Origin of the sequence: Actinomadura litoris (assembly GCF_009733595.1) — a bacterium.
In the GTDB taxonomy this organism is placed as follows: domain Bacteria; phylum Actinomycetota; class Actinomycetes; order Streptosporangiales; family Streptosporangiaceae; genus Spirillospora; species Spirillospora litoris.
Genome location: NZ_WOFH01000001.1, coordinates 227,098 through 339,982 on the forward strand (window position 1 = coordinate 227,098; position 112,885 = coordinate 339,982).

Below are 112,885 nucleotides of genomic sequence, written 5' to 3' on the forward strand. Positions count from 1 at the left end.
CCGCGGAGGAGGTGCTCGGCGCCTGGGCCGACATCGTCGCGCCGCAGGTGGTGGCGGCGGAACTCGCCCGCGATGCCGCGCGGATCTGAGAAGGGGGCCGTTCCGGTGCCGGTCAAGCAGATTCATCTGGCCGCCCATTTCCCCGGCGTCAACAACACGACCGTGTGGTCGGATCCGGGCTCGGGCAGCCAGATCGACTTCGGCTCCTTCGTCCACCTCGCGCGGACCGCGGAGCGCGGGAAGTTCGATTTCTTCTTTCTCGCCGAGGGGCTCCGGCTGCGGGAGATGAAGGGCCGCATCCACGACCTCGACGTCGCCGGGCGGCCCGAGTCGCTGACCGTCCTGTCGGCGCTGTCGGGGGTCACCGCGCGGCTCGGGCTCGCCGCGACCGTCAACTCGACGTTCAACGAGCCCTACGAGGTGGCGCGGCGCCTGGCCACGCTCGACCACCTCAGCGGCGGGCGCGCCGCCTGGAACGTCGTCACGAGCTGGGACGCGTTCACCGGCGAGAACTTCCGGCGCGGCGGCTACCTGGCCGAGGCCGACCGCTACAACCGCGCCCGCGAGTTCCTGGGCACCGCCCGCGAGCTGTGGGACTCCTGGAGCGGCGGCGACCTCGTCGCCGACCCCGCCTCGGGCACGTTCGCCCGCCCGGACGCGGGGGCGTTCGCGCATCGCGGCCCGCAGTTCGACATCGCCGGACGGTTCAACGCGCCGCGCCCGCCCCAGGGCCGCCCGGTGATCATCCAGGCCGGGGACTCGGCGGAGGGGCGCGAGTTCGCCGCCGCCGAGGCCGACGTCATCTTCAGCCGGCACGGCACGCTGGAGGACGGCCGCGCCTTCTACAAGGACGTCAAGAGCAGGCTCGCCAAGTACGGGCGCCGCCCGGACGAGCTGAAGATCATGCCCTCCGTCACCTACGTGCTCGGCGACACCGAGGAGGACGCGGCCGAGCGCGCCGCCGACATCCGCCGCGCGCAGGTGACCCCGCAGGGCGCGCTGGCCTACCTGGAGGGGTTCTGGGGGCGCGACCTGTCCGGCTACGATCCGGACGGCCCGCTGCCCGACGTCGAACCCGACCTCGGCGAGGGCGTGTCGAAGGGCCGCGCGCAGTTTCGCGGCGACCGGAGCGAGACCGTCCGCCGGTGGCGGGCGCTGGCCGCCGAGCGCGGCCTCACCATCCGCGAGCTGGTCATCGAGGCCACCGGGCGGCAGACGTTCGTCGGGACGCCGCGCTCGGTCGCGGACCAGATCGACGAGTTCGTGCGGACCGACGCCGCCGACGGGTTCGTGCTCGTCCCGCACCTGACCCCGACCGGCCTGGACGACCTGGTCGAGCACGTGGTGCCCCTCCTCCAGGAGAAGGGCGTGTTCCGCGCCGACTACACCGGCCCGACCCTGCGCGACCACCTCGGACTGGAGGCGCCATGACCGAGCTGCACCTCGCCGCCGCGCTGAACGACGCGGGCTGGCATCCGGCGGCCTGGCGCGATCCGTCGGCCCGCCCGTCCGCGCTGTTCACCGCCGGGTACTGGGGCGACCTCGCCGCCGAGGCCGAGCGCGGCCTCCTCGACTTCGTCACCATCGAGGACGCGCTCGGCCCCCCGGCCCCGCCCGGCGGGGTGACGGCGCGGCTGGACGCGGTGCTGATCGCCGCGCGGCTCGCGCCCGCGACGTCCCGGATCGGCCTCGTGCCCGCGACCGTCGTCCCGCACACCGAGCCGTTCCACGTCTCGATCGGCATCGCCTCGCTCGACCACGCCAGCCGCGGCCGCGCCGGATGGCGGCCCGACGCCGCCCCCGCCCACCACGCCCACGCGCCGCACTTCGGCCGCCGCGACCTCCCGGACGCGGCGCTGCTCGGCGAGGCGGCCGAGTTCGCCGAGGTCGTCCGGCGGCTGTGGGACTCCTGGGAGGACGACGCGGAGATCCGCGACACCGCCACCGGCCGGTTCCTGGACCGCGAGAAGCTGCACTACATCGACTTCGAGGGCGAGCACCTCCGGGTCCGGGGGCCGTCGATCACGCCGCGCCCGCCGCAGGGGCAGCCGCCGGTGACCGTGCTGGCCGACGACGTCGCCGGCTATGAGCTCGCGGCGCGGGCCGCCGACGTCGTCCTCGTCGCCCCGCGCTCCCGCGGGGACGCGGTGACCGTCGTCGCCCAGGTCAGGGAGGCCGAGCGCACGGTCGAGCGGACCGGCGAGCCGCTCCGCGTCCTCGGCGACCTGGTCGTGTTCCTGGACGCCGTGCCCGGGGCCGCCCACGCCCGGCTCGCCCGGCTGGACGGCCTCGCGCGCGCCGCCTTCGACGCCGAGGTCTTCACCGGAACCCCCGGCGACCTCGCCGACCTGCTGCTCGACTGGCGCGAGGCGGGCCTGGACGGGTTCCGGCTGCGGCCGGGCGTCCTGCCCGCCGACCTCGCCGCGATCACGCGCGAGCTGGTGCCGATCCTGCGCGGGCGCGGCGCGTTCCGCGAGAGCTACGGGACGGCGACGCTGCGCGGGCATCTCGGGCTGCCGCGTCCCGCGAACCGCTACGCCGTGTCCGACCCTGGGAGGCGCCCGTGACACCGCTGTCCGTCCTCGACCTCGCGCCGGTCCCGGCCGGCGGCACCGCGCGCGACGCCGTGCGCGACGTCCTCGACCTCGCGCGGCGGGCCGAGGCCGCCGGCTACCACCGGTACTGGCTCGCCGAGCACCACCTCTCGCCGGGCGTCGCGAGCGCGGCGCCGCAGGTCCTCATCGGGGCGGTCGCCGCCGCCACGTCCCGGATCCGGGTCGGGTCCGGCGCCGTCCAGACCGGGCACTGGACGCCGCTGGCGATCGTCGAGCAGTTCGGCACGCTCGACGCCCTCCACCCGGGACGCATCGACCTCGGCGTCGGACGCTCCGGGCAGAAGCGCCAGGAGGCCGCGGGGCGGGCCGCCGCGCCGCCGCGTCCCGCGCGCGAGGCCACGTTCGTGGACGGCCTGCTGATCCCCACCCCCTACGACACCTCGCGGGCCGCGAGGTCGCCGAGGCTCCTGCTCCAGGACTCGCTGCTGCGGCAGGCCGGGGCGCGGGCGCCGCGCTTCACCGACGCCATCGACGAGGTCACCGCGCTGCTGGACGGGACGCTCCAGCGCGACGGCGTGGACGCGCACGCCAACCCCGGCGAGGGCGCCTCGCTCGCGCTGTGGATCCTCGGAAGCAGCGGGGGCGAGAGCGCCCGCGTCGCGGGCGAGCGGGGCCTGCCGTTCGCCGCGAACTACCACGTCGCCCCGGCCAGCGTGCTGGAGGCCGTGGACGCCTACCGCGCGGCGTTCCGCCCGTCGGCGGCGCTGGAGGAGCCCTACGTCCTCGTCTCCGCCGACGTGGTCGCGGCGCCCACCGAGGCGGAGGCGCGCGAGCTCGCCTCCCCCTACGCGCTGTGGGTGCACAGCATCCGGGCGGGCGACGGCGCGATCCCGTTCCCGACGCCTGAGCAGGCCGCCGCGCACGAGTGGCGGCCCGAGGACCTCGACCTCGTCGCCGACCGCGTCGAGACCCAGTTCGTCGGGACGCCCGAGGCGGTCGTCGCCGGGCTGGAGACGCTGCGCCGCGTCACCGGCGCCGACGAACTGCTGCTCACCACCATCACCCACGACCACGCCGACCGCGTCCGCTCCTTCGAACTGATCGCCGAGGCATGGACGCGCAGCTCGGAACGGACGTCCGCAAACGCGCCCGGCGCGGGCTGAGCTCCGCTGACCGGCGCCTTCCGGCCGCCTGCCCCGTAGTTGATATACGGTCGGCGGCCGTCTTGGCAGGTTCCCCCCCTTGCCGGGGCCCGCGCCCGGCCGGACTATTCCGGCAACCCAGGACCCTGGGCGTCCATCCCCGCAGGAGACCCCCGTGAGACTCCGCATCTCCTCGGCGGCCGCGACCGCCGCCGCCTGCGCCATCGCCACGCTCGCCGCTCCCGCCCCGGGCGCGATGGCCTCACCCGCCTCCCCCGCCTCCCCCGCCGCCCCGCCCTCCGCCGTCGGCGGCCAGACCGTCTACGCGAGCGACGGCTCCCCGTGCACGCTCGGTTTCAACGTCCGCAGGAGCGACGGCTACTACTTCCTCACCGCCGGTTCGTGCGCGCGGCAGGACCAGAGGGTCTACGCCGACTCCGCCAAGACCACCGCGCTCGGCACCGTCGTCGCGCGCACGCCCCTCGGCGTCGGGCTCGTCCGCTATGTCGAACCGCAGGCGGAGCGTCCCGGCGGCGTCGACACCCACCCCGGTTCGCAGCACATCAAGGGCGCGGGCCACGTGCCCATCGGCCAGCAGATCTGCCGCAGCAGCCCGGTCTCCGGGCTGCGCTGCGGCAAGCTGAAGGCGGTCGACCTGAGCGTGATGCTGCCCGACGGCACGATGGGCACCATCGCGCAGACCGACGCCTGCGGGCTGCCCGGCGACGCCCCCGGCGCGCCCTACTTCGCCGGCGGGACCGCGCTCGGCGTGGAGTTCCAGGGCTCCGGCGCCTGCGAGGGCGGCGAGAACTCCTACTACCAGCAGATCGACGAGATCCTTGTGCAGTTGGGAGGCGGCGAGGTCTACTGAGCACGTCCCGGTCCCGACCACCGGCCCCGGAGCCGCGCCGCGCGCGATCACACGGGGCGGACGGACAGCGCGTGGCGGAAGACGTCGCGCGGATCCCACTTCGCCTTGATCCGCTGGAGCCGCGGGTAGTTGCCGCGGAAGTACAGGACGTGCCACGGCGCGCCGCCGTTCAGCGCCGGGTCCGCGAGATCGGTGTCGGGGTAGTTGATGAACGCGCCGTCGCCGGCCGCGGGCACGCCGCCCGTGTCGGCGTAGAGGTCGCGGTAGACCTCGCGCGCGTAGGCGATGTGCCGGGCGTCGTCGGCGGCGTCCTCCCACCCGTTGATGAAGAACATCTTCATGATCGTGTCGCGGTGGGGCGCCGCCGTCGCGTCCGGGCGGACGGCGTTGACCCGCCCGCCGAAGGTGTAGAGGCTGAGGATCGCGCCGGGGTGGTCGTAGTCGGTGCGGGTCAGGTGGTGGTGCAGGACGCCGATCTGCCGGTCGGTCAGGCGGCGCCGCAGGTAGGCCGACTTCACCTTCAGCCGGTACCGCGGCCCCGGGTCGCCCGGCGACCCGGCCAGCGCGGCCGCGAGCCACGGCTGGTTCGCCGCCTTCCTGACGGGTGCGACCGGCACGCCCTCGCTGATCGCGGCGATGTGGCCGTCCAGCAGCCGCTCGGCGGCGGACGCGCCCGCGACGGCGGCGACCTGGCCGATCATGCCGATCGTCCCGGCCGCCGGGCGGGTGAGCTGGAGTTCGCTGTAGAGCGCGGCCGCCGGGGAGCCCGGCGCGCTGTTGCGCTCCACCCAGGTGCCGTGGTTGCGGACGAGCCGCTCGAACGCGGCCCTGTCCAGCCTGCTCCAGTCCCAGTCGACGGAGAACGTCAGCGCCGTGGACGGCGGCGCGGGCAGCAGCCGGGACGGGTCGTCGCCGCGCGCGTCCGGCGTCCGGAACCAGTAGCGGGTGGCGACGCCGAACGTCCCGCCCCCGCCGCCGGTGTGCGCCCACCACAGGTCCCGGTTCGGGTCGGACGCCCCGCTCGTCGCCACCACGCTCCGGGCCCGCCCGTCCCGGCCGACGACGACCACCTCGACCGCGTGGAGGTGGTCGACGGCGAGGCCCATCGTCCGCGACAGCGGGCCGAAGCCGCCGCCGGGCACGTGCCCGCCGGCGCCGACGGTCGGGCACCACCCGGCGGGGATCGTCACGCCCCATCCCAGGTAGAGCCTGCGGTACACGTCGCCGAGCAGCGCGCCCGCCTCCACCGCGAAGGCGCGGCGGCGGGCGTCGTAGTAGACGTCGGTCATCGCGGAGGTGTCGATGACGACGCGCACGGCGGGATCGCCGACGAAGCCCTCGAAGCCGTGGCCGCCGCCGCGGACCGCCACCCTCCTGCCGGTGTCGACGGCCCGCTGCACCGCCGTGACCACGTCCTCGGTCGTCCCGACCACCCACACGTGGTCGGGATCGCCCACGAACCGCCGGTTGTAGCCGCGCGAGGCCAGGGACGGGAAGCGCGGGTCGCCGCGTCCGACCTCCGACGCCGGAGGCGGCGGCGCGGCGGGCCCGGCCGCCGCGGCCGGTACCGCGCCCAGGGCGGGCGCGGCGACCCCCGCCGCCGTGGCCGCCAGCCCGCCCCGCAGGACGTTCCTCCGCGTGTGCTCGGTCATCCGGACTCCTCAGATCGCGAATGACCACCAACGTAGGGACGGCGCGGGATGCGGTCAGTGGGCCTGGCCCCACCTCATCGGTAGGCGCAACCCCCGGATGTCAGATGTCGACGAGAAGCCGGATCTGCCGTTCGACGCCGTCCGGGCCGCCGAGAACGGGGAAATGCTCGATGGCCTCCGCGCACAGGTCGATGAGCTGCTCCTTCTTGGTGCGCTCCTGCTTGTCCGCGTCGAAGTCGTAGAACTCGAACGAGGGCGCCGCGTGCCGCCCCTTGTAGGGGCCGTCCGGAATCGGCGTCGTGACCAGCGCCTGCGCGATGGGGTAGAGGATCCCTTGCATCACCGCGACGTCGTTGCGTTCGAGCCGGTACCGGTGGCTGAACATCTCCTCGCGGTCGGTTCCCGGGACCTTCTTCGTCCTCACGTCGTCGGTGGAATGCGCGTAGGTCTCGTCCAGCAGGCACAGCGTGTAGCAGTAGGCCGCGTTGAACAGCGTCATCAGGCTCTGGACGCCGGGCTGGTCGTCGAAGTCGGCCACCAGCGGGTCGGCGACGACGGGCCAGGTCGCCTCCGGGTCGTCGATGTCGATCCGGTGCTCGGGGCCGCCGTCGACCGCGCCGATGCCCTCGATGCCCTCCTGGACGCGGACGAACTTCTCGTAGTGGGTGTAGTCCTCGACGCCCGGCCTGATCTCGATCTTCTTGTGGTCGGTGATCGTGCCCTCGCCCTGCTCGATGATGATCCGCAGCGCCTGCCGGGCGGTGGCGAGGTCGTGGACGCGGATCGGCTTGCCGTTGCCGAACTCGTTCCAGAACCCGCGCTTGTACTGCTTGCGCGCGTCCTCCACCGCCCACTCGATCTCGTCCTCCAGGTCGATGAACCCCTGCTCGATCGCGCGGTAGAACTCGCCCAGGCTCGTGTACTGGCCGACGTCCCGCGGGTGCCGCGCGAACGTCTCCGCGCCGAGGTCGATGTCGTCGGGCATCTCGACCCGGCGGAAGGTGCCGACGTGCTCCTTGGAGAGCCGGTCCAGGCTGAGGATGATCTCCGGGCCGTCCGGGTCGTCGGGGTTGTAGCGGTTCAGCATCGTGCTCGGATACGACGGGATGAACTCCTCGTCGTAGAAGGAGATGTCCTCGCCGTACCCGATGGCGACCATCAGGTTGCGCACGAGCGCCAGGTGCAGCATCTCCTCGATCGAGATCCCGACCAGCGTGCGCAGCACGCCCCGCGGCGCCGCCCACTGCGAGTGCCCGCGCGTCCGGATCGAGTACGCGGAGAACAGGTACATCGGGATCGTGGACAGCTCCACCTGCGCGGCGACGTACAGGTGGTCGGCCAGGTCGTCCACGGTCCGGATCCCCGCCGCCGGGTCGAGCTGGCGGATCGGTCTCGTCCGCACCAGCCGGTCGCCCGCCTTCCGCGCGGCGCGCGCCTTCGTCCTGGGCTGCGTCTTGGCCTGCGTCTTGGCCTGCGTCTTGGGTTGCGTCTTGGGCTGTGTCTTGGCCTTCGCCTTGGACGCGGGCTTGCGCGCCTTCGTCCGGGTCGTGGTGGTGGTCATCGTCTCGCCCTCTCCTCAAGGTGTTCGGGTGCGCGGTGGGCGCGGGTGAAGTAGCCGAGTCCGGCCCAGCGGCGGAGCGCCTCGGCGGACGGGTCCGCGAGGACCGCGCCGACCGCCGCGCCCCCGGCCAGCGCCCGCAGCGCCCGGTGCGCGGCGGGGTCGAGCTCGCGCATCGTGACCCGGTAGTCGCGGCGGCTCACCGCCAGCGCGACCGGACGCGGCGCGGGCGGCTCCGGGTCCTCGCCGCGCCGGACGGCCGCCAGGTACTCGTTGACGGGGAAGGCGAACGTCGGCAACCGCAGGCACGGCGCCGTCTCCAGACGCAGGTCGCAGCCCCGCGAGAGGTCGAGGGCCGCCGGGAGGTCGTCCGGGCGCAGGACGGGCCCGCCCTCGGTGCCGGGGCCCTCGACGACCTCCGTGATGATCCGCTCCAGCCGGGCCAGGTCGATGATCAGGTCCGGCCACTGCTCGCGGTGCGCCGCGCCGTCCGGCCTGGTCGCCTCCAGGTGGTCGGCGAACCCCTCGTCGAGCCGGGTGAGCGTGTACGTCCGGGACGGGCGCGCGTCGAGGTAGTCGAGGGCGAACCGGTCGAACATCTCCTCGCCGAGCAGCCGCGTCAGCCCGGGGTGCAGGCCGCGCATGTTCTCCAGCAGCCGGAGCCGGTAGCCGCGCCGGTAGATCCCGAGCCGCTCCCGCGCGGTCAGCGACGACGACGCCGTGAGAGTCCTTTCGACGCCGTCGGCCGCGCCATCGCCGAGAATGGCGGCCTGCATCCACCGCTGGGTCCCGGCCAGCCCCGCCACCGGTTCAGGCATCCGGTACGCCCTGGAGCGCCGAGACCGGGTCGCGTCCGGCGGCGGCGAGCCTGGCCTTGCCGAGTTCGGCCTCAAGGACGGGGAACTCCGGCAGCCGGTCGTCCCATTCCAGCAGCGTGGGAATCGGCCCGGCGCGCTCGGTCACGAGCCGGTAGAGATCCCAGACGGCGTCGGAGACCGGGCGGTCGTGGGTGTCGATGAGATGCGTCCCGTGATCGGCGTGCCCGGCCAGATGGATCTGCTCGACGCGCTCCATCGGCAGCGCGTCGAGATAGTCGACCGGGTCGAAGTCGTGGTTGGCCGCCGAGACGTAGACGTTGTTGACGTCCAGCAGCAGCCCGCAGTCGGCCTCCTCGGCCAGCCGGGTCATGAACTCCTGCTCGGGCATCGCGGACGCGGTGAACCCGACATAGGTGCTCGGGTTCTCCAGCACCAGCCTGCGGCCGAGGAACTCCTGCGCGATCCGGACGCGTTCCACCACGTGCGCCAGCACCGCCTCGGTGAAGGGGAGCGGAAGCAGGTCGTGGGTGTTGCGGCCCATGACCCCCGTCCAGCAGACGTGGTCGGACACCAGCGGCGCCCGCACCGCCGCGGCCAGCCCGCGCAGCCGCGCCAGGTAGCCGAGGTCGAGCGGGTCGGTGCCGCCGATCGACAGCGAGACCCCGTGCAGCGCGATCGGGTAGTGCTCGGCGATCGCCTCCAGGGCGCGGCGGCGGCCGCCGGCGCAGTCCATGAAGTTCTCCGAGACCACCTCGAAGAAGCCGACGTCCGGGCGGTGCCGCCGGACGTGGTCCATGTGCGGCCCGCGCAGCCCGATCCCGAACCCCGGCATGCCCGCGGCGGTGCCCGCTGGGGTGCCCGTTGCGGTGTCCGCGGCGGTGTCCGCCCAGGTCACCGCGCCTTCCTCGGCGCGGCCTTCCGGGCCTTCCCGGCGGTCTTGCGGCGGGCGCCGTCCCCGGACGCGGCGCCGCGCCGCCCCACCGGGCCCACCAGGTCCTCGCCGTCGTCGACGTCGTACTCGGGCAGCAGGTCGTCGGGGATCCCGTCGCCCGGGGACGGGCCGTAGGCGAGGCCCGCCCGGTACATCCGGTCCTCCATGAGCCGCCGGGCCTGCAACCACACGCTCCTGCCCTTCATCGGCCCGGCGCTGAACACGCGGCTGACGTTGAGCGGGCTCGCGCAGCTCCCGTTGAACCGGCACGCCTGCTCCCCGGGGCGCCACTGCTGGTCGTCGCCTCCGGCGTAGCCGCAGCCGCCCTGGCCGCGGCACTGCCCCTCGCCGTGGCAGACATGGCGGACGGTCGCGCAGTTCCCGGTTCCGGCCATGACGGCGCCGCCGTCGACGTCGAAGGCGTTGCACGCGTTCAGGCCCATGCACACGTGCTGCTCCAGGCCCTCGGCGGGCCCGCCGCAGCTCGCGCCGCCGAAACTGCGCCCGCTCGCGTCGTAGTGCTGCTCGACCGCGTACTCCTGCGAGGACACCACCTCCGGGCCCGCCGCCCGGTCGTGCCCGTTGTGCTCGCGCCTCACTTTTGCCATGCCGCCCTCAAATTCACCGAATTGCAGGTCCACCTGCGTCTTCACCCGAGACGAAGATCAGTAAGCGCGCGGCTCGACTTATTACGACACGTGGAAACGGCATGCGCCCACGTTGACCGAAAATTGGCGATCACCTGATGTTGATACAAGGCGGTGACCAACATTGGCACTTCCCCCCCTTGCCGGTGGCCGCGCTTTTCCGCACTATTCCGGAAAGTCAGCCCCCCGGCAGGAGGCCCCCGTGAGAGCCCGCATTCGTGTGATCTTCGCGTGCGTCGCGACCGTCATGAGCCTGCTCGTCCCCGGCACGGCCGCGGCCACCGCCCCGCCGCCGTCCGAGGGCGGGCGGGCGATCTACGCGGCCAACGGCGTGCGCTGCGCCCTCGGGTTCAACGTGGTCAGGAGCGGCACCTACTACTTCCTCACCGCGGGCGGCTGCGCGCAGGCCGGCCTGCGGATCTACGCCGACCCGGCGCTGACCGTCCCGCTCGGCACGGTCGCCGCGGTCACCAACTACAAGATCGCCCTCGTCCAGTACGTGGACCCGAAGACGCAGCGGCCCGGCACCGTCCACACCTACCCCGGCACGCAGGAGATCGTGACGGCCGGGGCCCCGGCCGCCGGCCAGCGGGTCTGCCGCAGCGGCCCCGTCAACCACCTGGTCTGCGGGCCCGTCACGGCGACCAACCTGACCATCAACCTCCCCGACGGCGTGATCAACGGCGTGGCGCAGGCGACCGTGTGCCCGGGCGAACTCCCGGGCGCGCCCTACTTCGCCGACACCAGGGCGGTCGGGCTCGAAATCGGCAGGTCCGGTAGTTGCGCCGGCGGCGGCTCGTCCTATTTCCTGCCGGTCGGCCCCATCCTCAGCGCCTTCGGCGTCGCGGTGTACTGACCGCGGTCCCCCGCTAGGAGCGCGGGTTCCACAGCGCGGTCGCGACCGCGGACAGGCCGATCTCGCCCGACGCCTTCACCAGGACGACGTCGGCCGGGCGCAGCAGGCTCCGCAGCAGGGCCACCGCCTCCCGGCGGCGCGGCAGCGCGTGGGTGGCCACGCCCGCCCGGCGGGCGGCCTCGGACAGGGCGTCGGGGCCCTCGCCGGTCCCGACCACGACGAGGATCGCGACGCCCAGTTCGGCGGCCAGCCTGCCGACGGCGGCGTGGTGCCGCGCCGCGTCCCCGGCCTGGCCGGTCATCTCGCCGAGGACGGCGATCGTCCGGCGTCCGGCCGACATCGTCGCCAGCGTGCGCAGCGCGGCGCGCATGGAGACGGGGTTGGCGTGGCAGGCGTCGTCGATGACCGTGATGCCGTCGGCGCGCTCGACGAGCTGGAACCGGTTCGGCGAGCGCGGGGCGGCGGCGCTCAGCCGCGCCGCGATCCGGCGGGTCGTGACGCCGAGGACGTCGGCGACGCTCGCGGCGGCCAGCGCGTTGCCGACCTGGTGCTCGCCGGGCAGCCCGAGCCGCACGGCCGCCGCGCCCGACGGGGTGTGCAGGATGAACGACGCGCGGCCCTCGCCGTCGACCGTGACGCCGCCCGCCCGGACGGACGCCTCGGCGTCGCGGCCGTAGGACACGACGCCCGCCGACGTCGCGCCCGCCATCGACGCCACGGCCGCGTCGTCGGCGTTGAGGAAGGCCAGCCCGCCCTCCCCCGCCGGGGGCAGCGCCCGCACCAGCTCGGCCTTCGCCCGCGCGACGCCGATGATCCCGCCGAGCGTGAGCAGGTGCGCGGGCCCGATGTTCAGCACCAGTCCGAACTGCGGGCGCGCCACCCACGCGAGGTGGGTGATGTCGCCCTGGCGGGCGGCCCCCATCTCCAGGACGAGGTAGCGCGTCCACCGGTCGGCGCGCAGGATCGTCAGCGGCAGCCCGATCTCGTTGCCGTCGGAGCCGGCGGTGGCGACGGTCGGCGCCTCGCGTTCGAGGATCTGGGCGAGCAGGTCCTTGGTCGTGGTCTTGCCGACCGAGCCGGTGACGCCGATGACGACGAGGTCCAGCATGTCGCGGACGAACATGGCGAGGTCGGTCAGCGCGGAGACCACCTCGTCCACGACGACGCACGGCCCCTCGACGGCGCGGGTGCCGAGCACCGCGCACGCGCCGAAGGCGTAGGCGCGCGCGGCGAGGTCGTGCCCGTCGCCGCGCTCCCCGGCGACGGCGACGAACAGCGCGCCGGGGGTGACGTCCCGCACGTCGATGACGACGGGCCCGGTGACGGTGGGACCGGGGGCGGGGGCGCCGTGCACCGTTCCGCCGACCGCCAGCGCGATCTCGTGGAGGGTCAGCGGGATCACGGCACCGGCCGCGCTGACCCGCGATGCGCACCGGCCCCGTCCGCGGCGGCCTCGGCGACCGCCGCGGACGGGTCCGGCCTCCAGGTACCGTCCCGCTCGACCCCGCCGACGGCGGGACGGTACTCCCCCCTCCGGAGGCCCATGAATGCCTGCATGATCTCCCGTCCGGCCCCGGCGCCACCCCTTAGCGCCAGATCGTAAAACGCCCCGAACACACCGGGATACCGGGCATTCGGCCCGGACCGACCGGGGTCTCCGCCCCCGCGCACCGGGCAGTCCCGGGCCCCGCGCCAGGTCACGGCGCCGCCGCGCAGAGGGCGAGGACCTCGTTGGTCAGCGCGGCGGCGGCGCCGGGCCGGCCGAGGCGGCGCGCCATCGCCGACATCTCCGAGCGGCGCAGCGGGTCGGTCAGCAGCAGCGCCAGCTCCCGCACGAGCCGGGCGGGCGTCGCCTCGTCCCCGGCCAGCACGCGGGCGGCGCCGTGCGCGGCGAGGTGCTCGGCGTGGCGGCGCCGCTCGTCCCCGGGGGCGCGGGCGGGCAGGACGAGCACCGACGGCTTCCCGAGCGCGGTCAGCTCGCCGACCGTCCGGCAGCCGCCGCGCGACACCGCGACGTCGGCGAGCGCGAGCAGGTCGGCCAGCTCCTCGCCGACGAACCCGCGCGCGAGGTAGCGGGGGCGCAGCTCGGGCGGCAGCGCCTCGGCCGCCGCCAGCACCGGCCCGAGCAGCTCGGCGCCCGCCTGGTGGAACACGTTGGCGTAGCGCAGCAGCTCGGGCAGGATCGCGGTGACCAGCTCGTTGAGCCGGCGCGCCCCGATCGCGCCGCCGGTGACGTAGACGGTCGGGAGCGAGGGCGTCCAGCCGTCCCAGCGGAGCCGCGCCGGCGCGGAGCCCGCGTCGCCGCCGGCGAGGCCCGGGCGCAGCGGGTTGCCGGTCACCACCGCCCGCCCCCGCAGCCGCTCGGGCAGCAGGTCCATGGTCGGCTCGGTGCCGAGCGCGACGCGCGACGCCCCGCGCATCGTGATCCGGTTGGCGAGCCCCACCCGCACCCCCTGCTCGTGGACGAGCAGCGGCCGGTGGCAGAACCGCGCCGCCAGCCCGACCGGCACCGAGGCGTACCCGCCGGTGCACAGCACGGCGTCGGGCCGGATCCCCCGGACGAGGTTGACCGCCTCGGTCACCGCCATGGGCGCCCGGCCGACGGCGGCCGACACCCGGCAGAGCCGGTTGCGGGCGCGCCGCGTCCCGCCGGTGGGGATCGCGGTGAACGGCACGCCCTCCTCCGCCGCGACCTTGGCCTCGACGTCGCGCTCGGCGCCCACCCAGAACGGCTGGAGCTCCAGGCCGTGGTGGCGGAACGCGGTCCGCGCCGCCCGGACGACCGCGACGGCCGGGAAGGTGTGGTCGCCGCCGCCGCCCCCGCTGACGATGAGCCGGACCGGGCTGCGCCGGTCGATCAGGGCTTGGGGGACGACGACATGCGTCATGACCACTCCACGGGGCGGGGCGTTCGGGCGGACAGGGCGGGGTTCAGGCGGACTCAGGCGGACTCAGGCGGACAGGGCGGCGGCGAGCTGGCGCCGCCCGCTGATGCCGAGCTTGCGGTAGGCGCTGGTGAGGTACTGCTCCACGGTGCGCTGGGTCAGCACCATCTCCTCGGCGATCTGGCGGTTGGTGGCGCCGGCGGCGGCGCGGTCGGCGGCGGCGCGCTCCTGCGCGGTGAGCGCGGTGACGCCGCTGAGCCGCCCGAGGTCGGGCTTGCCGCCCGCGCGGCGCAGGTGGCGGGCCGCGCGCAGCGACAGCGGCCGGGCGTTGATCTCGTGCGCCAGCGCGAACCCGTCCTGGAGGCGCTCGTGGGCCTGCTCGGCGTCGCCCCCGCGCAGCAGCACGGCGCCGAGGTCGATGAGCGCCGCCGCGCGGAGGAGCCCGGCGTCCAGCCCGTCGAGGACGGCGACGGCCTCGCGCGCCGCGTCCGGGTCGGCGGCGACCACGCCGAACGCGGCGAGCGCGGCGCTCAGCGGACGCGGCGCGCCCCACCGGCGGGCCAGCGCGACCTCCTCGGCGGCCAGGGACTCCGCCGCCCGCGTGTCGCCGAGCGCGGCGCCGCACCGCGCGGCCCGCGACCGCCACGCCGACAGCGCGGGGTTGTCGATGCCGAGCGGGCGCAGCGTCTCGCCCGTCTCCAGGAAGCCCTCCAGCGCGTCCTCGTTCTGGTCGCGGGCCATGGCCAGCGACGCCTTCGCGAAGGCGAACACGGCGGCGGCCCAGGCGGGCTGCGCCTGCGGCGGCGGGGCGTGGTCGCGCAGCACCCGGTCGGCGGCGTCCAGGTCGCCGAGGTCGGTCAGGACGCGCGCCAGCCGCGCCGCCGCGGCCGCGCCGACGTCGAGCGGGGCGTCCAGCGCCACCACGAACCGCGCCTCGGCCTCGCGGAGCGCGCCGCGGCCGTGCAGGAGGCATCCGCGCACGTAGGCGGTGAGCTGCGGGCCCCCAGGCGCGGTCTGGCAGCGGGTGGAGTGGCCGCCCATGTCGTCGGGGTCACAGGGGATGCCGTCCTGGTCGGCGGCGAGGAGGACGGCGTGCGCCAGTATCGCGAGCCGCGCCTCCCACGTCCGGCGCGGGTCGGCGACCCGCACCGCGGCCAGGGCGCGCCGCACGCTCCCGGCCCGCGCCCGCCCGTGCCGGGTGTCGGTCCAGGCGGCGGCCACGCCGGTCAGCGCGCCCAGCCGGGCGTCCCCGGCGGCGAGGGCCGCCAGGGCGGGCAGGCGCCGCTCGACGAACTCGTCGGCGTCGGCGGAGGCCGCGTACGCGGCGAACGCGCCCAGCTCCACCTCGACCACCACCTCGCCGCGCTCGGGCGGCACCAGCGCCCGCACCTCCTCGACGACCTTCAGCGCGGTGCCGAGCGGGCGCCCGGCGTCCGCGTGCAGGCGGGCCAGCTCGGCGCCGATCCGGGCGCGCAGGGACGGGTCGTCCGCCAGCGCGAGCGCCTGGATGAGCGTCCGCTCCCCGCCGGGGACGTCCGCGCCGATCTCCGCCGCGCCGATGTCGGCCAGCAGCTCCGCGCGGACGGGTCCGGTCACCGGCTCGGCGAGCGCGCGGCGCAGGTAGCCGAGCGCGCGGTGCGGCAGGCCGCCCTCCAGCGCGTCCGCGGCGGCGGCGCGGAGCGTGTCGAGCGCCCACGGCTCGCCGAGCATCTCGACGGCCATCAGGTGGTCGGCCGCCCGGCCCGGATCGGGGTGGTGGTCGCGGACCATGCGGGCCGCGCGCAGCCGCTGCGAGGTCCGCAGGCCGGTGGAGATCTGCGCGTCCACGGCCGCCCGCACCAGCGGATGGACGTAGCGCAGCGGCGTGCTGTCGGACAGGATCCCGAGCTCGATCAGCCGGTCGAGCGCGGCGGCGGCCTCCTCCAGCTCCAGGCCCGCGAGCTTGGCGACCAGCACCGGCTCGCCGTCGTCGCCGAGCACGACCACCGCCTGCGCGACGGCCAGCGCCTCGGGCCCGCCCCGCATGATCCAGGGCAGCATGCGGCGGCCCGCCATCACGCCCACGCTCTCGATCGAGGCGGCCGAGGCCCGCACCGGCGGGACCGACCGCACCGCGAGCGCGGGCAGCAGCGAGGCCAGCAGCGCCGCGTTGCCCCGCGTGGCCCGGTGGCAGCGCTCCAGGAACGCCTCGTCGGGGCGGGCGCCCAGCACGTCGATGATCCACTGCCTGACCTGCGGGGGCGTCAGCGGCCGCAGCGTCTGCCGCTCGCTCGCCGCGACCAGCTCGTCCACCAGCAGCCGCCGCTCGCCGCCCTCGCCGGCCGTGCGGGCGAGGACGATCGCGAGCGCCCCGGCGCTGCGGTGCGCGAGGTGGGCGAGCCAGCGCAGCGTCAGCGCGTCGCACCACTGCACGTCGTCCAGCGTGATCAGGGACGGGCCGCCCCCCACGAACTCGCACAGGTGGTCCGACACCCGTTCGAAGACCTCGAACGGCGAGGCGTCCCCGCCGCGCGCGGCGAGCGAGGCGGCGGACCGCCCGTCCGGCAGCGCCGGCAGGCCGGCGAGCACCTGCCGCAGCACGCCGAAGTCGTTGGCGGTCTCCAGGATCGTGGCGCGCGCGTTCAGCACCCTCCAGCCGCGCCGCCGGGCGTCGTCGCGGACGGCGGCCAGCAGCGCGCTCCGGCCGAGGCCGGCCGCGCCTTCGAGCGACAGCATCCGCGGTCTGCCCACGGCGACGGCGTCCAGCGCCGAGGTGAGGGCGGCCGTCTCGGACTCTCGCCCGTACAGCCGCCTGATCGGGCGGACGCCGGGCCCGCCGTCGATGTCCGGTTCACATGTCTGCATGATCACCTGCCCTGCGAGCGAGTGCCGGTGGCCTCTCCCCGTTCATGACAATGAACGTTATGAGCGCGGAAGGCGGGATTCGTCGCCCGCGGAGAGGATGTTGGGAGGCTCCGTTCAGGGTCCGAAAAGACGAGGAGTCCGCCTCCCTCCCACAAAAGGACTAGGGCGCTCGAAAGGACCGGGACGCTACCGTCGGAGCCATGGGCCTCTTCGACGCGATCGTGCGGCGCCGCCTCCCGCCCCTGGCCGTCGACGTCGCGCTCGCCGTGATCATCCTCGCGGGCAGCCTCGTCACCCTCGGCGGGAAGGCGCCCGGCGAGGAGGAGTTACGGCCGACGGACACGTGGGGGGTGCTGCTCCTGCTGATCGCCGGCGTGCCGATGGCCTTCCACCGCCTCCGCCCGGTGCCGGTGCTCACCGCCATGTGCGTCGCCACCCTGATCCTCCAGGGGGGCGACTACATCTACCCGATGATGGGCCGGTGGGGCGGCCCCGCCGTCGGCGCCCCCTACATGGGGCTCACGATCGCGGTGTTCCTGACCGTGCTGCGGGCGCCCCGCGCCACCTGGTTCCTCCTCGTCCTGGTCACGGCGGTGGTCGTCACCGAGGCGCTGCTCAACCGCGCGTACTGGGTCGGGACCTCGGCCGTGCTCTCGTTGCTGCTCTTCGGTGCCTGGACGGTCGGGACGCTGTTCGTCGCGCGCCGCCTCGTCGGGCAGGAGGCGGTGCGGCGCGCCGCGGCCGTCGCCCGCGAGCAGACGGCGGTCGCCCGCGAGGCCGTCGCGCACGAGCGGACGCGCATCGCCCGCGAGCTGCACGACATCGTCGCCCACAACGTCAGCCTGATGGTGGTGCAGACGATCGCCGCCGACCGGATGCAGGAGCGCGACCACGCCAAGACGCACGAGCTGCACCGCACGATCGAGGAGACGGGCCGGGCGACGGTCGCCGAGCTGCGGCGGCTGCTCGACGTCCTGCGGACCGACGACGACGGCGACCCCGGGTCCGGCCAGTGCCCGCAGCCGCCGCAGCCCACCATCGCGGCCCTCCCCGACCTGGTCGAGTCGATGCGCGCCGCGGGCCTGCGGGTCGAGTACCGGGCGAGCGGGACCCCCGTCCCGCTGCCCGCCGGGACCGAGCTGGCCGCCTACCGCGTCGTCCAGGAGGCGTTCACCAACACGCTCAAGCACGCGGGGCCCACCGAGAGCAGGCTGACCGTCTCCTGGCTGGAGGCTCCGCGCCGCCTGAACCTGCGAATCTGCGACGAGGGGGAGCGCCGCGAACGGGAATTGATCGCGGACGAGGGGTCCCGGACAACAGGCCACGGACTCGTCGGGATGGCCGAGCGGATCGCCGCCGTCGGCGGGATACTGGAGACCGGTCCACGCCCCGGAGGCGGGTTCTGCGTGCACGCCACCATCCCCCTGCCCGCGGCCGCCCACGAAGGAACCCTCGATGCCGCCGATCCGTGTTCTGCTGGTCGATGACCAGCCGATGATCCGCACCGGTTTCCGGCTCATCCTGGAGACCGAGCCGGACATCGAGGTGGTCGGCGAGTCCGCGGACGGCATGGCCGCCGTGCGCGACACCGCCGAACTGCGGCCCGACATCGTCCTCATGGACATCCGCATGCCGAGGCTGGACGGGGTGGAGGCCACCCGGCTCATCGCGCGCTCCGGCCCCGAGAGCAAGGTCATCATCCTGACCACCTTCGACCTCGACGCCCACGTGCTGGACGCGCTGCGCGCCGGGGCCAGCGGCTTCCTGGTGAAGGACGGCCCGGCCGACTCCCTCGTCGCGGCGATCAGGACCGTCGCGACCGGCGAGGCCATCCTCGCCCCGCGCGTGACCCGCAGGCTGCTGGACCGCTTCGCCCGCATCCCCGAGCAGGAGCAGCGGGTGCAGGAGGCGGCGGCGCCTCCGGCCCTGGACGCGCTCACCGCCCGCGAGCTGGACGTGCTGCGCGCGATGGCGAGCGGCCTGTCCAACGCCGAGATCGCCGAGCACCTCACGGTCAGCGAGGCGACGATCAAGACGCACATCGCGAACATCTTCGAGAAGTTCCAGCTCCGCAGCCGCGTCCAGGCGGTGATCCTCGCCTACGACACCGGGCTCGTCGCCCCGCGCGCGGCCCCCTGACCGCCCGTCCGGCGGCGCAGCACGGCGATGTTGGCGGCGAGCGTCAGCGCGACCGCGAGGCCCATGCCGAGCACGGCGCCGCCGAGCCCGAGCACCGGCGGGCTGAAGCCGAGGGCGAGCACGGCCAGCGCGCCGCCCGCGACCAGCGGCCCGTGCCCGACGGCGCCGGTGCCGGTCAGCCGGTGCAGCAGGCCGAGGACGGCCAGCACCACCACGACCGGGACGGCGACCGCCAGGCCCGCCCCCCGCTCGGTGAGGTGCGCGTGGTGCTCGGTGGTCTCCAGCGCCGCCTCCAGCCCGGCGCCGAGCGCGGCCAGCGACGCGAACACGAAGTAGTGCCCGTAACCCCAGGTCAGCGCCGTCCGCAGCGTGGTGAGCCCGCCGTCGGCGCCGGTGAAGTAGATCCACCAGAGCGCGAACACCAGCAGCAGCCCGCCGATCGCGATCAGCAGCACGGGCGCCGACAGCCCGCGGTCGGTCACCGCCGCGCGCACGGCCGACTGCGTGCCGAGGATGACCTCGCCCAGCACGATGATCGTGAACAGCCCGTAGCGTTCGGCGATGTGGCCGGGATGCCAGTTGGTGGGGTTGCCCCGGGCCTCCGCCCACGCCGGGACGGCCAGCTCGGCGGCCACCAGCGCGACGAAGGTGACCGGCTCCCACACGCCCGCGGCCCAGAGCCGGGCGATCCACCCGGCCTGGACCACGGCGACGCCCGCCGCGTACCGGAACGCGCCCGGACGTCCGGCGGGATGCTCGGCGGCCGCGCGCAGCCACTGCGCGATCAGCGCGACCCGCATGATGACGTATCCGGCCACGACGAGCGCGAAGTCGCCGTCGAACGCGTCCTCCACCCCGGACGCGAGCACCAGCACCCCGCCCATCTGGACGAGCGTCAGCAGCCGGTAGAGCACGTCGTCGGTGTCGTAGGCGGACGCGAACCACGTGAAGTTCATCCACGCCCACCAGATCGCGAAGAACACCGCCGCGTACCCCGCCAGCCCCGGACCGAGGTCGTCCTCGGCCAGGGCGTGGTGGAGCTGGGACGCCGCCTGCGAGACGGCGACCACGAACGTCAGGTCGAACAGCAGCTCCAGCGGCGTCGAGACCCGGTGCTCCTCGCCCGGGTCGCGCCCGCCCATCACCCGCCGCAGCGGCCCGCCGATGCTCATCCCGCTCCCCTGGACGCCCGCCGTGATCCCTGCCCACGGACGGTACAGGGTCGGGGAGAGGCCGAGGTCGGCTCGGCTGGCGCGTCGGCATGATCGTGACCTGCTGGAGGTTGGCGCGCGGCGGGAGCGCGGCGATGAACCCGACGGTCTCGGCGACGTCGCGCGGCGTGAGCCACTCGATGTCCTCCTTGGAGCCCTCCAGCCACGCGCGGGCGCCCTCGTCGGTGACGTGGCCCTGCGACTCGGTCCCGACGATGCCGGGCTCCAGCGCCGACACCCGCACGTCCTGCGCGCCCAGCTCGACCCGCAGATGCCGCGAGAGGTGCGAGACGTTGGCCTTCGTCGCGGAGTACACGGCGAAGTTCGGGAAGATGTCGCTCGCCGCGATCGACGAGGTGTTGATCAGGTCGGCGGTGCCGTACGCGGCGGCGGCCTCGACGAGCTGCGGGGTGAACGCGCCGATCACGTTCATCAGCCCGGTGAGCACCTCCTCGACCTGCTGGCGCGCCCGACGCCCGCCCGGCGGCTCGCCGACCTCGTGGGCGAGCTGATGCTGCGGTGCCCCGAGTTCTCCGACTGGTGGGGCGACCACCGCGTGCTCCGGCGCACGCACGGCGGCAAGGGCTACCGCCATCCCCTCGTCGGCGAGCTGCACTTCTCCTACGAGTCGCTCCAGCCTCCCGGCGACCCCGACCAGACGCTGTGCGTCTACAACGTCGAGCCGGGCTCCCCGACCGCCGAGGCGCTGGCGCTGCTGAGCAGTTGGACCGCTCCGGACGACCGTCCGGTAAGTGGTGAGATCGGGTGATATTCCGAGGCGATCAGGGCGCTGGCCTGGGGGAATTCATCCGCTGATCACCACCCGGACACCGAGATGTCGGGCGGGTGCGGGGAGATAGCCCACGTGCCCGTGGGCTTGACCGACACCGCGTCCCGGCGCGCCGACCCGCCGGACTCGCCGGCCCGCCGCTGGACGGACTCACCCTGGCTCGTGCCGGGGCTCCTCGGGCTGGCCTGGCTCGCGGTCCTGATCCTCAACCTGCGCACGCCCGTGCCGTCCGACCAGCTCAACTACATGCTGGCGGCGGACCGCTTCCCGCACCGGGTCGAGGCCACCACCGAGATGCACCAGGTGACGCGGTTCGGGCTGATCGTCCCGGTGCGGCTGGCGATCATGGTGTTCGGGTACTCGCAGGCCGCGTACGCGACGGTGCCGATCCTCGCGACGCTGACGCTGCTGCTCGGCACCTACGCGCTCGGCACGCTGCTGTTCGCGCGCCCGGCCGGGGTCGCGGCCGCCCTGATCGTCGTCGCGGCCACGCCGGTCGCCATCGACTCCACCGACCTGCTGCCGGACGTGTTCGCGGCCGGGCTGTTCGTGTGCGCGCTGGCGCTCGCGGTGTGGCTGCGGCGGCGCCCGGACGCGCCTGGCCCGGGGGCGCTGCTGGCCGTGGGGGCGCTGCTCGGCTGGTCCTACCTGGCCCGCGAGTTCGTCGTGTTCATGTGGCCGGTCGTCGTGGCCGTGCTGTTCCGCCGGACGCGCTGGACCGGCCTGCTGTGGGTCGCGGCCCCCGTCGCCCTCATCGGGCTCGCCGAGCTCGCGCTGTGCTGGCGGCTCTACGGCGACCCGTTCGCGCGGGCGCAGGCGATCCTCGGGCACGGGCAGCGGCCGTCCACGCCGAGCGTCGCCGCGTCCTACCGCGACAAGTCCCGGATGACGTACGTGCTGCGGCTGCCCCACACGCTGCGCGCCTACCCGGAGGGGCGCGTCCTGAAGATCCTGATCGGCCTGACCCTGCTGGGCGGGCTGCTGCGGATGCGGCGGATCCTCGTGCTCGTGGCGGCCTGCGCGTCGCTGTGGCTGCCGCTCACGCTGCTCGGCGGCGTCCTCGACCCGAGCGCGCCCAAGCTGCGGCTGCAACTGATCCGGTACTGGTTCCCCGTCTTCCCGGCGTTCGTCCTCGGCGGCGTCGGCCTGGTCTGGATCGCGGCGGCCGCCCTGGCCGGACGGATCCCCCGGCGCGGACGGGCGCGGGTGGCGGCGGCGGCCGCGCTGCCCGCCGCCGCGGTCCTCGCCGTCGCCGCGGTCAGCGTCGGCCCCGCCACGCACTCGTGGTGGGCGGGGCCCGCGACCAGGGCGGGCGGCGGGACGCAACTGGAGTCCCTGCGGTCCTGGATGCGCGACAACGACCAGGGGCCCGACACGCGCGTGTGGACCGACAAGCACACGAGGCGGGTGCTCAAGGTCTACCAGGACGGCGCCTTCGGCGGGCAGGCGTGGCCGGGACGGATCCGGACCGTGCCGCCGGACGGCGAGCGGCCCCGCCCGGGGGACCTGCTCGTGGTGTTCGACGCCGAGACCGGGCGGGTGTGCGCGCTCTGCCGGGTGTCGGCCCAGACCATGCTGCGCAATCCGGTCTGGGCCGGGCCCGGTTGGCGGCAGGTCTACGGGACCGACGACCGCGTGGTCCGCGTCTACCGGCTCGCCCCCGGCTAGGGGCGGATCAGAGCGTGTCGGCCGAGCCGAGCGAGTCGGCGGCGCCGAGCCGCTCGCGGGCCATGCGCTCGACGAGGATCGGGACGAAGTCGCGGATGGGTCTGTCGTCGAAGCGGTGGAGGACGGCGCTCACCGTCTCGGTGACCTGACCGTCGCTGTAGGTGTCGCCGAACGACCGCCGCAGGCGGTCGGTCACCTCCTTCAAGGCCAGTGCCTCACGTACCGCCGGATCGCCCTGCGTGGACAACGCCTGCCCCCTTGGGTTAGCGATTCATATCCCTGCCCTTTACGGTGACGTAATTATGACCCACGAACAAGGGTCGTACACGGAACCTGAAAGGTTTTGTTCCAAGGGTATGCCGATGGTATTGAGCGGGCGCTCAGCACGGAGACGATCAGCAGGACCACGCCAATTCGGCCTGCGTTCGGCGCCGGTCACACACTGTCACAGGCGAGCGTTCACACCCGTCACTCAGGACGACTCCGTGCACGGGTCCCACCAATGGCGCAACGCGTGCAAGTCGGGCGGCGACAATACGAGGTATTGGCATGGACTTGAAGAGTCCCCTCACGCCCGCCGCCATTGCGATTGCGGAACCGCCCGTAGCGTGGGGCGCATGTGTACTGCGGTGTCCACGCCCGATCTCCAGGGGCGCCGATGGCCGAGGTGACCCGGTACGCCACCGGGGCGCCCTGCTGGGTCGACCTGGCCAGCCCCGACGTCCAGGCGTCCAAGGAGTTCTACCGCGGGCTGTTCGGATGGTCCTCCTACACGCTGGCCGTCGAGGCGTTCGGCGACTACGAGGTGTTCACGCTCGGCGGCGTCCAGGGGCCCGAGGTGGCGGCCATGCAGACGCTCCTCGACAGCACCGAGGAGCCGAGTTGGACGTGCTACTTCTCCTCCCGCGACGCCGAGGCGGCCGTGCGCGCCGTGGCCGCCGCGGGCGGGCAGGAGCAGGCCGAGCCCTACCAGGTCGCCCACCTCGGCCGCATCGCCCAGTTCGCCGACACGCGCGGCGCCGACTTCGGCGTCTGGGAGCCGTATGAGTTCCACGGCGCGGCCCTGTGGGACGAGCCGTCCGCGCTCTCGTGGGTGGAGCTGGTCACGCCCGACATCGTGGAGGCCGAGCGCTTCTACGGCGAGGTCTTCGGCTGGACGACCGTCGAGCGCCCCTACTACCGCTCCGGCTACTACGTCTGCCACGTCGACGAGCGGCCGGTCGCGGGCATGATCCCGATGGACGAGTTCTGGCCCGCCGACCACCCCACGCACTGGATGCCCTACTTCACCGTCGCCGACTGCGACGCCGCCGCCGAGCGCGCGGTCGAGCTGGGGGCGCGGCTGCGCGTCCCGCCGAGCGACGTCCCGACCGCGCGGTTCGCGGTGATGAACGACCCGGTCGGGGCGCGGCTCGCGATCGTGACCCCGGGGCGGGTGTTCTAGCGGACCTTCCCGCCCTGGACGACGTGCCGGACGTTGGCGGGGTCGGCGAGGACGGTGATGTCGGCCAGCGGGTCGCCGTCCAGCACGACCAGGTCGGCGAGCGCGCCGTCCCGCAGCGTGCCGATCTCGCCGGTCCTGCGCAGCAGCTCGGCGGCGGTGGAGGTCGCCGACCGGATGATCTCGATCGGCTCCTGGACCTTCGCGCGGATCCGGAACTCCTCGTTCTGGTAGCGGTGCGCGGGGCCGAGCAGGTCGGTGCCGAACGCGATCGCCACGCCGCCGCGCCGGGCCCGGTCGAGCGCCTCCATCCCGGCCTCCAGCACGCCCGCGGCCTTGCGGCGGCTGACCTCGGGCAGCCCGTAGGCGGCGCCCTCCCGCTCCATCGCCCAGTAGGTCGCGAGCGTCGGCACGAGGAACGCGCCGCGTTCGAGGAACAGCTCGACGCTGCGGTCGTCGATGTAGTTGCCGTGCTCGATGCTGCGGACGCCGGCCTCCAGCGCCCGGTTCACCGCCCGCGCGGTGTAGGCGTGCGCGGCGACGTACCGGTTCGCCGCCTCCGCCTCCTCCACGATCGCGCGCAGCTCCTCCATCGAGTACTGGGTGGAGTCGATGCGGTCGGTGGGGGAGGCGATCCCCCCGGCGGCGTTCACCTTGATGTGGTCGGCGCCCTTGCGCAGCTCGTCGCGGGCGGCGACGCGCACGCCGTCCACCCCGTCGGCGACCCGGTCCGAGCCGAGGCAGCACTTCAGCTCGGCGGGGGTGTCGTCGCCGCGTCCGCGCATGTCGCCGTGCCCGCCGGTCTGGCTGAGCGCGTGCCCGCAGAACGCCAGCCGCGGCCCCCGGATCAGCCCCTCGGCCTGCGCGTCGGCGAGGCCGAAGTCGGCGCCCGAGACGTCCCGGACGGTGGTGAACCCGCGCTCAAGCATCCCCGCCATGATCCGCGCGGCGTGCGCGGCGGTGTAGGACGGCGGCCAGACCGCCAGCTCGGCCATGTCCGCCGTCGCGGCGGCGACATGGACGTGCGCGTCGATCAGGCCGGGCAGCACCACCGCGCCGCCGGCCTCCAGCGTCTCGGCCTCGGCCGGGGCCCGCAGGCCCGGTCCGCTCTCCGCGATCCGGCCGTCCACCGACAGCAGGTCGCCTTCCCGGTACTCCCCCGACTCCACGTCGAGCAGGAGAGCGTTCCGCACCACCAGACTCGCCACCATGCACCTCCGCCTCGACCGTACCGACCTTCACGATCACTGGGAAGGACGGGCGGCCGGGGCTCAGCGGTAGAAGGCGCGGACGGTGAGGCCGATGTACTCCCCGTGGTCCCAGGTGTCCCAGCGCCCGCGGGCGTCCGCGCCGACCGCCTCGACCGCCTCCTCGACGGGGACGCCGCCCGCGCGCAGCCGCGCCGCCTCGCCCCGGACGTGGTCGAGGTAGTCGCGCACGTCCTTGATGACCTCCGTGCCGCCCACCTCGCCGTGGCCGGGGACGACGACCTCGGGGCCGAGGGCGAGGAGGTCGTCGAGCACGCCGATCCACCGGCCCGGCTCGACGTCGGTGTCGTGCGGCGGGAAGAACGGCGCGATCGGGAACATGCGGGTCTCCAGCAGGTCGCCGCCGAACAGCGTCCCGCCGTCCACGAGGACGACCTGGTCACCGACGGTGTGCGCCGGGCCGACCTCGCGCAGCAGGACGCTCCGCCCGCCGAGGTCGATCTCCGCCTCGCCGGTGTGGACCACGTCGGGGTCGACGAGCCGCACGCCTTCGAGCTCGGCCGCGACGGCCGGCCCGAGCCCCCGGAACATCTCGACATACCCGGCGCCCTTGCGGTGCAGCTCGTCCCGCTGGGCGCGGTTGTAGACGATCGTCGCCTCGCCCTTGAACGCCTGCGCGCCGAACCCGTGCTCGGGGTGGAAGTGGGTGAGGGTCAGGTAGAGCGGCCGATCTCCCGCCAGCCGCCTCGCCCGCTCCAGGACGTAGGCGCCGTTGCGGGGCCCGATGCCGGTGTCGACGACCAGCGCGGCGTCATCGCCGAGGACGACGCCCACGTTGGGGACGATCGGCACCCGGCGATCCGCGATCACGAACACCCCGGGCGCGACCTCGGCCGGCTCCCCCCGGACGAGGGGCGGCGCGGACCGCTCGGGCAGCGTCGGCGAGGGGCACATGGCGGACTCCAATCTGAGCACTGTTCAGATAACACCTCCGAGCGTAGCGCATATCTGAACGGTGTTAAGATCGTCGCCATGGCCAGGGCCCGCTACCACCACGGCGACCTCAGGGGCGCGCTGCTCGACGCCGCCGAGGCGCTCGTCCGCGAGCGCGGGCCCGACGGCTGGTCACTGCGCGAGGCGTCGGCCCGGGTCGGCGTCAGCCCCAGCGCCGCCTACCACCACTTCGACTCGCGCGGCGCGCTCGTCGGCGCGCTCTCCGGGCGCGTCCTCGCCCGGCTCGGGGAACGCCTCGCACTCGACGCGGACGCCGCGTCGGCCGACCCGCTGGAACGCCTCATCGCCTACGGCCGGGGCTATGTCGCCTGGGCCGTGGACGACCCGGCCGTCGCGCGCCTGGCGTTCGGCGCCGGTGGGGCGGTCGGCCCGGTCTCGCCGCACCCGCACGACGCGCTCACCGTCGAACTCGACCGGCTGCTGGCCGGCGGCGGTCTCCCGCCCTCGGCGCGGCCCGGGGCCGAGTTCCTCTTCTGGGCCGCCGTCCACGGGCTCGCCACGCTGCTCATGGACGGCCTCGTCCGGCTGGACGGTCCCCGGGCGGTCGAGACCGAGGCCGAACGGCTCGTGCGGGCCGTCCTCGCCGGGCTGGCCCATGAGGCGCCGCCGCCGCGGGACGGGTGGCCGGCCGCCCGCTCCGCCCACTCCGACCGGGTCGCGGCGACCGGCCCGGCAACTCCGGAAAACCCGGAAAATTCACCCCGTAAAAGCTGGCGGAATCGCGCCGCGGATGCAGAATGATACTGAGGACAAATGGCATTCACGGGCGGTGGCCCGGACCGTCCGATGACCTGATGCGGCCAAGTAGCGAGAAAATTACGCTGCGTAATTGAAATGGCCGATCCGGTGACCTAGGTTTCACCGCATGGGCATCCCCACCGAACCGATCGGCAGCATTCCCCGTCCCGCCGAGCTGCTGGCCGCCGTCCAGGCGCACGCCGAGGGCGGTCTCAGCGACGCCGAACTCGGCGAGGCCGGCGGCCGTGCCGTCGCCGACACGATCCAGCGCCTTGAGGAGGCCGGCTCCCCGGTCGTCACCGACGGCGAGCAGACCAAGCCGAGCTTCCTCACCTACCCGATCGCGGGCCTGAGCGGGCTCGACCCCGACGGCGCCGTGATCCCGTTCGCCGACGGCCACACCCGGCAGCTCCCCCGGCTGGCGGCGGGACCGTTCCGCTACGCGGCGCGGGCCGAGACCTACCTGCGCGCCGCCCGGGAGCACGCGAGCGTCCCGGTCAAGCAGGCGGTCATCGCGCCGTCCGCGCTGAGCCTGCTCTACCCCGCCGACGGCATCGACGGGTACCCGACCAAGGACTTCCTCGACGACCTCGCCTCCGAGGCCGAGGCCGACATCCGGGCCTGCCTGGACGCGGGCGCGCACGCCGTCCAGCTCGACTTCACCGAGGGGCGGCTCTCGCTGAAGCTCGACCCGAGCGGCGGCCTGCTGGACGACTTCGTCGCGCTCAACAACCGGGTGCTGGAGCGGTTCGGCGACGAGGAGCGCGCCCGCATCGGCGTGCACACCTGCCCGGGCGGCGACCAGGACTCCACGCACAGCCTCGACGTCGACTACGCCGGGCTGCTGCCGAAGCTGTTCCAGCTCAAAGCCGGCAACTTCTACGTCCAGCTCGCCAGCGAGGCCGACCCCGAGCGGGTGCTGGCGGTCATCGCCGAGCACCTGCCCGCCGACGCGCGGGTCTTCGTCGGCGTGACCGACCCGATCGACCCGCGTGTGGAGACCGCCGAGGAGGTGCGCGACCGCGTCCTGGCCGCCGCCCGCCACCTGCCGGCCGACCGCCTCGGCACCTGCGACGACTGCGGGTTCTCGCCCTTCGCCGACGACACCTCCACCTCCCGCGAGATCGCGTTCGCCAAGGTCCGCGCGCGGGTCGAGGGCACCGCGCTCGCGTCCGAGCGGCTCGGCGTCTGACGGGTGGGCGGGGGGGGGGGGGCGCGGCGCCCGCCCCCCCCCCCATCCGCGCCCCCCCCCCGGGGGGGGGGGGGGGGGGGGGGGCGGGGGGGGCGCCCCGCGCCCCCCCCCCCCCGCCCACAGAGGTCAGCCCCGGAGGCGTTCGGCGAGCCAGCCCGACATCGCGCGGACGCCGACCCCGATCGCCCGCAGGTCCGGGTCGAAGCCGCCGAAGTGCGGGTAGCAGGTCGTGATGTCCGCACCCGGCCGCCGGACGCCGAGGAAGGTGAACGTGCCGGGCATGCGGTCGAGGAACAGCGCGAAGTCCTCGCCGTTGAAGGGGAACGCGGCGTGCAGCTCGGTGGTGGCGCCGGGGCCGAACGTGCCGCGCAGGTGCCGGTTCAGCGCGAGCGCGTCCTTCTCCGGGCAGACCATCGCCGGGAACGGGTCGGCGGAGAAGTCGACGCGCGCGCCCTCGTAGGCTGCGGCGACCCGGCCGATCTGCTCCCTGACCTCCACATACCGTTCCTCGGGCCAGCAGCGGTAGGCCACCTCCACCGTGCCCCGGCCCGCCGCGTCCGGCTCGCCGGTCCTCGCGTTGGTCAGGATGAACCGCGCCAGCGGGCCGTCCGGGGTCTCCAGTTCGCGGACGACCCGCTCGTAGTCGGCGTGCGTCTCCGGGAACGCCACCGTGCCGAGCCCGTTGATCTCGGCGGCGAGGCGCCGCGCCCGCTCCGCCGCGTCCGGCCCCGGCACCGCGATGGTGGGACGGTCGAGCCCCGGCAGCCCCACCCCCGGCGTGACCGCCAGCCGGCCGACCGGGAACGGTCCGCAGTGCAGCGCGTGGATCTCCTCGGGGCGGGTCCACTCCAGCACCCCGGCGTCGATCATCGCGCGGGCGCCCATCAGCGCCTCCTCGCCGGGCTGGAAGAAGAACACGAGCCGGCCGCCGAGCCGGTCCCGCAGGCGCGCGAGGACCTGCGCGACGCCGACGCCGATCGCGGTGTGCAGATCGTGCCCGCAGCAGTGCGCGACCTCCGCTCCGCCCTCGATCTGGTCGCCGGGAGGCACCGCGTCCATGTCGGCGCGGTAGGCGACGGTGCGGCCGGGGAGCGCGCCGTCCAGCACGCCGACGACGCCGGTCCCGCCCACGCCGCGCCGCACCGAGAGCCCGGCCGCGCGGAGCCGGGCCGCCACCAGCGCGGCGGTGCGCCGCTCCTCGCCCGCGGCCTCCGGGTGCCGGTGGATGTCGTCGCGCAACGCGATCAGGCCGCGGTCGAGACGCGCCGCGACCGCGTCGATCCGCCCCTGCTCGATCGCGTTCGGCCGGGATGCGCCTCCCGCGTCGGCGTGGGCGGGCAGCACGGAGCCGAACGCGGCCCCGACCCCCGCGGCGGTGGCGCCGCCGAGCAGGGTCCGACGGGTCAGAACGGGCTTCTTGGACTGTGACACCTTTCCCCCAGGGATAGTGGAGCGAATCGGTGGGCCGCCATACGAAACGCTAGGAGCCGCCGCGCCGGGCGGTCTCCCCTCCAGAGCGCCATCCGCCGCCTCGCCCAAAGGTCTCAATGGTGATCAGACCCGAGGCTTTAGACTGGACATACAACGTGTGATCTCACGTCCACCGCGTTCATGGCGAACCGCTCGATTTCGGCGCGCGGTCGGTGGCAGAGTTAAGGTCGTCCCTGGTCGAACGCCTCCGCAGAGGATGAATCCGTATGAGCCCCCATCTGGAATTCGAACTGAGACTCGACGGAGTCGACGATCACCATGACGCGGAGCGACTGCGCCGCGGGCTGCGGGACGCGCTGCAGGACACCCCGGACGCCGGCGTCGTCAAGATCCACGAGGTGAACGTCGCGACGCCGCCCCCCGGGCGGCGGGCCTCGACGACGGAGATCTTCGGCCTGGTCGTGGAATCGGTCGCCACGATCGCCACCGTGGTCCAGATCGTGCAGATCTGGCTCCAGCGGACCCCACGCCAAACCGAGACGCCGCCCTCGATCACGCTCACGATCGACGGGAACTCCGTCACCGTGACCAGCCCGCCGACCCCCGCCGAGACCCAGATCATCGAGCGGTTCATCGACCGGCACGGCAATGCGGGGGGCCATGACGGCGGCTGAACCGGTGACCATGCTGCGCGTCATGGTCAGCCGGAACGACGACAAGACCCGCTACTCCTACGATCTGCGCACCGCCGGCAGCGGGGTCGGCGGCGCGCTGGAGTACGAGAACTCGGTCGAGATCCCCCAGGCGCTCGTCGAGGCCGTCTGCACCGACATCAACAACGTGCTGCGGTCGGCGCTGGACAGGGCGACGAACGACGACCCGGCGCCGGGCGGCCGCGTGGACCACCGCGCGAAGCTCACCGAGCACGGGCAACTGCTGTACCAGCTGCTGTTCCGTTCGGCGCAGGGCGACGGCGAGCCCGAGATCGCGACCCGCATACGCCTCTCGCAGGGCCCGCTGCTCGTGCGGACCGACGAGTCGGTGGTCCCCTGGGACCTGCTCCACGACGGGACGGACTTCCTCGGCCTCACCCAGGACCTCGGGCAGGGCTCGATCGTGCGGAAGCTCCCGGTCAGCGGCCGGGAGGTGGGCCGCATCGAGCGCGCGCTGATCGTCGGCGACCCGCTCGGGGACCAGCCCATGGCGCGGTCGGAGGCCGAGCACGTCGCCAAGTGGCTGACCGAGCGCGGGACGGAGTGCACGCTGCTGCTGGGCGCGCGGGCCACGCTGGTCAGCGTGGTCAAGCAGCTCAGGGCGACCTCCTTCGACCTGCTGCACTACTGCGGGCACGTCTCCCTCACCAGCAAGCCCGCCGACAGCGGCCTGATGCTGCACGGCCGCGAGATCCTGAACGAGGCCGCGCTGCGGATCGCCACGATGGCGGGGGCGCCGCCCGTGGTGTTCGTCAACGGCTGCCAGTCCGCCCGTCCGATCGCGAACCTGTGCCTGTCGTTCCTGACGATGGGCGCGAAGGTGGTCGTGGGCACCAGGGCCGAGGTCTCCGAGCGCAGCGCCAAACTCTTCGCCGAGGAGTTCTACCAGCGGCTGCTGGAGGACCAGACGGCCGGCTCGGCGGTGCGCAGGGCGCGCCACGCGCTGCTGAACGAGGCCGACGCCGGGTGGGCCTCCTTCCTCCTCTACAGCAACCCCGGGGTGCACATCACCGGCGGAGCGCCCCCGGCGGCCCCCGCGCCGCCGGCGGAGGAGGAAGGGCAGACGAGCTATTCCGACGCGGCGATCGAGCTGCTGCGCCGCGCCTACGTCGTCGCGGAGTCCAGCGGCCTGGTCACCTCCGTCGAACTGCTCTTCGCCCTCATCACCGAGACCGAGCTCCAGGCCACGATGGTGCGCGGGGTGGGCGCCGAACGGCTGGCCATGCTCTCCGCGATCCTGCACATGTTCGTCGGGACGCGGGACGAGGCCGGGGAGCGGCGCTCGGAGGAGATCGAGCTGTCCGACACCGTCCACGGCGTCCTGCTCCAGGCCGAGGAGGACGCGGCGGCCCAGGGCCGCACGGTCATCAGCCCGCGCGACATCGCGCTCGCGTTCGCGGGCACCGACGGCGGTACCTCGGCGGAGATCCCCGAGGCCGTCGGCGTCACCGTGCAGCAGCTGTTCTGCCCCGACGCGGCCGTCGCCCCCGCGGCCGAGCCCGAAGCCTCCGCGACGGACACGACGACGCAGCCGGACACGGCGACCGACACCGCCACCGACACGGGGGCCGCGGCCGACACCCTGACCGGAGCCGTCACCCCCGCCGACACCGACACGAAGGTCGTGCCGGCGGCGAACGCGGCGGCCGTCAAGTCCTCACCCGGCGGCCTCACCGGCAGGCTCGACGCGGACGGCAGGCTGCCCCCCGGCCTCCTCGCGGACGGCACGGCCAGGGCCGTCACCGCGGCCCTGATCCTGGCGGCGGGCAAGCGGAGGGTCGTCGAGTCGCACACCTTCCTCCAGGGGTTCGCCGCGGCGGGCAGCACGGTGCTGCGCCGGGCGCTGGAGGCGCAGGGCGGCGCGGCCGAGGACGCGCTCCACGTCCTCTACGCGCCGGGCATCAGGCCCGGCAAGTTCACCCAGCGCTCCTTCGGCGCGCTCGCGACGGCCTGGGACGGCGGCGCGGGCGCGCCGATCGGCGAGGCGGCGGTCCTGAGCGCCCTGCTGTCGGACTCCCGGTCCGCCGCCCACATCTTTCTCGACCGGCTCGGCGTGGACACCGGCCGCCTGCTCAGGGACCTTCGGACGATCGAGCGGGAGCCTCCGCCGGAGGAGCCGGTGCCGGAGCCCCGCTCGGCGGAGGATCGGGAAGCGGCGCAGGAGGATCAGGGGCCGCCGCCCGGGTGAGGCCGAGGCCCGCGAGCCGGTCGCCCGGCCTGCGGCGCAGCACCTCCTCCCAGGCGTCCCGGGCCTCGCCGGCGTGCCCGAGCGCCTGGCAGGCGAGCGCGAACGCGTTGCGCGCCTCGATGTCGGACGGGCACCAGTGCACCACCGCCGCGAAGTAGCCGTGGGCCTCCGCGAGCCGGTTCTCCCGCGCCGCCGCGAGGCCGCGGTTGAACAGGTGCGCGGAGTAGCCCGAGAGCAGGGCGTAGCTCCGGACCGGCGCCCCGCACCTGCCGCATTCGGCCGCGTCGTGGTCGTTCTCCGCCCCGCACCGGGGGAAGGGGCATTTCACCGTCACCGCGTTCATCGGCGCTCCTAGAAGTCCTCGAAGAGCTTGCCGTCGGCCTCGCCGGGCGCCGACTGGAGCAGGTTGTTGATCCGCTCCAGCTCGTCGCGCGTCCGCACGGCCCGCTGGATGACGGACTGGGGGTCGCGGGTGGCCCGGCCGCCGAGCTCCTTCAGGTCCCGCCGGATGCCCTCGACGGTGGCGCGCAGGTCGTCCCGCCCGGCGAGCACGGTGTTGCGGTGGACGGTCTCGGCCTCCTCCTCCGCGATCTGCACGATCAGCGACGCCCGCTCCTCCGGCGACATCTCGGTGCCCGCCGGCTTGTTCTGCCGGTAGCGGTCGAGGAGGTAGGACCGGTAGGCCTCCAGCTGCCGGAAGACCTCGCTGTAGGCGGCCTGGTCGCTCTCCCGGTACGCCTTCTCGCCCCGGACCCGCTGGGCCTCGATCGAACGGCTCATCTCCTGCGCGTCGTGGACCTTGTCGGCGCCCGCGAGGTAGGAGTTGATCTCGTCGCAGTCGCTGACGATCTTGTCGAAGTCGCCCTTCAGCGGCTGGAGCGGCGCACTGGCCACCTGGATGCCGGCGAGGATCTCCTCCATCTGCTCGAACTCGTGCACCGCGCCCTTCTCGTCGCCGGTCTCCTGCGACCGCCTGTAGGCCTTGAGCGCCATGTCGAACTGGATGGAGACGGTGGCGCGGCGCCCGGCGGGCAGGAAGGACGCGGCGTCCTGGAACCCCTGCTCCAGGCCGGTGACCTCGTCGGGGCTCGGCATCGCGCGCTCCGCCGGGGCCTGCACGTCGAACTCGAACGGCTGGTCGCCGATCGTGCCCTGGGCGGTGAGGTAGGAGTGGCGGTCCATCTGCACCTCAAGGTGGATCCGGGTGCCGCGCGGCGTCGAGGAGTCCACCGGGACCCGGATCACCTGGATGTTCTTGCTCCGCTGGTAGATGGGGAGCAGCAGCGTCTCGGTGTCGCCGGGGTGGGAGAAGTCGAACTCCGCGCTCGTCGGCAGTTCCTGGAGCTCGGGGATCAGCGTCTTGCGGCGCTTCTGGCCCGCCTGGTTGACCTCCAGCAGGATGGCCTTGGGGCAGACGGCGGTGTTGCTCACGCCGGGCAGCCGGCGCGCCTCCTCGCTCTGGGTGATCGGACGCCCGACCGCCGCCACGAGCCGGTCGTCGCGGTCGAACACCTCGAACCCGAGCATGGTCTCCACGCCCTGCCGGAGGGCGACGCCCTTGAAGGCGAAGCTGCCGCGCGGGCCGATGTCGGAGTCGTCCTCGACGCCGTCGGGGGTCTGGAGCTTGACGTACCCGCCGGTGAGGTCGTGCTCGCCGGTGAGCGACTCGACCGTCCCGCCGACGTGCGTGGTCTCCCGCGCGCTGGCCGAGGTGCCGCGGAAGGAGACCCGGACGGTGCGTCCGGAGTCGTAGACCGACAGCCCGCCGGTCACCGCCGCGCGGATCGCGGCGCCCATCGCCACGACCGTGTCGACCTGCTCGTAGACGGGCTCGTCGCACTTGGCTCCCGCGCACAGCTCGGTGGCCACCATCTCCCGGACGAGCGGGATGTGCGTGGAGCCGCCCGCGAGGATGATCTCGTCCACGTCCGACAGCGAGATGCCCGCCTTCTCCTGGGCGCGTTCGAGGGCCTCGTGGCAGTAGGCGAGCGTCCGCTCGACGTGCGGGCGGACGACCGCGTCCAGCTCGGACCGCTCGATGACCGCCTCGATCAGCACGGGGTCGCCCGCCTTGTCGAGGATCCGCCCGTTCTCGCGCCAGGCGTAGTCGGGCTCGCTGGACAGCCCGACCTTCACGCCCTCGGCGAGCCGCTTGATGTCGTCGAACAGCAGCCGGTCGTCGGCGTCGCCGTGCGGGTCGAGGTCGAGCGCCGCGCCCTCGGCGCAGAGCATCTCCAGCAGGTGGCGGGTGAAGTCGGCGTCGATGTCGTCCCCGCCCAGCCGGTTGTTGCCGCTGATGCCGAGCACCTCGTAGACCCCGGCCGTGCACCGCACGACGCTGACGTCGAACGTCCCGCCGCCGAGGTCGTAGACCATGAAGGTCCCGTCGCGGCGGCCGGTGCGCCAGCAGTGGTGGGACGCGGCGGCCGTCGGCTCGTGCAGCAGCTCCAGGCATTCCAGGCCCGCCATCTCGGCGGCCCGGCGGGTCGCGTCGATCTGCGGCTGGTCGAAGTAGGCGGGCACGGTGACGATGGCGCGGTCGACCTGCCAGGTCGTGTCGGAGGTCTCGAAGCGCGCGACGTCCTCCTCGATCTGGCGCTTCATCTCCGCGAGGATCGCCGCCGACACCGCCTCGGGCGTGATCGGCGCCCCCGCGAGCCGCACGCTGTCCGGCTGCCCCATGCTCCGCTTGATCGAGGTGATCGGCTCGGGGCGGCGGCCCACCTGGTTGCGCGCCCGGCGGCCGACGACCAGCTCGGCGTCCGGGCCCGAGCGCCAGACGCAGCTCGGCGTCGTGCGGAACTTGGTGACCGGATCGCGGTGGATGACGATGTCGGTGTCGGTCGGATCCATGATGGCGACGGCGCTGTTGGTGGTGCCGAGGTCGATGCCGACCGCCTTGCTCACGACCTGTGTCATCGCGTGCCTTCCCCATCCTCGTCGTGGTCGCCGGTTGCGTCCCGCTCTTCTTCTTCGGGCTCGGGCGCCCCCATCAGCACCAGCCCGGGGCGGACCACCGCCCCCTCGCGCAGCACGACCGGCTCGATCGTCCGCGCCACGACCTCGGCCGTGTACTCGGCGCCGTACTTCCAGCCCTTCACCTCGACCCGGTCCTCCACCTCGGCGAGCGGGCGGTCGGTGGGGTCCTCGTAGGTGACGCCGCCCCGGCGCAGCAGGTCGAGCGCCTCGTCCTTCAGCAGCCGGAACTCCTGATGGACGCGGCCGAGCCCGGCCTCGGCGAGCGCGTCCCGGTGGCGGTTCAGCGCCACGTCCCACCGGGCGAGCAGGGCCACCTGGTCGTAGGCCATGTCGAGCGCCTGGTCGAGCGCGGCCTGGGACCGGCCCCGCTCGGCGCTGAGCGCGGACCGGTGGAGTTGCAGCGCCGCGCCCATCTCGGCGGCGGGCGAGACGAGCGCCGGGTCCGGAGGGGCCGGGCGCTCCTCGAACGCGTCCCATCCGTAGGGCAGGTCCTCGGGCACCGGCCCGGCCTCATCCGAAGAGGACATCGGACACCTCCAGCGGGGGCTCGTCGAGCCGGGGCCGGACGGGCACGTGCCGGACGGCCTCGTCGACGTCCACCTCGGGCGGGGTGAGCATCCAGTCCAGGACGACGTCGATGATCTGCGGGATGTCGAACACCTCGGGCGAGGGCCGGCCCGCGGCGCGCAGCGCCGCGGGGTCCACCGGGCTCGCGCGGTGCCGGCGCTCGAACCGGGCCCACCGGTCGTCGTCGTAGTCGGTCCCGGGGACTTCGAGGATCGCGTGGACCCTGCGGGCGGCCTCGTCGTGGATCAGCTCGCCCACGGCCCAGCGGTAGACGTCGCGCTCCTCGTCGCTCGTGGCGAGGTCGGCCATCTCCTGGCCGCGTTCGACGATGAGTTCCCGGTCGGCGTCGACGGGCAGCCCGAGCGCGTGGAAGGGGTTGCGCCCCGTCTGGTTGCTCATTTCTCCAGCCCTCCCTCTCCTATCGCGAACGGATTCTTTCGAGCCAGGTGGTGGCCTCGCTGTTGGCCGGGCTCCATTCCAGCGCGGCGGTCAGCTCGCGTTCCTGACCGGGCCCCGGATCCAGCGCGGCGGCGCGGAAGAGGTGGTGCTCCGCGAGGGCCTGATTCTCGATCTTCAGTGAGTCTCCCTTTTCACAGATGGCGGCGAGTTCGTCCGCGCAGGAACGGGCCTGGTCGACGACCGTCTTGACCTTCGGGCGCCCGCCGTCGACCAGCATGAAATCGCACCACGAGTTGTACCAGCCGAGGCATGTGCGCAATGCCTGTTTGAACGGGACCCCGAGGCTCAGGAACGGCCCCAGGTGCTCGATTCCCGCCGCGTAGTCGGCGGGCAGCCCCTCCGGAAGCCGGGTCAGCCGCTCGGGTTCGGTGGTGATCCGTTCGGCGGTCTGGACGACGTCGGCGCACCACGCGTCGAGGAGTCCGGCGGCGACGGCGGCGATCTCGTCCGCGCGTTCGCGGTCCACCGCGTAGTCGTAGGGGACGCTCTGCCGCCGGAGCAGCTCCTCGACCGCCTCGCTGCCCGACCGGCAGGCGGCGAGGCAGTTCAGGTGCGTGCGGGCGACCGCGTGCTCGCCCGCCGCCAGGGCGCGGGCGCCCTGGCGGGCGTGGATCTCCAGCAGTTCGGTCGCGAGCTGTGAACGGACGCGCGACTCGTCGTCCACGTCGCCTTGGCGCTCCCAGAACGCCGGGCTGGCCAGCAGCAGGAACCAGAGGGCGGTGGCCGCCTCCAGCTCCGCCTCCGCCGGGCCGGGGCCGGCGAGCCGCCGGAACGCCCTTTCCCGGTAGGCGACCGCGAGCGAATGGTAGACGTCGATGTCGGGGCCGCCCACCTCCAGATGCCGGGCCCATTGCCGGGCCGCCTCGGCGTCGGTCTCCCGGAGCAGGGCCGCCCGCAGGTCGCCGTTCTGCTCAATGGCGGCTTCGAGCCTGCGGTAACGGCCGGTGCGTTTCATCGCCTCCGGCGGCTCCAGCGATTCCAGGGCGATCAGCCGGTCCGTGCACGCCTCCAGTTCCAGGGCGTCGGCGAGCGCGAACAGTTCGTCGGCGGACGGCTTGGATCTCACGCGGGCGTCCCTTCTGGAATGGGACCGGACGACAGCACCTGACCGGCCTGCCGGAGAAGTCCCGCCGCGTCGAGAGGGGAGCCGTTCTGGCGGGCGCGCTGGGCGCGGTGGCAGAGGAGGCGGGCGAATTCCTCGCGCAGCGGCGCGGGCGGATCGGGCTCGGCGGAAAGGGCCCGCCGCCACAGCCGGTCGGCGGCGTCCAGGGCGCCGGTCGCCGTGGCGCAGCGGGCGAGCACGACCGGGTCGAACCGCACCCCCGGCGTCTCGGCCAGCCGCTCCACGAACTCGGCCAGCGGCGAGGACCCCCGCCGCGCGCCGCCTTTCGGGGCGCCCTTCGCCGCGCACAGCATGGGCAGGACGCGGTCGATGTCGACCAGCCGGGAGACCGCCTCCGCGCCGGGGGACGACAGCAGCGCGGCGACCTGCTCCAGGCAGCGGTCCGGCTCGTCCACCGACAGGCTCGCCGCCCGCGCGAGGTGGACGGCCATCCGGGCCCGCGCGGACAGCTCGTCCAGGGGCGGCTCGGCCGCGGCGTCCGCGACGGGGGTGCCCTCGACCGCGCCCGCGAGGACCACGCAGATCCAGGCGTCGGCGGCGTCGCCGCCACCGGCCTCGCGCAGCAGCCGCGCCGCCTCCGCCGGGTCGCCGCCGTGCAGGGCGCGGGCCGCCTGGACGATCGCGACCGCGACGCTGCCCGGGGCCGCCGGGAGGGACGGCGCGGACTCGTCGGACTCCCGCTGGGCGTGCCCGAGGACCGCGCGGTCGTGCAGCGCGACGACCTCGGCGAGGTCGTCGCGCCCCCGGGCCCGCGCCGCGAGGCGGCCGAGCAGCTCGACCAGCGCCCCGGTGCGGGCGCGGTCGCGGCCGCGGTGGCAGGCCAGCGCCAGGGCCCGCGCGAGGTCGAGGTAGGGCTCGGGGCCGAGCCGCTCGTCGCGGTCGAGCAGGATCACCAGGTATTCGAGCAGCCCGAGGTCGGCCCCGGCGGGGTCCCGCGTGGCGGCGGCTATCCCGAGGATCCAGACCGCCCACGGGTGGGCCTGCATGGACGGCTGCGGGATGGGGGCCTCCCGGCCGCCGGTCCCGGCGAAGGCCGCCGCGGCGCCGCCGAGCAGCCGCACGATCTCGCTGGTCGCGGCGGGAACCGTGGCGACGGCCTCCGCCAGCTCGGACGCGGCCTCCGCCGCGATCCGGCGCGCCTCGGCGGCGTCGCCGGCGGCGTGGCGGGCGAGGGCGGCGCGCATCCGGAGCTGCCCGAGCATGAAGCCCGCCTGGTGCTGCCCGCGGTCCTTCAGCTCGCGCAGGAGCTCCGACGCCTCGGCGTCCCGGCCGTCGCGCGCCATGGCCCAGGCCGCCAGCGACGCCGCCTTCACGCCCGCGCGCGGGGCGCCGTCGCCGAGCAGCTCCAGCGCCGTCCCGGGACGGTTCAGCCCGGCGTCCCAGGCGGCGAGGACGAGCGCGGCCCGGCCGTAGCCGTAGGTCCGCGCGGCCTGGTCGAGCAGCTCGCGGCCCTGGTCGGGCTCGGTCGCGCGGAGGGCCAGCCCCGACCACAGCAGCCGCTCCTGGCCGGGGAGCCGGACGAACAGCGGCAGGGCGACGAGCTGGGCGAGCCGGTCGTCCTTGCGGCCGACATGGCGGGCCATGACCGTCCGGAAGGCTTCGAGCCGCTCGGGCAGCACGCCCTCGTCGGGGTTCCACGGCGGTTCCTCATCGGGCTCCGGCTCCGCGCGGGCGCCCCCGCCGCGCGCCATCCCGGCGCGGACCCCGGCGAGGGCGGTGAAGGGCGGCGGCGCGTCCCGCACCACGCCGGCGATCTCCTCGGCGCGGTCGCTCTCCGGGTCGGCGTCGAGGCAGAGGCAGGCGACCGCCCACTCCAGGGGCTGGCCGCGCACCCGGTCGAAGCACCGCGCGACGCCCTCCCGGTCGCCGGTGAGCAGGCACGCCCAGGCCGCGTGGTAGATCCACTCCGCGCGGACCGGGTCGGCGGCGACCAGCGGCATGAGCAGCGACGCGGCGCTCCGCTGGTCGCCCTCCAGCAGGAACATGCGCCCGGCCGCGTAGCCGAGCCAGGGCCCGGTCAGCCTGCCGATCACGAAGTCGCGCAGCGCGGCGGCCCCGACCGGGGGCGCCTCCTCGCTCGCCGGGTCGTCCAGCCAGGTCAGCGTCCACAGCAGGACGGCGATCTCCCTGGCCCACCGGGACGAGGTGGCCGCCGCGTGGCCGCCGAGCGCCTCGGCCGCCGCCCGGTCGCCGGCCCGCAGGTAGGCGGCGGTCAGCATGGTCCGGAACGCCTCGTCGTTGCGCCCGGCGTCCCGCGCCCTGGTCAGATGGGTGATCGCGGTGTCGGGCCGGTCCAGGACGATCAGGTGGGCGAGGCCGAGCGCGGCGTCGAGGCCGGGCGCCTCGATCCGCCGGTTGGACAGGTCCAGCGCCAGCTCGGCCGCCTGCTCCATCCGCCGCTCGCCGGACTCCAGGTCGACCCGCAGCACCGACGCGACGACGTCGATGATCTCCCGCATGAACGTGGGCGCGCGGGTCAGCGCGTCCACGTAGATCGACAGCTCGGTCTCCGGCGCCTCGGTCTCGCCGGGCAGCGCGCTGCGGCGCGCCAGCGCGGTCGCGACCTCCTGCTTGGCCGGGTCCTGCGGGTCGAGGATCGGGTAGACCCGCATCAGGAACCCGCGCGCGGCGACGTACTCCTGCCGCGCGTCGCGGGCGGCGAGCACCGGACGCCACACGCCGCTCGGCTCGTGCCGCTCGGCGGAGGCCCGCACGACCTGGAAGACGACCCGCTCCAGCTCGTGGAAGTCGGCCTCGACGAGCAGCGGCAGGAGCGCGGGCCGCACGGTCGTCCCGACGAGTTCGGCCAGCACCGCCTCGTCGACGTCCGCGAGCGCGCCCGACACCTCGGCGCGCACCTCGCGCAGCGCCGCCAGCGCGCCCGCCGGGTCGTGGTCGGCGGAGGCGTTGTGCACCGCCCTGCGCAGCCGCCGGGTCCCGAGGGCACGTCCGAGCACCTCAGCGCCCCCCGTTCAGCTCGGCGTCGCGGCGCCGCCGGAAGCGCGCGGCCTGGAAGCCGTTGCCGTCGAGTTCGTAGGCGCGGGCCGTCCGGGCGGCGAGGTCGGCGCGCTCGCGGCGGCTGCGCAGCGCCGCCGGGTGCCGCTCGACGACCTCCCACGCGTCCAGGCACGACCTGACGGCGGCCCCGCCCTCCCCCGAGGCGAGCTGCGCGTCGGCCTGCTCCAGCAGCCGGGCCACCTGCTGCGCGGGCGTGCTGGCGCGCGGGGCGGCGGGACGCTCGGCCCCGTCCAGCGCCCGCAGCAGTTCGCCCGCCGAGGCGAACCGGCGCCTCGGGTCGGGGTCGAGGCAGCGCAGCACGAGGTCGTCCAAGGACGGGCCGACCGTGTAGTTCAGCGCCGACGGCGGGGGCACCACGCAGGTGAGCCGCGCCTCCTGGAGCCAGTCGCCGTGCAGCGCGACCGGGACGCGGTCCGGCGGGTGGAGGTGCCCGTAGGGGTGCTTGCCGGTGAGCCCCTCGTAGAGGATGATCCCGACCGCGTACAGGTCGGACGCGGGGACGCTCTCCCCCTTCAGCGTCTCCGGCGCCATGTAGTGGAGCGCTCCCGCCGCGCCGGGCGCGTGGCCGCGCTCGATCAGCCGGGCGGCCAGCCCGAAGTCGACGACGCGCGCCCGGCCGGTGAGCCCGTCGACCAGGACGTTGTCGGGCTTCAGGTCGCGGTGCAGCAGCGCCGGTACGAGCCCGTGCAGCCCTCGCAGCGCGAGGCAGATCTGGCGTCCCCACCGGATGAGCGACGCGGCGGGCACGCCGGCGCCGAACGCGGCGAACTCCTCCCCGAGCGTCCGCCCCCGGACGTGCTCCATGACGAGGAACCCCCGGCGGCCCGCCTCCAGCGCGACCCCGGCGTCATAGACCGCGACCAGGTGGTCGCGCGCCTGCGCGTCCGTCATCTCCTCCAGCGCGCCCGCCAGCAGCAGCGCGTCGGCGAACTGGTCGCGGGCGATCTCCTCGGTCAGCCCGCCCCGGCGCGACAGCTTCACCGCGACCTGCCGGACGGGCACGCCGAGCAGCCGCTGCTGCGCCCGGAACACGGCCCCGAACGCGCCGCCGCCGATGAACTCGCGCAGCTCGTAGCGTCCGTCGATCACCCGGCCGAGCAGGCCCTTCAGCTCGCGGTCATCGGCCTCGCCGCCGGTCATGCGGGGGCTCCGCCGAAGGCGACGCCGACGGGCGGGACGGCGCCCGGCCGGAACGCCAGCTCGATCCGCGCGCCCTTCTCGAACTCCGCCTGCCGCCGCTCGATGGTCCGGGTGATCTCGTCCTCCACCAGCCGGGAGATCGTCTTGGCGACGATCCGGCCGCCCTCGGTGCCGCCGGAGCGCTCGTTGGCCTCGTGGCTGCGGTCGGCGACGTGCTCGACGAGCGCGTCCGGCACCACGAGCTCCTTGCCGCGCCGCCCCCAGTACGCGCGCTGCTCGTCGAACAGCTTCCGGGCGATCCCGGTCATGGCGGCGCGGTCCAGCGGGCGGAACACGACGATCTGCCGCAGCCGGCCGAGGAACTCAGGCGCGAACACCGCCTGGCGCGTCCGGTCGCGGACGTTCAGCAGGTCGCGGCGGACGGCCTCGGTGATCTCCTCCTGCGAGCGCCCCTGCGCGCTCAGCCGCGCGATCGTCTCGTGCCCGGCGTTGGAGGTGATGATGAAGATGGCGCGGTCGCCGAACGCCTTGACGCCGCGCTGGTCGATGATCCAGCCCTCGTCGAACAGGTTGAGGAACGGCCGCCACACCTCGGGGTGCGCCTTCTCCCCCTCGTCCAGCAGGAACACGCAGTACGGGTCGGAGTTGAGGTCGTTGATGAGCCGGCCGCCCTGGTCGTGGCCGTGGTAGCCGGGCGGCGCGCCGATGATGCCCGAGATGCTGTGCGGCTCGGCGTAGTTCTCCATCGGATAGGTGTGCAGCCGCTTGGACGCGGAGTAGAACCGCGCGACCGCCTTCGCCAGCTCGGTCTTGCCGACGCCGGTGAGGCCCGCGAACAGCATCACCGAGGCGGGCCGCCCGCCGACGCCGGTCAGCCCCAGCTTGATCCGGCGCAGCTCGCTCGCGACGACCCGCACCGCCTCCTCCTGCCCGACGACGACCTCGCCGAGCGAGCGCTCGAAGTCGATCCGCGCGCCGCCGGTGCCCGAGATCTGCTCGGCGGGCACCCCGGAGATCTCCGCGACGACGGCGACGATGTCGGCGGTGTCCACCCGCGCGTCCGCGCTCCCCGCCTGGGTGCGGCGGTAGTGGAGGTCGTCGCAGGCGCGGCGCAGGACGCGGATCGCCTTGGACGGCTGCCGCTCGTTGAGGATGAAGTCGGCGGACAGCGCGACGGCGTCGGCGACCGCGCGCCCGTCCACCTCGACGCCGAACTCGGCCGCGAGCCCGCGCGCCGCGCTGGCGGCCATGTCCTGCGCCTCGGCCTGGCCGGGCTCGTCCATGTCGACCCGGGAGACCAGCTCCCGCAGCGTGCGGTCGGAGCCGATCAGGTCGTCGAACTCGTGCGCCGACATCACGCCGACGAGGTGGAGGCGCCCCTGCTTCAGGGCGCTGCGGAGCGTCAGCCGGTGGTCGGTGCCGGCTTTCCCGCGGATCAGCGAGCCGAGCCCGTCGGCGCAGACGATCACGTCGGTGCGCCCGGCGATGTGGTCGATGATCTGCGTCAGCGCCTCCCCGCTGTCGGCCGGGGCGAGGTCGCCGCAGTCGACGTGCACGAAGCGCTTGCGCGCGAGGAAGGGGATCTCGCCCTCGGCGGCGCGCCGGGCCAGCTCCCGCAGCAGCGTCGTCGTCCCCACGCCGGGCAGGCCGGTGATGACGACGTGCGGCGCGGTGACGCGGTGCAGGGCCTTGCTCAGCAGCTCCACGTACCCGTCGAGGTGCAGGGCGGGCGTGATGCCCTCGGTGCGGGCGAGCCAGGTCAGGTCCTGCGAGGGCGCCGCGCCGGCGGGCAGCCGGAACGCGTTCTCGCGGGACGCGGCGCCGCCGGCCTCCCGCAGCTCCTCGTCGAGGTGGGCGCGCAGCTGGTCGAGGCTCAGCTTCAGCGGCGGGGCCTGGAACACCGACACGAGCCGGGCGGGCGGGTCGGCCAGCAGGGCGTCGAGCAGGTGGGGGGTGTCGATGCGCTCCGAATCCCAGACGGCCGCGCTGCGCTGCGCGCGCCCCAGCAGGTCGAGCAGCGGCGGCCCGAACGACTCGCGGGTCGGCGCGAGCGGGGGCGCGCCGCGTTTGCGCTGCGCGATGCGGAAGGCGTCGGCGAGCGACGAGGCGACCTTCGCCAGGCCGAGCTGCGGCGGCACCTGCAACCGCATGAGGTGCTCGGCCGGGCCCTCGGTCTCGGCGAGCAGGGCGAGCAGCAGGTGCGGCGGCAGCACGCGGTCGTAGCCGAGGTCGGCGGCCTGCTCCCCGGACTGCTCCAGCGCCGCCCACGCCGCCTCGGTGAACTCCTCGGAGCGGACCCGGCCGGACGCCTCGTCCAGCAGCGGCGGGAGCGGCTCGACCGCGACGCGGACCTGCTCGAAGAGGGCGGCGGCGGCCCGCTCGGCGTCCAGGAACGTCAGGTACAGGCGGTCGTCGGCGTCGAGGTGGGCCAGGACGCACGCGACGAACAACTCCAGCCCGAGCCGCTTCGCGTGGTCGCCCGCCGGCGGGAAGGACGCGAGCCGATCCACGAAGGCGTCGAGCGCGGCGAGGGCCTCGGCGGAGAAATCCTCGCGGTGACCGCCGAAACCGCCACCGCCGGCGGAGCCGGGATTGTATGCCTGAATGCTTTCTTGCAGGTCACGAAGGTAGGCGCCGTCCTGCAAGGCGCGGGCGAGCATCGAACGCAGGCCCTGGTCGGCGGCGTCGATCGCGGCGTGGAGCAGGTCGCCGGTGCGGACCCGCGCGCCCGCCCGGTCGGTGGCGGCGTAGAGCACATCGGCCACCCGTTGGTCGGCGAGGTCGGCCGGGGAGAGGACGCCGTCCACGAACAGCAATGATCACTCCAATGTGTTTGCCCGTTCCCCGGCCAATGGTGGCAAAAATCCCCCGCCTTCGGTGGTGATACCAGCCACGTCATGAAAAGGGTATGGACGATTGCACACACCGGACCAGACCCTACAGTCGAACGTCTTTCCGAACTGTGACGGGTGACGCGAACCCGGCCTTCCCGGCCCGGGTTCTCAGGGGTAGACGTACAGGGCGGCGAAGACGTCCAAGCCGGCCCAGTACAGCTTGCAGCGGTAGTCGGTCCAGCTTCCGTGGGCGAGGCCGTAGTCGCCGTCCCTGAAGCAGAGTTCGCAGGTGAAGTAGGTGTCGGCGATCTTGCGGAAGCCCTGCGGCACGTTCGTCAGGATCGAGCACCGGGGCAGTTGCGGGTCCGGGCGGGCCGCGTCGGCGAAGGCGGGCTGGGATGACAGGACGGCGAGGGAGGCCAGGGCGACGGCGGCCGTCGGGCCGAGCCTCCTGAAGGCGTGGGAGCGCATGGCGTTTCCAGTTCTGGACGGGCCGCCGGGGTACTCCGCGTGCCTCCGGCGAACGGCCGGACGGGGACGGCCCCGAGTGTGCGCGCCCGGCTCCGCGCCGTACAGCCGGGTGGCCGGAGACGGTCGCGGGGAGCGATCCAGGCGCCGGTGGGCGGCGTCCGAGGCTTCTGCTACAGATGTAGCAGGTCGGCTAGGGTCGGGGGTGACCGACGACGACCGGAGGAACCAATGCCTTTCTGGGACAAGCTGCGCGAGTCCACACAGACCATGCAGACGCAGCTCCTCAGCAAGAAGAACGAACTGAAGAGCGGGGCGTTCCGGGACGCGAGCATGGCGATGTGCGCGCTCGTGGCGGCGGCGGACGGGAGCGTCGACCCGTCCGAGCGGCAGCGGACCGCCTCGCTCATCGCCTCCAACGAGGTGCTCCAGAACTTCCCCGCCGACGACCTGCAGCGGCGCTTCAACGACTACGTCTCCAAGCTGACGGCCGACTTCGCCTTCGGGAAGGTCGGGGTCCTCCAGGACATCGGCAAGACCAAGAAGAAGCCCGCCGAGGCGCGCGCCGTCATCCAGATCGGCATCATCATCGGCGGCGCGGACGGCCACTTCGACGAGAGCGAGAAGGCCGTGGTCCGCGAGGCGTGCTTCGCGGTCGGCCTGGACCCGGCCGAGTTCGAACTCTGAACCGGCCCGTCAGCGGAGCGCGAGCAGCGCCAGCAGGCCGGACGCGACGGCGTGGTCGAGTTGGAGCGTCGCGGCGGTCAGCGTGCTGGTGACGACGCCGTTGCCCATGAACAGCAGCGGTCCGGTGACGGAATTCTTGGCGGGCGGCGCGTCGAGCAGCGCCTCGACGCGCTCGATGACGCCCGACTCGGCGAACGCGGCGGCGGGGCCGGGGCCGGGAGCGGCGGGGCCGGGAGCGGCGGGCGGATGGGCGAGGGCGACCTTGGCGATCGTGCGGGCGACGAACGCGCGGTCGCCGACGGCCTCGGCGGCGTCCTCGTCCGCCCAGCGCTCCACGGCCAGGCGCAGCCGCCGGTCCAGCGGGCGCAGCGCGGGCAGGAGCGCGCGGGCCAGCGCGCCGGAGGCCAGGTAGCGGTGGTGGCGGTGCCGCAGGTGCGAGGTCTCGTGCTGGAACACCACGTGCAGCTCGTCGGAGGCCAGCCGCCGCAGCAGCCCGCGCGACAGCAGCACTCCCCCGTGCCGGCCGGGGACCGCGACCGCGATCGGCACCTCGGTCTCCAGCGGCGCCCGCGCCCGCGACCTCGCCGCGCGCAGCTCGCGGGCCCAGCGCAGGGCGGCCCGTCCGGCGACGAGCAGCCCGGCGGCCGTCAGCAGCGCCGCCGGGAGGCCCACCACGTCGGGCACCGGGCGGTCGTCGCCGAACAGCGCCCACTCGGGGACGTGCGCGGCGGCGGACGGTGTCAGCGTCGCCCCGTAGTTGATCGCCACGAACACCCCGGTGCCGAGCGCGGCGACCGCCGTCATCGCGCCGGTCGTGGCCAGCAGCCGCGCCGACCACGACGGGTGCAGCGGCACCGGCACCCGGCCGAGCACGGCGCTCAGCGCCAGCATGACGGCGAGCGGCAGGAAGGTGAACCAGCTCACCCCCGCTCACCCCGCCCCTCGGTGACGGCGCCCTCTTCGATGGCGGCGCCTTCGAGGAACGCGCGCAGCTGGCGCGCCTCCTCGTCGCTGAGCGTGCTCACGAACCGGCTCAGCACGGTCCCGGGATCGCTCGCCAGCCGCAGGTGCTCGCGCATGCGGCCCGCCACCAGCTCGGACTCGTCGATGGCGAGCCGGTAGCGGTAGTGCCGCCCGGCCCGGGTCCGGGTGACGAGCCGCTTCTCGTGCAGCCGGTGCAGGATCGTGTTGACCGTGGTGTAGGCGGGCTCGCCGTCGAGGCGCTCGACCAGCTCCGCCGTCCGCGCCGAGCCGCCGAGCCCGGCCAGCGCCGCGAGGACCTCCGCCTCCAGTTGCCCGAGCGGTCTGCGCGGCACCGGCCTCACCCCTTCGCGGCGGACGTCGATTCCCCATAGACGGTAGCCGCCTCGGGGGTCCTCACCGTCCGCACGCGTCCGACCGCGCGCGGGGACTTCGCATTCCGCGTGAGTCGCCGCCCGCCGCTTGTGACAGTTCCTAATCCATTCGACATTGATCATTGTCCATTGTCCTCAGCCGGTCACCACGCTTGTTGAGGCGGCCGCCGAAAGTGCGAATTGGAGGCGGCGCCGGCGAAGGCCCGACGCCGAAGGGAGATTGGACAGATGCGCATCAAGGCGATCGCCGCGACCCTGACCCTGTTCGGCGCGGCCCTCACCCCCGCGCTGTCGGCGGGCCCCGCCTCGGCCACCTCCACGACCTGCCTGGACGAGCGGACCGGCAAGGACATGACGGCGACCGTCCCCGCCGGGGCCGGCGCCGACAACATCTGGGTCGTGAACGGCAACGTCGTCTCCGCGCAGGCCGGGGACGACCGGATCTTCCTCGACCAGGTCACCGACGGCCCGTTCCCCTCGGACGCGGTGACCTGCGGGGACAACGGCGACGACTGGATCGGCTCCTACCTCGCCCAGCCGTCCGGCTCGATCGCGGCGCGCGGCGGGACGGGCGCCGACACCCTGCTCGGCGGCACCGCGGGCGACTTCCTGAACGGCAACGCCGGAACCGACAACCTGATCGGCAACGACGGCGACGACCGGCTGAAGGGCGAGGACGGCAACGACAACCTCTGGGGCGGCGACGGGAACGACTTCATCGACGGCGGCGCCGGAAACGACATCATCGACGGCGGCCCCGGAGTCGACACCTGCGTCGGCGGCGACGGATCCGCCTACACGGTCAACTGCGAAATCGTTTACTGATTCCTCCCGGCTCGAACAACGATTACGCACCCGCTGAAACGCGCCCGGCCGGTCGCCTGGAGACGGCCGGGCGCCCGCGATTCGCGATCGGAGGCGCACGGGGGGCGTACGGGAGCGCCGCCGACCATCCGGCGCGCGGACGCATCCGGTCGCGGGTGCCGCCACGAAGTCCAGGTGATGAGTACCTCGATCCTGCTGTTCACCCGCGACCTGCGCGTCCGCGACAACCCGGCGCTGGCCGCCGCGTGCCGGGCGGACCGGGTCGTCCCGCTGTTCGTCCTCGACGACGCGATCCTCACCGTGCCGAACCGCGTCCGGTTCCTGCTGGAGAGCCTCGCCGACCTGCGCGCGTCGCTCCGGGCGGCGGGCGGCGACCTGCTCGTCCGGCGCGGCGATCCGGCCGCCGAGGTCGCGCGGCTCTCCCGCGAGGCCGGCGCGGACGCGCTGCACCTCGCCGACGAGCGGTCCGCCTACGGGACCCGGCGGCTCGCCGCGCTGCGGGAACTGGACCTCGCGGTGACGGCGCACCCGGGCGTGACGGTCGTCCCGCCGGGCGCGCTGACCCCGGCGAACGGCGACCACTACCGGGTGTTCACCCCGTACTGGCGCGTGTGGGACGCGGCGCGCCGCCGCCCGGAGGCACCCGAGCCGAAAGCGGTCCGGCTCCCGGACGGCCTGGACGCCGGGCCGCTCCCCACGGGCGCCGAGCTGGTGTCCGGCCCGTGCTCCCCCGATCCGGCGCCGGGCGGCGAGCGCGCGGGACGGGCGCGGATGAGGGCGTGGCTGCGTGAAACGGCCGACGAGTACGACCGGATCCACGACGACCTGGCCGCCGACCGCACCTCGCGGCTCAGCGCCTACCTGAAGTTCGGCTGCGTCTCCCCGCTGGAGCTGGAGCGGGCGTCCCGGGGCGGCGGACGGGAGGGCTTCCGGCGCCAGCTCGCCTGGCGCGACTTCCACCACCAGGTCGCGGCCGCCTTCCCCGGGCTCGCGCGGCGCGACTACCGGCCGCGCCGGGGCTCCTGGAACCGCGACGAGGACGCCCTGGCCGCCTGGCGCGAGGGCACGACGGGCATCCCGATCGTGGACGCGGGCATGCGCCAGCTCCGCCGCGAGGGCTTCATGCACAACCGCGCGCGCCTGGTCACGGCGTCGTTCCTCACCCGGAACCTGAACATCGACTGGCGCGAGGGCCTGCGCCACTTCGACGCCTGGCTGACCGACGGCGACGTCGCCGACAACGCCGGGAACTGGCAGTGGGTCGCCGGAACGGGCAACAACACGCGTCCGGGCCAGGTGATGAACCCGCTCCGGCAGGCCGCCCGGTTCGACCGCGGCGGCGACTACGTCCGCCGCTACCTGCCCGAGCTCGCGGAGCTGGACGCCCGGCACGTCCACCACCCCTGGACCCTGCCCGACGACCGCAGAAGCGCGCTCGACTATCCACCGCCCATCTCGGGGTACAGGACGCCCGGGGAGGACGGATGAGCGAGACGGAGAGCAAGCTGTGCCTGGTCACGGGGGCCACCGGCTACATCGGCGGCAGGCTCGTGCCCGAGCTGCTGGACGCCGGCCACCGGGTGCGCTGCATGGCGCGCTCGGCCGGACGGCTGCGCGACCACCCCTGGGCGGACCGGGTGGAGGTCGTGGAGGCCGACGCCACCGACCCCGACTCGACCGCGCGGGCCCTGGACGGGGCGGACGTCGCCTACTACCTGATCCACGCGATCGGCGGCGCGGGCGGCTTCGCCGAGAACGACCGCCGCGCCGCGAGGACGTTCGCCGACGCGTCCCGCCGGGCGGGCATCGGGCGGCTGGTCTACCTCGGCGGCATGGCCCCGGGCGAGGGCGGCCGCGACCTGTCGCCGCACCTCAGGTCGCGCGCCGAGGTCGGCGAGATCCTGCTCGACAGCGGCGTGCCGACGGCGTGGCTGCGCGCCGCCGTCATCATCGGATCGGGCTCGGCGTCGTTCGAGATGCTGCGCTACCTCACCGAGCGGCTGCCGGTGATGGTCACCCCGAAATGGGTGCACACCCGCATCCAGCCGATCGCGATCCGAGACGTCCTGCGCTACCTCGTGGCCGCCGCGGACCTGCCCGCCGAGGTGAGCCGGGGCTTCGACATCGGCGGCCCGGACGTGCTGACCTACCTGGACATGATGCGCCGCTACGCCGCCGTCGCCGGGCTCAGGCCGCGCGTGATCGTGCCGGTCCCGCTGCTCAGCCCGTGGCTGTCGAGCCTGTGGGTGGGCACGATCACGCCCGTGCCCGGCGGGCTCGCGCGCCCGCTGGTGGAGTCGCTGCGCAACGAGGTGGTGTGCGCGGACGACGACATCGACCGGTACGTCCCACCGCCGCCGGGCGGCGCGACCGGCTTCGAGCGGTCGGTGGAGCTGGCGCTGCGCCGCGTCCGGGAGGCCGACGTCGCGACGCGCTGGTCGTCGGCGAGCGTCCCGGGCGCGCCCAGCGACCCGCTGCCCACCGACCCCGACTGGGCGGGCGGCAGCCTCTACACCGACGAGCGGACCTGCCGCGCCGCCGCCCCCGCGCAGCGCCTGTGGGACGTGGTCGAGGGCATCGGCGGCGAGCGGGGCTGGTACTCCTTCCCGCTGGCCTGGCGCGTCCGGGGCCTGCTGGACCGGCTGGTCGGCGGCGTCGGCCTGCGGCGCGGGCGCCGGGACCCGCGCCGGCTGCGGGTCGGGGAGACCGTCGACTTCTGGCGGGTGGAGGCGATCGAGCCCGGACGGCTGCTGCGGCTGCGCGCCGAGATGCGGGTGCCGGGCCTGGCCTGGCTGGAGCTGCGCGTCGAGGACGAGGGCGGCCGCGCGCGGCTCGCCCAGCGGGCGCTGTTCCACCCGCGCGGCCTCGCCGGGCACGCCTACTGGTGGGCGTTCCGGCCGTTCCACGACCGGATCTTCGGCGGGATGTGCCGGGGCATCGCCCGCGCCGCCGAACCGTCCGGCGGGGACGTCACGGCAGGTCCGCGATGATCTCGGCGACCCTCGACGGCATGGACAGGAACGGCGAGTGGGACGAGTCGAGCGCCACGACGCCCGTCGGGTTCTCCGGGTAGGCGGCGTCCGCCTCGGCGATGAACCTGTGCTGGCACGGCGGGCAGAGCGCCCGGTCCCGCGCGCAGGTGACGTAGGTGCGGGGCACCGACCCCCAGGCGTCGCGGGTCAACTCGATGCCCGTCGCGCCGAGCGCCGTGGACGAGTCGGGCGTCATCAGCCCGATCGCGGCCTCTGCCTCGGCCTCGCCGATGTCGTCGAAGAACGCCCGCCTGAGCATGCGGCGGTAGTCGGGGTCGGCCGAGGCGAGGTCGAGCCGGAGCGCCCCGATCACGTTCGGGTCGCCCTGGAGCGAGGGCGCGACGAGCGTCTCGGCGTTCTCGGGCAGGACGGAGTAGTCGTTCGCCGGGACGCCCGAGGCGGGCATGAAGGCGGCCAGGTACACCGCGTGCGCCACGAGTTCGGGGGCCCGCTGCGCCGCCCAGGTCAGCGCCGGGCCGCCCATGCTGTGCGCGACGACCGTGACCGGGCGTCCGCCGCCGAGCCGCCGGATCTGCGAGACCAGCAGGTCGCCCGCCTGCTCGACGCCGACGTCCGCGACCGGCGACCTCTCGACGGGCAGCGCCGCCGGGTCGAACGGGCGCCTGCTGAGGCAGGCGGGCCACCGGGCGCGGAGGCCGTGCCCCGCCATGTCGACCGCCAGCACCGCGCGCCCGGTGCCCGCCACGTGCCCGGCGACCTCGCTCCAGCACCAGGAACCGAACCAGAAACCGTGCAGGAGCAGCACCGGGGAGGAATTGCCGGTCATGGTCACTCCTCGTCGAAGGGGGAAGGGCAGCGACATCCGCGACAAGATCAACATACTACGCGGACCGCGTCTGTCCGGCGGGTGGGCACAAGCGGCGCGACAGGCCGCGCCGCGTGCCCGCTATTGCGGCCGAGTTCGCATTGATAAGTGCGCGTGCGACCACTTTCCGACACGTAATCCGACCGGCGTTCAGGCACAGCGGTAAGCTATTTGTGAACATCCTGGTATACTTTGGGATCGAGCGATCCGGCGGGGGCGTGCGTCCGGCTCTCGCGGTCGGCTCGACCCTTGGTATTTCCCAGCGATGCGGAGTGAACACCGATGGCGGAAGCGGATTCGGAGCGGCGGTCGAGGCGGCGCCAGATGTCCAAGGACGAGCGCCGCGCGGAGATCATCGCGACCGCCGCCGACCTCTTCGAGAAACTGGGTTACGCGGGCGCCTCGATGGACGACATCGCCGCCGCGGTCGGAATCGGAAAGCCCACTCTGTACCACTACTTCCGCAGCAAGTCGGAACTGCTGTGGTACATGCACGAGGAGCTGATCGACGGCCTGACCGCCGCGCACCGCGCACGTGTCGAGCGCGGCGCCGAGCCGGTCGAGCTGCTGCGCGGCGTCATCCACGACTTCCTGGAGAACATCGCGACCAGGCGCGGCCAGTGCCGGGTCTTCTTCGAGAACCACCGCGAGCTGCCCGACGCCGACCTCGCCGTCGCCACCGAGAAACGCACCCGCTACGAGGCCATGGTGGAGGAGGCCGTCCGCGGCGGAATCGCCGACGGAACGTTCCGCGACGTCGACACCAAGCTGTTCAGCCTCGCGATATTCGGGATGAGCAACTGGGCCTACCAGTGGTACCACTCCGACGGGAAGTTCTCGCACGAGGAGATCGCCGACGCTTTCTGGGACTACGCCTACCGCGGCCTGCGCCCCTAATCCATTGCGACCGCCGGCCCGGCGTGCCCGGCCGGCCGATTGCGGGGCCGGGCCGGGCACACCGGGCGGCGTGATCAAATGCTGGTGACCGTGCCCGCCTCATCGGCTTCGGCGGGCCGCACGGCGGCCGTCTCCTCGACATCGATCCGGTAGGTTTCCGGCAGCAGCAGTACCGACACGACGGTGATGAGGCAGACGCCCGCCATGTAGGCGGCGATGGCGAGCCATGAATCCGTCCACGCGTACAGGGACGTCGCGATCAGCGGCGCCAGCGCCCCGCCGACCACCGAGGCGACCTGGATGCTCAGCGACATCGCCGAATAGCGCGTCTCGGTCGGGAACGTCTCGGCGAAGAAGGCGCCCTGCGGCGCGTACATGGTGGTGTGCAGCAGGCCGAGCCCGACGACGAACGCGATCACGATGACGACCGGCGACTCGGTGTTGAGCAGCGGCCAGAACACGAACGCCCAGACCCCGACCAGCGCCGACCCGACCGTCAGCATCCCCCTGCGGCCGAAGCGGTCCGACAGCGCACCCGCGACCGGCAGCATGACGAGTTGGACCGCCGCCCCGCACAGCACGCCCAGCAGCATCCGGCTCTTCGGCATGTCGAGGATGTCGTCGTTGGTGCCGTAGGCGACGGCGAAGGTCATGAACAGGTAGTAGGTCACGTTGATACCGATGTAGGCGCCGCCGATGAGGACGATCCGCCTCGGGTAGCGGCGCAGCGCCTCCAGGACGGGCGAGCGCGCGGCCCGCGCGGCGCGTCCCTCCTGCACGACCACCGGCACGGGCTCCAGTGCGGGCTCCAGTGCGGGCTCCAGTGCGGGCTCCAGTGCGGGCTCCAGTGCGGGCTCCGGTGCGGGCTTGACGAAGGGCCCGGCCTCCTCCCCGCTCTCCGCCACCGCGGCGCGCTGGAGGCGCTTGAACGCCTTGGTCTCCTCGATCCGGAGCTGGATGTAGATCGTCAGGCCGAGCAGCGCCACGCTCGCGAGGAACGGCAGCCGCCACCCCCAGGCGTCGAAGGAGTCGGAGTCGGTGATCCCGTCGGCGATCAGGAACGCGAAGTTGCCGACCAGGATGCCCGCGGGCCCGCCCGCGAGCGCGAAGCTGGAGTAGAAGCCGCGGCGGCGCGGCGGCGCGCTCTCCATCGCCAGCAGGATCACCCCGCCGGTCTGGCCGCCGAGCGCGATCCCCTGGACGAGCCGCAGCAGCACCAGCAGCAGCGGCGCCCCCGGCCCGATCGCGTCGTAGGTGGGCAGCACGCCGATGAGCGTGGTGCCGAGGCCCATCGTCAGCAGCACCATGACGAGGGAGCGCTTGCGTCCGTGCACGTCGCCGAGATGACCGAAGATCACCGCGCCCACCGGCCGGGCGATGAACCCGATCGCGAACGTGGAGAACGACAGCAGCGCCCCGGCGAGCGGGCTCTGACCGGGAAAGAACAGGTCCGGGAAGACCAGCGCGGCGGCGGTCCCGTAAATGAAGAAGTCGTAGTTCTCGATGCTCGACGCGGCCAGCGCCGCGGCGGCGATCTTCAGCGTGCTCTTTTTGGATGCGTCCTGCGGGGGTTTCTTTCCAGGGACCATCCGCGTTTCCTTTCAGCGACGTGGCGGACCGCCTCGCGACGGTCTCGCGCCCACCTGCCATACGCGCGGAAAGCGTGATCACCCGGAATTCCAGCGATCCGGGCGGCGCGTTTCGCGTGTCGGCCTACGTATGCGCTGAGTCCCCCGGGCAGCGCTGGGAGGGCCGCCGGTGCCGCAGGGGCGCCGGGCGGCCGGCGACTGTGCCCACGACGACGGCTTCCGGTCGCCCACGACGGCGGCTGTGGTGCGGCCACCGGTTCCGGATCCGCGGTGGTCGCCCGCCTTTTGAGCGGTGGCGCCACCGCGCCTCCGAGTTGACGACCGACCGGTCGGTCGTATGAATACGATTGCAGCCGGGACAGGGGGTGTCAACCCTTGAGCTGGCGTTTTCTCCGGGCTGCCGCGTTGCCGCTCCGCGCCGCGTCCACCTAAGATCGAAGTCGCCCGGACACGGAAATCGGCGATGCCATCCCCGGCGATTCGCCTGGCGTCTCGCCGGAAAGTCAGCAGGACGACGACAAGTCTCGGAGAACCCATGAAGTTCGGCATCTACACGCTTTTGACGGCCGCGAGCATCCGGCCCGAGGTATTGGCCCGCGCGGCGGAGGAACGCGGCTTCGACTCCCTGTTCATCGCCGAGCACTCGCATATTCCCGTCCGCCGCGAGACGCTCTGGCAGGGGCGCGCCGAACTGCCGGACGCCTACTACCGCACGCTCGCGCCCTTCCCCGCGCTCGCGGCGGCGTCGGCGGTGACCTCCACGCTGCTGCTCGGCACCGCCGTCGCGCTGCTCGCCCAGCGCGACCCGATCCACACGGCCAAGGAGGTCGCGACCCTCGACGTCCTGTCCGGCGGGCGGGTGATCCTCGGGGTCGGCTCCGGCTGGAACCGCGAGGAGATGCGCAACCACGGCACCGACCCGCGCACCCGGGGCGCGCTGCTGAACGAGCGGCTCGCCGCGATCAAGGCGATGTGGACGCAGGACGAGGCGGAGTTCCACGGCGAGCACGTCGACTTCGACCCGATCCACCTGTGGCCGAAGCCGGAGCGCCGCCCGCACCCGCCGATCTACGTCGGCGGGGAGAGCGACGCCGCGCTGGACCGGATCGCCCGGTTCGGGGACGGCTGGCTCCCGCGCGCCGCGACCACGCCCGAGGAGATCCGCCGGTTCTCCGCGCGGCTGGCCGAGCGGGGCCGTCCGGACGTCCCGATCACGCTGGCCGGGCTTGGGCCCGACGCCGAGGCGGTCGCGGGGCTCGCCGAGGCGGGCGTGGAGCGGATCGCGTTCGAGCATCCGACCACGTCCGAGAGCGAGTCGCTGCGCGCCCTCGACGAGTTGGCCGCGTTCGCCGACAGGCTGCGCTGACCGCGGCACCGCCCGCCCTCAGGACGCCGGGGCGGGCGCCGCGGCGCGGGCGGCGGGCGGGTCCGCCATCGGGTGCACCCGCTCCACCGCCCGCGCCACCGCGAGCACCAGCGCGTCCGCGTGCCGGGGGCCGACGATCTGGAGGCCGATCGGCAGCCCCCCGGACGTGCGGGCGACCGGCACGGTGATCGCGGGCTGGTGGGTCATGTTGAACGGGTAGGTGAACGGCGTCCAGCGCGGCCAGTCGCTCAGCCCGCTGCCCGGCGGGACGTCGTGCCCGGCCTCGAACGCGGGGATCGGGACGGTCGGGGTGATCAGCACGTCGTGGCGGGTGTGGAACTCGCCCATGCGGACGCCGAGCGCCACCCGCTCCACCTCCGCCGCCAGGTAGTCGGCGGCCGAGCAGGTGAGCCCGCGCTCGATCACGGCGCGCAGGCCGGGGTCGACGCCGGCGCCGTCGCCGAGGACGTCGCGCCACTTCGCCGCCCCGGCGCACCACAGGATGTCGAACGCGTCGTAGGGGTCGGGGAAGCCCGGGTCGGCCTGCTCGACGCGGACCCCGGCGTCCTGGAGGGCCCGCGCGGCGGACGCGACGGCGGCGGCGACCTCGGGGTCGACCCGCGCGTAGCCGAGGTCCGGGGAGAAGGCGGCGGTGACGCCGGCGACGTCGCGGCCGAGCGTGTCGGTGTAGGGGGTCGCGAGGGGGCCGAGCGCGAACGGGTCGCGGGGGTCGGGGCCCGCGAGCACGTCCAGCAGGAGCGCGGCGTCCTCGACGGTGCGCGCCATCGGCCCGGCGTGCGCGAGGACCGCGAGCGCGCTCAGCGGGTACTGCGGGACGCGGCCGTGGGTGGGTTTCAGGCCGACGACGCCGCAGAAGGACGCCGGGATGCGGACCGAGCCGCCGCCGTCGGTGCCGACCGACAGCGCGCCCATGCCGGACGCGACCGCCGCCGCGCTGCCGCCGCTGGAGCCGCCCGTGGTGCGGGTCGTGTCCCAGGGGTTGCGGGTCACGCCGGTCAGCGGGTTGTCGCAGACGCCCTTCCACCCCATCTCGGGCGTGGTGGTCTTGCCGAGCAGGACCGGCCCGGCCTCGCGCAGCCGGGCGGCGGCCGGGCTGTCGACGTCCCAGGGCTGGTCCGGGTCGACGCACCGCGAGCCGCGCAGCGTCGGCCAGCCGCGGGTGAGGAACAGGTCCTTGATCGACATCGGCACGCCGTCGATCGGGCTCGCCGGGGCGCCGGCCCGCCAGCGCCGCTCGGCGGCGCGGGCGCCGGCCAGCGCGCTCTCGGCGTCCACGAGGGCGTAGGCGTTGCAGTCGCCGTCGTGCCGCCGGATCGCCTCCAGCGCCTCGGTCGTCGCCTCCACCGGGGAGATCGTCCCGGCGGCGTAGGCGGCCACCAGCTCCGCCGCCGTCGGGCTGTGGTATCGGTCGCCGGCCATCGGTCCTCCTGAGAATTCGGGCTGAAAATTCCGCACTCCGCCAAAAGGGCAGGAGAAAACGTCGATGCGCATTCTCGACAGGACGCCCGTCGATTGATCGGCGCTCAGAGGGGGGTGGAGGACAATGGCGGTCCGGGCGGCGGAACCCGCCGGGTCTACCGGGAGATGAGCTGCGGAGGGTGAGGTGTCGACGCAGGTGGGCGCGGTGTATCGGCGCTCGACCACGGCCCGACCGACCGGTCGGATGACTTGAAGCTACCTCGCCATAGCAGGGCCGTCAACCCTCCGCGACCAGGGATTGACATTGCGCCTCGGCGCGTAGTTCCATCCAAATTAGGCGGTCGCCGAGAAAGCGTCGGGCGGCGCGTCCCGAGCAGGCGATGAACTCCCAGAAGCCGAGCCCTCGAAACGGCAGGAGCGATTGTTGTCCATTGATGCGAGGATTCCGATCGGCGAGGTACCGCCCCCCGGCACCCGTCCGGGACGCATGTTCGCGCAGGTCGTCCGGCAGGGCCGGTTCGGCGACCCGCTGACCGCCTTCGAGATCGAGGAGGTTCCGGTGCCCGAGCCGGGGCCCGGCGAGGTGCTGGTCGCGGTGATGGCGGCGGGCATCAACTTCAACAACGTGTGGGCGGCGCGCGGCACGCCGATCGACGTGATCGCCGACCGGCGGCGCAAGGGCGAGCCGTGGGACTTCCACATCGGCGGCAGCGACGCGTCCGGCATCGTCCACGCGGTGGGCGAGGGCGTGGAGTCGGTCTCGCCGGGCGACCGCATCGTCGTCCACCCCGGCCACTGGGACCCGGACGACGCGTGGGTGAAGGGCGGCAACGACCCCATGCTCGCCCCGAGCGCCAAGATCTGGGGGTACAACACCAACTTCGGGTCGTTCGCGCAGTTCTGCCTAGCCCAGGAGCACCAGATCCTGCCCAAGGCACCGCATCTGACCTGGGCGGAGGCCGCCGCGCCGACGCTGGTCGGGACGACCGCCTACCGCATGCTGTTCGGCTGGGACGGGCACCGCCTGCGCCCCGGCGACCTCGTCCTCGTGTGGGGCGGCTCGGGCGGGCTCGGCACCCAGGCGATCCAGCTCGCGGTCGCGCACGGCGCGGACGCGGTCGCCGTGGTCTCCGACGACCGGCGCGGCGAGTACGCGACCCGCCTCGGCGCGATCGGCTACCTGAACCGGGGCGGTTTCTCGCACTGGGGCGTGCCGCCCCACTGGGACGACGCGCCGGGCTACGGCGCGTGGATGAAGGAGGCGCGCCGGTTCCGGCAGGCGCTCTCGGAGATCGCCGGACGGCGCAGCCCGCGCATCGTGTTCGAGCACCCGGGCGAGGCGACGATCCCCACCAGCGTGTTCCTGTGCGCGCCGGGCGGCATGGTCGTCATCTGCGCCGGGACGTCCGGGTACTCGGCGACCGTCGACCTCCGCTACCAGTGGGTCATGCAGAAGCGGCTCCAGGGCTCGCACGGGACCAACGACGACCAGGCCCGCGCCTACAACGACCTGGTCAGGGAGGGGCGGATCGACCCGTCGCTGGGGGAGGTCGTCCCCTTCCACGAGATCGGGCGCGCCCACCACGACATGGCGAACGGCATCGAGGTGTTCGGCAACCGGGTCGCGCTGGTCGGCGCCCCCGACGAGCACGCCGGCGTGACGGGCCGATGAGCGTTGACAGCGATCCGCGGCCGTGTAAAAGTCGAAACCGACCGACTAGTCGGTCGATAGCGGGAGGGTGACGGCGAATGGACTTCAGCATCCCGGCCGAGCTCAGCATGTTCGTCGACTCCGTGCGGCGCTTCCGCGAGCGGGAGCTGATGCCGCTGGAGCAGAGGTTCCTGACCGAGGGGAGGTTCACCCCGCAGGAGCGCCGCGACCTCCAGGAACGTGCCAGATCCCAGGGGCTCTGGGCGCTGGACGTGCCGGAGGAGTACGGCGGCCAGGGCATGGGCACGCTCGCGACCTGCCTGGTCGTCGAGGAGCTGTACAAGCACCCGGGGATGTTCGAGTTCGGCGGCAGCCCCGAGCCCGTCCTCTACCAGGCGGACGAGGAGCAGAAGAAGCGCTACCTCCATCCGGTCATCGAAGGCGAGCGCCGCAGCTGCTACGCCTTCACCGAGCCGGGCACGGGCTCGGACTTCGCCCGGATCACCACGACGGCGGTGCGCGACGGCGGCGACTGGGTCATCAACGGGACGAAGATCTTCATCTCCGAGGTCGACCGCGCCGACTTCTGCATCCTGTTCGCCAGCACCGATCCCGAGGCGGGGTCGCGCGGCATCACCTGCTTTTTGGTCGACATGGGCACGCCGGGCTTCGAGGTGTCGCGTCCGATCCCGACGATGGGCGACGACTGGGAGCCCTACGAGCTGTCGTTCACCGACTGCGTCGTCCCCGACTCGGCGCGGCTCGGCCCGGTCGGCGGGGGCTGGGCGCTCGCCTCCGAGCAGCTCACGCACGGCCGACTCAAGATCGCCGCGTTCCAGCTCGGCATCGCCCAGCGCTGCCTCGACATGGCCGTCGAGTGGGCCAAGGAGCGGGTGACCTGGGGCAAGCCGATCGCGACCCGGCAGGGCGTCCAGTGGATGCTGGCCGACAGCGCGGTGGAGCTGGAGGCGGCGCGGTACCTGGTGTACCGGGCCGCGTGGATGGCGGACGAGGGGCACACGATCCGCAACGAGGCGTTCATCGCCAAGCTGTACGCGACCGAGATGGCCCAGCGCGTCACCGACCGCTGCCTCCAGGTGTTCGGCGGCCTCGGCTACAGCAAGGAGCTGCCGATCCAGAGCTTCTTCCGGCAGGTGCGGGTGTGGCGGATCGGGCACGGGTCCTCCGAGATCCACCGCTGGATGATCGCGCGCAACCTGCTCGGCCTGTCCTCGCGGGACTGAGCGGGGGAGCCGGCATGGATCTGATCGGGAACCGCACCCTCGCCGACCTGCTCACCGAGCGGGACGCGCGGCACTCCGGCCGCGCCTGCCTGGTCGTGGAGGACCGCGCGGGCACCGTCACCGAGTACACCTACGCGGAGGTGCTGGACGCCGTCCGCCGCGCGGCGGGCGGGTTCGCGGCCCTCGGCGTCGGACGCGGCGACGCGGTCGTCCTGCACCTGCGCAACAGCGCCGAGTTCGTGTTCGCCTGGTTCGGGCTGGCCTGGCTCGGCGCCGTCATGGTGCCCTCCAACACCGCCAACTCCCCCGCCGAGCTGACCTACCTGATCGAGCACTCCGAGGCCGTCGGCGTGCTCACCGAACCCGGCCACGTCCCGCTCTTCGCGGAGGCGCCCCGGGTCGCGCACCGGATCGTCGCGCGCGGCGGCGCGGACGGTTTCACGCCGTTCGCCGACCTGCTGGCCGCGCCGCCCGCGCCGCCGTCCAAGGGCGTCGGGTCCGAGGACGTGGTGGAGATGCTGTTCACCTCGGGCACCACCGCGCGCCCCAAGGCCGTCATGATCACGCACGCGAACTGCCTGTGGGGCGGGGAGCGGGTGTCGCGCGGCGCCGCGCTGGACGAGCGCGACCGGCTGCTGACCGCGCTGCCGCTGTTCCACATCAACGCGCAGGAGATCACGCTGCTGGCGGCGCTGACCGTCGGCGGCACGGCCGTCCTGCTGGAGGACTACCACGCCAGCGGCTTCTGGCCGGCCGTGCGGCGGCACCGGGCGACGGCGGTGAGCCTGGTCGCGATGCAGGCGCGGACGCTGCTCGCGCAGCCGCCGACCGGGCGCGACGCCGAGCACGGGATCCGCCGCTGCGTCTACGCGATCAACGTGACCGAGGAGGAGAAGGACGCCTTCGAGCGCCGGTTCGGGGTGGAGCTGATCAACGGGTACGGGCTGTCGGAGGGCGGGACCGTCGTCACGATGTCGCCGGTGTTCGGCGACCGCAGATGGCCCTCGATCGGGCTGCCCAACTTCGACCGCCGGATCCGGATCGTGGACGAGGACGGGCGCGACGTCCCGGCGGGCGTGGTCGGCGAGATCCTCGTGTCCGGGGTCCCGGGCCGGACGCTGATGAAGGGCTACTTCAAGGACCCGGACGCCACGGCGGCGGCCGTCCGGGACGGGTGGCTGCACACCGGCGACAACGGCTACCTCGACGAGCAGGGCTACGTGTACTTCTTCGACCGCCGCAAGGACGTCATCAAGCGCGCCGGGGAGAACGTGTCGGCGAGCGAGGTGGAGTTCGCGCTGCTGGCCCATCCCGCGATCACCGAGGCGGCGGTCGTCGCCGGGCGCGACCCGGTGCGCGACGAGGAGGTGGTCGCGTTCGTCGTCGCGGCGGCGGGCGAGGCACCGGGTCCGGAGGAGATCGCCGCGCACTGCCGCACGCGCCTGGCGGCCTTCAAGGTGCCCACCCGGATCCATGTCGTCCCCGAACTCCCGAAGACGTCCATCGGCAAGATCGAGAAGAAGCTGCTGCGGCTGCGGCTCGCCGGGCTTCCAGGGGGAGATGAGCGATGAGCACCCTCGACGAGGTGTACCAGCGCGTCCGGGCCCAGGTCGGGACGTCCCGCCACGACGACCTCGGGCGCGTGTCCGCCCGCGACTTCCAGCGGTTCGCGGTCGCGGCGGGCGAGACCGACCCGGTGTACTTCGACGACGCGTCCGCGCGGGCAGCCGGGCTGCCGGGCGCGGTCGCGCCGCCGCTGTTCCCGACCAGCGTGCTCGGCTGGGACGCGGGCCCGCCGCAGGACGCGCTGCGTCCCGACGGCACGACCGACGACGAGATGGCCGGACTCCCCCTCGCCGGCCTGCGGATGATGGGCGCCGGGCAGGACATCGACTTCCACGCGCCGGTCCGCGACGGCACGCACATCGTGCGGGAGACCTCGATCGAGGACGTGGCGCTCAAGGAGGGCCGCTCGGGCCCGTTCCTGGTCGTCACGCTGCTGCGCGCCTACCGCGACGCGTCGGGCGCGCCGCTCGCGACCTCCCGGGAGAACCTCATCGCGCGTCCGGAGGCGGAGCTGTGACGACGCGCTTCTTCGAGGACGTGGCACCCGGCACGAAGCTGGACCCCCTCACGATGCGGCCCGGCCGGATCCAGCTCTTCCGGTTCAGCGCGGCGACCTGGAACGCCCACCGGATCCACTACGACACCGAGTACGCGGCGCGCGAGGGGTATCCGGACGTCCTCGTCCAGTCCCATCTGCACGGCTGCTTCCTCGTGCGGACGGCGCTCGCCTGGGCCGGGCCGGGCGCGCGGCTGCGCCGGTTCGGGTGGCGCAACCGGCACATCGCCGTCCCCGGCGACACGCTGACCTGCACAGGCGTGGTGACCGCGTGCCAGGTGGAGGCGTCGGGCGGCGGGATCGTCGAGTGCGAGTTGGAGGAGCGCAACGCCGACGGGGTGCTGTGCGCGCCGGGCACCGCCGTCCTGGAACTCCCGAGACGACCCGAAAAGGACCGCCCATGAACGCGGCAACGGCACTCCGCCTCTACCGGACGATGGCGCGGATCCGGCAGTTCGAGATCGGCGCGTCCCGGCTGATGGCGGCCGGGAGGCTGCCCGGAACGCTGCACGTGTCGATCGGGCAGGAGGCGGTCGCGGCGGGCGTCTGCGACGTCCTGCGCGGGGACGACCACATCACGACCACGCACCGGGGGCACGGGCACTGCCTCGCCAAGGGCGGGGAGCCGGTGTCGATGCTGGCCGAGCTGCTCGGCCGCGCGAGCGGGTACTGCGGCGGGCGGTCGGGCTCGATGCACATCGCCGACCCGGCGGCCGGGATCCTCGGCGCGAACGCGATCGTCGGCGCGGGCATCCCGATCGCGCTCGGCGGCGCCTTCGCGGCGGCGCGCAAGGGGCGCGGCGGCGTCGCGGTCGCGTTCTTCGGCGAGGGCGCGGTCGCGCAGGGCGTGTTCCACGAGTCGCTGAACCTCGCGGCGCTGTGGCGGCTGCCGCTGGTGCTCGTCTGCGAGAACAACCTGTACGCGGAGCTGACGCCGGTGTCGGTGCACCTGGCGGCCGAGCGTGTCGCCGACCACGCCGCGCCCTACGGCGTCCCGGGCACGCGGGTGGACGGCAACGACGTGCTGGCCGTCCGGAGCGCGGCGCGGGAGGCGGTGGAGCGGGCGCGCGCGGGCGGCGGCCCCGCCCTGCTGGAGTGCATGACCTACCGCTGGCACGGCCACTTCGAGGGCGACCCGCAGCAGTACCGCGAGGACGCCGAGGTCGCGGAGTGGAAGGCGGCCGACCCCCTGAAACGGCTCGCGGAGGCGCTGCCGGACGCGGCGTCCGAGCTCGCGGCGATCGACGCCGAGGCGAAGCGGGAGATCGCCGACGCCGTCCGCGCGGCGGAGGCGGAGCCGCTCGCCGCGCCCGCGTCGGTGTCCGCCCACGTCTACAGCGGAGGTGCCGCCCGATGAGCACGACCAAGTACTGGCGGGCGGTGAACGCGGCCCTGCACGAGGAGCTCGAACGGGACGACTCCGTCCACGTCTTCGGCGAGGACGTCGGCGTGCCCGGCGGCCCGTTCGCGGCGACGCGCGGCCTGCGGGACAGGTTCGGCGAGTGGCGGGTGCGCGACACCCCGATCAGCGAGGCCGCGTTCACCGGCATGGCGGTGGGCGCGGCGATGGCGGGGCTGCGCCCGGTCGCGGAGATCATGTACTTCGACTTCATGACGCTGGCGATGGACCAGCTCGTCAACCAGGCCGCCAAGATGTCCTACATGTCCGACGGCGCGTTCTCGGTGCCGCTGACGATCCGGACGCTGTGCGGCGGCCACCGCGGGTCGGGCCCGCAGCACTCGCAGAGCCTGGAGGGCTGGCTCGCGGCCGTCCCCGGGCTGAAGGTCGTCTGGGGCGGCACGCCCGCCGACGCGAAGGGCCTGCTCAAGGCCGCGATCCGGGACGACGATCCGGTCATCGTCATCGAGAGCCTCGGGCTGTGGACGCGGCGCGGCGAGGTTCCCGACGATCCCGACCACCTGGTGCCGATCGGCGCCGGGCTCGTCCGCCGCCCGGGGACCGACGTGACGCTCGTGTGCTGGGGCGACACCGTCGCGGTCGCGGTCGAGGCCGCCGAGGCCCTCGCCGACCGCGGCGTGGACGCCGAGGTGCTCGACCTGCGGACGCTGAGCCCGCTCGACGAGCCGCTGATCCTGGAGTCGCTGCGCCGGACGGGACGGCTCGTCGTCGTCCAGGACGCGCAGGGCCCGTGCAGCGTCGGCTCGGAGGTGATCCGGCTCGCCGCCACCGACGGGTTCGCGTCGCTGCGCGCCCCGGCCGCGCAGGTGATGCCGCCGTTCGCGCCGGTGCCGTTCGCGCCCGACCTGGAGCGCGCCTACTACCCCGGGGCCGAGGACGTCGTGTCGGCGGCCCTGAAGACGATATGACGGAAGGGACCGGGGCATGACGGACATCGTGGTGCCGAAATGGGGCGCGACCATGGACGAGGCGACGATCGTCCAGTGGCTGAAGAGCGTCGGCGACCGCGTCGCCGAGGACGAGCCCATCGCCGAGATGGAGACCGACAAGGCGCAGGCCGAGATCGTCAGCCCGGTCGGCGGGACGATCGTGGAGCTGCTCGTGGAGAAGGACGCCGACGTCGTCGTGGGCCAGGTCATCGCCCGCGTCGCGGCGGAGGGCGAGGCGCCCCGATGACGCTCGCCGAACGCGTCGCCGACTTCACCGCGAACCTGAAGCCGTCCTCGATCCCGCCCGACCTCGTCGAGAAGGCGAAGGTGACGGTCCTGCACGACCTCGGCGTCGGCCTCGCCGGGCACCGCCTCGCCGCGACCGCGTACGCGTACGCGAAGGAGGAGGGCGGCTGCGGCGCCGGCGCCGGCGCGCGCGGCGCGCGGCTGCTGGTGGACGGCACGCCGGTGACGGCGGAGGCGTTCGCGCTCGCGACCGGCGCGCTCGTCCACGCGCGGACGCAGGACGACACGCAGGTCGCGGTGTCCACGCACCTCGGCGCGACGACGCTGCCCGCGCTGCTCGCGCTCGCCGACCGCGCCGGGCTGCACGGCGCCGACCTGCTGACCGCGCTGGTCGCCGGGTACGAGGCCGCGTCCGTCATCGCGGAGGGCGGCGCCGACGTCTCGACCGCGCGGGGGTTCCGCGCGAGCAGCGTCTACGGGCCGTTCGCGGCGGCGGCCGGGTCGGCGCGGCTGCTGGGCCTGACCGCCGGGCGGACCGTCTCGGCCCTCGGCCTCGCCGCCGCGTTCGGCGGCGGGACGAACCAGACGTGGGTCGCGGGCACGCAGGAGTGGCGCTACCAGGTCGGCGCGGCGAGCCGCAACGGCATGGTCGCGGCGCTGCTGGCCGCGCGGGGCGTCACCGGCGCGCCGGACGCGCTCGACGGCGCCGCCGGGCACCTGCGCGCCTTCACCGGCACCGTCCCCGCCCCCGCCGACCTGCGGCTCGGCGAGGACTGGCGGCTCCGGCGCGTCACCTACAAGCCGTATCCGGTCTGCGCGATCAACCAGATCCCGGTGACGCTGCTGACCGGCCTCGCCCGCCGCCACGGCATCGGAGCCGACGACGTCGTGGCGGCCGTCGTCGAACTCCCCTCCGACGACGCCGCCTATCCGGGCGTCGACGCGCACGGCCCGTTCCGCGACGTCGGCGGGACGCTGATGAGCCTGCCCTACTGCCTCGCGGTCGCGCTGCGCGAGGGCGGCATCGAGCTGGACGACCTGTACGGGTGGGACGACCCCGCGCTGATGGACCTGGTCCGCCGCGTCCGGGTCGTCCCGGCGGACGTGCCGCGCGGCGCCTGCCGGATCACCGTCCAGACCCGGGAGGACGGGACGCGCGTCGCGGAGCACGCCCCGGACCCCTCCACGTTCGACTGGGACCGCCACGAGACCGCCGACCGGCTGCGCGCGATGGCCGCCGAGACACCGCTGACCGCCGACCGGCTGGAGCGGTTCGTCGAGGTCGTCCTCGACCTCGACCGGCGGCCGGTGCGCGAGCTGGTCGACGCGACGATCACCGAACCGAAGGAGTGACCCCCTGATGCGAGCCACCCTCATCTACGGCCGCGGCGACGTCCGGGTCGAGGAGGTGCCCGACCCGGTGCTGCGGGAGCCGACCGACGCGATCGTGCGGGTGACGCGCGCCTGCGTCTGCGGCAGCGACCTGCACCGCTACCGCGGCATGGACCCCGTGGACGAGGGGCTGCGCATCGGCCACGAGTTCATGGGCGTGGTCGAGGAGACCGGCGCCGACGTGGGCTCGGTGCGGCGCGGCGACGTCGTCCTCGTCCCGTTCCTGTGGTGCGACAACTCGTGCGACTTCTGCCGGGACGGCCTGCACGGCTCCTGCCGCAACGGCGGCCGCTGGGCCGTCGGCGGGCTGGACGGCGGCCAGGGCGAGGCCGCCCGCGTCCCGCAGGCCGACGGCACGCTGGTCAAGCTGCCGGTCGGCGCCGACGACCCGGTGATCCCCTCGGTGATGGCGCTGTCGGACGTGCTGCCCACCGGCCACCACGCCGCCGTCACCGCCGGGGTCGGCAAGGGCTCCACGGTCGCCGTCATCGGCGACGGCGCGGTCGGGCTGTGCGCGGTGCTGTCGGCCGCGCGGCTCGGCGCCGAGCGGATCGTCCTGCTCGGCCGCCACCGGGCCCGCACCGACCTCGGCCGCCGGTTCGGCGCGACCGACGTCGTCCCCGGCCGCGGCGCCGAGGCGGTCGCCGCGATGCGCGAGGCCACCGGCGGCGACGGCATCCCCCACGTGCTCGAATGCGTCGGCAACACCGAGGCGTTCGAGACGGCGCTCGGCGGCGTCCGCGACGGCGGCACGATCAGCCGGGTCGGCGTCCCGCAGTACGCGCAGGCGCGCATGGACTTCGACGTCTTCATGCGCAACCTCACCATCACCGGCGGCGTCGCACCGGCGCGCCGCTACGTCCCCGAGCTGCTGGCCGAGGTGCTCGACGGCACGATCACGCCGGGTGAGGTGTTCGACCTCTCGGTGAGCCTGGACGACATCGCGGACGGCTTCCGCGCGATGAACGACCGCGAGGCGCTGAAGGTCCTCGTCCGCCCCTGACTCGACACTGACTTCCGCCTTGACGCACGACCCCCGCAGGGCCCTGCCGCGACCGCGTGCAGGGCCCTGACGTGCACCTTCACCCTAGATCCTGATTTTGCTGGAGTTTGCCAACCATTGGCGATATGAGTAACTTGTCCCACTCGGACGCCCTCCAGGCGATCCATCACCAGTGTCCCTAGATGGGGTCATTGGTGCGGCCTGAGCCGATTCTTCGCGCTCGGGCCACCGCATCAGCGCCGCTGCGTCGCAGCAGCGGCGACGCCGAGTCCGCCGTCGCGCGGAGCCGGGGACCCAACCTCGCATCGGGGTGAATCGGCCTGTCACCAGGCCGTAGGGCGACTTCCAGCCCGAACCCGTCAGCTAACCCGGTAGGCGTCTGGAAGCCAAGGAGTTCCCCCCTGTGAAAGGCAAGCACGGCAGCAACTGGACCGTCCGCAACCTCAACCCCCGGGTCGCCGGAGCCGTGGCCGGAGTCGCCGCCCTCGGCGTGATCGGCGGCATCGTGCAGGTCACGACGGGCTCGTCGGGTTCGGACCCGGCCGACTCGGTGGCCGCGATCCAGACCGTCCCGCAGGCGCCGAACCAGACGGACCGGTCCCCGGCGGGCACCCCCGAGGCGCGCGAGCGCAAGGCCGACAAGCGCGAGGCCGACAAGCGCGAACGCGACACCCGCGACCGCGCCTCGCGCGAGCGGCGCACGGAGAAGAAGACCCCGGAGCCGGTGGCCGGCCCCCGCTCGGAGGTCATCGAACGGGCCAAGACCTGGAACCCGGGCACCTCCGACCGCGTCTCCTACAGCCAGACCGACTACCACAACGGCTACCGCACCGACTGCTCGGGCTTCGTCTCGATGGCGCTCGGCCTGCCCAAGCCCGGCGAGAACACCGTCGGCCTGACCTCCTCGCGCCTCACCGAGCGCATCTCGATGTCGGAGCTGAAGAAGGGCGACCTCGTCATGGACGCGCTGGGCACCAACACGACCCGGCACGTCGTCATCTTCGAGAAGTGGGCGAACAGCGACCACACCGCCTACTGGGCCTACGAGCAGCGCGGCCGCTACGGCACCGACCACCGGACCCGCGACTACGGCCTCTCGTCCGGCAGCGAGTACAAGGCGTACCGCCCGACCAACCTCTGAGCGCACGGCAAGGGCCCGGCCCGGGGCGTCCCCGGGCCGGGCCCTTGGCCGTCCCGGGGGTCAGGTGTCGGCGAGGATGCGGGCCACGGTGGCGCTCAGCGCGCGGACGCCCCGCGTGCTCGTCGGGTCGATGCCGGTCAGCTCCCGGGCCCGGCGCAGCCGGTAGTCGAGGGTGCGGGGGTGGACGTACAGGTGCGCCGCCGTCAGCAGCCGGTTCATGTCGTGGCGGTAGTAGGCGTCGAGCGTGGAGACCAGGTCGGGCCCCTGGAAGAGCCGGTCGGCGATGCCGCGCAGCCAGTGGTCGACCTCGGGGACCCGCGCGGCGCCCAGCTCGACGAAGACGTCCGCGAGCGTGGTGACCTTGCGCGGGACGGCCTCGACCGGCGCCGCCCCGCTGATCCGCCGCGCCAGCGGCAGCGCGCCGGGCAGCGCGCCCGCGTCCGCGACCGTGGCGCCGACGGCGCAGCGCCGCCCGGCGATCTCGGCGACGGCGGCGGACATGGCGAGGGCGCGCTCCCATTCCCGCTCGGAGACCTCGGTCAGTTCGGGGGGCTCCGCCGGCTCGGGGGGCTCGGCCGGTTCGGGGGGCTCGGCGGGCTCGGCGGGCTCGTCCGGTTCGCGCTCGGAGGGGCCGGACGTCGCCTCGCACGGGAGCGGGAGCAGCGCGACGAACTCGCGGGGGTCCTGCCAGCGCATCGGCACCCGGTCCGTGTCGACCAGGACGCCGATGATCTCGGCGCGGGCGGGGGGCGGGAGCGGCGGGTCCTGGTCGGCGATCCGGACGACGGTCAGCAGGTAGCGGTCCGGGACGGGCAGGCCGAGGCGCCGCGCCAGCTCGGCCGCCGACGGGTCCCCGGCCAGCAGCGCCGCCGCGAGCTGCTGGACGCGCTCGACGAGGGGCACGACGTTCCGCTGCCCGTCCAGGAAGCCGCGCGTGTAGGCGTTCTGCGCGGCGGTCCCCTGCGGGCCGACCCAGCCGAGGAGCCGCATGAGGTCGTCCAGGCCGGAGGGGTCCGCCGCCTCGTGGATCTCCCGCACCGTCAGCGTCGAGTGCAGCCCGAGCACGGACCGGTGGGCGTGCAGGGAGATCCCCGCCCGGCCGCGCTCGTGCCCGACCGAGGCGATGACCGCGAGGTCGGCGCCCGTGAACGGCCGGTCGTGCGCCGACAGCTCCACGGTGCGGCGCCGCAGCAGCACCGCGAACTCCAGCAGGTCGGTGTGCTCGCGGTCGCCCGAGGCCAGCGCCTTGTACTCGGGCAGCTCCCGCGCGTAGAGCTCCACCGCCCGGCGCGCGTTGGCGTCCACCCGTCTCGTCAGCGTCGCAAAGAGATCGCCCATCCTGTCCCCTTTCGTCCCGCGTGATTCGCACGAGAGGGCACGGCGGATGATCAACCCAGCGGCCGGAACCGGCCGCGAGCGTGACGGTCCGCCAGCGATCGGATGCCGATAGTTCTGTTAGGGTCCGACCGCAATACCCGTCCCCCGCCCCCTGGAGCTGACCCGTGGCGAAGAAGATCGCGATCGTGCTGGCCTTCGGCGGGCTGATGCTGGGCGCCACCTCGTGCGACGACGACGGCGGCGGTAAGGGGGACGCGAAGGCCGGGCCGTCCACGCCGTCGGCCGCCGCCACCCCGGGCGCGACCGCACCGGGCGCCGCCGCACCCACGAGCCCCAGCGCGGCGAGCCCCACCGCGGCGAGCCCGACCCCCTCGACGCCGGCGGCCGCGCCCGCCAGGCCGAGGCTCCCCACGAGCAAGACGATCGTGATGATCGACCCTGACGGCAAGCGCTACACCTACACGGAGATGGCCCAGTTGGCGGCGGGCATGCGCGCGACCATGAAGACCGCGCCGTCGAACTTCTGCGCCAAGTCCTATCAAGAGGGCGTCAAGGGCGGCGGCAGGTTCCCGGCCGGACGCGGCGCGTGGATGTCCGCGTGCGAGGAGGGCTGGCGCCTCGGCGCCAAGCCCCGCTGGCCCACCCCGCGCTGGCCCACCCCGCGCTGACCCACCCCGCGCTGGCCCACCCCGCACTCACCCAACCCGCGCTCACCCTGACCTACCTCGGACCGGGGGCCCGTTCCAGGGGGATATGGGCGCTTTCACCGGGGTCGCCGTTCTAGGCTGTCCGCCGTGACCTCTGGGCAGATGGTGATCGACGGGCGCTTCGAGCTGCGGGAACGGCTCGGCAGCGGCGGGATGGGCACGGTCTGGCGCGCGCTCGACCTCGCGCTGGAACGCGAGGTCGCCCTCAAGGAGGTGCGGCTCGCCGAGACCGACATGTCCGCCCTCGACCCGAAGCTCGCGCGGATGCTGCGCGAGCGGGTGATGCGCGAGGCCCGCGCCCTCGCCCGGGTCGACCACCCGAACGTGGTGACCATCCACCACATCGTGGACTCCTCCGAGATGCCGCACCCGTGGCTGGTGATGGAGCTCGTCCGGGGGAAGTCCCTCCAGGACCGGCTGGAGGAGGGGCCGCTGTCGCCCGCCGAGGGGGCGGCCGTCGGGCGCGGCGTCCTCGCCGCGTTGCGCGCCGCCCACGAGGCCGGGATCTGCCACCGCGACGTCAAGCCCGGCAACGTCCTCCTGCGGATGGACGGAACGCCCGTCCTCACCGACTTCGGCATCGCGGTGCTGGACGAGGCGTCCCGCGTCACCGCGACCGGCGGGCTCGTGGGCTCACCGGAGTACATCGCGCCGGAGCGGCTGCACGGCACGGAGGGCGACCCGGCGTCGGACCTGTGGTCGCTCGGCATGCTCCTCTACGTCGCCGTGGAGGGGCGCAACCCGGTGCGGCGCCCGACCCCGGCCGCGACGCTGGCCGCAGTCATGACCGCGCAGATCCCCCCGGCCCACCGCGCGGGGCCGCTGGCGCCCGTCCTCCAGGCGCTGCTGGTGCGCGACCCGGCCGCCCGTCCGACGCCCGACCAGCTCGACCGCATGCTCGCCCACGCGGCCGGATCGTCCGCCACCTCCTTTCCGGACTCGACGCCCGCCCCCTTTCCGGCCCCGCCGCCACCCGGCACCGACCCCGGCTCCTCCGGTTCGTTCCCCGGCACCTTCCCGCCGCCGATGCGGATCACCGGCCCGGCCGCGCCGCCGCCTCCGCGCCGGCGGGCGCGGACGGCCGCGACGGCCGTCATCATCCTCGCGATCGGCGTGGTCGCGGCGGTCCTCACCACGATCGCCATCGCGGTCCCCCGCATGATGGACGCCCTCGACAGGGCGGCCGCCGGCAGTCCCGGCACCACCCATACGGACGACACGCGCAAGAGCACCGGGAACGCGAGCGGGACCAAGAAGGGCGACGCGGCACCGAAGACGCTGCTGACGCCCGCCGCCGTCCGCGATGTGATCAAGAAGTTCGAGCAGGCGTCGGGCAGCAAGCGGTTCGCGGAGTTCACGGTGTACGAGGAGCGCGCGTCCGCCGACGCCCCCGTCGCCGGGCGCCGCGCCGCCTTCGACAACTACACCTACGAGAAGGGCGCGGACGCGGCGATCCGCAGCCGCCCGAGCGTCGCCATCACGACCGGCGACGCCAAGGTGGACCTCGACATCTTCAACTGGGACGCGCTGCCGGCCCTGCTCAACCGGGCCGCGCGGACGCTCAAGGTGCCGAAGCCGACCAACCGGTACGTCATCGTCAGCGCCGCGTGGACCTTCAACGGCGACAAGCCCACCATGATGATCCACTTCACCGACGAGTACGACGGCGGGTACCTCGCGGTCAACACCCAGGGCAAGGTCATCAGCACGCACCCGGCCGACTCCTAGCGCGTCCGGCGCAGCCAGCGCAGGATGTCGGGGACGCCGCGCCTGAGCGACCCCATGTGCCGCGACTCCGGCCCGTAGTCCACGACCTGCGGCCTCGCGCCGTGCGCGCGGAGGGCGCGCGCGCACGAGAGGGTGTTGGCGTAGGCGACCTGCTCGTCGCCGGATCCGGCGAACAGCCGGACCGGGACGTCCGGCCGCCAGTCGCACGTCCCGTCCGAGGACCGGATCGCCTTCAGCAGCGTGCCGGACGGGCGCGCCAGCCGCTTCCGGTACGCGGGCGTGAGCAACTGCTCGGGCGTGTCGGGGAGCTTCGGCAGGATCTCGGTGGCCTCGTTCTTCGACCCGTCGAACAGCCCCTCCACGATCGAGTCGTAGGGGGCGTTGAACACCTCCGACGGCGACCGGTACAGGCCGAACCCGTGCTTCCACGCCACCGTGACGTAGGAGAGGTAGAACACCGACGCCTTCGGCGCGAGCGTGGTGGTGGGCGACAGCGACGCGGGAAGCTGCGCGCGGCGCAGGTCGAACGGCCCGCTGACCGAGGCGATCGGGCCGAGCCGCAGGGAGGGGTCGGCGCCGCGGCCGAGCTCGCGGCCGAGCGCCATGGCCGCCACCCCGCCCTGGGAGAACCCGGTCACGGCGACGCGCGGCTGGAACCGGACGCCGTGGGAGCCCGCCACCGTCCGCGCGGCGCGCAGCATGTCGAGCGACGCCGACGCCTCGGACGCGGAGTGCATGTACGGGTGCGGGCCGGGCCCGAGCCCCAGCCCGAGGTAGTCGGGGGCGACGCCCGCGTACCCGGCGGCGGCGTAGTAGACGGCGGCGACCCGGCCCTGGCCGTCCTCGGCGGTCGCGCCCGCGTCCTTCCTGCTCGCGAGCGTCCCGTGGGCGAAGCTGACCGCCCGCACCGCCGTGCCCGGGGCCGTCGCGGGCAGCGCCACGATGCCGCTCGCGGTCGTGGGCCGCCCGGTGGGCGTGATCGTCCGGTAGACGACGCTGTAGGCGTCCACGCCGTTGCGCGGGCGCGGCGACGCGAAGGCGTCGTCGATGTCCTTCAGGTAGGCGCCGGTCTGGGCGCCGGTCATGTGGGCCACGCGGGTCGCCGACACGACCGTCCCGCGTCCCGGCGCGGCCGCGTCCCCGGACACGTGGCGGGCCGGGGCGGAGCCGGAGTCGTCCAGGGCGAAAGCGGCGGCGGGGACGGTGGTCAGGACGACCGCGCCGCCGGCGAGCGCGACCCCGGCCCGGCGGGACCGGAGGCGAACGATGGAGTTCTTCATGGCCAACGACGCTAGGGCCGGCGGTACCACCGCCCAATGCGCCTAGACCCCTGACGTAGGTGTACTTGGGTTCACCCCCCTCCGGATGGGGAGTGCGCCTGTGGGGGCGAGATCCGTCATGTCCCCTCTTGACCATTGGTTCCGTCCGAAATAGTTTCAGCGGAAAATAAGGGGGTTCTCCATGGCCACGACATACGAGCTCGGCGACTTCGTCCTCCAGGGCGGCGCGACCCTGCGCGGAGCGCAGCTCACCTACGAGACCTACGGCACGCTGGCGGCCGACAAGGGCAACGCGATCGTCTACCCGACCTGGTACTCCGGGCGGCACCAGGACAACGAGTGGCTGATCGGCGAGGGCATGGCGCTGGACCCGTCCCGCTACTTCATCATCGTCCCGAACATGCTCGGCAACGGGCTGTCCAGCTCGCCGAGCAACACGCCGCCGCCCTACGACCAGAGCCGGTTCCCGAACGTCACGATGTACGACAACGTCGAGGCCCAGTACCGGCTCGTCACCGAGCACTTCGGCATCGAGCGGCTGCCGCTGGTGACCGGCTGGTCGATGGGCGCCGGGCAGACCTACCAGTGGGGCGTCAGCCACCCCGAGATGGTCGAGCGCATCGCGCCCTTCTGCGGCTCGTCCCGCACCAGCTACCACAACAAGGTGTTCCTCGAAGGGGTGAAGGCCGCCCTCACCGCCGACGCCGCGTTCGCGGAGGGCTGGTACACCTCGCCGCCCACGCGCGGCCTGCGCGCCGCCGCCCGCGTCTACGCGGGATGGGGGTTCTCCCAGGCGTTCTACTGGGACCGCCTCTACGAGACCCTCGGCTACAGCTCGCTGGAGGACTTCCTCGTCGGCTTCTGGGAGGGCTTCTTCCTGGACGACCGCGACCCCAACAACCTGCTCACGATGCTGTGGACGTGGCAGAACGCCGACGTCGGCCTGACACCGGGCTTCAACGGCGACACCAAGGCGGCCCTCGCGTCCATCAAGGCGCGGGCGCTGGTCATGCCGGGCGAGAAGGACCTGTACTTCCCACCCGAGGACGAGGCGTGGGCCGTCCAGCACATCCCGAACGCGGAACTGCGCGTGATCCCCGGTGTGTGGGGGCATTTCTCGGGCCACGGCAGCAACCCGGTGGACACCGCCTTCATCGACGCGGCCCTCACCGAGCACCTGGCGCGCTGACCTGCGCGACCCCACCGGTCACTCGTCACGCACCGTGACCACCGGGAACTGACGTCCCTGTTGTGGCCGTCAACATCGCCTGTAAATGGCCTTTCAGCACGTTTTCCCTGCAAGACAGGCTGTTGCACCCATCAACAGTGGGTTATGTTACTGCCCTGACCCTGCCGCCCGGGGGGACTCGCGGGGTCGTCCCATCAAGGATCTTGGAGGTCTTGAGTGACGACCAACGACAGCGCCGAACGCACGGGTGGCGTTCCAGGCATCGGACGCCGCGGCCTGCTGGGCGGGGTGACGGCGCTCGCCGCCGGAGGGGCGGCGCTCGCCGTCGGCTCCGGCACCGCGAGCGCCGCCCTCGGGGGGCCCATTCCCGGGCCGGCGTCGCCGCTGCGCATCATCCCCGTCCCCCCGCAGGTCCAGGCCAAGGAAGGCTACGTGCAGGTGCCCGGCGCGCGCCTGTACTACTGGGACACCGGAGGCCACGGCACGCCGGTGATCTTCCTGCACCCCGGCACCGGCAGCGCGGAGAGCTGGCCCTACCAGCAGCCCTACTTCGCCAAGGCGGGCTACCGGGTCATCGCCTACTCGCGGCGCGGCTACTTCAAGTCCGACGCGGGGCCGAAGGAGGACACCGGGACCGGCGCGGGCGACCTGCACGCCCTCATCGAGCAGCTCGGCATCAAGAAGTTCCACGCGGTCGGCGTCGCGGCGGGCGGCGGCATCGCGCTCGACTACGCGCTGACCCACCCCGAGCGGCTGCTCAGCCTCGTGCTGAGCGGCAGCCTGACCGGCATCACCGACCAGGCCTACAAGGACATGCTCAGCAGGCTGCGTCCCGAGGGCTTCTACGACATGCCGGCCGACTTCATCGAGCTGGGGCCGTCCTACCGGGCGCTCAACCCGGCCGGTGTGAAGGAGTGGGTCGAGATCCACGACCGCGCCGTCCACACCGAGGTCTCCCAGGCCAACATCAACAAGCCGTCCTGGGCCGACGTCGAGCGGATCCGCGTCCCCACGCTGCTGCTGTGGGGCGACGGTGACCTGTACAGCCCGCCGAGCGTCCAGCGGGTCATGGCGAGCCACATCCGCGGCGTCGAGACCGTCGTCGCCAACGAGAGCGGCCACATGCCGCAGTGGGAGCGTTCGGACGTCTTCAACCCGACGCTGAACAAGTTCCTGCGCAAGCACTCGCGCTAGCGGGATTCCGGCCCCGGAGCGGTCCAACCGTTCCGGGGCCACTCCGTCTCACAACTGCGGGACGACCTCGGCGGCGAGCCGCTCCGTCTGCTCCACGTCGTCGTAGAGCGGGGTGAGCAGGATCAGCTCGGCGCCCGCGTCCCGCACCTCGCGCAACCCCTCCGCGCACGCGCCGGCGTCGCCGACGACGGCGACCGGCTCCAGACCGCCCCGCCCGTAGAGGCGCTCCAGGGACGCGGCGGACCGCTCCCGGACGGTCGGCGCGTCATCGCCCACGGCGATGTAGACGCGCTTGGCGATGGAGAACGTCTCCGGGTCGCGCCCTTCCTCGTCGAGGGCCTCGCGGACGATCCCGACCTGCTCCGCGAACTGCGCGGTCGTCGACGAACCGGCACCGAAGAACCCGTCACCCCGCCGGACCGCGCGCCGCAGCGCCGCCGGGGCGCGGGCGCCGAACCACAGCGGCGGGTGCGGACGCTGGTAGGGCTTCGGCTCCATGGCCGCGTCGCTGAGCTGCCAGAACCGTCCGTCGAGCGTGACGCTGGGCTCGGTCCAGAGCGCCTGCATCACATCCAGCCCCTCGGTGAACCGGGCGACCAGGCCGTTCTCGGGGTCGACACCGAACGCCGCCATCCCCGGCCCCCGGTTGCCGATGCCGACGCCGACGTCCAGCCGTCCGCCGCTGAGCTGGTCCAGCGTGCTCAGGCTCTTGGCCAGGTGGACGGGGCTGTGCGTGCTCGTCACGAACACCGCGCAGCCGAGCCGGATCCGCTCGGTGCACGCGGCTGCGTAGGTGAGGATCTCGACCGGGCTCGACCGGGCCGCCGAACCGAGGACCTGCTCCTGCGTCCAGGCGCCGTCGAACCCGAGTTCCTCCACGCGCCGCATATGGGCGCGGAACGCGGCGGGGTCGAACGCGCGGTCGTTGAGATCCTGGGGAATGGAGATCGCGAAGCGCATCTTTCCGACACTAACCCAACCCCTGACCTCGCCCTCCGCCCGGGTCGCCCCTGCGGAAGGTGTCCACATATGGCAGCGCGGCAACAAGACGGACCCCCGTCGGACGACTACTGAGACCCGCCCCCAGCGGCGAAGGCGTCCTCGATGTCCTTGCGCCGGATCTCGCTCCCGAGTCCCTCCGGGCCGTCCGCCGCGAGAGCGTTCAAGAACAGTGCTGTCTGACGCTCGGCCATCCGCGGCCAACGAGGCCCGAATGGCAACGGCTGCGTGATGAGGGCGCCGAACGCGATGACATCGGTGGCGTTGACGGCCGCGCGAATGCTCCCGTCCTCCCGTCCCCGCCCGAGGAACTCCTCCAGGTACCGGTAGATCTCCCCCCGCGCCCCCACCGCCTCCGGACTCATCAACGGCGGCGCCCCGTGCAACGGCAGAACAAGCTGGTCCCCGACCTCAACATTCCGCCGCAGATACTCCCCGACAGCCTCAAGCCCAGAACAACGCAGCTCACCGATGCTCTCCAGGATTCCGACAAGCAGCCCATAGGCGCGGTACTCCAGCGCATGCAGCAGCGCCTGCCGGTCCGGATACTTGCGGTACAGCGTCCCGACGCCCACCCCGGCCTCGGCGGCGATGGTGGCGAGCGGGACGCCCCGTCCCTCCCGAAGCATCACCGTGACCGCGGCGGCGAGGAGCCGCTCACGGTTCGCCTCGGCGTCACGCCGGGGACGCCGCCCACCAGGAGCCATGCGCCCAGTATGCCAGCAAAGCGGACGAATACTTCCGCTTACTCGTCCGACCGGCTACACTCGGCCTTAAGCGGATGAAATCGTCCGCTTCAAGGAGGCGCAGCCATGAGCATCCCGTACCTGGCCCAGCGCGAGGACCAGCAGAAACTCGAATGGCTCGACGGCGGCACCTTCTCCGTCCTGCTGGACGCGGCGGCGACCGACGGGCAGCTCACCGTCGGCCGGTTCGACGTCTCCAAGGGCGAGGCGCCACCGTTCCACATGCACACCCGCGAGGACGAGATCTTCCTCCTGATCAAGGGCTCCGCCCTGCTGTGGGTGGGCGAGGAGCGGATGGAGCTGTCCGAGGGCGGCATCGTCTACCTCCCCCGCAACATCCCGCACGGCTACCGCATCACCTCAGACCGCGCGGACCTGCTGATGATCGCCACCCCCGGCGGCCTGGAGGGCATGTTCCGCCAGGCGGGCCGCGACCTCTCCACTCCCCGCCCGGACGACTTCGAGATCTCCCGGGAAGCCCTGGCCGCAGCCGCCGACGCCTACGGCCAGATCGTCGTGGGCCCGCCCCGCTGACCCCGGTCCGTCGGGCGCGAGGGGGGAGCACCCGGCGGACCGGCCCACCACCCCGGCAGCGCGCGAGATGGCCACAACCTCTTAACGCACCGATCCGTTTCGCGGAGTCACCGACAGTACCTGGCCGTTAAGGGGGTCGATGACCACATCGGTCGGCACCCCTGAATCCAATAGCCGTTGTTCTGTTCCTGGCGGAGGCGGCTCCGCGGCGACCGCGAATACGGTCACCCCCGCACCGACCAACCCCATCATTCCAATAATCATGCAATTGACGCTACCACGAAGTTCAATCGAAGAAAGCTAGCAGAAACCGCCGCGAACCACGTTCCGACCCCAGTCCTGGTTCGGCCGTTCACGACCGAAACCCCTTTCCAGCAGGCAACGGCCATAAGCTGATTCCAGGACGAAGGGAGCCCGAGCATGCCGACCGACGACGTGATGGCCGAACTGGCCGCCCTCGCCGACCCGAAGACACGCGCGGTGAACGAACGCCACGGCGACGACCACGCCGTGAACCTCAGCAAACTTCGGGCACTGGCGAAACGGCTGAAGACACAACACGAACTGGCATGCCAACTCTGGCGAACCGACGACAGCGCCGCGAAACTCCTCGCGACCCTGATCTGCCGCCCCAAGAGCTTCGAACGCGCCGACCTGGACGCGATGCTGCGCGAGGCCCGCACTCCCAAGGTCCACGACTGGCTCGTGAACCACGTCGTGAAGAAGAGCCCGCACGCCGAAGAACTACGCCTGGCCTGGTTCACCGACCCCGACCCCGTCGTGGCAAGCGCCGCCTGGGCCCTGACCACCGACCGCGTGACGAAGAACCCCGAGGGCCTGGACCTCGCAGCGCTCCTGGACACCATCGAAGCGCGGATGAAGGACGCCCCAGACCGCCTGCAATGGGAAATGAACCACTGCCTGGCCCGAATCGGAATCGACCACCCCGCCCACCGCGCCCGCGCGCTCGACATCGGCGAACGCCTGGAGGTACTCAAGGACTACCCGACTCCCCCAGGCTGCACGTCCCCCTACGCCCCCACCTGGATCAACGAGATGGTGTCCCGCCAACACCCCTAACACGACATCCCCGCAACGCCAACGGCCGGTGACACCGGGACGGGTCCGCGCCCGCCGAGATGCGTGCGCCCCTGGCCGATACCACCCGCACCGGCATCCGGGACCCACCGCGCCCACGGGCAGCAGTGACACAGCGCCCGAAACGTCTTGACCTCAAGCACAGTTGAGGTCGCAGAGTAGCCTTCATGAGCACATCGGGCCTCGACGCACAATCGAGCAAGGCTGAGATCGAGGCGATCCTGCAAGTGATCGCCACCGTCGAACACGCACAGAACAACGAACTCCCCGAAGAATTCCTCAAGCTTTTCCGGGCCGACGCCATCTGGACGACCGGCGGCGGAAAGCGCCTCTTCGGCATCGAAGAGATCTCGGCCTTCACCCACCAAGTGCTTCCTGGCGGGATGAAGGACCTGACGATCACATTCGAACTGGAGCACGTACTGTTCATCCGCCCTGACGTCGCCGCCGTCAAGCTGCGCCAGATATACCAGACGCCCGAGGGGCCGGACGTGGGCTCTCCGCTGTGGGTCATGGCAAAGGAGAACGGGACGTGGCTCCTGACCGCCGCACAGAACATCGGCGCACCCGATGACGAGCTGGATTCGGCGACGACGAGCCGGCCTATCTTCGACCCCGGCAGATGAGGTCCGAACTCGGCGCCTGGAACCACTGTCACGGAGCAACGGTTCGAGCGCCGTCGCGGACCCGTCCAGTCTCCGCCCCTGCCCACCCAGACTTACGTCCTCATTCGAACCGCGCCGCTAGTGCGGGATGCGGTCGATCAGGTCGCGGGCGCCCTTGCGCAGCAGGTCACCGGACACGTACGTGCCGAGATCCTCACCCTTGTCCGGTGAGGCCCATTCCTGGGAGTGGACGAACTGCGAGCCGTCCCGGGTGAACACCATCCCCCGCAGGCTCAGTTGTCCGCCACGCTCGATCCGGGCGTGCCCTGCGATCGGGCTGTTGCAGTGTCCTTGCAGGCCGTGGAGCATCGTGCGCTCCGCGGCCACACACTGGCGGGTCTCCTTGTCGTCCAGCAGCCGAACCAGTTCGACGATGTCGGGATCGGCGCGGCGGCAGTCCACGGCCAGCACGCCCGAGCCGACCGCCGGAACGATGTCGAGGCTCTCGCCGTGCCGCTCGATCCCCAGTCGATCGAGGCTTGCCCGCGCCAGCACGATGGCGTCGAACTCCTCACCCGCGTCCAGCCGGCCCAGCCGCGAGTTCACGTTGCCGCGCAGGTACTCCACCCGCAGGTCGGGCCGGATGCGCCCGAGCTGCGCACGCCGCCGTACGGCCGACGTCCCGACCAGCGCGCCCGGCGCGAGGTCGGCCATGCACTGGACGTCGCTCGCCACGGGAAACAGCATCACGTCGCTGGTGTCGTCCCGCTCGACGTAGGCGGCGAATACCAACTCCCCCGGACGAGGCACGTCGCCGGGCACGTCCTTCAGGCAGTGCACCGCGACATCGATCTGCCGCGTCAGTAGCGCGCGGTCGATCTCGCGCATGAACGCGCCCTTGCCGCCCAACTCACCCAGATGCCCCTGGTGCCGGTCCCCGGAGGTCTGGACGCCGACCACCTCGACCGGCACGTCCGCCAACTCCCGCAGCCGCGCGGCCACCCCGTTGGCCTGCACCATCGCCAACGGCGACGTCCGCGTCCCCAGTCGCAGACCTCCGCCCCCGGCACCCCATGAGGACCCCGGCTCACCATCGCCCCGCACACTCATCTCCTTCTCGCCCGCGCAAGATGCACCGTGGTCCATCACAGCACCGGCACGGGGAGCAGCGTGGGCGACTCTCCAAGTGAGCGCGGCGGCCGCGTCCGCGCCTTCGCCACGGCCGCCGCGCTCACGTCTTCACATGCCGTTCGTGCGCAGCACGTACATGACACGGTCGGCCACCGCCGCCGTCTCCGAGAGCGGACCGATGTCCTTGCCCCACGTCCACCGGTAGGCGGACGTGTCGGCGACGACGTCGTCGTTCATGCGTGGCGCCTCGGGGTTGCGGACATGCAGGCAGGGCGTCCGGCCAGGCTCGACACGAACCTTCGCGTGCCATCCCCGAACCTTCAGCTCCCCCGCCAGCCGCTCCAGATGCGCGGTGATTGTCGCGTCCATGACGCGAGAAGGTAGCCAGCCGATGACACACAGTGATTCTAGATGGAAACCCTAATGCGGGACGCCCATTCGAGCGGCCATCCCCCGCAACTCCCGCCCCACCGCCGCCTCCCTCGCCTGCGACAGCATGACCTCGATGGCATGCCGCGCGGGACCGCTGTTGCGGATCCGCTGCGGAGCGATTCGCTCGGCGCGCACTAGGGCGGACACCGCGTCCCGCTGACGGCCTGGCATGTGTGCCAGCGCTCGCCCGAGGTCGGCCCACAGCATCGCCTGCCGCTCTCGACTGCCCAACCGCTCCGGGTCAACCGTCTCGGCCGTACGAGCCGCGCCCTCGTGGTCACCGACCTCCGTCGCGATGGCGACGCCCCACACACCCACGTTCGCAGGGCCGAAACCGCCCCAGGCTCCGGGATGCTCACCCATGCGGGACGCGGTCTCGCGCGCCTCGGCGAGGTGCGCCTCAGCAGCCCCGAGGTCGTTGAGGGTCGCGGCGCACATCGCGGCGCTCAGGTGGAGCATCCCGTAGGTCTCCAGCGCCTCAGGGCCGTCCATACCCTGCAGATGGTCGGCCGCATGCGCGGCGACCCGCCTCCCGGTGTCCGTGCCGCGTGGCAGCGTCTGCACCCGCACCCATGCGGCGCGTCCGCCGACCACAGGGTCCTCCAGGCGCGCCGCCGCTTCACCGGCACGGTGAGCGGCCAGCGACGCGAGGTCGTCGTAACCGAGGAACCGTGCCGTCATCGCGACACCGTGGCTCGCCTGGACGAGCAGCGGCAGGGCGCGAAGCTGGTCCGCTTCCCCGCCTCTGGCGACGTGGGCATGCAACTCCGCCAGGATCGGCGCGAGCAAGGTGCCGCGCGTGGCGTAGTCGGCGCTCTTCTCGGCTTTGTGCACTGGCCCGTCCAGTGCGGCGGCGAGGTCATCAAGGGGGCGCGGACGATCGGTCCCGGCGTCGTCCAGCGTGTTGACGGTGAGCGCCGTCCGTAGCGCCGGAACAGCCCTGTGCCCACTGGCCTGGATGGGGTCCTGCATGAGGTGGGGGCCGCCCATGAGGTCGGTTTCGGAGACCTGGAGGGCCTGGGCGACGGCGGCGATGTGAGAGCGACGGTCAAGGGGCTGCTTGCCGTTCTCCACCTTGGACAGGAAACCCTGACTCAAATCCGCCAGATCGGCCAAAGTCCGCAGCGACATCCCCCGCCAACGACGCAACGCCCGCAGACGGGCCCCGATGGTGACCTCGTCGTACATCGGCCTCGCACCTCCGAAGGTCTCGGCGACCCCAGGCTACGGCGGGGCGGCGATGATCCATTCGTTCCAGCGCAGCACGGTACGTAAGAGTCACCTCACAGAATTTCCGCGTGGAAACCCTTCAGAGGGTGTAGACGAGGGTGAGCACTTTGAACTCGCGTTCCATTGCTCGGCCCGAGATGCCGGCGAGTTCTCCTGTGCCCGAGTTGGGGACGATACGCCCGTCGCTGGTTTGGGCGTCGCCGTCGGCCAGGCCGTGGTGCTGGATCACGAACGTGCCCTGGCGGCCGTCCAGGGTGCCTTCGATCCGTTCGGACGCCACGTAGCCGCCCCCTGCCGAGCCTTGGGCCGTGAGGACGTGGGTCACGCCGGTGCCTTCGATGGTTCCCTCGTAGCGCTTCTTGATCGCGACCCGGGTCAGCTTGGGGCCCTCCGCGGGCTCCTCGTAGACCGTCTCGTCGAACTCCACGATCTCGAACCTGGCCTCAACGGCGCGCTCTTTGTGCTGGTCAGACATGGAGCGCAAGGGTAGTCCACGCCTATGACCCCCCGGTGCCTTGACCGGTGGAGGGACGCGGGTTCGGATGGGGGCGAGCAGCCGACCACGGGAAGGCGCAACATGCGGCAACCTCACGGCGACGACGGCCTCACCGCTACCTTCTTCTGCAAGGACCCCGAGTCGCAGGGGGACATCGAGTGCGACGCCCTCTACTCGACCGACCGCGACTCGTGGATCGTCCAGGGCAAGCGGCGCGGTCCGGAGGTCGCGGCCTAGCTCGTCGCCTTGGGAGAGGACGAGACGTTCCTGGAGATCTCCGGCCCGACGGCCGAGGTCTTCGTCCGGAAGTACGTCAGGGAGCGCTATGGAATCGATCTCAGCGGCGCGACGGCTTGAGCTGTTGTTCGGCGAGCCCGCCCAGGAGATCCGGAAGCTGGAGCTCCGGGACCGCTACGAGGTGGACCGATCGCTCTTCGAGGCGTGGCGCTCCGGAGACCGTGAAGCGGTCGAGAAGACGATGCGGGAGCATCGGGATGCGCGTGCGGAGCGGGTCGCGCGCGGCTTTCCCTTCCGGCGCGTTCGGGTGGTGTCCGAGCCCCTGTCGGAGTATCAGCGGATGGCCGTCGAGATCGCCGACCCCGACGAACTCCTCCGGTGGGTTCCCCGGTCAAAGGTCTCGGCGGTGCCTTTGCCGGGGAACGACTGCCTGATACGCGATGACGTGGTTGTCTTCAACCTCATCGGTGGGGATGACCAGCAGGCTGGAATTCATTTCTCGTCCGAGCCTGATGTGGTGAGGTTCTGCAACGAAGCCTTCGAGCGGGCGTGGTCGCTCGGCGTCCCGAACGGCGAGTACGCGTCGTCACGTGTCTGACCTGCAAGCGTCCGAGTCCGCGAGGCGGTCGCTTGGAATCCAGCTCAAGGAGCTGCGGCTCAATGCGGGCCTCTCCGGCGTGGAGTTGGCGCGGCGGTGCGGTTGGCACAAGACGAAGGTGTCGAAGATCGAGCACGGGACGCAGAGCCCGGCCGAGGCGGACATCAGGAAGTGGGCCACGACCTGCGGCGCCGAGGGGCTGGTGCCGGAGCTGATCGCAGCCGGCCGCGAGATCGAGCACATGTGGACCGACTACAGGCGGCGGCACAGGCGCGGGATGAAAGGGCTCCAGTTCCAGGCCATGGACCTGTACGCCAGGTCCAAGCTCATCCGCGTGTACGAGTCCCTGTTCATCCCCGGCTTCCTGCAGACGGTCGAGTACACGAAGGCACAGTTCACCATTCATGCCGGGCTGCACGGCCTGCCGCTCGGTGATGTCGAGGAAGCCGCCCGGAACCGCATGGCGCGCAAGCGGTTCCTCGGCACCGGGGCGCCGATCTTCGCGTTCTTACTGGAGGCGTCCGCGCTGGCGAACAACATCGGCGGCGTCGACGTGATGGGCGGCCAGCTCGACTACCTCGATGAGGTCTCGCGGCTTCCCTACGTCTCGGTGGGCATCATCCCGCAGGGCCGAATGAGGAGCCTGTATCCCGGCGAGGGCTTCTATCTGTTCGATGAGGATCTACTCAAACAAGAATTCTGGTCGGGCGCGTTCCAGACGTCCAGACCCGAGAACATCGCCTATTTCGTTCGTGTCTTCGCGGCTCTGCGCGACCAGGCGGTATTCGGGGCGGCGGCGCGGGACGAGATCGAGGCCGCCCGAGACCGTCTTCGAGGAACCTGAAGCAACTTCCTGGCCCGCTCGGCGAGACCGCTCCTACCGTCGTCGTGACGGCGGAGGGAGACGGCAGATGAGTGGGCGGGACAAGGGCAACAGCGACGACAGGACGAGCACGGACGGGGACCGACCGCAGGGTGGGTCCCGGGGAAGTGGAGAGAAGACGAACGGCAATCCCAACGACGGGAAGCGTTCGTGACCGGCTGGGACGAGGTCATCGGTCAGGTGCCCCGGTGTTCGTTCACACCCGACGTGGTGTGGGTGGACCTGGGGCCCGGCCCATGGGTGCGCGTCGACCGCGCGACGGACGCCGAGGAGTGGGAGCGGGTGACCGCGCTCGACCAGCCGCTCGTGACCCGGTTCGAGGACGGCGCCGCCGAAGGGACGGGCCTTGCCACGTCATCGCTGTCCATGCCGACCATGGTGGTTCGCTTCCTGGAACAACTCGATCCGTACGATCACCACCGCGTGTTGGAGATCGGCTCCGGGTCCGGGTGGACGGCCGCGCTGCTGTCGGCCCGGGTCGGAGCTGAGAACGTGACGACGGTGGAGATCTCCCCTGACCTCGCCGCCCGCGCGGCGGGACGGCTCAAGGCAGCGGGCTTCGAGGCACGGGTCATCGTGGGCGACGGGGCGCACGGGTGGCCGATGGCGCCCCTTTCGACCGCGTCCATGTGACGTGCGCCGTGTCGCGGATCCCGTACGCGTGGATCGCGCAGACCAGGCCGGGCGGGGTCATCGTGGCGCCGTTCAGCGCGGGGTACGGATGCGGGGCGATTCTGCGTCTCGACGTGCTGGAGGACGGTACGGCCGTGGGCCGGTTCAGCGGCTCGGCGGACTACATGCTGCTGCGTTCGCAACGTCCGGCGGGCGGCCCGGCACGGGCGTGGACGCGGGCGGTCGAACGGGACGTCAGGGTGAGGCGGACCCGGTTGGATCCGCGATCCATGCCCTACGGTCCGGTGAGTGTGGACCTGGCCATAGCCGCACAGGTGCCGGACGTCGTCTCGCGGTTCTACTCCGACGCAGACGGTGCGACGCTGTGGGCTCTCGACCGCGCGGACCACCATGGTTCGTGGGCCTCGGTCGACTATGGGCCAGGTGCGCCCGACCACGAAGTCCAGCAGGCGGGAGAGCGCTCGCTGTGGGACGAGACCGAGGCCGCCTACCTCCAGTGGTTGAGGTGGGGGCGGCCCGACATCAGCCGGTTCGGGATCACCGTCACGCCTCATGAGCAGAAGGTGTGGCTGGACGAGCCGGGGAATCCTCTTTGAGTGGGGGGTTGTTCAGTTCTTCTTGGAGGATGGGGACTGCTACCTCCAGGGTTTGCAGGACTATTGTGCTGGCTATTTCTAGGGTGGCGGCTATCTCTGTGGAGGTGGCGCCGTGGTTTTTGGCGTTGGTCATGTGCACCTTCAGGCCCTCGGTGAACATGTGGGTCGCCGAGGCGTCTATGGCTATGTAGATGAGTTCCTTGGTCTTCGGGGGGAGGGCGTTCCTGTCCCAGGGGATCGCGGAGAAGCGCAGGTAGGCCGCGAAGAGGACGGGGGCGTGGCGGAGGACCTCCTCCCAGGACGGGTCCCAGTAGCCGCGGCGACGGGTGAACTCGGCGCGGAGTCGTTCTGTTTCCTCGGTGGGCTCCGGGGGGTCGTCCAGGAGGGGGAAGCCTGTGCTCGCGGCGTGGATGCCCAGGGTCGCGGCCAACTGGAGGGTTTCCATGACTTCTTCGCGGGTCGCGCCGTGGGCCAGGGCGGCGCGGATGTGGCGGCGGATGCCGGGGGTGTGGAGGTGGGTCGGGGCGGCATTCACCGCCAGGGCTATCAGTTCTTGGGTTTTGGGGTCCAGGGCGGCGTGGTTCGCGGGGACGTCTGCCAGGGCGGTGCAGGCGTCCAGGAGTTCGGGGTCGGAGGCCAGGAGTTCCCGCAGCGGTTTCATCGGCGGCCCGTGAAGCCCAGGAAGGGCAGGGCCTTGGTCAGGAGGTAGTACTCGCCGTGGGGCTTCGGCCATTGGGTGACGTTGCGTCCGCTCTCGGCGTGGTAGTAGTTCGTGCAGTTCGCCTCCATCGCGGAGGCGTGGCGGTGGAGTTGGGTGTCGACCCAGTCGACCCAGCGCTCGGCGGCGCCGGGGCGGGTGTCCACGACGCGGAGGCGTTTGCGGCGCATCCGGGCGACCATCCGGGCGGCCACTTCGGCCTGGCGTTCCAACTGGGCGATGATGGAGAAGCCGCCGTTGGTGTTGGGGCCGTAGAGCATGAAGAAGTTGGGGTAGCCGGGAACGGTGATGCCGAGGAACGCCCTCGGGTCGTCCTTCCAGGTGTCGTGGACGGAGATGCCGCCTACTCCGCGTACGTCCAGGGACGCCAGGTACTTCGTCGCGCGGAAGCCGGTGGCCATGATGAGGACGTCTATCTCGCGTTCGGTTCCCGTGGCGTCGATGATCCCCTTGGGGGTCATGCGGGTCACGGCGTGGGGGACGAGGTCGACGTTGGGGCGGTTGAGGGCCGGGTAGAAGCCGGTCGCCAGTACCGGGCGCTTGCATCCCCACGGGTAGTCGGGCGTGAGTGCGGCGCGCAGGTCGGGATCTTCGATGGTGGAATCGATGTACGCGCGGCAGGCCCGGAGGTTCTGCCGCTGGCGTTCGCCGTGCAGGTCGTAGCCCTTGTACATCTGGCGGAACTGGTAGAACAGGCGCAGCCGCCGGAGTTTCTGGATGAGCGGCACCCGGTACATGGCCCGTTCGCGGGGGGTGAAGTCGCGTTCGCCCTTGGGCAGGATCCAGCCGGGCTGGCGCTGGAAGACGTAGAGCTTCTCGACCTCTTCGGCGATCGCCGGGACGACCTGGGTCGCGGTGGAGCCGGTGCCGACGACCGCGACGCGCTTGCCGGTGAGGTCGTGGCCGGCCGGCCAGCGGGCGGTGTGGAATCTGGGGCCCTCGAACCCGTCCAGGCCCGGCCAGTCGGGATAGCGGGGCTGGTTCAGGAGGCCGAGGCAGCTGATCACGACGTCGAACCGCTCGATCTCGCCATTGGGAAAGAGGAGGTCGTAGCGGGAGTTCGCCTCGTCCCAGGTTGCCGATTCGACGCGGACGCCGAAGCGGCAGTGGCGGCGCAGGTCGAAGCGGTCGAGGACGTGTTCGGCGTACGCCTGCAACTCCGGCTGGCGGGCGTGGGTGCGCGTCCAGTCGTAGGTCAGGAAGGAGAAGGAGTAGGCGTGCGAGGCGATGTCGACCTCGCAGCCGGGGTAGCGGTTGTCCCACCAGGTCCCGCCGGGCCCGTCGGACTGCTCGAAGACCGTGAAGCGGGTGAGGCCCTTCTTCTTCAGTTTCACCGCGGTGGCGATTCCGCCGAGGCCGCAGCCGATGATCGCCACCCGCGGGCTTGAACTGCGCCGTGTCATCCGGTCCTCACAGGGATATCAGTTCGTCCATGACCCGCACGCCGAAGCGCAGCGCCTCCACCGGGCAGCGTTCGTCCACGCCGTGGAACATCGCCGGATAGTCGTAGCCGGCCGGGAACAGCATCGGCGTGAATCCGTAGGTCTCCATTCCGAGCGTCCGGAACCATTTGTTGTCGGTGCCGCCGCTGAACACGAAGGGGGCGACGTCGCAACCGGGGCTCACCTCGCGCAGTGCGCGGGTGAGAAGTCCGAACCATTCACCCTCGTGGTCGGAGAGGACGGGCGGGCTGCGTCGGAGCAGTGACACCTCGGTGTTCTCGTCCAATCCGGAGGTGAGGTGCTCGTGCAGTTCGTCCTCGTGGCCCGGGACGAAGCGGCAGTCGAACCGCGCCCACGCCTCGCCCGGGATGACGTTCTCCTTGTAGCCCGCGCCGAGCCGCGTCACGTTGACGGTGCCCTGGACCCCGGCGGCGAACATCCGGCCGAAGGGACCGGTCCGGGTGGCGAGCACGTCCGCGATCTCGGCGGGCGAGGTGAGCGGGCGGCCCGCGACGCGGGAGGCGAGGACGCGCATCGGCTCGGTGACCGTGTAGGGGCGCTCGGCCGACAGCACCCGCAGCGTCGTCTCCGCCAGCCGCGGGATCGGGTTGTCCTGCGCGATCATGCTGCCGTGCCCGGCGACGCCCTTCGCGCGCACCTCGTACCAGCGCAGGCCCTTGTCGGCGACCGACACCGCGAACAGCGGCGGGCCGGACGGGGTCGGCACGTTGAAGCCGCCGACCTCGCCGATCGCGGCGCGGCAGCCCTCGAACAGGTCGGCGTGCTCGGCGACCAGGTGGCCTGCGCCGAGGCGGCCGCCGGTCTCCTCGTCGGCGACGAACGCCAGCACGATGTCGCGGCGGGGGCGGCGGCCCTCGGCCAGCGCGGTGCCGAACGCCGAGAGCGTCATCGCGACCGCGTTCTTCATGTCGACGGCGCCGCGTCCCCAGACGTGGCCGTCGGCGATGTCACCGCTGAGGGGGTGGCGCGACCAGTCGGCGGCCTGCGCGGGGACGGTGTCGAGGTGGCCCTGGACGAGCAGCGCGGGCAGCGAGGGGTCGGTGCCCGGGACGCGGGCGACGACGTTGGAGCGGCCCGGTTCGGCTTCGATGACCTTCGGGTCCAGGCCCATGTCGGAGAGGAGGGTAGCGACGTACTCGGCCGCCTCGCGTTCGCGGCCGCCCGGGTTCGTCGTGTCGAAGCGGATCAGGTCGGCGCAGATCTCCTCGACTTCAGCCATCGGCGCCGCCCAGGGTCAGGGCGGCCAGGGCGTAGGTCCGGACGGCGGCGAGGTAGTCCTCCACCGGCACGGACTCGTCGTCCCAGTAGCAGTCCATCGAGCCGGGGCCGTAGGTGACGGCCCTGATGCCCGCCTCCCAGAAGATCGGGGTGTCGGGCCACGCCTGGTGGAAGCCGTGCGCGGCGTCCCGCCCGGTGGAGGCGCGGTGCGCGGCGGCGACGTCGGCGAGCAGGCCCTCGCCGTCCGGCACCCGGAGGGAGCTGCGCGGGTTCTTCACGCAGGTGGCCTCCAGCGACACCTCGACAGGGAACCCGGTGAGGTCGTCGAGTGCGCGCTCCACGGCGGCGCGGACGTCGCGGAGCACGTCGTCCTGCGTCTGCGCGGGCGGGAAGCGGAAGTCGAAGGTGATGTCGCAGCGCTCCGGGACGAGGTTGTGCGCGACGCCGCCGGAGATCTGCGCGACGTTGCAGATCTTGACGTCGTCCAGGACGCGGCCGTCGGCGGCGGTGATCGGCATCGCGAGCACCTCGCGGACGACCTCCGCCGCCCGCGCGACGGCGTTCACGCCGATGTCGAGCGCGGTGGTGTGCGCGGCGCGCCCGCGCACGGTGACGGTGACGTAGGCGATGCCGCGCTGGCCGGTGAGGACCCGCAGGCCGCTGGGCTCGCAGTTGATCGCGTACGCGCCGCGCAGGCCCTCGCGCAGCGCCTGGCGGGTGCCCTCGCCGCCCTCGAAGTGGTTCGGGACGGCGAGCACGACGACGTCGCGGGGCAGCGGGACGCCCGACCGCGCGAGCATGGCCGCCGCCATCGTCATCGCGGCCGTCCCGGCCTTCATGTCCGCGACGCCGACGCCGTGGATGGCGCCGCCGTCGATCTCGCCGCCGAACGGGTCGCGGCGCCAGGACGTCGAGGGCGGGTAGACCTCCAGGTGGCCGTTGAAGATCAGCGCGTCCGCCGGGTCGCCGGTGCCCGTGCGGGCGAGCACGTTCGGCATTCCGGGCGTGCCCGAGTCGGGCAGTTCGACGGTGAGGCCGGCCTCGGCGAGGGGGGCGGCGAGGTGTTCGGCCGCCGCCGTGAGCGCCGGGCCGTCGCCCCAGACACTCGGAATGCGGATGAGATCACGGAGAAAGGCGACGAGTTCCGGTTCGTGCTGATCGATGACGCCGATCACCCGGGCCGCGTCGTCCCCGGTCGCTACGGTGGTCATGGCATTCGTCCGTTCCATGCGATTCGTTTCGAGCGTAGAAGCCTTTTCCGGGGACGTCTTGAGGCCGCCGGACCAAAGAATTCCCGGGACGGCTATGCGCCCGGCACAGCCATCCCATTAGGGCCGAAGACGAGCGCGTGAAAGCGTTCGGCGATACGCCGATATCCGTCCGCGTTCGGGTGGAGGCCGTCGTAGAGGTCGTCCGCGTCGTCCTCGCCGAACAGTGAGCGGCCGTCCAGGCAGGAGAGCGCGGCGTCCGCGCGGGAGGCGACGGCCTCCTCGATCAGCTCCCGCATCCGGACGAGCGTCAGCCCCGACGTCGAGCCCGTCGCGTGGTAGCGGCCCTGCCCGTCCTGGACGGTGGGCCCGGCGCGGTCCTCGGCGGTCGGGCAGATGATCGGCGACACCACGACCAGCGGCGTCTCCGGGTGCCCGTCGCGGACGGTGTCGAGGAAGCCGTGCAGCGCCGGGCCGAACGTCCGCTCCTTGAGCGAGTCGAGGTTCTGGACGTTGATGCCGATCTTGAGCGTGATGACGTCGGCGGGCAGGTCGCGGATCGTCCGGGCGACGAAGGGGTCGAGGTGGCAGTTCCCCGCGAAGGCCAGGCAGGTCAGGTCGAGCCCGGCGGCGCGCGCGACCCGGGCGGGCCAGGCGCTGGTCGGGCCGCCGGCCTCGGCGCAGTGGCTGATCGAGCTGCCGTAGTGCACCCATTTGCGCTCCGGGAGCCGCCCGGGGGTGACGGCCCCGTCGGCGCGCAGGTCGCGCAGCTCGACGACGGCGGCCTGGGGCAGCCAGACCTCGACGTCCTTCCAGCCGGGGCCGAGCCCGTCGAAGCGGATCGTCTCCGGCACGCCCCGGACGGTGTCGGTGACCGCGCCCGCGCGGACGATGCACAGGTCGCCGTCCCGGACGGGGCGGGAGAGCACGCGCGTCCCGTCCACGACCGCGTCGAACGCGACGGGGAACAGGGGGAAGTAGGCGTTGCGGAACCGCGTCACGAAGACGTCCAGCTCCAGGGCGCCCGCGTCGGTGCGCAGGACGAGCCGCACCCCGGCGGGGCGCGGCACCATCAGCCGCATGTAGGGGTCGGTGATCTGCGGGCGCGTCCACGCGGGCAGCCGGCGCGGGATCAGGCCGGTCTCGGTGCGCTCGATGTCGAGGGCGCCCGCCAGCAGGCCGTCGAAGGCGGCGGTCACGACGCGTCCTCCGTCCGGGGGCGGCGGGGTTCCTCCGCCAGCCAGCGTTCCAGCAGGTGGTCGTGCTCGCCCCGGTCGGGCGCGCGGCGGAACTCGCGGACGGTCCCGGTCGTGCGGACGCCGCCCGCGAGCGTCCGGAACCCGTCGGCCTCCTCGGTGACCAGGCCGCGGGCCAGCGTGTGCGGCAGGTCGAGGGCCTCGCGGACGCCGAGCACCGGCCCGCACGGCACACCGGCCCCGGCGAGCAGGGCGAGGGCCTGTTCGCAGGTCAGGTGCGCGAGCGCCGCCTCGACCTCGCGCCGCAGCGGTTCGCGGTTGCGGCCGCGCTCGGCGTCGGTGGCGTAGCGCTCGTCCTCCAGCCAGCGGGGCCGGTCCAGGACGGCGGCGAGCCGGGCGAACAGCGCGTCGCCGGCGACCGCGATCGTGATCGTGCCGTCCTTGGCCGCGAACGTCCCGTACGGCGCGCTGATCGCGTGGTGGCCGCCGGTCGGCAGCACGGGCTCGTCGGTGTGCAGCGCCCGCATCGCGACCGACTCCAGGACGGAGACCAGGCCGTCGAACATGGACACGTCGATGTGCTGGCCCCGGCCCGTCCGCTCGCGCTCGCGCAGCGCCGACAGCACCGCGACCGTCGCGTAGAGCGCGGGCACGATGTCGCCGACGCTGACGCCGACGCGGACGCCGGGCCCGCCCTCCGGCCCGGTGACCGACATCAGCCCCGACATGGCCTGCACGATCAGGTCGTAGGCGGGACGGTCGGCGAGCGGCCCGCCGCGTCCGAACCCGCTGATGGAGACCGCGACGAGCCCCGGGTTGAGGCGCGCCAGCTCCGCGGGCGGGAACCCGAGCCGGTCGAGCACGCCGGGCCGGAAGTTCTCGACCAGCACGTCGGAGCGCTCGACCAGCCTGGCGAACCGCTCCCGGTCGGCGGGGTCCTTGAGGTTCAGCGTCACGCCGAGCTTGTTGCGGTTGAGGAGCCGGTGGAAGGTGCTCTCGCCGTCGACGAACGGGCCGAAGTGGCGGCCGTCGTCGCCCGCCGGGGACTCCACCTTGACGACCTCGGCGCCGAGGTCGGCGAGCATCCGCGTGCACAGCGGGCCGGACAGGATCCGGCTCAGGTCCAGGACGCGCACGTCCTCAAGCGCGGTCATCCGAACCACCGCAGGCCGCTCGCGCGGACGGCGTCGGCCGCGTCCTCGTATCCGGCGTCGGCGTAGCGCATGATCCCGATGCCGGTGTCGGCGGTGAGCGCGGAGCGGATCCGGTCGTCGGCGGCGCCGGTGCCGTCGGCGATCAGCGTGACCCCCGCGCTCTGCATGTAGCCCGCGTAGCCGCCTCCCCCGGCGTGGATCGCGACGAGGTCGGCGCCCGAACCGGCGTTGAGCAGCGCGTTCAGCAGCGGCCAGTCGGAGACGGCGTCCGAGCCGTCCGGCATGTTCTCGGTCTCGCGCAGCGGCTGCGACACCCCGCCCGCGTCGAGGTGGTCGCGGGTGAAGGCGATCGGGCCCTTCAGCTCGCCGCGCCGGACGGCGTCGTTGACCAGCAGCGCGAGCCGCGCGCGCTCACCGTGCGCCAGCCAGGAGATGCGCGAGGGCAGCCCCGCCTGCCGGACGTGCTCGCGCGCGATCGGGATCCACCGCTGGACGAGGTCGTTGCCGGGGAACTCCCGGACGACCAGGTCGTCGATGTGGTCGATGTCGGCGACGTCCCCGGACGAGGCGACCCACCGGAACGGCCCGAGGCCGCGGCAGAACAGCGGCCGGATGTAGCGCTCGATGAAGATCGGGATGCGGAAGGCGTCCACGCCGTTCTCCGCCGCCTGCGCGCGCAGGTTGTTGCCGTACTCGAAGACGATCGCGCCGTCCTCCTGCCAGGCGAGCATGGCCTCCACGTGCGCGGCGATGGACGCGCGCGCCCGGCGGGTCAGCTCGCCGGGGTCGTCGGTCCGCAGCTCCGCCGCCTCCGCCGGGGACATCCCGGCCGGGACGTACCCGTAGAGCAGGTCGTGCGCGGCCGTCTGGTCGGTGACGACGTCCGGGACGACGCCGCGTCCGCGCAGCGCGGGCAGCACCTCGGCGGCGTTGCCGAGCAGCCCGATCGACTCCGCGGTGCGGGCCGCGACGGCGTCCCGCGCCCAGGCGAGCGCCTCGTCGAGGGACTCGGTGGCGCGGTCGAGGTAGCCGCCGTCGATCCGCCGCCGGATCCGGTCGGGGTCGACCTCGACGCACAGCGCGACGCCGCCCGCCATCACCGTCGCCAGCGGCTGCGCGCCGCCCATGCCGCCGAGCCCGGCGGTCACGACGAGTCGTCCGGCCAGGTCGCCGCCGAAGTGCGCGTCGGCGACGGCGGCGAGCGTCTGGTAGGTGCCCTGGACGATGCCCTGCGAGCCGATGTACTGCCAGTCGCCCGCGGTGTAGCCGCCCCAGGCGATCAGCCCGCGCCGCTCCAGCTCGTAGAAGTGCTCGCCGGTGGCCCAGCGCCCGACGAGGTTGCTGTTGGCCATGAGGACCAGCGGCGCCCGCGTCCCGGTGGGGAACACCCCGATCGGCTTGCCGGACTGGACGACGAGCGTCTCGTGCTCCTCCAGCTCCGACAGCGCCGCGACGATCTGCTTCAGCGCGTCGTGGTCGCGGGCCGCCTTGGCCAGCCCGGCGTAGACGATCAGCTCGCCGGGCCGTTCCGCGTGCGCCAGGGTGTTCTCCAGCATCCGCAGCAGCGTCTCCTGGCGCGGACCCCGGCAGCGCGTCCCGCCTCCGGCGGCGTCGGCGATCACCATGCTGGCCCTTCCTTCCCGCGGCGGGGGCCGCGTGTCGCGGGGCGCGGTGTGCTCAGCCCGGGTGGTGCCCCGATCCCCCATCCGGCGGCCCGGCGGTGCCCTCGGCGGCGACCGGCGCGGTCCGGGCCAGCGCGCCGCTCACGCCCGACTCGCGGACGTCCTCCCAGAACGACAGGCAGGCCGCCTCGATCCGCACGCCGAGGACGAGCGGCGCGACCCGCTTCTCCAGGTCGGGAACGGTGCCGAGGCGCTCCAGCGTCTCCCGGAACCCGGCGAGCCGCTCGCCGTGGTAGCCGGCCTGCGCCTCGGCGAGCCGCTCGACCGTCCCCGCGTCGCCCAGCTCGCTGAAGAACAGTTTCAGCTCCGCCTCGTTGCGGACCTGGAAGACTTCGGTGCCGGGGTCGCCGAGCCACGCGCGCAGCGCGTCGCGTCCGGCGGGGGTCAGCGAGTACGTGCGGCGGCGGCGGCCCTGCGTCTCGGCCGACTCCTCCAGGAGGCCGGCCTCGGCCAGCCGCTTCGGCTCCACGTAGAGCTGGCTGTGCGGAAACGGCCAGAAGTACCCGACGGAGCGCTCGACAGCCCGCTTGAGCTGGTACGACGAGCTCGGCCCGCGCAGGCCGATCAGGCCGAGCACCAGGTACGAGCTGGACGAGAGGTGGATCGTCATGGATCGAACTGTACCATCCATTCTGGACGGTCATAGGGCTCGCTCGTCTCCCGTTCGGCACCATGGGCGAAGGCTCAGCTCAGCAGTCGCTGGCGGCCGATCCGGCGTTTCATCGGCGCCAGCGCGGTCAGGTCGATCTCGATCAGATACGGGCCCGATCCGGCGACCGAGCGGGTCAGCGCCCGGTCGAAGCCCGCGACGTCGGTGACCTTCTCCCCGCGCACGCCCATCGCCGCCGCGAGCGCGACGAAGTCGGGGGTGTGCAGGTCGACGTCGTTGCGGGCGCCGTCGAAGGTCGCGCGCTGGACGTCGCGCAGCACCCCGTACCCCTGGTCGTTGAACACGCAGACGGTCACCGGCGCGTCCGCCTGCGCGAGCGTCGACAGCTCGCCGATCGACAGCATGATGCCGCCGTCGCCGTGGATGACGACGGTCCGCTCGCCGCTGCCGATCGCGGCGCCGATCCCGAGCGGCAGCCCGGGGCCGATCGCGGCGGACGCGGGGTGCAGCGAGGTCCGCGCCGCCAGGATCGGCAGCAGCCGGTCGCCCCAGGCGTAGGCGGGCACGGTCGAGTCCCGGACGACCACGCCCGTGCGCGGCAGCACGCGCCGGACGACGTCCACGATCGCGCGGTGGTCGGGGCCGAGCGCCTCCAGCGACGCCTCCCGCGCCCGCGCGGCGGCCTCGCGCGCGCCGGGGACCCAGTCGGCGGCGGCGTCGCAGGTGGCCACCCGCTCGTCCAGCGCGCGGAGGGTCGCGCGGGCGTCGCCGTGCAGCGCGACGGCGGGCGGGTAGGTCCGGCCGAACACGCTCGTGTCGGCGTCGGCGTGGATGAGCTTGTCGGTGAGGCACAGGCGCCACGCGTCCGTCGTGTACATCTGGAACCGCGCGCCCACGGCGAGGACGACGTCGGCGCTCTCCACGACCTCGCGCAGCGGCGGTGTCGTGACCAGCGCGCCGAGGCAGAGCGGGTGGTCCTCGGGCAGCGCGCCGCGTCCCTGGACGGACGTCACCACCGGGATCTCCAGCCGGTCGACGAGATGGCGCAACTCCGGCCAGGCGCCGCCGCTCAGCACGCCGCCGCCCGCCCAGATCAGCGGCCGCCGCGCCCCCGCGAGCAGGTCGGCCGCCGCGCGCAGCCGGTCCTCGGGCGGCACCGGGTGGACGTCCGGCGCGGGCCCCGGCACCGTCAGCGACTCCGGTACGGACGCGTACTGGAGGTCGACGGGGATCTCGACGGCGGTGGGGCGCGGCGCCCCCGTCCCCGCCGCGCGTCCGGCCGCGACGACCGTGTCGGCGATGTCCTCGGCGCGGCGCACCGTCCAGGACTCGCGGGTGAGCGTGCGCAGCATCGTGAGCTGCTGCTCCGCCTCGTGCAGGTAGCCCTTGGCGCGGCCGTAGAAGCGGCTCTCGATCTGCCCGGTGATCAGCAGCACCCGCGACCCCGCGAAGTGCGCCTCGAACAGCCCGCCCATCGTGTTGGCCGTGCCGGGGCCGGTCGAGGCCAGCGCGACGCCGAGCCGTCCGGTGACGCGGGCGTAGCCGTCAGCCGCGTGCACGGCGCCCTGCTCGTGGCGGACGTTCACGACCGTGATGCCGTGGTGGGGGCCGTTGTGCCGGCGGATCGCGTCCAGGATCGGCAGGTTGTGGACGCTCGCCACGCCGAACACGTGCTCGACGCCGAGCGCGAGCAGCGCCTCCGCGACGAGGTCCCCTCCGTTGCGGGCCCTGTCGCCCGTCGGGGCGCTCATCGGGCCGCCGCCGTGCGCCGCTGGATCGACTTCAGCTCGGTGAACTGCGCGATGCCGTGCGCGCCCAGCTCGCGGCCGTAGCCCGACTGCTTGTGGCCGCCGAACGGCGCGAGCCCGTTGAACGGGGCGCCGTTGATCTCGATGCTGCCCGCCTCGATCCGCTCGGCGACCCGCAGCGCGTGCTCCTCGTCGCGCGACCAGACCGCGCCCGCGAGCCCGTACGGGGTGCCGTTGGCGATCGCGACCGCCTCGTCCTCCCCGACGTAGGGGATCACCGCGAGGACCGGCCCGAACACCTCCTGCTGCGCGAGGACGATGCGCGGGTCGGAGACGGCGAACGCGGCCGGGCCGGTGAAGAACCCGGCGCGCGGCAGCTCCGCGTCCGGGTAGGCCCAGATCGTGCGGGCGCCGTCGACGAGCGCGCGTTCGATGTGGTCGGTCACGCGGTGCCGCTGGCTCGCGCTGGCGAGCGGGCCGACGTCGGCGTCCGGGTCGTCGGACGGCCCGACCCGGTACCCGGCGAGCGCCGCCGCGACCAGCTCCTCGGCGTCCGGCATCGACTCGAACGGGACGAGCAGCCGGGTCAGCGCGGTGCAGGTCTGCCCGGTGTTGATCGCGACCGTGCGGACGACGCGCTCGACCGCCGCCTCCAGGTCCCCGTCCGGCAGCACGATCGCGGCGGACTTGCCGCCCAGCTCCAGCGTCACCCGCTTGATGGACGCGGCGGCCAGCTCGGCGACCCGGCGACCCGCCCGGGTCGAGCCGGTCAGCGACACCATCGACACCCCGGGGTGGCGGGTCATGTACTCGCCGACGTGCAGGCCGTTGCCGAACACCAGGTTGAGCGCGCCGGGCGGCGCGCCCGCCGCGTGCACGGCCTCGGCCAGCACGTAGGCGTCCAGCGGCGTGATCTCGCTCGGCTTGAGCACGACCGGGCAGCCCGCCGCGAGCGCCGGGCCGAGCTTGGCGGCGGTCTGGAGCAGCGGGAAGTTCCAGGGGGTCATCGCGGCCACCACGCCGACCGGCTCGCGGAGCACGGTGGACCCGCCGATCCGCTCGGTGAAGTCCATCCCGCGCGCCGCCGCCGCGCTGTTGCGGAACGTTCCGATCGCGGTCCGCACCTGGTAGCCGAGGCAGTGCTTGCGCGGCATGCCCATCTCGCTGGAGATCAGCTCGGCGAGCCCGCCCTCCCGCGCCGCCAACTCGCCCGCGACGCGGTCGAGGAGGGCGGCCCGCTCGTCCGGCGGCATCGCCCGCAGGACGGGGCGGGCCCGCCCGGCCGCCTCGACGGCCCGGTCCATGTCGTCGGTGGAGGACTCGCGGACGGTGGCGACGCACTGCCCGGTCGAGGGGTCGATGACCGCGATGACGTCGTCGCCATTGTTCTCGACCCATTGCCCGTCGATGTATGTGTCCGCACGATGGTCCATGACGCTCCGCTCACCAGGTCCTGGGCGATTGGTCTCGAAGCCTAGGATCAAACGGCGAAGACCTGTTCGGGCCGGGCCACCAAAGAAATCCGGCACTCATTATGTGAGCGGCACAGGGTGAGCGACACAGGGCGTGCGGCACGGGGCCCGGCCCGGCGGCCCGCCGGTCAGGCGAACAACCGCGCGCGAAGATCCGTCCGCGCCTCTTCCCGGTCGCGCCTCATCTGGATCGCGTCAAAGGCCATCAACGCCACGTTGAGATCACCGATGTCGGTGATCCGGCGCATATCCCGGCCGGTGAGCGTGGCGATCTGCCGCAGCCGGTAGGCGACCGTGTTCGGATGCACGACGAGTTCCTCGGCGGTGCGCTGCAACGCCATATCGCAGGCGATATAGACGCGCAGCGTGTCCAGCAGATGCGGTTTCTCGACGAGCTGCCCGATCCGGGTCTCGATGAGCCGCTTGGACACCCAGCGGTTGTGCGCGAGCAGCACTTCGAGGATCACGTCCGTGCACTGCGTGACCTGGCCGCGCTGGTCCCGGTAGATGCTGATCTCCAGGGCCGACAGCGCCTGCCGGCAGCTGTGCCCGGCGGCCGACAGCGACTGGCCCGGCTCGCCCGCCGACACGAACAGCGCCCGGCCGGGCTCGCCGTCCAGCATGGTCGTCAGCAGGTCGACCAGGCCGGGGCCCTCGCGTTCGATCGGCACCAGCGCCAGCAGCAGGCCGCGCCGCTCGCGCAGCAGGATCTCCCGGCGCGGGTCGTGCCGCCACAGCACCTCCATGATCCGCCGCCGGGCCCGCACCCACTGCTGCGAGGTCGGCGCCGGGTCGTGGTAGGCCGCGACCGCGCGGAACCGCTGGTGCGGGTTGATGTTGAGCATCCTGGCCTGGTCGTTCACCGTGCTCGCGTCCACCACGGGCCCGGCGATCAGGCAGCTCAGCAGGTCGGTGCTGACCCGCGCCTGCCATCCGGCCAGCTCGTTGTAGGTGGCGGTGAAGGACTCCAGCTCCCGCGTGCACAGGACGTCGAACAGCTCCGCGAGCCTGCCGAGCACGGCCCGGATCTCGTCCATCCCGCCGGTGGCGTGGGCGAGGACGTGGTCGGTGACGACCCGCTCCAGCAGCCGCAGCCACTCGACGGCCTCGGCGACCGGCTTGCCCTGGAGGGCCATGCGGGCGCCGCGTCCGGACGGCGGCCCGGTGGCGGGCATCCCGCCGGGTGGGGTTCCGCCGGACGGCGGACGGTCGACCAGCCCGTTCGCGCACAGGTCGATCACGTGCACCGCCATCTCGAACGCCTCGACGGGCGCCTGGCGGTCGACCGAACCGGAATCGGTCGTGGAGACGTACTGGCGGACGAACTCGTTCGCGAGAGCCGTCGACGCCGAACTCAACTCGCGCGACACCGCCGTCATGTGATCGGCGGTGGCGTGCGACGTGCCGGATGGTGCCATGATCACCCTCCCAGAACCGGGTCCGCAAGATCGGCATCGCCTCGAAGACCCGGGTCGTGGTGGTCTAACACGCTATGTCGTCCCACGTCAACGGCCTGCGGGCGCGACCCGGGCCCTCACCGGGGCCCTTCCGTCCAGTGAACGCGCCTGTGGACTGTGTCACCGGCACAGGTGCCCTGAGGGACTTTTGTGAGCGCGACCTCATGACATGGAGCGGCCTTAAACGTTGACTGTGTCGACATGCGGCGCGGACCGGCGCCACCGGTCCCCAGCGGAACCGCGTGTCGCCCGTTCCGGGTGCACGCAGGAACGGAGGGACGGTGAAATCATGACGGCGCGCACCACCATCACAAGGCTTCCCCCCGGCGGCGATCCCGCCCCCGGACGGGTCGCGCCGAGAGCGCGCGGCAGGCGTCCGACCTTCGTCACGATGGCGCTCGGACTGCCGGTCGCGTTCATGGCGATCGTGTACGCCTATCCGGTCGGCAAGATGCTGATGAAAAGCGTCACCGAGCCGAAGGCGGGATTCGGGAACTTCACCGAGGCGGCGACCGATTCGACGATCTGGGACGTCCTCTGGGTGACCGTTCGGCTGTCACTCGAAGTGGCCGTGCTCACGGTCGTCCTCGGATTCCCGGTGGCCTATTTCCTGGCCCGCACGTCCGCGCGTAAAGCGCGCTTCCTGTCCCTTCTCGTGGTCATTCCGTTCTGGACGAGCATCCTGGTCCGCTCGTTCGCCTGGATCGTCCTCCTCGGTGACAACGGGCTGGTGACCAAGGTGCTCGACCCGCTCACCGGGGACTCGCAGGGGCTGCTCTACAGCGAGAGCGCGGTGGTCATCGCGATGACCCACATCCTGCTGCCGTTCCCGATCCTGATCATCAAGGGCACGCTCGACCAGATCGACGCGTCGCTGCCGCGCGCGGCGCGGTCCCTCGGCGCGGGCCCGGTGCGGGCGTTCGTCCAGGTGTACCTGCCGCTGGCGGTCCCGGCGATCGTCAGCAGCGGCATGCTCGTGTTCGTCATCGGGCTCGGCTTCTACGTCACGCCCGCGCTGGTCGGCGGCCCGAAGCAGAGCACGATCGCCGTGGTGATCGCGCAGAACGTCCAGGTGAACTTCGACTGGGGGATGGCCGCGACGCTCGCGACCATGCTGCTGGTGCTGGCGACCGCGCTGACGCTGGTCGTGCGCCGCCTCACGAAGGTGAAGGGGCTGGTGTCCCTGTGAGCGTTCCCGCGAGCACGGTCGAGGCGCCCGGCGTCCCGAGGACGAGGCCGCCGACGCGGCGGCGCGGGCGCCTGCCCGCGACGCCCATGGAGCGCGCGCTGCACTGGTCGCTGCTGGGCGTGGTCACGCTGGTGTTCGCGTTCCTGGTGATCCCGATCCTCATCGTCGTCCTGGAGTCCTTCAACAGCGCCGACTACCTGTCGTTCCCGCTGGAGGGCTGGTCGCTGCACCACTACCGGCGGTTCTTCGCCGACTCGGCGTGGGTGGAGGCGACGCTGCTGTCCGCGCGGATCGCGCTGCTGGCGGCGGTGATCGCGACCGTGGTCGGCACGGTCGCCGCCTGGGGCCTGGCGCGCAGCACCAGCCGGGGCAAGGGCCTGGTGTTCGCGCTGCTGTACTCGCCGCTGGTGATCCCGATCATCGTGCTGGCGATGAGCTACTACTTCACCTTCGCCGACTACAAGCTGATCGGCCAGTGGCAGATGGTCGCGGTCGCCTACTCGGTGATGGGCATCCCCTACGTCCTCGTGTCGGTGTCGAGCGCGCTCCAGCAGTTCGACCCCGAGCTGGAGAACGCGGCGCGCACGCTCGGCGCCGGCATGACCCGGACGCTGCTGCGGATCACGCTGCCGTCGCTGACCTCGGCGATCTCGGCGGGCGCGCTGTTCGCGTTCGTGATCGCCTTCGACGAGGCGGTCATCATCCTGTTCGTGGCCGGCAACGACTCGGTCACCCTCGCGCGCAAGCTGTGGGACAGCGTGCGCTACGACCTGACGCCCACGCTCGCGGTCGCCGGAACGATCCTCATCGCCGTCTGCGTCGGGCTGTTCTGCCTCTCCGAGCTGATCAAGACCATCCGCGAACGGCGGGAGCGCCGATGACCGAGCAGGGACGCGCCGGGCGCGGCGCGCAGATGACCGACGAGCGGCCCGCCGGGGAGCGCCGGGCGGAGACGGCCGGGCAGGTCGTGTTCGACGGCGTCCACAAGTGGTACGGGGACGCGCCCGCCGTGCACGACTTCGACCTCGCGATCGGCAAGGGCGAGTTCGTCACGCTGCTCGGGCCGAGCGGCTCGGGCAAGACCACGAGCCTGCGCATCCTCGCGGGCCTGGAGTCGGCGACCGCCGGCGAGGTCTACCTCGCGGGGCGCGCGGTCACCGACGAGGTGCCCGAGAAGCGCAACATCGGGCTGGTGTTCCAGAACTACGCGCTGTTCCCGCACATGACCGTCGCGCAGAACATCGCGTTCCCGCTGCGGATGCGGCGGATGAAGAAGGCCGAGGCGCAGGGCCACGTGGACCGCGTGCTGGCGATGACGCAGCTCACGCCGTTCCGCGACCGCTACCCGCGCCAGCTCTCGGGCGGGCAGCAGCAGCGGGTGGCGCTCGCGCGGGCGTTCGTGTTCGACCCGAGCGTCCTGCTGATGGACGAGCCGCTCGGCGCCCTCGACCGCAACCTGCGCGACCACATGCGGCTGGAGCTCAAATCGCTCCAGCGGCGGATCGGCGCGACCGTCCTGTACGTCACCCACGACCAGGACGAGGCGCTGGCGCTGTCCGACCGGATCGGCGTCATGCACCAGGGCGTGCTCCAGCAGACCGCGCCGCCGGACGAGCTGTACGAGAAGCCCGTCAACTCCTTCGTCGCGAGGTTCCTCGGCCAGTCGATCTGCCTCCCTGCGACCCGGGTCGAGCAGGGCGCGCACACGGTCGTGGAGGTGGAGGGGATCGCGGGCCGGATCCTCGTCGACGCCGAGAACGACTGCTCGGCGGAGACGGGCGGCGAGTTCATGATCCGTCCCGAGCGGATCCGGATCGGTACCGACCGGCCCGACACGGCCGAGCGCAACGCGGTCGCCTGCACGGTCGCGGCGCAGGTCTACCTCGGCCCGCAGATCGAGGTGCACCTGCGCACCGAGCAGGGCGCGGAGATGCAGGTCATCGTGCCGTCGGCGGCCAAGGCCGACTACGCGGCCGGCTCGGCGCACTGGCTGAGCTGGACGGCGCGCGACTGCCGCTTCCTCGCCCGCGTCAACTGACCCCCCGCCGGGACACCGGCGTCCGAGAGCACACTCCCCCGCCGCGACCTCTGTTCGAGCATGCCGTGATTCGCACCGGAAAGGCGAAGTGATGGAAGTCCCAGCACTCAAGTGCTGCACCTGGCACATGGACGGCGACGTCGGTGTGCTCACGCTGAACCGCCCGGAACGGCTCAACGCGATCGCCAACACCGACATCGACGAGCTGGACCGCGTCGTCATGCGGGCGGGCAAGGACCCCGCCGTCCGCGCGCTGGTGATCACGGGCGCGGGGCGCGGCTTCTGCTCGGGCGCGGACGTCAAGGAGTGGGCGGCGCGGTCCGACGCCGACGAGGAGTCCTGGCCCGCGAAGATGCACCGGACGATCGCCCGCCTGTACTGGCTGCCCAAGCCGGTGGTCGCGGCGGTGAACGGCGTCGCCGCCGGGTCGGGCTTCGACATCGCGCTGACCGCCGACATGCGGTTCGGCTCGACCGCCGCCCGGTTCGGCCAGGTCTACGCCCAGCGCGGCATCTGCCCCGACGCGGGCGGCTCCTACCTGCTGCCCCGCCTCGTCGGCGAGACCCGCGCCGCCGAGCTGATCTACACCGGCCGGATCATCGACGCGGACGAGGCGCTGCGCATCGGCGTCGTCAGCGAGGTCGTGGCGCCCGAGAGGCTGCTGGAGCGCGCGCTGGAGCAGGCGCGGATCTTCGCGGCCGGGCCGACGGTGGCGATCGGCGAGGCCAAGCAGAACATCCGGCTCGGGCACACGATCGGGATCGAGGAGGCGCTGCGCAACGAGGCGCGGGGAGCGCGGATCTGCGTGCACACCGAGGACAAGGTCGAGGGCCTCCAGGCCGCGATCGAGAAGCGCCGCCCGGTCTTCGTGGGGCGATGATGACGATGTCGGAGGCCATGTCAGAGGTCGTGTCGGAGGTAGTGGCGGGGCACCGGCTCGACCGGCTGTTCCGCCCCGCGAGCATCGCCGTCGTCGGCGCCTCCCCCAAGGGCGGGTACGGGCTGCGGACGCTGCGGAACACGCGCGGCGCCGGGTTCGCCGGGCGGCTGTACGCCGTCCACCCGTCCCATGCCGAGGTGGACGGGGTGCGCGCCTACCCCTCGCTCGCCGACCTGCCCGAGGCGCCGGACGCGGTGGCCGCCGCGATCCCGGCGGCGGGCGTCCCCGCGCTGGCGGCGCAGGCGGCCGACCTCGGCGCGGGATCCATGGTCGTGTTCGGCGCCGGGTTCGGCGAGCGGGACGAGGCCGGGCGGCGGCTGCAACGCGAGCTGGTCGCCGCCGCCGGCGGCCGCCTCCCGCTGATCGGGCCGAACTGCCTGGGCGTCGCGAGCTTCCGGGGCCGCGCCGCGCTGTGGGGCATCGAGCTGCCGCTCCTGCACGCGGACGCCGACGGCGTCGTCGCGCTCGCCGCGCAGAGCGGCAACATGGCGCTGACCACGATGCTGTCGGGGCGGCTCCCGTCGGTCGCCTACGGGGTGTCGGCGGGCAACCAGGCCGTCCTCGACCTCGCGGACTGCCTGGAGTACTTCCTCACCGACCCCGGCGTCCGCGTCGTCTGCCTGGTGATGGAGGGCCTGGCCGACCTGGCGCGGTTCCGCGCCCTGGCCGAGCGGGCCGCCGCGCGCGACGTCGCGGTCATCGTGCTGAAGGTCGGGCGGTCGGCGGTGGGCGAGGCCGCGACGGTCGCGCACACCGGCACGCTCGCCGGGCGGGACGCCTCCTACGACGCGCTGTTCCGCCAGACCGGCGTCTACCGCGTCGACGACCTGGACGAGATGATCGCGCTCAGCTCGCTGCTGGCCGCGCCGCGCCGCCCGCGCGGCCGGAGCGTCGGCGTCTACGCCAGCTCCGGCGGGGAGTGCGGCCTGGTCGCCGACCTCGCCGACGCGACCGGCGTCGCGCTCGCGGACCTCGACCGGGCCGCGCGCGACCGGCTGGCCGCCGCGCTGCCGCCCTACATGGCGGTGCGCAACCCGCTCGACCTCGGCGCCAACGCCTGGGGCGACCAGGCCATGTACCGGACGGCCGCGCTCGCCATGGGCGCCTCCCCCGACGTGGACGTCGTCGCGTTCGCGGGCGACGCCCCCACCCACTCCGAGCCGCTGGACGAGATCGGCTGGCCCGAGATGGTGATCGGCGCGGGCGAGGCGGCGGCGGAGCTGGACGTGCCGGTCGTGCTGATGACGACGACCACCGACGTCACGTCCGGGCTGATCGCGCTCGCGCGGCGGCACGGCGTCACGCTGCTCGCGGGGGCGCGTCCGGCGCTGCGGGCGATCGCGCTCGCGGGGGCGCCGCGTCCTTCGATCGCACGGCCGGACGAGCCACCCGCCGATCCCGAGCGCAGGCGCCGCGCCGCCGCGCTCCTGGACTGCCCGCTGTCGGAGTCGCGGGCCAAGGAGCTGCTGTCGCTGTACGGGATCGGGTCGCCGTCCGGCGGGGTCGCCGCCGACGCCGACGCGGCCGCCGCGATCGCGGACCGCGTCGGCTACCCCGTCGTGTGCAAGCTCCACGCGCCCGGCGTCGCCCACAAGTCCGACATCGGCGGTGTCGAGGTCGGGCTGCGCGACGAGGACGCGCTGCGCGGGGCGTTCGCCCGCGTCATGCGGCGCGCCGCCGCGGCGGTCGACGCCCCCGGGGACGGCCCCGCGCCCGGCGTCCTCGTCGAGCGGATGGCGGGGCCCGGCACCGAACTGATCGTCGGCGGGCGCAACGACGCCGCCGGCTCCCTCGTCGTCCTCGGCGCGGGCGGCGTGCTGACCGAACTGCTCGGCGACTCGGCCGGGCTGCTGTGGCCGTTCACCCGCGACGACGTCCTCGACGCGGTGGGCCGGCTGCGGGCCGGCGCGCTGCTGCGCGGCTACCGGGGCTCGCCCCCCGCCGACCTCGACGCGCTGGCGGACGCGGCGGCCGCCGTGGGCCGCCTGCTCGCCGAACTGCCCGAGGTCGCCGAGATCGACGTCAACCCACTGCTGGCCGGGCCGGACGGCTGCCTCGCGCTCGACGCGCTGGTCGTCCGCCGCCCGGAGGAGAAAGGAGGGCGGGACTGATGGACTTCGCGATTCCCGACCACCTCGTGGAGTTCCGCGAGGCCGTCCGCAGGTTCACCGAGACCGAGCTGATCCCGCACGAGGACTACGTGGAGGAGCACGACGGACTGCCCGAGGAGGTCGAGCACCGGATCCGGGAGCGGGCCGTCGCGATGGGCCTGAACTCGATGGGCATGCCCGAGGAGGTCGGCGGCGGCGGGCTGGACGTGCTCAGCCAGGTGCTGGTCACCGAGGAGCTGTTCCGCGCGCTCGGCGGGCTGGCCGAGGTCGTCCCGACGACCCCGGGCATCCTGCTGGCCTGCGAGGGCGAGCAGCGCGAGCGGTTCCTGCTGCCGTGCGTGCGCGGCGACATCCAGTGGTGCTTCGCGCTGACCGAGCCCGACACCGGGTCGGACGCGGCGGGCATCAGCACCCGCGCGGAACTCCGCGACGGATCCTGGGTGATCAACGGCCGCAAGCGCTTCATCAGCCACGGCGACTCGGCCGACTTCGCGATCGTCTTCGCGCTCACCCACCCCGACCGCGAGCAGGACCGGATCACCGCGTTCCTCGTCGAGAAGGGCACGCCCGGGTTCGGTGTCGGGCAGCTCCACAAGACGATGGGCCACCGCGGCTACCGGCAGGCGGAGCTGGTGTTCGACGACTGCGCCGTCCCGGAGGGGAACGTGCTCGGCGAGCCGGGGCGCGGCTTCGGCATCGCGCACGGCGGGCTCAGCAGCGGACGGATCATGACCGCCGCGCGCTGCCTCGGCCCGATGGCCCGGCTCATCGACGACGGCGTCGAGTGGGCCAAGCAGCGGGTGCAGTTCGGCCGTCCGATCGCCGACTACCAGGCGATCCAGTTCATGATCGCCGACTGCGCCACCGACCTGCACGCCGCCCGGCTGATGACCTACAACGCGGCGTGGGCGGCCGACCAGGGCGAGGCGCCCAAGATCGTCCACGCTCGGGCGTCGGCGGCCAAGCTGTTCGCCAGCGAGGCGCTCGGCCGGGTCGCCGACCGCGTCCTGCAGATCTTCGGCGGCACCGGCTACATGAACGAGACCTACGTCGAGCGCGCCTACCGCAACGCGCGGATCGAGCGGATCTGGGAGGGCACCTCCGAGATCCAGCGCATCATCCTCGCCCGGCAGCTCCTGAAGCGCGGCATGTTCTCCTGACCCACCGCCCGCCCACTCACCACGAGGTCGACACCCGCCGCCCACCCCACGAAGGATCAGCCATGAAGATCACCGGCAACTCACCCTCACTCTCGCGCCGCGGCGTCCTGAAGGGCGGCGCGCTGCTGGCGGGCAGCCTCGCGGCGGCGCCCGTGCTCGGCGCCTGCGGCGGCTCCGGCGGCGGGGGCGGCAAGCGCGTCGTGGTCGCCGACTGGGGCGGCGCGCTCGTCGAGGCCGAGAAGAAGTACATCTTCGAGCCGTTCAGCAAGGAGACCGGCATCGAGGTCGTGGTGTCCGGGCCGCCGACCGGCGCCAAGATCAAGGGAATGGTCGACACCGGCAACATCGAGTGGGACCTCATCGCGGGCGGCCCCGGCACCGTGCTGCCGATCGGGCGCGAGTACTTCGAGACGCTGCCCGACAACCTGCTCAACATCCCCGGCATCGACCCGTCCTACGTCGACAAGAACTGGGTCACCTACTACCTGTTCTCGGTCGTGCTGGCCTGGAACACCTCGGTGATCGGGGCCGGGAAGCGGCTGACCGGCTGGCGCGACTTCTGGGACACCCAGAAGTTCCCCGGCCGCAGGTCGCTGCGCGGCGCCGACAACGGCGTCCCGCCGGACATGGAGTTCGCCGTGCTCGGCGACGGCGTCGACCCGAAGTCGGTGTACCCGATCGACGTCGACCGCGCGTTCCGCAGCCTCGACCGGCTCAAGGGCCACGTGCCGCAGTGGTGGGTGTCGGGCGCCCAGCCCGGCCAGATGCTCGTCAGCAAGCAGGTCGGCGCCACCAGCATCTTCTCCGGACGGGTCGGCGAGCTGAAGACCAAGGGCGCGCCGCTCGACTTCACCTACAACGGCGGCATGTTCGAGCTGGCGAGCTGGTCGGTGCCCAAGGGCGCGCCGAACAAGGAGAACGCCTTCAAGCTGATCGAGTACTCCGTCCGGCCGCAGGTGCAGGCGACGATCTGGAGCAAGTACCCGAACGGTCCCGCGAACTCCAAGGCGCTCGCGCTGATGGACAAGGAGTTCGCCAAGACGCTCCCGTCACACCCGGCGAACCTGGAGGTCCAGTTCCTCCAGAACAGCGAGTGGTGGGGGAAGAACCGCGACGCCGTCCTGAAGCGGTTCCAGCAGTTCGCGAAGTCCTGAGGAGAAACTTCTGTGGAATCACTGGCAGGCCGTGCCTACCTCGTCACCGGGGGCGGCAGCGGCATCGGCGCGGCCACCGCGCTCCACCTCGCCCGGCTCGGCGCGTCCGTGACCGTGCTCGGGCGCCGGAAGGAGCCGCTGGAGTCGGTCGCCGCCGAGGTGGAGCGCCAGGGCGGGCACGCCCTGGCGTTCCCCGCCGACGTCCGCGACCCCGACGCCGTGGGGGCGGGCGTCGCGGCGGGCCTCGACCGGTTCGGACGGATCGACGGGCTCGTCAACAACGCCGCCGGGAACTTCGTCACACCCGCCGAGAGCCTGTCCCCCAACGGCTGGCGCGCCGTCGTCGACATCGTCCTCAACGGGACGTGGAACTGCACGTCGGCGGTGGCCCGCGCGATGATCGAGGCGGGCACCCCGGGGGCGGTCGTCAGCGTGATCGCGACCTACGCGTGGACGGGCCATCCCGGCACCGTGCACAGCGCCGCCGCCAAGGCGGGCGTCGTGTCGATGACGCGGACGCTCGCCGTCGAGTGGGCGCGGCACGGCATCCGGCTCAACTGCGTCGCCCCCGGCCCGACCGAGACCGACGGCGCGGGCGGCGCCCTGTGGGCCACCCCGGAGGACCGCGCGCGCGTCCTCGCCTCGGTGCCGATGGGCCGGTTCGCGGTACCGCCCGAGATCGGGGACCTCACCGGGTTCCTGCTCAGCGACCGCGCGTCCTACATCACCGGTGAGGTCCTCACGGCCGACGGCGGGCAGTGGCTCGGCAAGCAGATCTACGGCCCGCCGCTCGGCGAGGCCATTACCACGACCAACGGAGGAGGCGCTCCCGCCGCTGGAGCGCGACACTGAACGTCCTACCGGCCGGCCTCCACACCCCTCCCGAGCAGCGTGACCGAGAGGGACGGCCGGCCGGTAGGCGTTGTTCATGAAGTCACGGCCCAAGGGGGCTCGCCTGGCGGCTCGCCCCCTTGACCGCGCCTTTGGCGGGCGCGGCATCGCTTCGCGATCTTCGCGGTGGGGCCTCGCCTCCGGCGTCGGCCCCACCGCTCAGCTACGCGCCCGCGCGACGGCTGAGGTCCCTGTGCGGCGCGTTCCAGCCGGTCACGGGTGCATCCGCGTGAGCGTCAGGCTCTCCATGCGGCGCGCTCCACCCGGCCAGGCACGCGTCCGCGCGAGCGCCAGGCTCTCCATGCGGCGCGTTCCAACCGGTCAGGCGCGCGTGCCGCGAACGGTGAGTCTTCGTGCGGCGCGCTCCAGCCGGTCAGGGGTGGGTTCGCGTGAGCGCTGAGGTCTCTTGTGGCGCGCTCCAGCCGGTCAGGTATGTGTCCGCGCGAGCGCCAGGCTCTCCGTGCGGGCGCGTTCCAACCGGTCAGGCGCGCGTGCGCGCGAACGGTGGGTCTTCGTGCGGCGTGCTCCAGCCGGTCAGGGGTGCGTCCGTGCGGGCGGTGGGTCTTCGTGCGGCGCGTTGCAGCCGGTCAGGGGCGTGCGGGGCGGGCTAGGTCTGGGGGGCGTCGGCGGGGAAGCCGGGGAGGCCGGGCTCGGGTTGGACGCCGACGGAGTTCAGCATCACCGCGACCGCCCAGTATCGGCCGACGACCGCGATCAGGTCGATGAGCTGGGCGTCCTCGTAGCGGCGGGCGAGCGCCTGCCAGGTGTCGTCGGAGAGGCGGCCCGCGTCGTGCAGTTCGTCCACCGCCTGGAGCAGGACCTTCTGGAACGCCGTCCAGCCGTCGGCGTCCGGGCCGTGCGGGACGCGTTCGATCTCGGCGTCGGTGAGCCCGGCGGCGCGTCCCATGCGGACGTGCTGGCCGAAGGCGTACTCCGACCCGCGCCGCCAGACGATCCGCAGGATCGCCAGCTCGCGGTCGCGGCCGGGCAGCGACGAGGCGTTCAGCAGGTACTCCTGGAGCGGGCGCTGCGCCTTCATCAGGCCAGGGTTGTGCGCCCACGTCCGGCCGACGTGCATGGTTCCGGTGAACGCGGCGTCGCCGAACAGCTCGCGTTCGAGCGCCTGGTACTCCTCGACGGGCAGCGGCGGGATGCGGGGTCCGGGCGTGGTCACGAGGCGCTCCCAAGGTCGGTGCGGACGGCGGTGCGCAGCGCGCCCGCGGCGTCGCGGTCGAGGTCGACGGCGGTGGGGATGGGGAAGTGCGGCGCGAGGATCGTCGCGCCCCGGTCGGCGGCGAGCGCGGTGATCCGCTCCCGGCTGCGCAGCGACTGGACGGGGTCGTGGTCGACCCTCGGCAGCCAGCAGTGGTGCTCCAGGTGGACGGGGTGATGCGCCAGGTCGCCGACCAGCAGCGCGGTCGCGCCGCCGGAGGCCACCATCACCGACACGTGCCCCGGGGTGTGGCCGGGCGTGGGCAGGATGGTGACCTCGTCGGACAGCGGCAGCTCGCCGTCGTAGGCGTGCAGGCGCCCGGCGCCGGTGACGGCCCGCAGGCGGGGGCGCGCCTTGGTCGCGAACTCGCGGTTCACCGGGATCTGGTCGACCTCGTCGCTCGTCCAGTAGTCGACCTCGCGCTCGTGCACGTAGACGGTCGCGTTCGGGAACGTCAGCGTGCCCTCGTCGTCCTTCACCAGCCAGCCGCAGTGGTCGGCGTGCAGGTGGGTCTGGACGATCCGGTCGACGTCGCCGGGCTCGACCCCGAGCCTCGCCAGCGTCGCGGGCAGCTCGCCCGCGCCCGCCATGCCCGGGATCTCGCCGGCGCGGTGGCCCCAGCCGGTGTCGACGAGCGTCACATGACCGTCGCCGGTGATGAGGAAACCGCCGAAGTTCACCGTGAACGGCGTGTCCGGGTCGGAGACGCCCACCTCCGGCATCCACTCCGACGGGTCGACGCCATGGAACCAGTACCGGCTGGACCGCTGCGCGACCCCGTCACTGATATGCGTCACCCTCATACGGCCGACATCGAGCGTCGCCGAAAGCACGCCACCACCCCAATCCCGCTTTCTAGCCCATTCGCTTGTACTTGACCCGCCACCGCACCTGGCGCTCCTCCCAGGCGCGCGGCCCCGGCGTGAGGGAGACCCCCGCCGGCGGCGCGGGCGCCCGCGCGTCCTCGGCCTCGTAGACCGCGTTGTACGCGGGGCAGCCGGGCGCGGGGTGCCGGAACTCGTGCCAGAGCTGGAAGCGGCTCCCCCGGTCGTAGCCGAACCCGGCGACGATCTCCGGGAGGTGCGTCCGCGTGTAGAAGTCGTCGAACTCCGCGACCTCGGCGGGCGACGCGTCGGCCGCCGGGTCCATCCCGATCATGGCGATGCGGCCCGGGACGAGGTCGTCCGCCCCGGTCGAGCCGGTGTTCCGCCAGATCATCCGCCACACGACCGCGATGCGCTCCCAGGGCGGCCCCGGCGTGTAGGTGACGCGCTGGTCCTCGGGACCGTCCAGGCGGGCGAGGAAGCGGCGCGCCGACTCCTCGCCGTCGATGCCGTAGACCGCGAGCCAGTACGGGACGGCGTCGCCCGCGCCACCGGAGTCGGTCAGCTCGTACCGCGCGGCGCTGACGAACCCCTCGTTGAGGGTGACGACCTCGCGCAGGTGGACCTCGTCGTAGAAGTCGGCGAGCGCCCGCTTCATACCCTCGGGCTCGTCCGGACGGGTGTTCAGGCCCACCGCGAGAAAGAACGGGCAGCTCAGCGGTTGTTCACCCATGGGACGGTCGCCACCTCCGCTCCGGCCGCACGGGCGGAGACATCGCTCGGACAATCATTCAGAATGAACCATACATTCTGCACCATGTCAATGGACATGCGACGGCACCCCGCCGGTGGCGGGGTGCCGTTCTCGCGGAAATCAGGTGTTGTGGGACGACGCGCCGCGGCGGGGCTTGCGGCGGCGCGGGCGCCGCGCCTGGCCCGCCGGCGCGGCGGCGGCGGCCTTGGCCGGGGCCTTGGCCGGGGCCTTGGCCGGGGCCTTGCCCGCGGGCTTGGCGGCCTGCTTGGCGGCGGGGCGCGCGGGCGCGGGGACGGGCGTGCCCGACGGGGTCCGGGCGCCGGTGATCCGGGCCAGCTCGGCGTCGCCGGGCCGGACGCGGGTCGTGCGCGGCGCGATCCCCGCGGCGGACATCATCGCGTCCACCTCGCGGCGCTGGTCGGGCAGGACGAGCGTGACGACCGTCCCGGACGCGCCGGCGCGGGCGGTGCGGCCGCCCCGGTGCAGGTAGTCCTTGTGGTCGGCGGGCGGGTCGACGTTGACGACGAGGTCGAGGTCGTCGATGTGGATGCCGCGCGCGGCGACGTTGGTGGCGACCAGGACGGCGACGTCGCCCGTCCGGAAGCCCTCCAGCGTGCGGTTGCGCTGCGACTGGGTCTTGCCGCCGTGCAGCGCGGCGGCGAGCACGCCCCGGGACCGCAGCTTGCGGACGAGCCGGTCGGCGCCGTGCTTCTTGCCCACGAACATGATCACGCGGCCGTCGCGGGCGGCGATGTGCGCGGTGGTCTCCAGCTTGTCGGTGTCGAC

At 73.2% G+C, this 112,885-nt stretch carries 100 protein-coding genes, 2 pseudogenes and 1 riboswitch (2 of these 103 running past the window's edge); of the genes and pseudogenes, 51 read left to right on the forward strand and 51 right to left on the reverse strand.

Going from position 1 to position 112,885, the window contains the following annotated elements; translation table 11 throughout:
* The 5 genes from GNZ18_RS01050 to GNZ18_RS01070 all read left to right on the forward strand — a co-directional run.
* Window positions 1-89: the 3' portion of an NADPH-dependent FMN reductase gene (locus tag GNZ18_RS01050; protein WP_156214171.1), read on the forward strand. The gene continues 439 nt to the left of window position 1, outside the view; only the last 89 of its 528 coding nucleotides appear in the window; its start codon lies off the left edge, out of view; the stop codon is at window positions 87-89.
* 16 nt (window positions 90-105) lie between these two features.
* Window positions 106-1,431: an NtaA/DmoA family FMN-dependent monooxygenase gene (locus GNZ18_RS01055; protein ID WP_312874236.1), complete on the forward strand. Its 1,326-nt coding sequence runs from the start codon at window positions 106-108 to the stop codon at window positions 1,429-1,431.
* Window positions 1,428-2,567, forward strand: a complete 1,140-nt coding sequence (locus GNZ18_RS41050) for an LLM class flavin-dependent oxidoreductase (protein ID WP_156214173.1) — start codon at window positions 1,428-1,430, stop codon at window positions 2,565-2,567. Before GNZ18_RS01055 ends, GNZ18_RS41050 begins: the two co-directional genes overlap by 4 nt.
* Window positions 2,564-3,718, forward strand: a complete 1,155-nt coding sequence (locus GNZ18_RS01065; protein WP_312874237.1) for an LLM class flavin-dependent oxidoreductase — start codon at window positions 2,564-2,566, stop codon at window positions 3,716-3,718. The genes GNZ18_RS41050 and GNZ18_RS01065 overlap by 4 nt, the downstream gene beginning before the upstream one ends.
* 154 nt (window positions 3,719-3,872) lie before the next feature.
* A complete protein-coding gene (locus GNZ18_RS01070; protein WP_156214175.1) occupies window positions 3,873-4,568 on the forward strand; it encodes a S1 family peptidase in 696 nt (231 codons plus the stop codon).
* A gap of 47 nt (window positions 4,569-4,615) precedes the next feature.
* Here the strand turns inward: GNZ18_RS01070 and GNZ18_RS01075 are convergent, their stop codons facing one another.
* The 5 genes from GNZ18_RS01075 to GNZ18_RS01095 all read right to left on the reverse strand — a co-directional run bounded on the left by GNZ18_RS01075 (window position 4,616) and on the right by GNZ18_RS01095 (window position 10,180).
* Window positions 4,616-6,220, reverse strand: a complete 1,605-nt coding sequence (locus tag GNZ18_RS01075) for an FAD-binding oxidoreductase (protein WP_156214176.1) — start codon at window positions 6,218-6,220, stop codon at window positions 4,616-4,618.
* Window positions 6,221-6,320: 100 nt separating this feature from the next.
* The gene (locus GNZ18_RS01080; protein ID WP_156214177.1) at window positions 6,321-7,781 is read right to left on the reverse strand and encodes a ferritin-like domain-containing protein; all 1,461 of its coding nucleotides are present in this window, start codon (window positions 7,779-7,781) and stop codon (window positions 6,321-6,323) included.
* Complete coding sequence (locus tag GNZ18_RS01085) at window positions 7,778-8,596, reverse strand: HvfC/BufC N-terminal domain-containing protein (protein WP_156214178.1); 819 nt, start codon at window positions 8,594-8,596, stop codon at window positions 7,778-7,780. The genes GNZ18_RS01080 and GNZ18_RS01085 overlap by 4 nt, the downstream gene beginning before the upstream one ends.
* Window positions 8,589-9,491 carry an MNIO family bufferin maturase gene (gene bufB, locus GNZ18_RS01090; protein ID WP_308165886.1) on the reverse strand — a complete coding sequence of 301 codons (903 nt, stop codon included), beginning with the start codon at window positions 9,489-9,491 and terminating at the stop codon, window positions 8,589-8,591. Before bufB ends, GNZ18_RS01085 begins: the two co-directional genes overlap by 8 nt.
* Window positions 9,488-10,180: a hypothetical protein gene (locus tag GNZ18_RS01095; RefSeq protein ID WP_156214179.1), complete on the reverse strand. Its 693-nt coding sequence runs from the start codon at window positions 10,178-10,180 to the stop codon at window positions 9,488-9,490. Before GNZ18_RS01095 ends, bufB begins: the two co-directional genes overlap by 4 nt.
* A gap of 196 nt (window positions 10,181-10,376) precedes the next feature.
* On the opposite strand from GNZ18_RS01095, the gene GNZ18_RS01100 reads away from it, so the two are divergent.
* On the forward strand, window positions 10,377-11,030 hold the full coding sequence (locus tag GNZ18_RS01100) for a S1 family peptidase (protein ID WP_156214180.1): 654 nt from the start codon (window positions 10,377-10,379) through the stop codon (window positions 11,028-11,030).
* 13 nt (window positions 11,031-11,043) lie between these two features.
* On the opposite strand, the gene GNZ18_RS01105 is transcribed toward GNZ18_RS01100, so the two are convergent.
* The 3 genes from GNZ18_RS01105 to GNZ18_RS01115 all read right to left on the reverse strand — a co-directional run bounded on the left by GNZ18_RS01105 (window position 11,044) and on the right by GNZ18_RS01115 (window position 16,759).
* Entirely contained in the window at window positions 11,044-12,432 is a 1,389-nt protein-coding gene (locus GNZ18_RS01105; RefSeq protein WP_312874238.1) for a UDP-N-acetylmuramoyl-tripeptide--D-alanyl-D-alanine ligase, read from the reverse strand.
* A gap of 295 nt (window positions 12,433-12,727) precedes the next feature.
* Window positions 12,728-13,918, reverse strand: a complete 1,191-nt coding sequence (locus tag GNZ18_RS01110; protein WP_156214182.1) for a UDP-N-acetylglucosamine--N-acetylmuramyl-(pentapeptide) pyrophosphoryl-undecaprenol N-acetylglucosamine transferase — start codon at window positions 13,916-13,918, stop codon at window positions 12,728-12,730.
* Between the two features lie 63 nt (window positions 13,919-13,981).
* Window positions 13,982-16,759 (reverse strand): AAA family ATPase, encoded by a 2,778-nt coding sequence (locus GNZ18_RS01115; RefSeq protein ID WP_156214183.1) that lies wholly within the window; start codon window positions 16,757-16,759, stop codon window positions 13,982-13,984.
* Window positions 16,760-16,959: 200 nt separating this feature from the next.
* Here GNZ18_RS01115 and GNZ18_RS01120 point away from each other — a divergent pair, with 200 nt between their 5' ends.
* Both GNZ18_RS01120 and GNZ18_RS01125 read left to right on the forward strand, forming a co-directional pair.
* The gene (locus GNZ18_RS01120; RefSeq protein WP_156214184.1) at window positions 16,960-18,246 is read left to right on the forward strand and encodes a sensor histidine kinase; all 1,287 of its coding nucleotides are present in this window, start codon (window positions 16,960-16,962) and stop codon (window positions 18,244-18,246) included.
* The gene (locus tag GNZ18_RS01125) at window positions 18,215-18,898 is read left to right on the forward strand and encodes a response regulator (RefSeq protein WP_156214185.1); all 684 of its coding nucleotides are present in this window, start codon (window positions 18,215-18,217) and stop codon (window positions 18,896-18,898) included. Before GNZ18_RS01120 ends, GNZ18_RS01125 begins: the two co-directional genes overlap by 32 nt.
* On the opposite strand, the gene GNZ18_RS01130 is transcribed toward GNZ18_RS01125, so the two are convergent.
* Together GNZ18_RS01130 and GNZ18_RS43500 are read right to left on the reverse strand one after the other, a co-directional pair.
* A complete protein-coding gene (locus tag GNZ18_RS01130) occupies window positions 18,859-20,070 on the reverse strand; it encodes a low temperature requirement protein A (protein WP_156214186.1) in 1,212 nt (403 codons plus the stop codon). The genes GNZ18_RS01125 and GNZ18_RS01130 overlap by 40 nt on opposite strands.
* A gap of 190 nt (window positions 20,071-20,260) precedes the next feature.
* Window positions 20,261-20,704, reverse strand: a pseudogene (locus tag GNZ18_RS43500) (SDR family oxidoreductase); the annotation flags it as partial.
* Here GNZ18_RS43500 and GNZ18_RS01140 point away from each other — a divergent pair.
* Window positions 20,609-20,878 carry an MmyB family transcriptional regulator gene (locus GNZ18_RS01140; protein WP_312874239.1) on the forward strand — a complete coding sequence of 90 codons (270 nt, stop codon included), beginning with the start codon at window positions 20,609-20,611 and terminating at the stop codon, window positions 20,876-20,878. The pseudogene GNZ18_RS43500 and the gene GNZ18_RS01140 overlap by 96 nt on opposite strands.
* Window positions 20,879-20,974: 96 nt before the next feature.
* On the forward strand, window positions 20,975-22,567 hold the full coding sequence (locus GNZ18_RS01145) for a glycosyltransferase family 39 protein (protein ID WP_173390591.1): 1,593 nt from the start codon (window positions 20,975-20,977) through the stop codon (window positions 22,565-22,567).
* A 7-nt stretch (window positions 22,568-22,574) separates the two neighbouring features.
* Here the strand turns inward: GNZ18_RS01145 and GNZ18_RS01150 are convergent, their stop codons facing one another.
* Window positions 22,575-22,814, reverse strand: a complete 240-nt coding sequence (locus tag GNZ18_RS01150; RefSeq protein WP_376766254.1) for a three-helix bundle dimerization domain-containing protein — start codon at window positions 22,812-22,814, stop codon at window positions 22,575-22,577.
* Window positions 22,815-23,225: 411 nt separating this feature from the next.
* Between GNZ18_RS01150 and GNZ18_RS01155 the strand changes: the two genes are divergently transcribed.
* Complete coding sequence (locus tag GNZ18_RS01155) at window positions 23,226-24,011, forward strand: VOC family protein (RefSeq protein ID WP_156214189.1); 786 nt, start codon at window positions 23,226-23,228, stop codon at window positions 24,009-24,011.
* On the opposite strand, the gene GNZ18_RS01160 is transcribed toward GNZ18_RS01155, so the two are convergent.
* Both GNZ18_RS01160 and GNZ18_RS01165 read right to left on the reverse strand, forming a co-directional pair.
* Window positions 24,008-25,219, reverse strand: a complete 1,212-nt coding sequence (locus GNZ18_RS01160) for a metal-dependent hydrolase family protein (protein ID WP_156214190.1) — start codon at window positions 25,217-25,219, stop codon at window positions 24,008-24,010. The two genes, GNZ18_RS01155 and GNZ18_RS01160, sit on opposite strands and share 4 nt — an antisense overlap.
* Before the next feature lie 60 nt (window positions 25,220-25,279).
* Entirely contained in the window at window positions 25,280-26,191 is a 912-nt protein-coding gene (locus GNZ18_RS01165) for an MBL fold metallo-hydrolase (protein ID WP_216651114.1), read from the reverse strand.
* 57 nt (window positions 26,192-26,248) lie between these two features.
* On the opposite strand from GNZ18_RS01165, the gene GNZ18_RS01170 reads away from it, so the two are divergent.
* Together GNZ18_RS01170 and GNZ18_RS01175 are read left to right on the forward strand one after the other, a co-directional pair.
* On the forward strand, window positions 26,249-26,971 hold the full coding sequence (locus GNZ18_RS01170) for a TetR/AcrR family transcriptional regulator (RefSeq protein ID WP_156214191.1): 723 nt from the start codon (window positions 26,249-26,251) through the stop codon (window positions 26,969-26,971).
* A gap of 124 nt (window positions 26,972-27,095) precedes the next feature.
* The gene (locus tag GNZ18_RS01175) at window positions 27,096-28,160 is read left to right on the forward strand and encodes a cobalamin-independent methionine synthase II family protein (protein ID WP_156214192.1); all 1,065 of its coding nucleotides are present in this window, start codon (window positions 27,096-27,098) and stop codon (window positions 28,158-28,160) included.
* 126 nt (window positions 28,161-28,286) lie between these two features.
* Here the strand turns inward: GNZ18_RS01175 and GNZ18_RS01180 are convergent, their stop codons facing one another.
* Window positions 28,287-29,591, reverse strand: coding sequence for a M20 metallopeptidase family protein (locus GNZ18_RS01180; RefSeq protein WP_214616327.1), 1,305 nt, complete (start codon window positions 29,589-29,591; stop codon window positions 28,287-28,289).
* A 266-nt stretch (window positions 29,592-29,857) separates the two neighbouring features.
* On the opposite strand from GNZ18_RS01180, the gene GNZ18_RS01185 reads away from it, so the two are divergent.
* Together GNZ18_RS01185 and GNZ18_RS01190 are read left to right on the forward strand one after the other, a co-directional pair.
* A complete protein-coding gene (locus GNZ18_RS01185) occupies window positions 29,858-30,265 on the forward strand; it encodes an effector-associated constant component EACC1 (protein ID WP_156214193.1) in 408 nt (135 codons plus the stop codon).
* Window positions 30,252-32,492: a CHAT domain-containing protein gene (locus GNZ18_RS01190; protein WP_156214194.1), complete on the forward strand. Its 2,241-nt coding sequence runs from the start codon at window positions 30,252-30,254 to the stop codon at window positions 32,490-32,492. The genes GNZ18_RS01185 and GNZ18_RS01190 overlap by 14 nt, the downstream gene beginning before the upstream one ends.
* Here GNZ18_RS01190 and GNZ18_RS01195 read toward each other — a convergent pair.
* The 9 genes from GNZ18_RS01195 to GNZ18_RS01235 form a co-directional block, all read right to left on the reverse strand.
* Window positions 32,377-32,835 (reverse strand): hypothetical protein, encoded by a 459-nt coding sequence (locus tag GNZ18_RS01195; RefSeq protein ID WP_156214195.1) that lies wholly within the window; start codon window positions 32,833-32,835, stop codon window positions 32,377-32,379. The genes GNZ18_RS01190 and GNZ18_RS01195 overlap by 116 nt on opposite strands.
* A gap of 8 nt (window positions 32,836-32,843) precedes the next feature.
* Complete coding sequence (locus GNZ18_RS01200) at window positions 32,844-35,411, reverse strand: Hsp70 family protein (protein ID WP_156214196.1); 2,568 nt, start codon at window positions 35,409-35,411, stop codon at window positions 32,844-32,846.
* Window positions 35,408-35,998, reverse strand: a complete 591-nt coding sequence (locus GNZ18_RS01205; RefSeq protein ID WP_156214197.1) for a hypothetical protein — start codon at window positions 35,996-35,998, stop codon at window positions 35,408-35,410. Before GNZ18_RS01205 ends, GNZ18_RS01200 begins: the two co-directional genes overlap by 4 nt.
* Window positions 35,982-36,437, reverse strand: a complete 456-nt coding sequence (locus GNZ18_RS01210) for a hypothetical protein (RefSeq protein ID WP_156214198.1) — start codon at window positions 36,435-36,437, stop codon at window positions 35,982-35,984. Before GNZ18_RS01210 ends, GNZ18_RS01205 begins: the two co-directional genes overlap by 17 nt.
* 19 nt (window positions 36,438-36,456) lie before the next feature.
* The gene (locus tag GNZ18_RS01215) at window positions 36,457-37,563 is read right to left on the reverse strand and encodes a hypothetical protein (protein WP_156214199.1); all 1,107 of its coding nucleotides are present in this window, start codon (window positions 37,561-37,563) and stop codon (window positions 36,457-36,459) included.
* A complete protein-coding gene (locus GNZ18_RS01220; RefSeq protein WP_156214200.1) occupies window positions 37,560-40,577 on the reverse strand; it encodes a hypothetical protein in 3,018 nt (1,005 codons plus the stop codon). The genes GNZ18_RS01215 and GNZ18_RS01220 overlap by 4 nt, the downstream gene beginning before the upstream one ends.
* Window position 40,578: 1 nt before the next feature.
* The gene (locus tag GNZ18_RS01225; RefSeq protein ID WP_156214201.1) at window positions 40,579-41,778 is read right to left on the reverse strand and encodes a serine/threonine-protein kinase; all 1,200 of its coding nucleotides are present in this window, start codon (window positions 41,776-41,778) and stop codon (window positions 40,579-40,581) included.
* Window positions 41,775-44,585 carry an AAA family ATPase gene (locus tag GNZ18_RS01230; protein WP_312874294.1) on the reverse strand — a complete coding sequence of 937 codons (2,811 nt, stop codon included), beginning with the start codon at window positions 44,583-44,585 and terminating at the stop codon, window positions 41,775-41,777. Before GNZ18_RS01230 ends, GNZ18_RS01225 begins: the two co-directional genes overlap by 4 nt.
* A 195-nt stretch (window positions 44,586-44,780) precedes the next feature.
* Complete coding sequence (locus GNZ18_RS01235) at window positions 44,781-45,083, reverse strand: hypothetical protein (protein ID WP_156214203.1); 303 nt, start codon at window positions 45,081-45,083, stop codon at window positions 44,781-44,783.
* Between the two features lie 228 nt (window positions 45,084-45,311).
* On the opposite strand from GNZ18_RS01235, the gene GNZ18_RS01240 reads away from it, so the two are divergent.
* On the forward strand, window positions 45,312-45,767 hold the full coding sequence (locus tag GNZ18_RS01240) for a tellurite resistance TerB family protein (protein WP_156214204.1): 456 nt from the start codon (window positions 45,312-45,314) through the stop codon (window positions 45,765-45,767).
* 9 nt (window positions 45,768-45,776) lie between these two features.
* Here GNZ18_RS01240 and GNZ18_RS01245 read toward each other — a convergent pair whose 3' ends face one another.
* Both GNZ18_RS01245 and GNZ18_RS01250 read right to left on the reverse strand, forming a co-directional pair.
* Window positions 45,777-46,691: a M48 family metalloprotease gene (locus tag GNZ18_RS01245; RefSeq protein WP_312874240.1), complete on the reverse strand. Its 915-nt coding sequence runs from the start codon at window positions 46,689-46,691 to the stop codon at window positions 45,777-45,779.
* Window positions 46,688-47,083 carry a BlaI/MecI/CopY family transcriptional regulator gene (locus GNZ18_RS01250; protein WP_214616317.1) on the reverse strand — a complete coding sequence of 132 codons (396 nt, stop codon included), beginning with the start codon at window positions 47,081-47,083 and terminating at the stop codon, window positions 46,688-46,690. The genes GNZ18_RS01245 and GNZ18_RS01250 overlap by 4 nt, the downstream gene beginning before the upstream one ends.
* A 267-nt stretch (window positions 47,084-47,350) precedes the next feature.
* Between GNZ18_RS01250 and GNZ18_RS01255 the strand changes: the two genes are divergently transcribed.
* The 3 genes from GNZ18_RS01255 (at window position 47,351) to GNZ18_RS01265 (ending at window position 50,937) form a co-directional block, all read left to right on the forward strand.
* Window positions 47,351-47,947, forward strand: coding sequence for a calcium-binding protein (locus GNZ18_RS01255; RefSeq protein ID WP_214616316.1), 597 nt, complete (start codon window positions 47,351-47,353; stop codon window positions 47,945-47,947).
* 177 nt (window positions 47,948-48,124) lie between these two features.
* On the forward strand, window positions 48,125-49,435 hold the full coding sequence (locus GNZ18_RS01260; RefSeq protein ID WP_156214206.1) for a cryptochrome/photolyase family protein: 1,311 nt from the start codon (window positions 48,125-48,127) through the stop codon (window positions 49,433-49,435).
* The gene (locus GNZ18_RS01265) at window positions 49,432-50,937 is read left to right on the forward strand and encodes an SDR family oxidoreductase (RefSeq protein ID WP_156214207.1); all 1,506 of its coding nucleotides are present in this window, start codon (window positions 49,432-49,434) and stop codon (window positions 50,935-50,937) included. Before GNZ18_RS01260 ends, GNZ18_RS01265 begins: the two co-directional genes overlap by 4 nt.
* On the opposite strand, the gene GNZ18_RS01270 is transcribed toward GNZ18_RS01265, so the two are convergent.
* Window positions 50,918-51,766 (reverse strand): alpha/beta fold hydrolase, encoded by an 849-nt coding sequence (locus GNZ18_RS01270; RefSeq protein ID WP_156214208.1) that lies wholly within the window; start codon window positions 51,764-51,766, stop codon window positions 50,918-50,920. The genes GNZ18_RS01265 and GNZ18_RS01270 overlap by 20 nt on opposite strands.
* Window positions 51,767-52,087: 321 nt before the next feature.
* Here GNZ18_RS01270 and GNZ18_RS01275 point away from each other — a divergent pair, with 321 nt between their 5' ends.
* Window positions 52,088-52,702: a TetR/AcrR family transcriptional regulator gene (locus GNZ18_RS01275; RefSeq protein WP_156214209.1), complete on the forward strand. Its 615-nt coding sequence runs from the start codon at window positions 52,088-52,090 to the stop codon at window positions 52,700-52,702.
* Window positions 52,703-52,776: 74 nt separating this feature from the next.
* Here the strand turns inward: GNZ18_RS01275 and GNZ18_RS01280 are convergent, their stop codons facing one another.
* Entirely contained in the window at window positions 52,777-54,291 is a 1,515-nt protein-coding gene (locus GNZ18_RS01280) for an MFS transporter (protein ID WP_156214210.1), read from the reverse strand.
* Window positions 54,292-54,826: 535 nt separating this feature from the next.
* Here GNZ18_RS01280 and GNZ18_RS01285 point away from each other — a divergent pair.
* On the forward strand, window positions 54,827-55,657 hold the full coding sequence (locus GNZ18_RS01285; protein ID WP_156214211.1) for an LLM class F420-dependent oxidoreductase: 831 nt from the start codon (window positions 54,827-54,829) through the stop codon (window positions 55,655-55,657).
* Window positions 55,658-55,675: 18 nt separating this feature from the next.
* Here the strand turns inward: GNZ18_RS01285 and GNZ18_RS01290 are convergent, their stop codons facing one another.
* On the reverse strand, window positions 55,676-57,097 hold the full coding sequence (locus GNZ18_RS01290; RefSeq protein WP_156214212.1) for an amidase: 1,422 nt from the start codon (window positions 57,095-57,097) through the stop codon (window positions 55,676-55,678).
* A gap of 424 nt (window positions 57,098-57,521) precedes the next feature.
* Between GNZ18_RS01290 and ccrA the strand changes: the two genes are divergently transcribed.
* The 11 genes from ccrA (at window position 57,522) to GNZ18_RS01340 (ending at window position 68,245) form a co-directional block, all read left to right on the forward strand.
* Window positions 57,522-58,769, forward strand: a complete 1,248-nt coding sequence (gene ccrA / locus GNZ18_RS01295; protein WP_216651115.1) for a crotonyl-CoA carboxylase/reductase — start codon at window positions 57,522-57,524, stop codon at window positions 58,767-58,769.
* Between the two features lie 77 nt (window positions 58,770-58,846).
* Window positions 58,847-59,992, forward strand: coding sequence for an acyl-CoA dehydrogenase family protein (locus GNZ18_RS01300; RefSeq protein ID WP_156214213.1), 1,146 nt, complete (start codon window positions 58,847-58,849; stop codon window positions 59,990-59,992).
* A gap of 14 nt (window positions 59,993-60,006) precedes the next feature.
* Window positions 60,007-61,563, forward strand: coding sequence for an AMP-binding protein (locus GNZ18_RS01305; protein WP_156214214.1), 1,557 nt, complete (start codon window positions 60,007-60,009; stop codon window positions 61,561-61,563).
* Window positions 61,560-62,075 carry an FAS1-like dehydratase domain-containing protein gene (locus GNZ18_RS01310; protein WP_156214215.1) on the forward strand — a complete coding sequence of 172 codons (516 nt, stop codon included), beginning with the start codon at window positions 61,560-61,562 and terminating at the stop codon, window positions 62,073-62,075. The genes GNZ18_RS01305 and GNZ18_RS01310 overlap by 4 nt, the downstream gene beginning before the upstream one ends.
* A complete protein-coding gene (locus GNZ18_RS01315) occupies window positions 62,072-62,518 on the forward strand; it encodes an FAS1-like dehydratase domain-containing protein (protein ID WP_216651116.1) in 447 nt (148 codons plus the stop codon). The genes GNZ18_RS01310 and GNZ18_RS01315 overlap by 4 nt, the downstream gene beginning before the upstream one ends.
* Window positions 62,515-63,471: a thiamine pyrophosphate-dependent dehydrogenase E1 component subunit alpha gene (locus tag GNZ18_RS40660; protein ID WP_173390592.1), complete on the forward strand. Its 957-nt coding sequence runs from the start codon at window positions 62,515-62,517 to the stop codon at window positions 63,469-63,471. Before GNZ18_RS01315 ends, GNZ18_RS40660 begins: the two co-directional genes overlap by 4 nt.
* Window positions 63,468-64,442, forward strand: coding sequence for an alpha-ketoacid dehydrogenase subunit beta (locus GNZ18_RS40665; RefSeq protein ID WP_173390593.1), 975 nt, complete (start codon window positions 63,468-63,470; stop codon window positions 64,440-64,442). The genes GNZ18_RS40660 and GNZ18_RS40665 overlap by 4 nt, the downstream gene beginning before the upstream one ends.
* Before the next feature lie 16 nt (window positions 64,443-64,458).
* Window positions 64,459-64,710 (forward strand): biotin/lipoyl-containing protein, encoded by a 252-nt coding sequence (locus tag GNZ18_RS01325; RefSeq protein ID WP_156214216.1) that lies wholly within the window; start codon window positions 64,459-64,461, stop codon window positions 64,708-64,710.
* The gene (locus tag GNZ18_RS01330; protein ID WP_156214217.1) at window positions 64,707-66,062 is read left to right on the forward strand and encodes an MmgE/PrpD family protein; all 1,356 of its coding nucleotides are present in this window, start codon (window positions 64,707-64,709) and stop codon (window positions 66,060-66,062) included. The genes GNZ18_RS01325 and GNZ18_RS01330 overlap by 4 nt, the downstream gene beginning before the upstream one ends.
* A 7-nt stretch (window positions 66,063-66,069) precedes the next feature.
* Window positions 66,070-67,104, forward strand: a complete 1,035-nt coding sequence (locus tag GNZ18_RS01335) for a zinc-binding dehydrogenase (protein ID WP_156214218.1) — start codon at window positions 66,070-66,072, stop codon at window positions 67,102-67,104.
* A gap of 252 nt (window positions 67,105-67,356) precedes the next feature.
* Window positions 67,357-67,497, forward strand: a riboswitch (cyclic di-AMP (ydaO/yuaA leader).
* Between the two features lie 10 nt (window positions 67,498-67,507).
* The gene (locus GNZ18_RS01340; RefSeq protein ID WP_156214219.1) at window positions 67,508-68,245 is read left to right on the forward strand and encodes an NlpC/P60 family protein; all 738 of its coding nucleotides are present in this window, start codon (window positions 67,508-67,510) and stop codon (window positions 68,243-68,245) included.
* 60 nt (window positions 68,246-68,305) lie between these two features.
* Here GNZ18_RS01340 and GNZ18_RS01345 read toward each other — a convergent pair whose 3' ends face one another.
* Window positions 68,306-69,583: a PucR family transcriptional regulator gene (locus GNZ18_RS01345; RefSeq protein WP_156214220.1), complete on the reverse strand. Its 1,278-nt coding sequence runs from the start codon at window positions 69,581-69,583 to the stop codon at window positions 68,306-68,308.
* Between the two features lie 164 nt (window positions 69,584-69,747).
* Between GNZ18_RS01345 and GNZ18_RS01350 the strand changes: the two genes are divergently transcribed.
* Window positions 69,748-70,251, forward strand: coding sequence for a hypothetical protein (locus tag GNZ18_RS01350; protein WP_156214221.1), 504 nt, complete (start codon window positions 69,748-69,750; stop codon window positions 70,249-70,251).
* A 126-nt stretch (window positions 70,252-70,377) separates the two neighbouring features.
* Window positions 70,378-72,018, forward strand: coding sequence for a serine/threonine-protein kinase (locus GNZ18_RS01355; RefSeq protein WP_312874241.1), 1,641 nt, complete (start codon window positions 70,378-70,380; stop codon window positions 72,016-72,018).
* Here the strand turns inward: GNZ18_RS01355 and GNZ18_RS01360 are convergent.
* A complete protein-coding gene (locus GNZ18_RS01360) occupies window positions 72,015-73,298 on the reverse strand; it encodes a lipase family protein (RefSeq protein ID WP_156214222.1) in 1,284 nt (427 codons plus the stop codon). The genes GNZ18_RS01355 and GNZ18_RS01360 overlap by 4 nt on opposite strands.
* Window positions 73,299-73,479: 181 nt before the next feature.
* Between GNZ18_RS01360 and GNZ18_RS01365 the strand changes: the two genes are divergently transcribed.
* Together GNZ18_RS01365 and GNZ18_RS01370 are read left to right on the forward strand one after the other, a co-directional pair.
* Window positions 73,480-74,487: an alpha/beta fold hydrolase gene (locus GNZ18_RS01365; RefSeq protein WP_156214223.1), complete on the forward strand. Its 1,008-nt coding sequence runs from the start codon at window positions 73,480-73,482 to the stop codon at window positions 74,485-74,487.
* A gap of 216 nt (window positions 74,488-74,703) precedes the next feature.
* Window positions 74,704-75,681 (forward strand): alpha/beta fold hydrolase, encoded by a 978-nt coding sequence (locus GNZ18_RS01370; RefSeq protein WP_214616304.1) that lies wholly within the window; start codon window positions 74,704-74,706, stop codon window positions 75,679-75,681.
* A gap of 48 nt (window positions 75,682-75,729) precedes the next feature.
* Here GNZ18_RS01370 and GNZ18_RS01375 read toward each other — a convergent pair whose 3' ends face one another.
* Both GNZ18_RS01375 and GNZ18_RS01380 read right to left on the reverse strand, forming a co-directional pair.
* Entirely contained in the window at window positions 75,730-76,641 is a 912-nt protein-coding gene (locus GNZ18_RS01375) for an LLM class flavin-dependent oxidoreductase (protein WP_156214224.1), read from the reverse strand.
* A 107-nt stretch (window positions 76,642-76,748) separates the two neighbouring features.
* The gene (locus tag GNZ18_RS01380; protein WP_156214225.1) at window positions 76,749-77,387 is read right to left on the reverse strand and encodes a TetR/AcrR family transcriptional regulator; all 639 of its coding nucleotides are present in this window, start codon (window positions 77,385-77,387) and stop codon (window positions 76,749-76,751) included.
* Window positions 77,388-77,492: 105 nt separating this feature from the next.
* Here GNZ18_RS01380 and GNZ18_RS01385 point away from each other — a divergent pair, with 105 nt between their 5' ends.
* The 3 genes from GNZ18_RS01385 (at window position 77,493) to GNZ18_RS01395 (ending at window position 79,684) form a co-directional block, all read left to right on the forward strand.
* On the forward strand, window positions 77,493-77,960 hold the full coding sequence (locus GNZ18_RS01385) for a cupin domain-containing protein (protein WP_156214226.1): 468 nt from the start codon (window positions 77,493-77,495) through the stop codon (window positions 77,958-77,960).
* Window positions 77,961-78,380: 420 nt separating this feature from the next.
* Complete coding sequence (locus GNZ18_RS01390) at window positions 78,381-79,040, forward strand: DNA alkylation repair protein (RefSeq protein ID WP_156214227.1); 660 nt, start codon at window positions 78,381-78,383, stop codon at window positions 79,038-79,040.
* Window positions 79,041-79,225: 185 nt separating this feature from the next.
* Window positions 79,226-79,684, forward strand: coding sequence for an SgcJ/EcaC family oxidoreductase (locus tag GNZ18_RS01395; protein WP_156214228.1), 459 nt, complete (start codon window positions 79,226-79,228; stop codon window positions 79,682-79,684).
* A gap of 117 nt (window positions 79,685-79,801) precedes the next feature.
* Here GNZ18_RS01395 and hemC read toward each other — a convergent pair whose 3' ends face one another.
* From hemC to GNZ18_RS01415, 4 genes are all read right to left on the reverse strand, one after another.
* On the reverse strand, window positions 79,802-80,809 hold the full coding sequence (gene hemC / locus GNZ18_RS01400; protein ID WP_312874242.1) for a hydroxymethylbilane synthase: 1,008 nt from the start codon (window positions 80,807-80,809) through the stop codon (window positions 79,802-79,804).
* Window positions 80,810-80,902: 93 nt separating this feature from the next.
* Complete coding sequence (locus GNZ18_RS01405) at window positions 80,903-81,163, reverse strand: hypothetical protein (RefSeq protein WP_156214230.1); 261 nt, start codon at window positions 81,161-81,163, stop codon at window positions 80,903-80,905.
* A 51-nt stretch (window positions 81,164-81,214) separates the two neighbouring features.
* Complete coding sequence (locus tag GNZ18_RS01410; RefSeq protein ID WP_156214231.1) at window positions 81,215-82,414, reverse strand: helix-turn-helix domain-containing protein; 1,200 nt, start codon at window positions 82,412-82,414, stop codon at window positions 81,215-81,217.
* Between the two features lie 121 nt (window positions 82,415-82,535).
* Window positions 82,536-82,931 (reverse strand): DUF3224 domain-containing protein, encoded by a 396-nt coding sequence (locus tag GNZ18_RS01415; protein WP_156214232.1) that lies wholly within the window; start codon window positions 82,929-82,931, stop codon window positions 82,536-82,538.
* 102 nt (window positions 82,932-83,033) lie between these two features.
* Between GNZ18_RS01415 and GNZ18_RS01420 the strand changes: the two genes are divergently transcribed.
* The 4 genes and pseudogenes from GNZ18_RS01420 (at window position 83,034) to GNZ18_RS01435 (ending at window position 85,899) form a co-directional block, all read left to right on the forward strand.
* Window positions 83,034-83,189: a hypothetical protein gene (locus GNZ18_RS01420; protein ID WP_156214233.1), complete on the forward strand. Its 156-nt coding sequence runs from the start codon at window positions 83,034-83,036 to the stop codon at window positions 83,187-83,189.
* A gap of 88 nt (window positions 83,190-83,277) precedes the next feature.
* The gene (locus tag GNZ18_RS01425) at window positions 83,278-83,787 is read left to right on the forward strand and encodes a DUF6879 family protein (protein ID WP_156214234.1); all 510 of its coding nucleotides are present in this window, start codon (window positions 83,278-83,280) and stop codon (window positions 83,785-83,787) included.
* Complete coding sequence (locus GNZ18_RS01430; protein ID WP_156214235.1) at window positions 83,780-84,631, forward strand: helix-turn-helix domain-containing protein; 852 nt, start codon at window positions 83,780-83,782, stop codon at window positions 84,629-84,631. The genes GNZ18_RS01425 and GNZ18_RS01430 overlap by 8 nt, the downstream gene beginning before the upstream one ends.
* A 414-nt stretch (window positions 84,632-85,045) precedes the next feature.
* Window positions 85,046-85,899 (forward strand): annotated as a pseudogene (locus tag GNZ18_RS01435) (methyltransferase domain-containing protein).
* Here the strand turns inward: GNZ18_RS01435 and GNZ18_RS40670 are convergent.
* The 11 genes from GNZ18_RS40670 to GNZ18_RS01490 form a co-directional block, all read right to left on the reverse strand.
* Complete coding sequence (locus GNZ18_RS40670) at window positions 85,847-86,560, reverse strand: carboxymuconolactone decarboxylase family protein (protein ID WP_173390594.1); 714 nt, start codon at window positions 86,558-86,560, stop codon at window positions 85,847-85,849. The pseudogene GNZ18_RS01435 and the gene GNZ18_RS40670 overlap by 53 nt on opposite strands.
* Window positions 86,557-88,020, reverse strand: coding sequence for a flavin-containing monooxygenase (locus tag GNZ18_RS01445; protein WP_156214236.1), 1,464 nt, complete (start codon window positions 88,018-88,020; stop codon window positions 86,557-86,559). Before GNZ18_RS01445 ends, GNZ18_RS40670 begins: the two co-directional genes overlap by 4 nt.
* Window positions 88,021-88,027: 7 nt before the next feature.
* Window positions 88,028-89,299, reverse strand: a complete 1,272-nt coding sequence (locus tag GNZ18_RS01450; RefSeq protein WP_156214237.1) for a M20/M25/M40 family metallo-hydrolase — start codon at window positions 89,297-89,299, stop codon at window positions 88,028-88,030.
* Entirely contained in the window at window positions 89,292-90,509 is a 1,218-nt protein-coding gene (locus GNZ18_RS01455) for a M20 family metallopeptidase (protein WP_173390595.1), read from the reverse strand. Before GNZ18_RS01455 ends, GNZ18_RS01450 begins: the two co-directional genes overlap by 8 nt.
* 92 nt (window positions 90,510-90,601) lie before the next feature.
* A complete protein-coding gene (locus tag GNZ18_RS01460) occupies window positions 90,602-91,705 on the reverse strand; it encodes a GDSL-type esterase/lipase family protein (protein WP_312874243.1) in 1,104 nt (367 codons plus the stop codon).
* Entirely contained in the window at window positions 91,702-92,856 is a 1,155-nt protein-coding gene (locus tag GNZ18_RS01465) for a CaiB/BaiF CoA transferase family protein (protein WP_156214239.1), read from the reverse strand. The genes GNZ18_RS01460 and GNZ18_RS01465 overlap by 4 nt, the downstream gene beginning before the upstream one ends.
* Complete coding sequence (hutU, locus tag GNZ18_RS01470) at window positions 92,853-94,481, reverse strand: urocanate hydratase (protein ID WP_156214240.1); 1,629 nt, start codon at window positions 94,479-94,481, stop codon at window positions 92,853-92,855. The genes GNZ18_RS01465 and hutU overlap by 4 nt, the downstream gene beginning before the upstream one ends.
* A gap of 52 nt (window positions 94,482-94,533) precedes the next feature.
* Window positions 94,534-95,148 carry a PadR family transcriptional regulator gene (locus GNZ18_RS01475; protein WP_214616282.1) on the reverse strand — a complete coding sequence of 205 codons (615 nt, stop codon included), beginning with the start codon at window positions 95,146-95,148 and terminating at the stop codon, window positions 94,534-94,536.
* A 74-nt stretch (window positions 95,149-95,222) separates the two neighbouring features.
* Window positions 95,223-96,899 carry a thiamine pyrophosphate-binding protein gene (locus GNZ18_RS01480; RefSeq protein WP_156214241.1) on the reverse strand — a complete coding sequence of 559 codons (1,677 nt, stop codon included), beginning with the start codon at window positions 96,897-96,899 and terminating at the stop codon, window positions 95,223-95,225.
* Entirely contained in the window at window positions 96,896-98,329 is a 1,434-nt protein-coding gene (locus GNZ18_RS01485) for an aldehyde dehydrogenase family protein (RefSeq protein WP_156214242.1), read from the reverse strand. The genes GNZ18_RS01480 and GNZ18_RS01485 overlap by 4 nt, the downstream gene beginning before the upstream one ends.
* 167 nt (window positions 98,330-98,496) lie before the next feature.
* The gene (locus tag GNZ18_RS01490) at window positions 98,497-99,786 is read right to left on the reverse strand and encodes a PucR family transcriptional regulator (RefSeq protein ID WP_156214243.1); all 1,290 of its coding nucleotides are present in this window, start codon (window positions 99,784-99,786) and stop codon (window positions 98,497-98,499) included.
* Window positions 99,787-100,114: 328 nt separating this feature from the next.
* Between GNZ18_RS01490 and GNZ18_RS01495 the strand changes: the two genes are divergently transcribed.
* The 8 genes from GNZ18_RS01495 to GNZ18_RS01530 all read left to right on the forward strand — a co-directional run bounded on the left by GNZ18_RS01495 (window position 100,115) and on the right by GNZ18_RS01530 (window position 109,269).
* Entirely contained in the window at window positions 100,115-101,014 is a 900-nt protein-coding gene (locus GNZ18_RS01495) for an ABC transporter permease (protein WP_156214244.1), read from the forward strand.
* Window positions 101,011-101,895, forward strand: a complete 885-nt coding sequence (locus GNZ18_RS01500) for an ABC transporter permease (protein WP_156214245.1) — start codon at window positions 101,011-101,013, stop codon at window positions 101,893-101,895. Before GNZ18_RS01495 ends, GNZ18_RS01500 begins: the two co-directional genes overlap by 4 nt.
* Window positions 101,892-103,052 carry an ABC transporter ATP-binding protein gene (locus GNZ18_RS40675; RefSeq protein ID WP_173390596.1) on the forward strand — a complete coding sequence of 387 codons (1,161 nt, stop codon included), beginning with the start codon at window positions 101,892-101,894 and terminating at the stop codon, window positions 103,050-103,052. The genes GNZ18_RS01500 and GNZ18_RS40675 overlap by 4 nt, the downstream gene beginning before the upstream one ends.
* A 91-nt stretch (window positions 103,053-103,143) precedes the next feature.
* Window positions 103,144-103,932, forward strand: coding sequence for an enoyl-CoA hydratase/isomerase family protein (locus GNZ18_RS01510; protein WP_156214246.1), 789 nt, complete (start codon window positions 103,144-103,146; stop codon window positions 103,930-103,932).
* A 29-nt stretch (window positions 103,933-103,961) separates the two neighbouring features.
* A complete protein-coding gene (locus GNZ18_RS01515) occupies window positions 103,962-106,103 on the forward strand; it encodes an acetate--CoA ligase family protein (RefSeq protein WP_173390597.1) in 2,142 nt (713 codons plus the stop codon).
* A complete protein-coding gene (locus GNZ18_RS01520) occupies window positions 106,103-107,263 on the forward strand; it encodes an acyl-CoA dehydrogenase family protein (RefSeq protein ID WP_156214248.1) in 1,161 nt (386 codons plus the stop codon). Before GNZ18_RS01515 ends, GNZ18_RS01520 begins: the two co-directional genes overlap by 1 nt.
* Window positions 107,264-107,325: 62 nt before the next feature.
* On the forward strand, window positions 107,326-108,417 hold the full coding sequence (locus GNZ18_RS01525) for an ABC transporter substrate-binding protein (protein WP_156214249.1): 1,092 nt from the start codon (window positions 107,326-107,328) through the stop codon (window positions 108,415-108,417).
* 12 nt (window positions 108,418-108,429) lie between these two features.
* Entirely contained in the window at window positions 108,430-109,269 is an 840-nt protein-coding gene (locus tag GNZ18_RS01530) for an SDR family oxidoreductase (RefSeq protein WP_214616272.1), read from the forward strand.
* A 646-nt stretch (window positions 109,270-109,915) separates the two neighbouring features.
* Here GNZ18_RS01530 and GNZ18_RS01535 read toward each other — a convergent pair.
* The 4 genes from GNZ18_RS01535 to GNZ18_RS01550 form a co-directional block, all read right to left on the reverse strand.
* Entirely contained in the window at window positions 109,916-110,482 is a 567-nt protein-coding gene (locus GNZ18_RS01535; protein ID WP_156214250.1) for a carboxymuconolactone decarboxylase family protein, read from the reverse strand.
* Window positions 110,479-111,324, reverse strand: coding sequence for an MBL fold metallo-hydrolase (locus tag GNZ18_RS01540; protein ID WP_156214251.1), 846 nt, complete (start codon window positions 111,322-111,324; stop codon window positions 110,479-110,481). Before GNZ18_RS01540 ends, GNZ18_RS01535 begins: the two co-directional genes overlap by 4 nt.
* 52 nt (window positions 111,325-111,376) lie before the next feature.
* Window positions 111,377-112,078 (reverse strand): hypothetical protein, encoded by a 702-nt coding sequence (locus GNZ18_RS01545; RefSeq protein WP_156214252.1) that lies wholly within the window; start codon window positions 112,076-112,078, stop codon window positions 111,377-111,379.
* Window positions 112,079-112,219: 141 nt separating this feature from the next.
* A protein-coding gene (locus GNZ18_RS01550; RefSeq protein ID WP_156214253.1) for a DEAD/DEAH box helicase crosses the window boundary here: on the reverse strand, window positions 112,220-112,885 show its 3' portion. It continues 720 nt past the right edge of the window; only the last 666 of its 1,386 coding nucleotides appear in the window; its start codon lies off the right edge, out of view — the gene reads right to left on this strand; its stop codon occupies window positions 112,220-112,222.

Excerpts from the sequence above, each read along its gene's own strand:
- GNZ18_RS41050 (WP_156214173.1), top strand. The coding sequence starts at position 1,428 with ATGACCGAGCTGCACCTCGCCGCCGCGCTGAACGACGCGGGCTGGCAT.
- GNZ18_RS01075 (WP_156214176.1), bottom strand. The coding sequence starts at position 6,220 with ATGACCGAGCACACGCGGAGGAACGTCCTGCGGGGCGGGCTGGCGGCC.
- GNZ18_RS01080 (WP_156214177.1), bottom strand. The coding sequence starts at position 7,781 with ATGACCACCACCACGACCCGGACGAAGGCGCGCAAGCCCGCGTCCAAG.
- GNZ18_RS01085 (WP_156214178.1), bottom strand. The coding sequence starts at position 8,596 with ATGCCTGAACCGGTGGCGGGGCTGGCCGGGACCCAGCGGTGGATGCAG.
- GNZ18_RS01110 (WP_156214182.1), bottom strand. The coding sequence starts at position 13,918 with ATGACGCATGTCGTCGTCCCCCAAGCCCTGATCGACCGGCGCAGCCCG.
- GNZ18_RS01115 (WP_156214183.1), bottom strand. The coding sequence starts at position 16,759 with ATGCAGACATGTGAACCGGACATCGACGGCGGGCCCGGCGTCCGCCCG.
- GNZ18_RS01120 (WP_156214184.1), top strand. The coding sequence starts at position 16,960 with ATGGGCCTCTTCGACGCGATCGTGCGGCGCCGCCTCCCGCCCCTGGCC.
- GNZ18_RS01125 (WP_156214185.1), top strand. The coding sequence starts at position 18,215 with ATGCCGCCGATCCGTGTTCTGCTGGTCGATGACCAGCCGATGATCCGC.
- GNZ18_RS01130 (WP_156214186.1), bottom strand. The coding sequence starts at position 20,070 with ATGAGCATCGGCGGGCCGCTGCGGCGGGTGATGGGCGGGCGCGACCCG.
- GNZ18_RS01155 (WP_156214189.1), top strand. The coding sequence starts at position 23,226 with ATGGCCGAGGTGACCCGGTACGCCACCGGGGCGCCCTGCTGGGTCGAC.
- GNZ18_RS01160 (WP_156214190.1), bottom strand. The coding sequence starts at position 25,219 with ATGGTGGCGAGTCTGGTGGTGCGGAACGCTCTCCTGCTCGACGTGGAG.
- GNZ18_RS01170 (WP_156214191.1), top strand. The coding sequence starts at position 26,249 with ATGGCCAGGGCCCGCTACCACCACGGCGACCTCAGGGGCGCGCTGCTC.
- GNZ18_RS01175 (WP_156214192.1), top strand. The coding sequence starts at position 27,096 with ATGGGCATCCCCACCGAACCGATCGGCAGCATTCCCCGTCCCGCCGAG.
- GNZ18_RS01185 (WP_156214193.1), top strand. The coding sequence starts at position 29,858 with ATGAGCCCCCATCTGGAATTCGAACTGAGACTCGACGGAGTCGACGAT.
- GNZ18_RS01190 (WP_156214194.1), top strand. The coding sequence starts at position 30,252 with ATGACGGCGGCTGAACCGGTGACCATGCTGCGCGTCATGGTCAGCCGG.
- GNZ18_RS01195 (WP_156214195.1), bottom strand. The coding sequence starts at position 32,835 with ATGAACGCGGTGACGGTGAAATGCCCCTTCCCCCGGTGCGGGGCGGAG.
- GNZ18_RS01200 (WP_156214196.1), bottom strand. The coding sequence starts at position 35,411 with ATGACACAGGTCGTGAGCAAGGCGGTCGGCATCGACCTCGGCACCACC.
- GNZ18_RS01205 (WP_156214197.1), bottom strand. The coding sequence starts at position 35,998 with ATGTCCTCTTCGGATGAGGCCGGGCCGGTGCCCGAGGACCTGCCCTAC.
- GNZ18_RS01210 (WP_156214198.1), bottom strand. The coding sequence starts at position 36,437 with ATGAGCAACCAGACGGGGCGCAACCCCTTCCACGCGCTCGGGCTGCCC.
- GNZ18_RS01225 (WP_156214201.1), bottom strand. The coding sequence starts at position 41,778 with ATGACCGGCGGCGAGGCCGATGACCGCGAGCTGAAGGGCCTGCTCGGC.
- GNZ18_RS01235 (WP_156214203.1), bottom strand. The coding sequence starts at position 45,083 with ATGCGCTCCCACGCCTTCAGGAGGCTCGGCCCGACGGCCGCCGTCGCC.
- GNZ18_RS01240 (WP_156214204.1), top strand. The coding sequence starts at position 45,312 with ATGCCTTTCTGGGACAAGCTGCGCGAGTCCACACAGACCATGCAGACG.
- GNZ18_RS01255 (WP_214616316.1), top strand. The coding sequence starts at position 47,351 with ATGCGCATCAAGGCGATCGCCGCGACCCTGACCCTGTTCGGCGCGGCC.
- GNZ18_RS01260 (WP_156214206.1), top strand. The coding sequence starts at position 48,125 with ATGAGTACCTCGATCCTGCTGTTCACCCGCGACCTGCGCGTCCGCGAC.
- GNZ18_RS01265 (WP_156214207.1), top strand. The coding sequence starts at position 49,432 with ATGAGCGAGACGGAGAGCAAGCTGTGCCTGGTCACGGGGGCCACCGGC.
- GNZ18_RS01270 (WP_156214208.1), bottom strand. The coding sequence starts at position 51,766 with ATGACCGGCAATTCCTCCCCGGTGCTGCTCCTGCACGGTTTCTGGTTC.
- GNZ18_RS01275 (WP_156214209.1), top strand. The coding sequence starts at position 52,088 with ATGGCGGAAGCGGATTCGGAGCGGCGGTCGAGGCGGCGCCAGATGTCC.
- GNZ18_RS01280 (WP_156214210.1), bottom strand. The coding sequence starts at position 54,291 with ATGGTCCCTGGAAAGAAACCCCCGCAGGACGCATCCAAAAAGAGCACG.
- GNZ18_RS01285 (WP_156214211.1), top strand. The coding sequence starts at position 54,827 with ATGAAGTTCGGCATCTACACGCTTTTGACGGCCGCGAGCATCCGGCCC.
- GNZ18_RS01290 (WP_156214212.1), bottom strand. The coding sequence starts at position 57,097 with ATGGCCGGCGACCGATACCACAGCCCGACGGCGGCGGAGCTGGTGGCC.
- GNZ18_RS01300 (WP_156214213.1), top strand. The coding sequence starts at position 58,847 with ATGGACTTCAGCATCCCGGCCGAGCTCAGCATGTTCGTCGACTCCGTG.
- GNZ18_RS01305 (WP_156214214.1), top strand. The coding sequence starts at position 60,007 with ATGGATCTGATCGGGAACCGCACCCTCGCCGACCTGCTCACCGAGCGG.
- GNZ18_RS01310 (WP_156214215.1), top strand. The coding sequence starts at position 61,560 with ATGAGCACCCTCGACGAGGTGTACCAGCGCGTCCGGGCCCAGGTCGGG.
- GNZ18_RS40660 (WP_173390592.1), top strand. The coding sequence starts at position 62,515 with ATGAACGCGGCAACGGCACTCCGCCTCTACCGGACGATGGCGCGGATC.
- GNZ18_RS40665 (WP_173390593.1), top strand. The coding sequence starts at position 63,468 with ATGAGCACGACCAAGTACTGGCGGGCGGTGAACGCGGCCCTGCACGAG.
- GNZ18_RS01325 (WP_156214216.1), top strand. The coding sequence starts at position 64,459 with ATGACGGACATCGTGGTGCCGAAATGGGGCGCGACCATGGACGAGGCG.
- GNZ18_RS01330 (WP_156214217.1), top strand. The coding sequence starts at position 64,707 with ATGACGCTCGCCGAACGCGTCGCCGACTTCACCGCGAACCTGAAGCCG.
- GNZ18_RS01335 (WP_156214218.1), top strand. The coding sequence starts at position 66,070 with ATGCGAGCCACCCTCATCTACGGCCGCGGCGACGTCCGGGTCGAGGAG.
- GNZ18_RS01345 (WP_156214220.1), bottom strand. The coding sequence starts at position 69,583 with ATGGGCGATCTCTTTGCGACGCTGACGAGACGGGTGGACGCCAACGCG.
- GNZ18_RS01360 (WP_156214222.1), bottom strand. The coding sequence starts at position 73,298 with ATGAAGAACTCCATCGTTCGCCTCCGGTCCCGCCGGGCCGGGGTCGCG.
- GNZ18_RS01365 (WP_156214223.1), top strand. The coding sequence starts at position 73,480 with ATGGCCACGACATACGAGCTCGGCGACTTCGTCCTCCAGGGCGGCGCG.
- GNZ18_RS01375 (WP_156214224.1), bottom strand. The coding sequence starts at position 76,641 with ATGCGCTTCGCGATCTCCATTCCCCAGGATCTCAACGACCGCGCGTTC.
- GNZ18_RS01380 (WP_156214225.1), bottom strand. The coding sequence starts at position 77,387 with ATGGCTCCTGGTGGGCGGCGTCCCCGGCGTGACGCCGAGGCGAACCGT.
- GNZ18_RS01385 (WP_156214226.1), top strand. The coding sequence starts at position 77,493 with ATGAGCATCCCGTACCTGGCCCAGCGCGAGGACCAGCAGAAACTCGAA.
- GNZ18_RS01390 (WP_156214227.1), top strand. The coding sequence starts at position 78,381 with ATGCCGACCGACGACGTGATGGCCGAACTGGCCGCCCTCGCCGACCCG.
- GNZ18_RS01395 (WP_156214228.1), top strand. The coding sequence starts at position 79,226 with ATGAGCACATCGGGCCTCGACGCACAATCGAGCAAGGCTGAGATCGAG.
- hemC (WP_312874242.1), bottom strand. The coding sequence starts at position 80,809 with ATGGACCACGGTGCATCTTGCGCGGGCGAGAAGGAGATGAGTGTGCGG.
- GNZ18_RS01405 (WP_156214230.1), bottom strand. The coding sequence starts at position 81,163 with ATGGACGCGACAATCACCGCGCATCTGGAGCGGCTGGCGGGGGAGCTG.
- GNZ18_RS01410 (WP_156214231.1), bottom strand. The coding sequence starts at position 82,414 with ATGTACGACGAGGTCACCATCGGGGCCCGTCTGCGGGCGTTGCGTCGT.
- GNZ18_RS01415 (WP_156214232.1), bottom strand. The coding sequence starts at position 82,931 with ATGTCTGACCAGCACAAAGAGCGCGCCGTTGAGGCCAGGTTCGAGATC.
- GNZ18_RS01420 (WP_156214233.1), top strand. The coding sequence starts at position 83,034 with ATGCGGCAACCTCACGGCGACGACGGCCTCACCGCTACCTTCTTCTGC.
- GNZ18_RS01425 (WP_156214234.1), top strand. The coding sequence starts at position 83,278 with ATGGAATCGATCTCAGCGGCGCGACGGCTTGAGCTGTTGTTCGGCGAG.
- GNZ18_RS40670 (WP_173390594.1), bottom strand. The coding sequence starts at position 86,560 with ATGAAACCGCTGCGGGAACTCCTGGCCTCCGACCCCGAACTCCTGGAC.
- GNZ18_RS01445 (WP_156214236.1), bottom strand. The coding sequence starts at position 88,020 with ATGACACGGCGCAGTTCAAGCCCGCGGGTGGCGATCATCGGCTGCGGC.
- GNZ18_RS01450 (WP_156214237.1), bottom strand. The coding sequence starts at position 89,299 with ATGGCTGAAGTCGAGGAGATCTGCGCCGACCTGATCCGCTTCGACACG.
- GNZ18_RS01455 (WP_173390595.1), bottom strand. The coding sequence starts at position 90,509 with ATGACCACCGTAGCGACCGGGGACGACGCGGCCCGGGTGATCGGCGTC.
- GNZ18_RS01465 (WP_156214239.1), bottom strand. The coding sequence starts at position 92,856 with ATGACCGCGCTTGAGGACGTGCGCGTCCTGGACCTGAGCCGGATCCTG.
- hutU (WP_156214240.1), bottom strand. The coding sequence starts at position 94,481 with ATGGTGATCGCCGACGCCGCCGGAGGCGGGACGCGCTGCCGGGGTCCG.
- GNZ18_RS01475 (WP_214616282.1), bottom strand. The coding sequence starts at position 95,148 with ATGACGATCCACCTCTCGTCCAGCTCGTACCTGGTGCTCGGCCTGATC.
- GNZ18_RS01480 (WP_156214241.1), bottom strand. The coding sequence starts at position 96,899 with ATGAGCGCCCCGACGGGCGACAGGGCCCGCAACGGAGGGGACCTCGTC.
- GNZ18_RS01485 (WP_156214242.1), bottom strand. The coding sequence starts at position 98,329 with ATGGACCATCGTGCGGACACATACATCGACGGGCAATGGGTCGAGAAC.
- GNZ18_RS01490 (WP_156214243.1), bottom strand. The coding sequence starts at position 99,786 with ATGGCACCATCCGGCACGTCGCACGCCACCGCCGATCACATGACGGCG.
- GNZ18_RS01495 (WP_156214244.1), top strand. The coding sequence starts at position 100,115 with ATGACGGCGCGCACCACCATCACAAGGCTTCCCCCCGGCGGCGATCCC.
- GNZ18_RS40675 (WP_173390596.1), top strand. The coding sequence starts at position 101,892 with ATGACCGAGCAGGGACGCGCCGGGCGCGGCGCGCAGATGACCGACGAG.
- GNZ18_RS01510 (WP_156214246.1), top strand. The coding sequence starts at position 103,144 with ATGGAAGTCCCAGCACTCAAGTGCTGCACCTGGCACATGGACGGCGAC.
- GNZ18_RS01520 (WP_156214248.1), top strand. The coding sequence starts at position 106,103 with ATGGACTTCGCGATTCCCGACCACCTCGTGGAGTTCCGCGAGGCCGTC.
- GNZ18_RS01525 (WP_156214249.1), top strand. The coding sequence starts at position 107,326 with ATGAAGATCACCGGCAACTCACCCTCACTCTCGCGCCGCGGCGTCCTG.
- GNZ18_RS01540 (WP_156214251.1), bottom strand. The coding sequence starts at position 111,324 with ATGAGGGTGACGCATATCAGTGACGGGGTCGCGCAGCGGTCCAGCCGG.
- GNZ18_RS01545 (WP_156214252.1), bottom strand. The coding sequence starts at position 112,078 with ATGGGTGAACAACCGCTGAGCTGCCCGTTCTTTCTCGCGGTGGGCCTG.